At 34.5% G+C, this 115,343-nt stretch carries 110 protein-coding genes, 4 tRNA genes and 1 pseudogene (2 of these 115 only partly in view); 82 read left to right on the top strand and 33 right to left on the bottom strand.

Features of this window, described 5'->3' with window-relative positions; all coding sequences use genetic code 11:
* The 5 genes and pseudogenes from HUE88_RS13925 to putP form a co-directional block, all read left to right on the top strand.
* Nucleotides 1-290, top strand: the 3' portion of a protein-coding gene (locus HUE88_RS13925; protein WP_229860095.1) for a hypothetical protein. 91 nt of this gene lie to the left of the window's left edge; only the last 290 of its 381 coding nucleotides appear in the window; its start codon lies off the left edge, out of view; it ends in the stop codon at nucleotides 288-290.
* A 21-nt stretch (nucleotides 291-311) separates the two neighbouring features.
* Nucleotides 312-1,187 (top strand): annotated as a pseudogene (locus tag HUE88_RS14050) (proline dehydrogenase family protein); the annotation flags it as partial.
* A 75-nt stretch (nucleotides 1,188-1,262) separates the two neighbouring features.
* Complete coding sequence (locus tag HUE88_RS14045) at nucleotides 1,263-2,213, top strand: aldehyde dehydrogenase family protein (protein WP_268245937.1); 951 nt, start codon at nucleotides 1,263-1,265, stop codon at nucleotides 2,211-2,213.
* On the top strand, nucleotides 2,200-3,456 hold the full coding sequence (locus HUE88_RS13915) for an aldehyde dehydrogenase family protein (RefSeq protein ID WP_229860093.1): 1,257 nt from the start codon (nucleotides 2,200-2,202) through the stop codon (nucleotides 3,454-3,456). Before HUE88_RS14045 ends, HUE88_RS13915 begins: the two co-directional genes overlap by 14 nt.
* Before the next feature lie 16 nt (nucleotides 3,457-3,472).
* A complete protein-coding gene (gene putP, locus HUE88_RS12975; RefSeq protein WP_194369614.1) occupies nucleotides 3,473-4,945 on the top strand; it encodes a sodium/proline symporter PutP in 1,473 nt (490 codons plus the stop codon).
* A gap of 25 nt (nucleotides 4,946-4,970) precedes the next feature.
* Here the strand turns inward: putP and HUE88_RS12970 are convergent, their stop codons facing one another.
* Both HUE88_RS12970 and HUE88_RS12965 read right to left on the bottom strand, forming a co-directional pair.
* Nucleotides 4,971-5,744, bottom strand: coding sequence for an NYN domain-containing protein (locus HUE88_RS12970; protein WP_194369612.1), 774 nt, complete (start codon nucleotides 5,742-5,744; stop codon nucleotides 4,971-4,973).
* Between the two features lie 36 nt (nucleotides 5,745-5,780).
* On the bottom strand, nucleotides 5,781-7,202 hold the full coding sequence (locus HUE88_RS12965; RefSeq protein WP_194369610.1) for an SDR family oxidoreductase: 1,422 nt from the start codon (nucleotides 7,200-7,202) through the stop codon (nucleotides 5,781-5,783).
* Between the two features lie 89 nt (nucleotides 7,203-7,291).
* On the opposite strand from HUE88_RS12965, the gene HUE88_RS12960 reads away from it, so the two are divergent.
* The gene (locus HUE88_RS12960; protein WP_229860092.1) at nucleotides 7,292-9,115 is read left to right on the top strand and encodes a hypothetical protein; all 1,824 of its coding nucleotides are present in this window, start codon (nucleotides 7,292-7,294) and stop codon (nucleotides 9,113-9,115) included.
* Between the two features lie 167 nt (nucleotides 9,116-9,282).
* Nucleotides 9,283-9,444 carry a hypothetical protein gene (locus tag HUE88_RS12955; protein ID WP_194369608.1) on the top strand — a complete coding sequence of 54 codons (162 nt, stop codon included), beginning with the start codon at nucleotides 9,283-9,285 and terminating at the stop codon, nucleotides 9,442-9,444.
* A gap of 66 nt (nucleotides 9,445-9,510) precedes the next feature.
* Here the strand turns inward: HUE88_RS12955 and HUE88_RS12950 are convergent, their stop codons facing one another.
* Both HUE88_RS12950 and HUE88_RS12945 read right to left on the bottom strand, forming a co-directional pair.
* On the bottom strand, nucleotides 9,511-10,383 hold the full coding sequence (locus tag HUE88_RS12950; RefSeq protein ID WP_194369606.1) for a mechanosensitive ion channel family protein: 873 nt from the start codon (nucleotides 10,381-10,383) through the stop codon (nucleotides 9,511-9,513).
* Nucleotides 10,384-10,397: 14 nt separating this feature from the next.
* Entirely contained in the window at nucleotides 10,398-11,627 is a 1,230-nt protein-coding gene (locus HUE88_RS12945) for a P-loop NTPase family protein (RefSeq protein ID WP_194369604.1), read from the bottom strand.
* A gap of 425 nt (nucleotides 11,628-12,052) precedes the next feature.
* Here HUE88_RS12945 and HUE88_RS12940 point away from each other — a divergent pair, with 425 nt between their 5' ends.
* The 11 genes from HUE88_RS12940 (at nucleotide 12,053) to HUE88_RS12890 (ending at nucleotide 25,791) form a co-directional block, all read left to right on the top strand.
* Nucleotides 12,053-13,168 (top strand): tyrosine-type recombinase/integrase, encoded by a 1,116-nt coding sequence (locus HUE88_RS12940; RefSeq protein ID WP_194369603.1) that lies wholly within the window; start codon nucleotides 12,053-12,055, stop codon nucleotides 13,166-13,168.
* A 78-nt stretch (nucleotides 13,169-13,246) separates the two neighbouring features.
* The gene (locus HUE88_RS12935) at nucleotides 13,247-13,861 is read left to right on the top strand and encodes a DUF6088 family protein (RefSeq protein ID WP_194369601.1); all 615 of its coding nucleotides are present in this window, start codon (nucleotides 13,247-13,249) and stop codon (nucleotides 13,859-13,861) included.
* Nucleotides 13,848-14,879 carry a nucleotidyl transferase AbiEii/AbiGii toxin family protein gene (locus HUE88_RS12930; protein WP_194369599.1) on the top strand — a complete coding sequence of 344 codons (1,032 nt, stop codon included), beginning with the start codon at nucleotides 13,848-13,850 and terminating at the stop codon, nucleotides 14,877-14,879. Before HUE88_RS12935 ends, HUE88_RS12930 begins: the two co-directional genes overlap by 14 nt.
* Nucleotides 14,880-15,089: 210 nt before the next feature.
* A complete protein-coding gene (locus HUE88_RS12925; RefSeq protein WP_194369597.1) occupies nucleotides 15,090-15,338 on the top strand; it encodes a hypothetical protein in 249 nt (82 codons plus the stop codon).
* Nucleotides 15,335-17,848: a type IV secretory system conjugative DNA transfer family protein gene (locus tag HUE88_RS12920; protein WP_194369595.1), complete on the top strand. Its 2,514-nt coding sequence runs from the start codon at nucleotides 15,335-15,337 to the stop codon at nucleotides 17,846-17,848. The genes HUE88_RS12925 and HUE88_RS12920 overlap by 4 nt, the downstream gene beginning before the upstream one ends.
* A 10-nt stretch (nucleotides 17,849-17,858) precedes the next feature.
* A complete protein-coding gene (locus HUE88_RS12915; RefSeq protein WP_194369593.1) occupies nucleotides 17,859-18,698 on the top strand; it encodes a replication-relaxation family protein in 840 nt (279 codons plus the stop codon).
* A 389-nt stretch (nucleotides 18,699-19,087) separates the two neighbouring features.
* Nucleotides 19,088-19,282: a site-specific integrase gene (locus HUE88_RS12910; protein WP_194369591.1), complete on the top strand. Its 195-nt coding sequence runs from the start codon at nucleotides 19,088-19,090 to the stop codon at nucleotides 19,280-19,282.
* Nucleotides 19,283-19,410: 128 nt separating this feature from the next.
* Nucleotides 19,411-23,379, top strand: coding sequence for a carboxypeptidase-like regulatory domain-containing protein (locus HUE88_RS12905; protein ID WP_194369588.1), 3,969 nt, complete (start codon nucleotides 19,411-19,413; stop codon nucleotides 23,377-23,379).
* An 11-nt stretch (nucleotides 23,380-23,390) separates the two neighbouring features.
* The gene (locus HUE88_RS12900; protein WP_194369586.1) at nucleotides 23,391-23,834 is read left to right on the top strand and encodes a hypothetical protein; all 444 of its coding nucleotides are present in this window, start codon (nucleotides 23,391-23,393) and stop codon (nucleotides 23,832-23,834) included.
* 15 nt (nucleotides 23,835-23,849) lie between these two features.
* Nucleotides 23,850-24,236, top strand: coding sequence for a S8 family serine peptidase (locus tag HUE88_RS12895; RefSeq protein WP_194369584.1), 387 nt, complete (start codon nucleotides 23,850-23,852; stop codon nucleotides 24,234-24,236).
* Between the two features lies 1 nt (nucleotide 24,237).
* Complete coding sequence (locus HUE88_RS12890) at nucleotides 24,238-25,791, top strand: S8 family peptidase (RefSeq protein ID WP_194369582.1); 1,554 nt, start codon at nucleotides 24,238-24,240, stop codon at nucleotides 25,789-25,791.
* A gap of 558 nt (nucleotides 25,792-26,349) precedes the next feature.
* On the opposite strand, the gene HUE88_RS12885 is transcribed toward HUE88_RS12890, so the two are convergent.
* The 5 genes from HUE88_RS12885 to HUE88_RS12865 all read right to left on the bottom strand — a co-directional run bounded on the left by HUE88_RS12885 (nucleotide 26,350) and on the right by HUE88_RS12865 (nucleotide 29,144).
* Entirely contained in the window at nucleotides 26,350-26,586 is a 237-nt protein-coding gene (locus tag HUE88_RS12885; RefSeq protein WP_194369580.1) for a hypothetical protein, read from the bottom strand.
* A gap of 1 nt (nucleotide 26,587) precedes the next feature.
* Entirely contained in the window at nucleotides 26,588-26,905 is a 318-nt protein-coding gene (locus HUE88_RS12880) for a DUF2958 domain-containing protein (RefSeq protein ID WP_194369578.1), read from the bottom strand.
* A 106-nt stretch (nucleotides 26,906-27,011) separates the two neighbouring features.
* Complete coding sequence (locus HUE88_RS12875; RefSeq protein ID WP_194369577.1) at nucleotides 27,012-27,707, bottom strand: Rad52/Rad22 family DNA repair protein; 696 nt, start codon at nucleotides 27,705-27,707, stop codon at nucleotides 27,012-27,014.
* Between the two features lie 11 nt (nucleotides 27,708-27,718).
* Entirely contained in the window at nucleotides 27,719-28,303 is a 585-nt protein-coding gene (locus HUE88_RS12870; protein ID WP_194369576.1) for a siphovirus Gp157 family protein, read from the bottom strand.
* A 16-nt stretch (nucleotides 28,304-28,319) separates the two neighbouring features.
* A complete protein-coding gene (locus HUE88_RS12865; RefSeq protein WP_194369575.1) occupies nucleotides 28,320-29,144 on the bottom strand; it encodes a DUF932 domain-containing protein in 825 nt (274 codons plus the stop codon).
* A 508-nt stretch (nucleotides 29,145-29,652) separates the two neighbouring features.
* Between HUE88_RS12865 and HUE88_RS14180 the strand changes: the two genes are divergently transcribed.
* The 3 genes from HUE88_RS14180 to HUE88_RS12850 all read left to right on the top strand — a co-directional run bounded on the left by HUE88_RS14180 (nucleotide 29,653) and on the right by HUE88_RS12850 (nucleotide 32,238).
* Nucleotides 29,653-30,045, top strand: a complete 393-nt coding sequence (locus tag HUE88_RS14180; RefSeq protein WP_229860091.1) for a hypothetical protein — start codon at nucleotides 29,653-29,655, stop codon at nucleotides 30,043-30,045.
* Nucleotides 30,042-30,740 carry a nucleotidyl transferase AbiEii/AbiGii toxin family protein gene (locus HUE88_RS12855; RefSeq protein WP_194369574.1) on the top strand — a complete coding sequence of 233 codons (699 nt, stop codon included), beginning with the start codon at nucleotides 30,042-30,044 and terminating at the stop codon, nucleotides 30,738-30,740. Before HUE88_RS14180 ends, HUE88_RS12855 begins: the two co-directional genes overlap by 4 nt.
* Before the next feature lie 211 nt (nucleotides 30,741-30,951).
* Entirely contained in the window at nucleotides 30,952-32,238 is a 1,287-nt protein-coding gene (locus HUE88_RS12850; protein WP_194369573.1) for a hypothetical protein, read from the top strand.
* A gap of 77 nt (nucleotides 32,239-32,315) precedes the next feature.
* On the opposite strand, the gene HUE88_RS12845 is transcribed toward HUE88_RS12850, so the two are convergent.
* From HUE88_RS12845 to HUE88_RS12830, 4 genes are all read right to left on the bottom strand, one after another.
* A tRNA-Ser gene (locus HUE88_RS12845) sits at nucleotides 32,316-32,404 on the bottom strand.
* Nucleotides 32,405-32,431: 27 nt separating this feature from the next.
* Nucleotides 32,432-32,505: transfer RNA gene (locus HUE88_RS12840), tRNA-Cys, on the bottom strand.
* Between the two features lie 17 nt (nucleotides 32,506-32,522).
* A tRNA-Leu gene (locus tag HUE88_RS12835) sits at nucleotides 32,523-32,609 on the bottom strand.
* Between the two features lie 28 nt (nucleotides 32,610-32,637).
* Nucleotides 32,638-32,712: transfer RNA gene (locus HUE88_RS12830), tRNA-Gly, on the bottom strand.
* Nucleotides 32,713-32,853: 141 nt separating this feature from the next.
* Between HUE88_RS12830 and ilvD the strand changes: the two genes are divergently transcribed.
* The 3 genes from ilvD to infC are packed head-to-tail and all read left to right on the top strand — an operon-like array spanning nucleotide 32,854 to nucleotide 36,888.
* A complete protein-coding gene (ilvD, locus tag HUE88_RS12825; protein WP_194369572.1) occupies nucleotides 32,854-34,539 on the top strand; it encodes a dihydroxy-acid dehydratase in 1,686 nt (561 codons plus the stop codon).
* 28 nt (nucleotides 34,540-34,567) lie between these two features.
* On the top strand, nucleotides 34,568-36,376 hold the full coding sequence (gene thrS, locus HUE88_RS12820) for a threonine--tRNA ligase (protein WP_194369571.1): 1,809 nt from the start codon (nucleotides 34,568-34,570) through the stop codon (nucleotides 36,374-36,376).
* A 20-nt stretch (nucleotides 36,377-36,396) separates the two neighbouring features.
* A complete protein-coding gene (infC, locus tag HUE88_RS12815; protein ID WP_430733205.1) occupies nucleotides 36,397-36,888 on the top strand; it encodes a translation initiation factor IF-3 in 492 nt (163 codons plus the stop codon).
* A 50-nt stretch (nucleotides 36,889-36,938) separates the two neighbouring features.
* Here the strand turns inward: infC and HUE88_RS12810 are convergent, their stop codons facing one another.
* Both HUE88_RS12810 and HUE88_RS12805 read right to left on the bottom strand, forming a co-directional pair.
* Nucleotides 36,939-38,708 carry an ABC transporter ATP-binding protein gene (locus tag HUE88_RS12810; RefSeq protein ID WP_194369567.1) on the bottom strand — a complete coding sequence of 590 codons (1,770 nt, stop codon included), beginning with the start codon at nucleotides 38,706-38,708 and terminating at the stop codon, nucleotides 36,939-36,941.
* A gap of 31 nt (nucleotides 38,709-38,739) precedes the next feature.
* Nucleotides 38,740-40,056 (bottom strand): MFS transporter, encoded by a 1,317-nt coding sequence (locus tag HUE88_RS12805; protein ID WP_194369565.1) that lies wholly within the window; start codon nucleotides 40,054-40,056, stop codon nucleotides 38,740-38,742.
* 108 nt (nucleotides 40,057-40,164) lie between these two features.
* Here HUE88_RS12805 and rdgB point away from each other — a divergent pair, with 108 nt between their 5' ends.
* Both rdgB and HUE88_RS12795 read left to right on the top strand, forming a co-directional pair.
* Nucleotides 40,165-40,752 (top strand): RdgB/HAM1 family non-canonical purine NTP pyrophosphatase, encoded by a 588-nt coding sequence (gene rdgB, locus HUE88_RS12800; RefSeq protein ID WP_194369563.1) that lies wholly within the window; start codon nucleotides 40,165-40,167, stop codon nucleotides 40,750-40,752.
* Between the two features lie 72 nt (nucleotides 40,753-40,824).
* Nucleotides 40,825-42,486: a GspE/PulE family protein gene (locus tag HUE88_RS12795; RefSeq protein ID WP_229860090.1), complete on the top strand. Its 1,662-nt coding sequence runs from the start codon at nucleotides 40,825-40,827 to the stop codon at nucleotides 42,484-42,486.
* A 5-nt stretch (nucleotides 42,487-42,491) separates the two neighbouring features.
* Here the strand turns inward: HUE88_RS12795 and amrS are convergent, their stop codons facing one another.
* Genes amrS through acsA form a run of 8 tightly spaced genes read right to left on the bottom strand, consistent with a single transcriptional unit; the run spans nucleotide 42,492 to nucleotide 52,203 of the window.
* A complete protein-coding gene (gene amrS, locus HUE88_RS12790; RefSeq protein ID WP_194369559.1) occupies nucleotides 42,492-43,517 on the bottom strand; it encodes an AmmeMemoRadiSam system radical SAM enzyme in 1,026 nt (341 codons plus the stop codon).
* A gap of 16 nt (nucleotides 43,518-43,533) precedes the next feature.
* A complete protein-coding gene (locus tag HUE88_RS12785; protein ID WP_194369557.1) occupies nucleotides 43,534-46,221 on the bottom strand; it encodes a cation-translocating P-type ATPase in 2,688 nt (895 codons plus the stop codon).
* 2 nt (nucleotides 46,222-46,223) lie between these two features.
* Nucleotides 46,224-47,042, bottom strand: a complete 819-nt coding sequence (locus tag HUE88_RS12780) for a hypothetical protein (protein ID WP_194369555.1) — start codon at nucleotides 47,040-47,042, stop codon at nucleotides 46,224-46,226.
* Nucleotides 47,043-47,054: 12 nt separating this feature from the next.
* Entirely contained in the window at nucleotides 47,055-47,297 is a 243-nt protein-coding gene (locus HUE88_RS12775; RefSeq protein ID WP_194369553.1) for an acyl carrier protein, read from the bottom strand.
* Nucleotides 47,294-48,493 (bottom strand): dihydrolipoamide acetyltransferase family protein, encoded by a 1,200-nt coding sequence (locus tag HUE88_RS12770; RefSeq protein WP_194369551.1) that lies wholly within the window; start codon nucleotides 48,491-48,493, stop codon nucleotides 47,294-47,296. Before HUE88_RS12770 ends, HUE88_RS12775 begins: the two co-directional genes overlap by 4 nt.
* Complete coding sequence (locus tag HUE88_RS12765; RefSeq protein WP_194369549.1) at nucleotides 48,490-49,473, bottom strand: alpha-ketoacid dehydrogenase subunit beta; 984 nt, start codon at nucleotides 49,471-49,473, stop codon at nucleotides 48,490-48,492. Before HUE88_RS12765 ends, HUE88_RS12770 begins: the two co-directional genes overlap by 4 nt.
* On the bottom strand, nucleotides 49,466-50,440 hold the full coding sequence (gene pdhA, locus HUE88_RS12760) for a pyruvate dehydrogenase (acetyl-transferring) E1 component subunit alpha (RefSeq protein ID WP_194369547.1): 975 nt from the start codon (nucleotides 50,438-50,440) through the stop codon (nucleotides 49,466-49,468). The genes HUE88_RS12765 and pdhA overlap by 8 nt, the downstream gene beginning before the upstream one ends.
* Before the next feature lie 11 nt (nucleotides 50,441-50,451).
* A complete protein-coding gene (gene acsA, locus HUE88_RS12755) occupies nucleotides 50,452-52,203 on the bottom strand; it encodes an acetate--CoA ligase (RefSeq protein ID WP_194369546.1) in 1,752 nt (583 codons plus the stop codon).
* A gap of 137 nt (nucleotides 52,204-52,340) precedes the next feature.
* Between acsA and HUE88_RS13905 the strand changes: the two genes are divergently transcribed.
* From HUE88_RS13905 to HUE88_RS12740, 3 genes are read left to right on the top strand one after another with little or no spacing between them, the layout of a single operon-like run.
* A complete protein-coding gene (locus HUE88_RS13905; RefSeq protein ID WP_229860089.1) occupies nucleotides 52,341-53,963 on the top strand; it encodes a lipoyl synthase in 1,623 nt (540 codons plus the stop codon).
* Nucleotide 53,964: 1 nt separating this feature from the next.
* Nucleotides 53,965-55,308, top strand: a complete 1,344-nt coding sequence (gene lpdA / locus HUE88_RS12745; RefSeq protein WP_194369545.1) for a dihydrolipoyl dehydrogenase — start codon at nucleotides 53,965-53,967, stop codon at nucleotides 55,306-55,308.
* Nucleotides 55,309-55,318: 10 nt separating this feature from the next.
* Nucleotides 55,319-55,930: a protein-L-isoaspartate O-methyltransferase family protein gene (locus HUE88_RS12740; RefSeq protein ID WP_194369544.1), complete on the top strand. Its 612-nt coding sequence runs from the start codon at nucleotides 55,319-55,321 to the stop codon at nucleotides 55,928-55,930.
* 184 nt (nucleotides 55,931-56,114) lie between these two features.
* On the opposite strand, the gene HUE88_RS12735 is transcribed toward HUE88_RS12740, so the two are convergent.
* On the bottom strand, nucleotides 56,115-56,885 hold the full coding sequence (locus HUE88_RS12735; RefSeq protein WP_194369543.1) for an undecaprenyl-diphosphate phosphatase: 771 nt from the start codon (nucleotides 56,883-56,885) through the stop codon (nucleotides 56,115-56,117).
* A gap of 128 nt (nucleotides 56,886-57,013) precedes the next feature.
* Here HUE88_RS12735 and HUE88_RS12730 point away from each other — a divergent pair, with 128 nt between their 5' ends.
* The 31 genes from HUE88_RS12730 (at nucleotide 57,014) to HUE88_RS12580 (ending at nucleotide 88,281) form a co-directional block, all read left to right on the top strand.
* Nucleotides 57,014-58,126: a pyridoxal-phosphate-dependent aminotransferase family protein gene (locus HUE88_RS12730; RefSeq protein WP_194369542.1), complete on the top strand. Its 1,113-nt coding sequence runs from the start codon at nucleotides 57,014-57,016 to the stop codon at nucleotides 58,124-58,126.
* Between the two features lie 38 nt (nucleotides 58,127-58,164).
* Nucleotides 58,165-59,013, top strand: coding sequence for an ATP phosphoribosyltransferase regulatory subunit (locus HUE88_RS12725; RefSeq protein ID WP_194369541.1), 849 nt, complete (start codon nucleotides 58,165-58,167; stop codon nucleotides 59,011-59,013).
* 9 nt (nucleotides 59,014-59,022) lie between these two features.
* A complete protein-coding gene (locus HUE88_RS12720; protein WP_194369538.1) occupies nucleotides 59,023-60,276 on the top strand; it encodes an adenylosuccinate synthase in 1,254 nt (417 codons plus the stop codon).
* Nucleotides 60,277-60,339: 63 nt separating this feature from the next.
* Nucleotides 60,340-60,756: a flagellar export protein FliJ gene (locus tag HUE88_RS12715; protein ID WP_229860088.1), complete on the top strand. Its 417-nt coding sequence runs from the start codon at nucleotides 60,340-60,342 to the stop codon at nucleotides 60,754-60,756.
* Between the two features lie 18 nt (nucleotides 60,757-60,774).
* Nucleotides 60,775-61,284, top strand: a complete 510-nt coding sequence (locus HUE88_RS12710; RefSeq protein ID WP_194369536.1) for a MotE family protein — start codon at nucleotides 60,775-60,777, stop codon at nucleotides 61,282-61,284.
* A 74-nt stretch (nucleotides 61,285-61,358) separates the two neighbouring features.
* A complete protein-coding gene (locus HUE88_RS12705; protein WP_194369534.1) occupies nucleotides 61,359-61,910 on the top strand; it encodes a DUF507 family protein in 552 nt (183 codons plus the stop codon).
* A 5-nt stretch (nucleotides 61,911-61,915) separates the two neighbouring features.
* On the top strand, nucleotides 61,916-63,046 hold the full coding sequence (gene carA / locus HUE88_RS12700) for a glutamine-hydrolyzing carbamoyl-phosphate synthase small subunit (protein WP_194369532.1): 1,131 nt from the start codon (nucleotides 61,916-61,918) through the stop codon (nucleotides 63,044-63,046).
* 211 nt (nucleotides 63,047-63,257) lie between these two features.
* Nucleotides 63,258-64,751 carry a cytochrome-c oxidase, cbb3-type subunit I gene (gene ccoN, locus HUE88_RS12695; RefSeq protein WP_194369530.1) on the top strand — a complete coding sequence of 498 codons (1,494 nt, stop codon included), beginning with the start codon at nucleotides 63,258-63,260 and terminating at the stop codon, nucleotides 64,749-64,751.
* A 17-nt stretch (nucleotides 64,752-64,768) separates the two neighbouring features.
* The gene (gene ccoO, locus HUE88_RS12690) at nucleotides 64,769-65,461 is read left to right on the top strand and encodes a cytochrome-c oxidase, cbb3-type subunit II (RefSeq protein WP_194369528.1); all 693 of its coding nucleotides are present in this window, start codon (nucleotides 64,769-64,771) and stop codon (nucleotides 65,459-65,461) included.
* Nucleotides 65,462-65,474: 13 nt separating this feature from the next.
* Nucleotides 65,475-65,714: a CcoQ/FixQ family Cbb3-type cytochrome c oxidase assembly chaperone gene (locus tag HUE88_RS12685; RefSeq protein WP_194369525.1), complete on the top strand. Its 240-nt coding sequence runs from the start codon at nucleotides 65,475-65,477 to the stop codon at nucleotides 65,712-65,714.
* Nucleotides 65,711-66,640, top strand: a complete 930-nt coding sequence (locus tag HUE88_RS12680) for a c-type cytochrome (RefSeq protein ID WP_194369523.1) — start codon at nucleotides 65,711-65,713, stop codon at nucleotides 66,638-66,640. Before HUE88_RS12685 ends, HUE88_RS12680 begins: the two co-directional genes overlap by 4 nt.
* Nucleotides 66,641-66,650: 10 nt before the next feature.
* Nucleotides 66,651-66,860, top strand: a complete 210-nt coding sequence (locus HUE88_RS12675) for a DUF4006 family protein (protein ID WP_194369521.1) — start codon at nucleotides 66,651-66,653, stop codon at nucleotides 66,858-66,860.
* Between the two features lie 110 nt (nucleotides 66,861-66,970).
* The gene (locus HUE88_RS12670; protein ID WP_194369519.1) at nucleotides 66,971-67,657 is read left to right on the top strand and encodes a 3-dehydroquinate dehydratase; all 687 of its coding nucleotides are present in this window, start codon (nucleotides 66,971-66,973) and stop codon (nucleotides 67,655-67,657) included.
* The gene (locus HUE88_RS12665) at nucleotides 67,644-68,150 is read left to right on the top strand and encodes a FixH family protein (protein WP_194369517.1); all 507 of its coding nucleotides are present in this window, start codon (nucleotides 67,644-67,646) and stop codon (nucleotides 68,148-68,150) included. The genes HUE88_RS12670 and HUE88_RS12665 overlap by 14 nt, the downstream gene beginning before the upstream one ends.
* A gap of 14 nt (nucleotides 68,151-68,164) precedes the next feature.
* The gene (locus HUE88_RS12660) at nucleotides 68,165-70,513 is read left to right on the top strand and encodes a PD-(D/E)XK nuclease family protein (RefSeq protein WP_194369514.1); all 2,349 of its coding nucleotides are present in this window, start codon (nucleotides 68,165-68,167) and stop codon (nucleotides 70,511-70,513) included.
* 86 nt (nucleotides 70,514-70,599) lie between these two features.
* A complete protein-coding gene (locus HUE88_RS12655) occupies nucleotides 70,600-71,802 on the top strand; it encodes an ATP-binding protein (protein WP_194369512.1) in 1,203 nt (400 codons plus the stop codon).
* Nucleotides 71,803-71,824: 22 nt separating this feature from the next.
* Nucleotides 71,825-73,462 (top strand): AAA family ATPase, encoded by a 1,638-nt coding sequence (locus HUE88_RS12650; protein WP_194369510.1) that lies wholly within the window; start codon nucleotides 71,825-71,827, stop codon nucleotides 73,460-73,462.
* Entirely contained in the window at nucleotides 73,449-73,991 is a 543-nt protein-coding gene (locus HUE88_RS12645; RefSeq protein WP_194369509.1) for a hypothetical protein, read from the top strand. The genes HUE88_RS12650 and HUE88_RS12645 overlap by 14 nt, the downstream gene beginning before the upstream one ends.
* A complete protein-coding gene (locus HUE88_RS12640) occupies nucleotides 73,988-74,455 on the top strand; it encodes a hypothetical protein (RefSeq protein WP_194369508.1) in 468 nt (155 codons plus the stop codon). Before HUE88_RS12645 ends, HUE88_RS12640 begins: the two co-directional genes overlap by 4 nt.
* A 58-nt stretch (nucleotides 74,456-74,513) precedes the next feature.
* Nucleotides 74,514-74,678, top strand: coding sequence for a hypothetical protein (locus HUE88_RS12635; protein WP_194369507.1), 165 nt, complete (start codon nucleotides 74,514-74,516; stop codon nucleotides 74,676-74,678).
* Entirely contained in the window at nucleotides 74,678-77,416 is a 2,739-nt protein-coding gene (locus HUE88_RS12630) for a RecB-like helicase (RefSeq protein WP_194369506.1), read from the top strand. Before HUE88_RS12635 ends, HUE88_RS12630 begins: the two co-directional genes overlap by 1 nt.
* A gap of 147 nt (nucleotides 77,417-77,563) precedes the next feature.
* Nucleotides 77,564-81,112 (top strand): peptidase associated/transthyretin-like domain-containing protein, encoded by a 3,549-nt coding sequence (locus HUE88_RS12625; RefSeq protein WP_194369505.1) that lies wholly within the window; start codon nucleotides 77,564-77,566, stop codon nucleotides 81,110-81,112.
* Between the two features lie 17 nt (nucleotides 81,113-81,129).
* Nucleotides 81,130-81,714, top strand: a complete 585-nt coding sequence (locus tag HUE88_RS12620; RefSeq protein WP_194369504.1) for an outer membrane beta-barrel protein — start codon at nucleotides 81,130-81,132, stop codon at nucleotides 81,712-81,714.
* 214 nt (nucleotides 81,715-81,928) lie between these two features.
* A complete protein-coding gene (rplM, locus tag HUE88_RS12615) occupies nucleotides 81,929-82,351 on the top strand; it encodes a 50S ribosomal protein L13 (protein WP_194369503.1) in 423 nt (140 codons plus the stop codon).
* Between the two features lie 10 nt (nucleotides 82,352-82,361).
* Entirely contained in the window at nucleotides 82,362-82,751 is a 390-nt protein-coding gene (rpsI, locus tag HUE88_RS12610) for a 30S ribosomal protein S9 (protein WP_194369502.1), read from the top strand.
* 116 nt (nucleotides 82,752-82,867) lie between these two features.
* Entirely contained in the window at nucleotides 82,868-84,367 is a 1,500-nt protein-coding gene (locus HUE88_RS12605; protein ID WP_194369501.1) for a peptide-binding protein, read from the top strand.
* A gap of 3 nt (nucleotides 84,368-84,370) precedes the next feature.
* On the top strand, nucleotides 84,371-85,009 hold the full coding sequence (locus HUE88_RS12600) for an HAD family hydrolase (RefSeq protein ID WP_194369500.1): 639 nt from the start codon (nucleotides 84,371-84,373) through the stop codon (nucleotides 85,007-85,009).
* A gap of 118 nt (nucleotides 85,010-85,127) precedes the next feature.
* On the top strand, nucleotides 85,128-85,685 hold the full coding sequence (locus HUE88_RS12595; protein ID WP_194369499.1) for a pyruvate flavodoxin oxidoreductase subunit gamma: 558 nt from the start codon (nucleotides 85,128-85,130) through the stop codon (nucleotides 85,683-85,685).
* Between the two features lie 10 nt (nucleotides 85,686-85,695).
* Nucleotides 85,696-86,091: a 4Fe-4S dicluster-binding protein gene (locus tag HUE88_RS12590; RefSeq protein ID WP_194372691.1), complete on the top strand. Its 396-nt coding sequence runs from the start codon at nucleotides 85,696-85,698 to the stop codon at nucleotides 86,089-86,091.
* Nucleotides 86,092-87,315, top strand: coding sequence for a 2-oxoacid:ferredoxin oxidoreductase subunit alpha (locus tag HUE88_RS12585; RefSeq protein WP_194369498.1), 1,224 nt, complete (start codon nucleotides 86,092-86,094; stop codon nucleotides 87,313-87,315). It abuts the gene before it with no gap.
* Nucleotides 87,316-87,324: 9 nt separating this feature from the next.
* On the top strand, nucleotides 87,325-88,281 hold the full coding sequence (locus tag HUE88_RS12580; RefSeq protein WP_194369497.1) for a thiamine pyrophosphate-dependent enzyme: 957 nt from the start codon (nucleotides 87,325-87,327) through the stop codon (nucleotides 88,279-88,281).
* Between the two features lie 126 nt (nucleotides 88,282-88,407).
* On the opposite strand, the gene HUE88_RS12575 is transcribed toward HUE88_RS12580, so the two are convergent.
* Genes HUE88_RS12575 through HUE88_RS12565 form a run of 3 tightly spaced genes read right to left on the bottom strand, consistent with a single transcriptional unit; the run spans nucleotide 88,408 to nucleotide 91,788 of the window.
* Nucleotides 88,408-89,184 (bottom strand): CheR family methyltransferase, encoded by a 777-nt coding sequence (locus HUE88_RS12575; RefSeq protein ID WP_194369496.1) that lies wholly within the window; start codon nucleotides 89,182-89,184, stop codon nucleotides 88,408-88,410.
* Nucleotides 89,184-89,762 carry a CheB methylesterase domain-containing protein gene (locus tag HUE88_RS12570; protein ID WP_194369495.1) on the bottom strand — a complete coding sequence of 193 codons (579 nt, stop codon included), beginning with the start codon at nucleotides 89,760-89,762 and terminating at the stop codon, nucleotides 89,184-89,186. The genes HUE88_RS12575 and HUE88_RS12570 overlap by 1 nt, the downstream gene beginning before the upstream one ends.
* Complete coding sequence (locus HUE88_RS12565) at nucleotides 89,743-91,788, bottom strand: methyl-accepting chemotaxis protein (protein ID WP_194369494.1); 2,046 nt, start codon at nucleotides 91,786-91,788, stop codon at nucleotides 89,743-89,745. The genes HUE88_RS12570 and HUE88_RS12565 overlap by 20 nt, the downstream gene beginning before the upstream one ends.
* A 160-nt stretch (nucleotides 91,789-91,948) precedes the next feature.
* Here HUE88_RS12565 and luxS point away from each other — a divergent pair, with 160 nt between their 5' ends.
* Genes luxS through HUE88_RS12540 form a run of 5 tightly spaced genes read left to right on the top strand, consistent with a single transcriptional unit; the run spans nucleotide 91,949 to nucleotide 94,835 of the window.
* Entirely contained in the window at nucleotides 91,949-92,452 is a 504-nt protein-coding gene (gene luxS, locus HUE88_RS12560) for an S-ribosylhomocysteine lyase (RefSeq protein ID WP_194369493.1), read from the top strand.
* Nucleotides 92,453-92,455: 3 nt separating this feature from the next.
* Entirely contained in the window at nucleotides 92,456-92,758 is a 303-nt protein-coding gene (locus tag HUE88_RS12555; protein ID WP_194369492.1) for a hypothetical protein, read from the top strand.
* Complete coding sequence (locus HUE88_RS12550; RefSeq protein WP_229860087.1) at nucleotides 92,755-93,195, top strand: hypothetical protein; 441 nt, start codon at nucleotides 92,755-92,757, stop codon at nucleotides 93,193-93,195. The genes HUE88_RS12555 and HUE88_RS12550 overlap by 4 nt, the downstream gene beginning before the upstream one ends.
* Nucleotides 93,196-93,228: 33 nt before the next feature.
* The gene (locus tag HUE88_RS12545; RefSeq protein ID WP_194369491.1) at nucleotides 93,229-94,095 is read left to right on the top strand and encodes a hypothetical protein; all 867 of its coding nucleotides are present in this window, start codon (nucleotides 93,229-93,231) and stop codon (nucleotides 94,093-94,095) included.
* An 8-nt stretch (nucleotides 94,096-94,103) separates the two neighbouring features.
* Entirely contained in the window at nucleotides 94,104-94,835 is a 732-nt protein-coding gene (locus tag HUE88_RS12540) for a tRNA (5-methylaminomethyl-2-thiouridine)(34)-methyltransferase MnmD (RefSeq protein ID WP_194369490.1), read from the top strand.
* Here the strand turns inward: HUE88_RS12540 and recQ are convergent.
* The 4 genes from recQ to HUE88_RS12520 form a co-directional block, all read right to left on the bottom strand.
* A complete protein-coding gene (gene recQ, locus HUE88_RS12535) occupies nucleotides 94,832-96,631 on the bottom strand; it encodes a DNA helicase RecQ (RefSeq protein WP_194369489.1) in 1,800 nt (599 codons plus the stop codon). The two genes, HUE88_RS12540 and recQ, sit on opposite strands and share 4 nt — an antisense overlap.
* Nucleotides 96,603-96,869, bottom strand: a complete 267-nt coding sequence (locus tag HUE88_RS12530; RefSeq protein ID WP_194369488.1) for an EscU/YscU/HrcU family type III secretion system export apparatus switch protein — start codon at nucleotides 96,867-96,869, stop codon at nucleotides 96,603-96,605. Before HUE88_RS12530 ends, recQ begins: the two co-directional genes overlap by 29 nt.
* Before the next feature lie 2 nt (nucleotides 96,870-96,871).
* Entirely contained in the window at nucleotides 96,872-97,489 is a 618-nt protein-coding gene (locus tag HUE88_RS12525; RefSeq protein WP_194372687.1) for a riboflavin synthase, read from the bottom strand.
* A 79-nt stretch (nucleotides 97,490-97,568) separates the two neighbouring features.
* Complete coding sequence (locus HUE88_RS12520) at nucleotides 97,569-98,255, bottom strand: tetratricopeptide repeat protein (protein ID WP_194369487.1); 687 nt, start codon at nucleotides 98,253-98,255, stop codon at nucleotides 97,569-97,571.
* 92 nt (nucleotides 98,256-98,347) lie between these two features.
* Between HUE88_RS12520 and mnmG the strand changes: the two genes are divergently transcribed.
* Genes mnmG through HUE88_RS12495 form a run of 5 tightly spaced genes read left to right on the top strand, consistent with a single transcriptional unit; the run spans nucleotide 98,348 to nucleotide 103,884 of the window.
* The gene (mnmG, locus tag HUE88_RS12515) at nucleotides 98,348-100,222 is read left to right on the top strand and encodes a tRNA uridine-5-carboxymethylaminomethyl(34) synthesis enzyme MnmG (RefSeq protein ID WP_194369486.1); all 1,875 of its coding nucleotides are present in this window, start codon (nucleotides 98,348-98,350) and stop codon (nucleotides 100,220-100,222) included.
* A 9-nt stretch (nucleotides 100,223-100,231) separates the two neighbouring features.
* Nucleotides 100,232-101,110: a hypothetical protein gene (locus tag HUE88_RS12510; RefSeq protein WP_194369485.1), complete on the top strand. Its 879-nt coding sequence runs from the start codon at nucleotides 100,232-100,234 to the stop codon at nucleotides 101,108-101,110.
* A gap of 60 nt (nucleotides 101,111-101,170) precedes the next feature.
* Nucleotides 101,171-101,695, top strand: coding sequence for a ubiquinol-cytochrome c reductase iron-sulfur subunit (gene petA / locus HUE88_RS12505; protein ID WP_229860086.1), 525 nt, complete (start codon nucleotides 101,171-101,173; stop codon nucleotides 101,693-101,695).
* A 14-nt stretch (nucleotides 101,696-101,709) separates the two neighbouring features.
* On the top strand, nucleotides 101,710-102,924 hold the full coding sequence (locus HUE88_RS12500) for a cytochrome b (RefSeq protein ID WP_194369484.1): 1,215 nt from the start codon (nucleotides 101,710-101,712) through the stop codon (nucleotides 102,922-102,924).
* Nucleotides 102,925-102,936: 12 nt separating this feature from the next.
* A complete protein-coding gene (locus tag HUE88_RS12495) occupies nucleotides 102,937-103,884 on the top strand; it encodes a c-type cytochrome (RefSeq protein WP_194369483.1) in 948 nt (315 codons plus the stop codon).
* Between the two features lie 479 nt (nucleotides 103,885-104,363).
* On the opposite strand, the gene HUE88_RS12490 is transcribed toward HUE88_RS12495, so the two are convergent.
* Nucleotides 104,364-104,825, bottom strand: a complete 462-nt coding sequence (locus tag HUE88_RS12490; protein ID WP_194369482.1) for an RDD family protein — start codon at nucleotides 104,823-104,825, stop codon at nucleotides 104,364-104,366.
* Between the two features lie 274 nt (nucleotides 104,826-105,099).
* Between HUE88_RS12490 and HUE88_RS12485 the strand changes: the two genes are divergently transcribed.
* The 6 genes from HUE88_RS12485 to HUE88_RS12460 all read left to right on the top strand — a co-directional run bounded on the left by HUE88_RS12485 (nucleotide 105,100) and on the right by HUE88_RS12460 (nucleotide 110,559).
* Nucleotides 105,100-106,452, top strand: coding sequence for a hypothetical protein (locus HUE88_RS12485; protein ID WP_194369481.1), 1,353 nt, complete (start codon nucleotides 105,100-105,102; stop codon nucleotides 106,450-106,452).
* Between the two features lie 182 nt (nucleotides 106,453-106,634).
* Complete coding sequence (locus HUE88_RS12480; RefSeq protein WP_194369480.1) at nucleotides 106,635-107,288, top strand: DUF2846 domain-containing protein; 654 nt, start codon at nucleotides 106,635-106,637, stop codon at nucleotides 107,286-107,288.
* Nucleotides 107,289-107,302: 14 nt separating this feature from the next.
* A complete protein-coding gene (gene moaA, locus HUE88_RS12475; RefSeq protein ID WP_194369479.1) occupies nucleotides 107,303-108,268 on the top strand; it encodes a GTP 3',8-cyclase MoaA in 966 nt (321 codons plus the stop codon).
* 320 nt (nucleotides 108,269-108,588) lie between these two features.
* A complete protein-coding gene (locus tag HUE88_RS12470; protein WP_194369478.1) occupies nucleotides 108,589-108,873 on the top strand; it encodes a GIY-YIG nuclease family protein in 285 nt (94 codons plus the stop codon).
* A gap of 346 nt (nucleotides 108,874-109,219) precedes the next feature.
* Nucleotides 109,220-109,978: a 7-carboxy-7-deazaguanine synthase QueE gene (locus HUE88_RS12465; protein WP_194369477.1), complete on the top strand. Its 759-nt coding sequence runs from the start codon at nucleotides 109,220-109,222 to the stop codon at nucleotides 109,976-109,978.
* Entirely contained in the window at nucleotides 109,978-110,559 is a 582-nt protein-coding gene (locus tag HUE88_RS12460) for a 6-pyruvoyl trahydropterin synthase family protein (RefSeq protein WP_194369476.1), read from the top strand. Before HUE88_RS12465 ends, HUE88_RS12460 begins: the two co-directional genes overlap by 1 nt.
* 185 nt (nucleotides 110,560-110,744) lie before the next feature.
* Here HUE88_RS12460 and HUE88_RS12455 read toward each other — a convergent pair whose 3' ends face one another.
* Nucleotides 110,745-111,992 carry a molybdopterin molybdotransferase MoeA gene (locus tag HUE88_RS12455; protein ID WP_194369475.1) on the bottom strand — a complete coding sequence of 416 codons (1,248 nt, stop codon included), beginning with the start codon at nucleotides 111,990-111,992 and terminating at the stop codon, nucleotides 110,745-110,747.
* A gap of 47 nt (nucleotides 111,993-112,039) precedes the next feature.
* Between HUE88_RS12455 and HUE88_RS12450 the strand changes: the two genes are divergently transcribed.
* The 6 genes from HUE88_RS12450 to HUE88_RS12425 form a co-directional block, all read left to right on the top strand.
* Entirely contained in the window at nucleotides 112,040-112,447 is a 408-nt protein-coding gene (locus HUE88_RS12450) for a hypothetical protein (RefSeq protein ID WP_194369474.1), read from the top strand.
* Nucleotides 112,438-113,115, top strand: coding sequence for a 16S rRNA (uracil(1498)-N(3))-methyltransferase (locus HUE88_RS12445; RefSeq protein ID WP_229860209.1), 678 nt, complete (start codon nucleotides 112,438-112,440; stop codon nucleotides 113,113-113,115). The genes HUE88_RS12450 and HUE88_RS12445 overlap by 10 nt, the downstream gene beginning before the upstream one ends.
* Before the next feature lie 106 nt (nucleotides 113,116-113,221).
* Nucleotides 113,222-113,422: a 50S ribosomal protein L31 gene (gene rpmE, locus HUE88_RS12440; protein WP_194369472.1), complete on the top strand. Its 201-nt coding sequence runs from the start codon at nucleotides 113,222-113,224 to the stop codon at nucleotides 113,420-113,422.
* A gap of 85 nt (nucleotides 113,423-113,507) precedes the next feature.
* Nucleotides 113,508-114,323 (top strand): 16S rRNA (cytidine(1402)-2'-O)-methyltransferase, encoded by an 816-nt coding sequence (rsmI, locus tag HUE88_RS12435; protein WP_194369471.1) that lies wholly within the window; start codon nucleotides 113,508-113,510, stop codon nucleotides 114,321-114,323.
* Between the two features lie 80 nt (nucleotides 114,324-114,403).
* Nucleotides 114,404-115,084 (top strand): 23S rRNA (guanosine(2251)-2'-O)-methyltransferase RlmB, encoded by a 681-nt coding sequence (gene rlmB, locus HUE88_RS12430; protein WP_194369470.1) that lies wholly within the window; start codon nucleotides 114,404-114,406, stop codon nucleotides 115,082-115,084.
* Nucleotides 115,081-115,343: the 5' end (the start) of a hypothetical protein gene (locus HUE88_RS12425; protein ID WP_194369469.1), read on the top strand. The gene runs 526 nt beyond the window's last position; the window shows 263 of its 789 coding nt (coding positions 1-263); the start codon lies at nucleotides 115,081-115,083; its stop codon lies off the right edge, out of view. The genes rlmB and HUE88_RS12425 overlap by 4 nt, the downstream gene beginning before the upstream one ends.

Here is a 115,343-nt window from a genome sequence, read left to right as displayed (position 1 = left end):
AAAAATTTCATGAGACTATGAAAAGAATGCTTAAAAATCCTATGAATAAGATTTTTCTTATTGAGTTACTAGATCAGAGTTTTCGCGCTCATGATTCCAACCGGATTGCAAATCAATTAGAGTACATATTTTCAAAGTACAAAGGTACGGATATTTTTACAGAATTTGAGCAGTTGCTTGTATGGTCGTTTAGACATGTAGGGATTTATTTGCCAGATATCTCTGTCGAACTTTTTATCAAATATCTTCGTAATGATATTAGTGAAATAGTTATAAAAGGCGAAGACTAAGCACTTAATAAACACCTTAACAAACGACGTGAAGAGCATACCAGAGTTAACATAAATATAATCGGTGAGATGGTTCTGGGTGAAGGTGAAGCTGAGGCTAGAATAAAAAAATATATTAATGCATTGAAAAATCCGCATATTGACTATATCTCCATAAAAATTTCTACTATCTTTTCACAAGTAACTCCTGTTGCCCATGATTGGAGTGTCAATGAAATTTCTAGCAGATTAGAGCTTATATACTCAGCAGCGATTCAAAATACATTTCTCAATAAGGGAAAAAAAGAGTACAAATTTGTAAATCTGGATATGGAAGAGTACCGTGATATAAACATAACCATTGATGCTTTTATGAAGACACTCTCAAAAGAAAAGTTTTATTTGCTTGAAGCGGGAATCGTTTTACAAGCATATCTTCCTGACACTCATCAGATTCTTAAAAAACTTGTAATATGGGCAAAAGATAGAGTCAGCAAAGGTGGAGCGCCTATTAAAGTTCGACTGGTTAAAGGTGCAAATCAGGAGATGGAACTCACAGAAGCGAGCCTTCGCAACTGGGAATGTGTTACCTACTTGGATAAAGCGCAGACGGATGCGAACTTTAAAATCTTAATGGATTATATGATAGATAAAGAAGTGGCTCCTTATGTTCACGTCGGCATAGCTTCTCACAATCTTTTTGACCATGCCGTAGCAATGTTGCTTTCGCGTCAAAGAGGAGTTGAGTCTTACTGTAGTGCTGAGATGCTTGAGGGGATGAGTGAGACAGCTTACCATGTGCTTAAGAAAGAGGGTCTGAATGTTATCTTGTATGCGCCCATAGCGACGAAGGAGACATTTACAAACGCCATTGCCTACCTTGTGAGACGCTTTGATGAAAACACGGCAGAGGAGAACTTTTTACGCCACAGTTTTGGGCTACATGTAGACTCTCCCGCATGGAAAACACTTGTAGAGGGCTATGATGCTTCCATAGAAGTTCTTCCACATATCGCACTTACCCCTTTTAGAACTCAAAATAGAAATGATGAAATTTTTATACCTGAGTCAGACCTGCAAAACTATACTTTTAAAAATGAGAGTGATACAGATTTTTCATTACCGCAAAATATAAAATGGGCAGAAGCTATCAGTGATAAATGGAAAAATATCTCACAAAACGGCGGCTTCAATGCGTCCGCTGTTGTCGGCGGAGAAGATGTACTCTCAGAAGAGAAGATAGAAGTAAAAGACAAGTCCCAGTACCACGAAAAAGTTATTGTCGGAACTTATTCAACAGCATCCCAAAGTGACTTACAAAAGGCTGTTCTCATTGCAAAAGCTGATGTTGACGGCTGGGGCAAACTTAGTACAACAGAGGTACAAAAAGTTTTAATGGATGCGGCACATGAGTTTAAAAAAAGCAGGGCTGACCTTATCGGCGTTGCAGCGGCGGAAGTTGGTAAGGTCTTTTCCGAAACTGATGTTGAGGTTTCAGAGGCTATAGATTTTTTAAACTTTTACCCATACAGTGCCAAAAAACTCAAGGCTCTTGATGGAGTGACAGCAGTCGGCAAAGGTGTCGGTCTTGTTGTAAGTCCTTGGAACTTCCCTATTGCTATCCCTGCTGGTGGTATAGCCGCAGCATTGGCAGCAGGTAACACAGTTATAATAAAACCATCTTCTGATGCCGTTCTTTGTGCATACAGACTTTGTCAATGTTTCTGGGACGCTGGTGTGAGCAAAAACACTTTACAGTTTGTTCCATGCAGCGGCGAGGCGGCAGGTGAGCATCTTGTAACAAACAGTGATATAGATTTTGTGATTTTTACAGGTGGAGAGACAACGGCAAAACAGATTATAAAAAGTCGTCCAGATATTCATCTGAGTGCTGAGACGGGGGGGAAAAGATGCGACTATTGTCACCGCATTGGCAGATCGTGACCAGGCAGTTAAAAACGTAGTAGCATCTGCTTTTAATAACTCTGGACAGAAGTGTTCTGCAACCTCACTTCTGGTTCTTGAGCGTGAAGTGTATGAGGATGAGAGCTTTAAAAAGATGCTGGTTGATGCCGCTTCATCCTTACATGTAGGCTCAGTGTGGAAACTCCAAAATCGTGTAGGTTCTTTAGTAAACACTCCCTCAGGCAACCTGAAAAAAGCACTTTCAACTTTAGATGAGGGGGAAGAGTGGGCGCTTGAGCCATCATACGCAGATAATAATCCCTACATGTTAAAGCCATCTATCCGATGGGGAACTAAAAGTGGTGATTTTTGCCATATGAATGAGCTTTTTGGGCCTGTTTTAAGCGTAATGTGTGCAAAAAACCTAGAAGATGCAATCAACATCGTAAACTCTACAGGTTATGGACTTACTTCAGGTTTGGAGAGTTTGGATGAAAGAGAACAGAATATATTTAAAGAAAAATTGCATGCAGGAAATCTATATATAAACCGTATGACAACGGGTGCTATAGTAATTCGTCAACCATTTGGCGGAATGGGAAAATCTGCTATAGGAAGCGGCAAGAAAGCAGGCGGATTTAATTATATATCGCAATTTATGAAGCTACATGTAGAAGATAAAAGCTGTGCAAATTCATATATAAACAAATTAAAACCTCTTTTAAAAGAGGAGAGCAAAATTGCCTACAGCCTTGAAAAAACACTTACTCAAACAACTGATTTTACATATTGGTTGGATACACACTTTACTAAAGAGCATGATTATTCCAATATCAGAGGGGAAAGCAATATTATTCGTTATATTGGTGTAAAAAGTGTTTTATTGCGCTTTGAAGAGAGTGACCTTTTGCATGAGATGCTCTCCTCTATTGCTTGTGCAAAAATGGTAGGAGCTAAAGTTTATGTGTCCATTCCTCAAAATCCTAAAAGTGAAGGCTTGCTTTACCTAAGAGAGAAAAAATCTGTATTGCTTGAAGGGGATGACACTTTTGCAATGGAAGATGAATCTGCAATGGTTAAAGCGATGCAGACAGTACAACGAATCCGCTTTTTACAGCCTCCAACGACCTCTGTTTATAAAGCTGTATCGGATTATGCTCTGTATATAGCAACAGAGCCGTTTATAGAACATGGACGCATTAACTTATGCATTATTTTATTGAGCAAAGCATATCAGATAGTTACCATAGATATGGAAACCTTGGACTTCGCGGTCTCTTAAAACAAGAGGAAAAATAATGGAAACACCAGTAATTATTTCATTTGTAGCGTATCTGGCGATTATGATAGGGATAGGGTTTTACTTTTATTTTAAAACAGATGATTTGAGTGACTTTGTCTTAGGTGGAAGAAGCTTAGGACCTGGAGTTACAGCACTTAGTGCCGGAGCATCAGACATGAGCGGGTGGTTACTTTTAGGACTTCCAGGTATGATGTACACCCAAGGAGTTGTCGGGAGTTGGATAGCCGTTGGCCTCATAATAGGAGCTTATATCAACTGGCACTATGTGGCAAAACCTCTTCGCGTTTATACCCACCATCTTCAAGATGCTATTACAATTCCTGATTATTTTTCAAACCGTTTTAATGACAAAGGTAATTCACTTCGAGTTGTAACGGCTGTTGTTATTTTAATTTTTTATACTCTTTATACATCTTCGGGACTTGTCGGCGGGGCAAAACTTTTTGAAGCCACTTTTCATCTTGAGTATGAAACAGCACTTATGGTTGGAAGTTTTATTATCGTTTCTTACACTTTTTTAGGCGGTTACAATGCTGTAAGCTGGACTGATTTTATTCAGGGAATCCTGATGATGCTAGCTCTTGCAGTTGTACCACTTGTCGTTATTTACGATATCGGCGGTGTTAGTGAGGGACTTAGAATTATAGAGTCAGTTGAGGCTTCAAATCTTGATATTCTAAGCGGAGCGTCAATAATCAGTGTCCTCTCTTTAATGGCTTGGGGACTTGGGTATTTTGGTCAGCCCCATATTCTTGTTCGTTTTATGTCTATCCGCCATGAAGATGACATGAATCGTGCAAAAACAATTGGAATGACTTGGATGATAATCTCAATCATCGGTTCATTGGCAGTAGAATTTTTCGGACTTGCTTATGTTGTGTCACATGGAGTAGATTTAAAAGACAGTGAAAAAATCTTTATTACTCTCTCTCAACTACTTTTTAATCCTTGGATTGCAGGTTTTTTACTTGCAGCAATCTTGGCAGCGATTATGAGTACAGTAGACTCTCAACTTCTCGTTTCATCTTCAGTTCTCACAAGAGATATTTACCATGCTATCTTCAGAAAAGAAGCTAGTGACAAGGAGCTTGTGTGGGTGGGGCGATTCACGGTAATTGCTATTGCACTTATCGCCTGGTGCATCTCTACAGATGAAAACTCTAGTGTCTTAAAACTTGTGGCGTATGCATGGGCAGGGTTTGGTGCGGCATTTGGTCCGCTTGTTATCCTCTCTCTTTATAATCACACTATAACCAAGAATGGAGCTATTGCCGGAATGGTTGTCGGTGCTTTGACTGTCATAATTTACAAACAGCTTGAAGGTGGAATTTTTGATTTATATGAAATTCTTCCCGGTTTTGTCGCTGCATGGATTGCGATACTTGTGTTCAGTAAAATAGGTTCTAAAAATTCTAAAGATGTAGAAGATATATTTAATGAGGTTCAAGAGAGATTGAGAAAGTCGTAAAAGTAGTTTCAAGCGGAACAAAAATTTATTTATTCCGCTTGTCTCTTATTCTTATCATCAGTTGAGTTTTTCTATCTCCAAAATATTCCATGTCAAATAAGTCTAATGCTTTGATGAGGTCACCCATTTTTTTAAATCCATAGTTAACCTGAGAGAAAGAAGAGTTTTTTCTTATGTACATGGACATGTCTTTAACATCTGCCCACCCCTGTTCATCTGCTGTTATTTCAACACCTTGCTTGAGTAAATTAATAAGCTTGTAGTCTTTTTTTATATCATAGTTATTTCCGACATAGTTAGTAATACTGCCATCATTGTGGTTTGTAGTGTTGTTTTCTATAGTTGTCTCATTGTGTAAACCACTTAATTTTTCAACATAAATAAATTGAGAACATGCGTTTACAAAGGGCATAGGAGTTTTCGACTCCCCGTATCCGTAAACTGTTAATCCATCAGATAATATTCTTGTAACAATAGGAGTAAAATCACTATCGCTTGTTATCAAAACTATAGCTTCAAGCTCTTTGGTGTAGAGAATATCCATAATATCAATTATCATAGCTATATCTGTCGCATTTTTCCCTTTTGTGTAAGCAAACTGCTGAATAGGCTTAATGTTGTATTCATGTAAAACATTTTCCCACCCCAAAAGTTTTTTGTCTTTCCAATCTCCGTAAGCTCTTCTAATGTTTACAGTCCCGTATTGTGATAAATCTTCAAATATACTCTCTATATATTTAGAGCTAACATTATCACAGTCTATAAACATTGCAATGTTGTTTTTATGTAGCTTTTTCATTTAATTCCTAATTTAACTCATTTTTTCATAATTATACTAAATGTTTTTACAAGATTTTAAAATATTATTTATCATATTTGTAAAAATAAAATAGTGCACTGGCAAAAGAGCATACCAATAAATTCGACCCCATATGCCTTTTGGATAAAAGTAGGCTGACTGGATAAGTTTATCATCTACTATTTTAAATTCCAGCCAAGCAGAACCAGGTAACTTCATCTGTGCAAACAGTAGTAATCTCTCGTTTTCTTTTATATCTTCAACTCTCCAAAAATCTAAGCAGTCACCTAGTCTTAAATCACAATGATCTCTTCTTCCTCGGCTAAGTCCAACTCCACCAAGTGCTTTATCAATAATGCCTCTTATCTCCCATAAAAAATCATAATCAAACCACCCATTTTTTCCACCAATGGAGGTGATGACTTTAAAGAGTTTTTCTTTATCATAAGAGCTTATGTCTGCCTCTTTTCTATCTACAAAAATTGCATCATTTATTTGCTTTGCATGTGATTGGTCCCAAGTTGTCCCGTCTGTGTCGCTCCATCTGCTTACTACTTGGTTTTGTTCTATCTCCTCAACAGCTTTTTTAACAGCATCTGTATAGCTCATAGGTTCAATTTGCGGATAATACTCTTTTGCATTGTCATTTTGCATAGTCACTTCAGATTTAAGCCCTTCAATAAGTGCTTTTGCAACACTAAATGGTATTGGAGTAAATAGATTAAGCCAGTAAGATGATAAATTAATGCTCATAAATGGAACCGGTAAAAGATACCTTTTTAGTCCAAGAGCTGTTGCAGCTTGGAGCATAATATCTTTATATTTCATTTTTTCAGAGCCGATATCGACGATAAGATTTTTGTCATATTTTAGATACAAAGATGAGACAAGATACTCAAGCACATTATCTACTGCAACAGGTTGGGCATACGTTTCTACCCATCTTGGTGTTATCATAACTGGTAATTTTTCTACAAGATTTCGTATTATTTCAAAACTTGCACTTCCTGAACCTATAATGACTCCGGCTCTTATCCAAATAGTTTGAGTTGTTTTAGATGAGCTTAAAACCTCTCCTGTTTCAAGACGGCTTAGGAGATGCTTGCTTGTTTCACTATTTTTTACACCCAGCCCTCCAAGATATATAACCCGTTTAACTCCAGACTCCGTTGCTGTATCTATAAAGTTTTGTGCGGAGATTTTATCTAGTTCTTTATAATTTTTTTTGTTTAATGAGTGTATGAGATAAAAAGCACAGTCAACACCGTCTAAGGCTTTTTTTAAAGCCTCTTTATCAAAAGTATCGCCTTCAACTATCTCATAGTTTTCGAGTATCTCTTTAGATAAACTATTCTTGTTTCGTACAAACACCCTCAGCTCAATGTCTTTATGTGCTATAAGCAACTTTTTTAGTCGTCTGCCTATATATCCGTTTGCCCCTGTTAGTAATACTTTCATAATTAAGTCCTAAAGTATATTTATAACCATTATAAGTTTTTTCTACTTAAATATGATAAAGTTATTATTCCGTTAAAATGAGAGGCCACATGTTTAAAAGTTTATTAATTTTTATTTTTCTGATAATTTGGACAGCTATTGCTGATACAGCTACATGTATAGTTTTTGCAATTTATGTCGTAGGGATAACTACACTCCTTACTATCGCACTATCCGAAACAAAGATTATTAACAAGTATGCCATAGCAGAGAGATTATTTCATAACACAACATCTTTATTTCATATAGTTAAAAGTGCATGGTTCACTTTATTGCTGTCATCATTCATAGCTCTTGGTGCATCAACAATTTTATTAATTCAAAGTATTTATATAAACCCAGTTATTTTAGCCATTTTAGGTGCTGATATTGTAGTAATATGGATAATCCATAATAAGATAAGAGATAGGCTCCTCTTAACTGTTAAATCTCCATTTCTTAGTGCTGTGGTTCGTAGATGGACCGCATGGATAAATACTGCACTTCTTGTTATAGTTTTCGTAATATATCAATTTTTTACAACCCCCACAGCTGAAGTACAAGTGATTAATTGTAAGTTTTTGGATTTTTTATCATCTACTTTAAGATACAAAGAACTTATAGAATGGAAACTAATCAGTTCATCAATGGATAGCTTGGATAACAATACTAGTTTCTTCGGTTGGATGTTTTATCTATTTATCTCACAGGGTATCTTTGCATGGGCATACTCAAAATTATTATTGAGTGTAGATATTCCTAAGTCTATAATCAAGACAGATGACAATCTGCAAATTAAAAACTATTTTTTTATAGGTTTTATAGGGGCTATTTTACTCCTTTTTGTCTCAACATTAATTATTAATCATCTATACGAAAAACAACATATTCAAAAAATGCAAAAACTTGTTAAAAAGACTTATGTTGAAATCGAGTCCACCCTTAATAAACAGTTGAAATCCAATGAACAAAAGATACTTGATGAAATTGATAAAATTATAGATAATCAAATAGATACTGCTTTTGCTCCGGTCTATGATGCAATACCGAGTTTATCGAGTTATTACTACTCCGTAAAAGGTGAATACACAAGAATAGCTTTAAAAGGTCATGACCTCTATTGTGGATATAAAAATGGTACATTAGTTCCCTACTATAATCAATTCTTGCCAAATGGGTATAAACTAAAAAAATGTAATGATAAAATGCTAGATGATGAGATACAAGCAAGAATAAATAGATACTTATTTATTGAGAGTAGTTTTGACATGCATATTAACAGAGCCTCAATAAATGTAAACAAGGCTATAGTGAATAATATTAGTTATTTGAGAGATGAAATGAAGAGCAGTATTGAGTCTCTTGAAAATAGTGAAAATATCTCAAATAATGAACAAACTCAACAACAATTACAGAATATAAATTCTAAATTTGATGAGATATTTGAAGCCTCATCAAGAGATGTAGCAAAAAAAACTTTAAGCGGAACAGGTGCAGTTTTACTGACAAGTTCTATTTCTAAAACAGTAATGTCAAAAATGCTTTTAAAATTTGGTGCAAATGGCGCTGGCAAAGCAGCAAGTTTTGCGGCTGGTTCTGCTACTGGCTTAACAGTCTGTGCCCCAAGTGGTCCATGGGCATTACTTTGTGGCGTTGTCACAGGCGCAGTAAGTTGGGTAGGCGTAGATGCTGCCATGACAGAAATCGATCAGGCATTTAATGAAAATGATTTTCAATCGAGTGTTAGAAAAATGATAGATTCTGAAAAGAACACCTTAAAAACTTTAATGAAGGCTTCATATAATAAATGGATACTAGATGTTTTTAAAGAGCTCGAAGATAGCTCAAATAATTTAAAATCACCCCATGAACAATTACAAAAAAATAATTCATAATTTCTCGATTAACTCCATTCAGGTTTGTACTTGGTAGGCGTTTTTTGTATAGTTTTAATGTAATAATAATACTCATTCGACGAAATGGAAACAATATAGGCGATAAAACTTGCTATACTATAGACTATAACACTACGATTTATCAAATATTAAAAATAGGATTACTAATGGCAAAAACAAACTACAGTTATGAAAAACGAGCTCGTGAGCTGGAAAAAGAGAAGAAAAAAGAAGAAAAGCGTAAGAAAAAATTAGCACAAAATAGTGATGAAACACAAGAAGAAGATACACCTACAGCTTCAAATACGTCCAATAATCATGAAACATAATCTATACTAAGCGTATTTTAAATCAACTTTTTTAGTTGTTGATTTTAAATTATTATCTTTTCTCTCTTACATACTTTTTGTAAAATTTAATTCTTTAATCTCATTATTGTTTAAGAGACCTTGATTTATAAGTTCTTTTATAACAACCTCCGTCATATCGCTCTTAAACAAAAACTCATAACGGATGTCCATTACATAAGCTTTTAGTTTCATCTCTAAAAAAATTTTATGTTCGTTGATTTCATTTGTAAAAAGTACCGTAATCGGTTTGTTAAGATAAATATATTTTGAAACTTGTGCCGCTTCGATGGCAGTTTTACGGACTTTTTGCATATCCGCATCAACAGGAAGTGCTATTTTGGCGACTACTTGGCAATAGAGCTCACCGGAGTTACTATTAGAAATACGAGAGTTCATAAGCTCCATGTTAGGAATTATGACAATTGAATCATCAGGAGTTACAATACGAGTTGTTTGAAGGTTGATTGTTATTACTTCACCATAATTATCTCCCACTTTTATCTTGTCTCCCACTTTAAACGGGCGATCAAAAAGAAGCATAATCCCGCCAAATATATTTTTTAACAAATCTTGTGTAGCAAAACCTATGGCTATGGCCACTGATGCCATAGCAGTCATTAACATCTCTATAGGTGGATTATATATAACTTTTATGACAATAGTTATAACGGCTATCCAAAGCCCGATTCGGAGTATTGGGACAACCCCTTTTATGCTTATTCTAAGACGAGAACTTTTTTCTGCAAAAAACTCAATTATCTTTGTAAGTAGAGTTATAAAAATGTAACTTATTATAAGAAAGAGAATAGTCCAAAAAATTTTAGAAAAGGAAATGATTTCAATAAAGTTCACTGGATGAACGTCTATCGCATAACAAACCTGGGTAAAAATAACTAGAAAAAATATTATAAATTTCATTATGTCGCTCCTATTTAGTGAATAAAATTTTTTGATGATAGAAAATCATACACCGATTTATAGATTGCAGGATTTATATTGTACTTATTATGTGGTTGAATAAGTAGCCCTTTTTCAAGCATAGGCATAAGTATCTTGCGGGACTCGGATATAGATTCATGCATGATGATGGCAAAATCGTTTATCGTCAATCCGTCATGTAAAATTAGTGCTTGGAGAGTAAATAGTGCCTCCTCGGAGATGTTTTTAATAAAAGAGTGATCAAAATCATCAATCTCTTTAATATTTAAAGTTTTCTCATTGTTTATGCTTATTGAACGAATCCAGTAAAGTTGAGCAAGAGAAATATTTCCATTTGAAAGCTTATGGAGAAGTTTAAAAAATTTTTCTTCCAAAAAAAGCTGTTTTTTATCATTATCTAAACTTTGAAAAGTTTTACTCTCCAAAGTATCCTCATTGGGGATAAATTTGATTTTACTAGATTTATAATCAATTCGTTTAAATATAATCTCTTTGATAGTTTCATAACTTAACTCTTGCATTACTATTTCGCTGGTAAAATAGTTTGAAATTGAGATGGTTTTATCAAGATAGTTCCATGTCTGCTGTGTAAATACTCCTATCCAAAAAATATTTTTAGTAGTATATGAGATAACCTCAAAGAGCATCTCCATACTCTCAAAGCCGCCTACTTTTTTTAAATACATGTGATGAAGATTTTCTATAATGATAATTTTTCTATCTTTAATATTATTTAAAAAGTCTATCAACTCTTTATTGCTTTTAATGCCATCTGTTTTTAGCAAGGAGTTAAAAAATTCAAAGTATTTGTCGCTGGTATAAATTTTTTCATGCAAATCTACTCTAATTGTATCTGTTTGAGGGATTTTCTTTAAAAATGAGTTTAATATAGAGGTGACACCGCACCCTTTTTCACCGATTATCGTACATGTGACAAAGCGATTTTTTGTCCAGTTTTCAAACGAGTCTTCAAGTTTTTTCATCTCTATTTCTCTATTTACAAAAAAAGCTTCTTCTGCTGGTTTAAGTTCATAAAGGTTTTCATACTCTTCAGGTAAATTTTCAAGAGCAGAGTCAATTTCCTGCATAAACTCCGAAAGCTCAAAAGATACTTGTGTCTTTTCATCAATAATTCCTATCAGCTTTTTTAATTTACTGATTTTATCTTTTATATAGGATAAAAAATTTTTATTTTTTGAATCAGCAGATTTATCACTATTCATATAGTTAGCCTTTTACGTCAATCTTGGTATATTTTATCATATTTCTAATTTTGGTTTAGCATGGTGTTTGTTCTTATTGGCGGCAAACTAATATTAAAGTGTATTTCAAGTATAGAGCTCGGTGTGTTTTGTGTCTACTTGTAAATAGTTCAAAAGACTAAAATAGCTTTGAGGTTTAGTGTTGTAAGGGTTAAGGAGTGTTTTGATTGTTTGTGATTATTAAAGTGGTGGACCCTCAGAGATTCGAACTCTAAAACTATAGATATCTTAATGATTCCTATTGATTGCTTTTAAGCCCTATAATAGGTATAATAGTAGACTTATTTGTTCCGATTTATTCCTCTCAATATCTTCAAAAATGAGACCTAAACACGAGACCTAATGAGACCCAAGACGAGACCCAATGAAAACTTAAAGGTTTATACATGGCAATAGATAAAAAATCTTATAATAAAACTAATGATGCTGGTATTAAAATCCATAATGATGGAGTTAGGTTTTGGTTTGATTTTTCTGTAGAGGGAAAACGATATAGTCGATTATGGAGTAGTAGTAAATCTCATTCTCCTAAAGACCGATTAAAAACAGCAAGAAGAGAACTTGATAGAATCAAAGATGAAATTATTCATGATAATACTCTCTCGGCAGATGTTAATGCAACAGTAAGAGATTATTGGGAAAAAGTGAAAATTGTAAAAGGGTGGAATGATATTCTTATCCGTAATTACGATTACTATTTTGAAAAGCATTTATTAAAACTTGCGAAACTAAAACTACGAGATGTTAAAGCTGCTCAGTTTACCTCTTTAAATGTATCGCTAAAGGATTTCGCACCAGCAACAAGAAAAAAAGCATATGAAATTTTAAAACCACTATTTGATTTAGCGGTTGAAGATGACTTAATCGTTAAGAGTCCTATTAAAAAAAGTCATATACCTGTTCGCAAGCAACTTGAAGAAAAAAAGATTGTTACAGATGCTGTAAACAAATATAAGAAAATACATGAGACTATACATCAATTATTTGGCTCAGATGATCTCGTAGTTATTAGTGATACGAAGAGCATACAATGTAATGAGAATCCACATCATAGAGCATTATTTTTGTTCGGATTTTATGGGCGTAGATTACAAGAGGTTTTAACTTTACAATGGGAAGATATAAACTTTGAGACTAATGAGTACTTAGTACGAGGAAGTAACTCAAAAGTAAATACCGATATGACATTTGCTTTAGCAAGAGATGTCAGAGATGCACTACTTGAGTTTGTGGACACGAGAGGAGATGTTTTTATGATTAAGCATACTAAAGACCATTACCCTAAAATAAGATTTATATCAGGAATAGAAGAATTCACTTTTCACTGGATGAGAAATTTATCTGTGAGTGCATTAAGTGCGATGGGTGCGAGTCTTGGAGACTTAACAGCACTACTTGGACATAATGATAGTTCAACACTTAAAAAGTATTTATCATTACAAAGAGAGACTGCTACAAGAAATACAAATGACATATCAGCAAAATTATTAGGTACTAAGTAACAAATAATTCAATTATTGACATAAGCGTATAAATTCAGTATAATTAATTAATAATACTGAATATTAAAGGAGCAGAAGATGACACAACCCATTACGACTAGAGTACAATCTAAAATATCATCCCTATCTAATGGTGTTGTCTTTGCTTCTAATAGTTTTAGATTTCTAGATGCTAATCAAAATAGTGTTGAGAAAGAATTAAGTAAGTTAAATGCTGATGGTGTGATTAAACGATTTAGAAAAGGGATATATTACAAGCCACAGAAGAGTTCCCTCTTTGGAGATGTATTACCTAACCCCTCTGCTATCGCACAAGCTATCGCTAAACTAAATGATGCTCACATAGTTCCAGATGGTTCGATGGCTTTAAATATGTTGGGTTTATCAGATCAAGTACCTATGAAGTATATATATCTCAATGATAAACTACATAAAAGTGAGTTTGTTGGAAATACCGAGATAGTATTTAAAAGAATAAATGCTAAAAAACTAACTACATCTAATAAAAGAGTAGGTCTTGTTTTAAGCGCAATTGACTACCTCGGTAAAGATGCTTTTGATGATAAGGACTTAGTAAAAGACTTTGCCAGTAAACTAAAGGTTTCAGATGTCAAGGATTTAGATATGGCTTCGAGATACTATCCATTGTGGGTAAAAACTAGAGTGAGTGAGATTATAAATGAAATACATTAAAGAGTTTTTTACACTACCATTAGAGGAACAGCAAGCTGCTTTAAGTCATGTTGCAACACAGAAGGGTTTACCCCTTATTGTAGTTGAAAAAGATTTATGGGTAACGATTTTATTGCATATTTTATTCGGAGAAAATGGTTCAGAAGGAATCTTGTTTAAGGGAGGTACTTCTTTATCTAAAGGATTTGATTTAATAGATAGATTTTCTGAAGATATAGATGTTACATACTCTATTGACACATTAAAACAACACTATGGCGAGTTTGAAAACCCTTGGAATTATTTTGATGATGAGAGTAACTGGTCTAATAAGAAATTAGAAAGAGAGCTTTTAAATATCAAGAACCTAGGTCAAAAATATACTGATGATATTTTATTGCGTATTGTTGAGGACGAACTAAGCAAAATTACTAACTTGCCTTTTGACATAGTGTCAGAAGGTGAGATGACACTCTTTATCCATTACCCAAAATTATTAGAAGATATGGAGTACGGGGAGAGTTATGTTCAGCCTGTAATAAAAGTAGAAGCAGGAGTAAGGTCGGCGAGAGTACCAACTATTACAAGAAGTATAGATAGTTTTTTTGAGCAAGTTTTAGAGAAGAGTGATCCTATAGAAGTTGAAATACTTCGTCCTGATAGAACCTTCTGGGAGAAAGCTACAATTTTACATGCTGAAAACTCTAGAAATGAGCCGTCAAGGATAGAGAAGAGAAATCACATGAGCCGACATATCTATGATTTAGTAAAACTATACAATAGTGAATATGGGATAATGGCTATCAATAACCTGGAATTATTAGCTGATGTAGTCAAACACAAATCTACTTTTTATAAAGATAATAGAGCTGATTATTCAAATGCCACACCCGAAAATATAAAGATAGTTCCAACAAATGAGTTAAATCATAATTTCAAAGTAGATTATGAAGATATGGCTAAAAGTATGATAATTGGTAGTCCACCAACTTATGAAGAGCTACTAAAAATTCTTCATAAAATAGAAGAAGCTATTTAATAAGTTTTTACTTAATTTTTAAGAAAATATCCCGTATCATAAAATCCAAATAATCCTTCTGGGGAAATTTCCTCAATTTTTCCCCTCTATAAAATTTCAACTACTTTTCTATACTTACACTGTTAGGAAAATAAAAGAAACGCGTTTAAACACTTTTATTTCCGGCACTTATAAAAATTGCAATTTTTAAATTCAAAAAAAGGACTTAGTATGTCTAAGAATTTAGAAGATACTGATAAAGAAGAGAAACTCAAAAATGAATGGTTATCCCCTATGGGATTATCAATAGAGTATGGTTTTAGTAAATCTACTCAAGCAAAAATGAGGATGGCTAGTACTAGCTCAACAATACCATTTAGTAAGGTAAGTGGCTATGTTAGGTATAAAAGGAAAGCCATAAATGAATGGCTTGAAGAGCATCAAATTCAGGGTACTCAATATACAAAGGATAACTTATGAGTTTTGTAGAGTCACAAAAAAAGATTTTAGAATCAATAGGTCTTCAGGTAGAAGAGAACAATTTAATTACAGACACTAAAAATATTATAAAGACCTCGGTACAATGTAATCAAAAATCATTCTTTCTAAATAGTGGTCATATACCACTAAGAAATGAGTTCTTATTATTAAATCTTACTAGTAAGAAGAAAGATTGTAGTGCTCACTTGATTAAAAAGCATATTTCAGCAGTTCTTTCATCAAAAATAGATGTAGTGTTTTCGTATTTGATAAAATTTGCTTCTAACCCAGAGCTGCATAACGAGAATAATCAAGAGTTAAATCAACTTGTACTCAGCTTACATGAAATTGATAACTCAAGTGCAGAAGATATTGTGAATCAAAATATGACGGAGACATGGTCTAAGTTGTATGGCGTTATTAAAAATAAAGCAAGCCAAGATATTTTGATAAAAATGGATGCAGAACTTAAGCATACTATAGTTGATGATAGTAAGACTATCGAATCTTATAACAACATATATAATGTTAAAAATGAAGAGGTAGACTATATACGGATGGATCTATTTACAGAAGTTTCATTTCCATTGTATAGGTTGTTAAAAGTAGTAAACGATAATAAATTGCTTGGAGTGACGTTATCTAAAAAAGAGATAGAAATTCTAAAAACTATCTATAGATTTATATTTGAAGGTATTGATAAAACAAATAGCTTTAGATTTCCAAAGAAAACATTGTGGAAGGATAATAGAACTAAAAATCATAAGCCTATAATTGTTAATAGTACACCAGTAGCACATCCTATAATGCTAATGAAAACATTTGTTAAATTAGCAAATAAAATTGATTGCCTACTGGATAAGCTATCGGTTGTAGATGAGTCTATTAAACAAGAAATGTTCAATCTAGCTATTACTGAAGAGATGCTTGATAAGTTTGAAAAAGACAATATGCTCTCTCTTGATTTTGAGCATAGTTCAAATTTAACAAATGAGATTAGACGTGCTAAAGCTATAGATATTGAAGTAATAAATAAGAACTTGAATGATAAAAGTAGTCCAATTAAAGTTGTTCCATTAGATATGGACACAGCAGCAACTAAAGAAGTGAAAGGGAAGGGAAGGAGACCTAGAAAGGCAAATTTTATATCTATGATACAACCTTCTATCTTAAGCTCTATAAGGTCTAATCTTAGTAGTCTAACTTTGGATCCAACAGATAGTAACTTTGATATATTGATTCCACCGGAAGAGTTATTAAAACATACTCATGTCTCAGGAGCTTCTGGCGTCGGTAAAACAGAGCTAGTTAAATCATTAGTAAATTCTAAAATAAAAAAGGGAGATAGCAGTGTAGTGGTCTTTGACCCTCATGGAGATTTTGCTTTAGAGATAGCCAAAGGAATTCAAGATAAAAAGAGATTAATTTTAATTAACCCCTTTATGCATAAAGATAAAATACCAACTATTGATCCATTTAAAACTACAACTAAAGATGAAGAATTGATAGCTCTTAAGTCTCAAGAATTGTTAAGTGCTTTTGAAATTGGACTTGGAATAGAATGGTCAATCAATATGACAGCAGTTTTGATCCCTTGTATCTCAACTATACTTAGAGAAGATCACTTGGGTATCTTTGATTTACAAAGATTTATGGATCCTAATAATAATGCGGACCTTATAAAATTAGGTAAAAAGAGTCCTGTTAAAGGACATAGGATTTTCTTTAAATCTTCGTTTAATATGGATAAATATGAAGTTACTAAAGATGCTATCGGAACTAAATTACAGGTTTTTTTAAATGATGAAAAATTTGCTAATCTTATCAGCGGAGAAAATAAGATTGATGTAGAAAAAGAGATAAACACTCCTGGTCAAATACTTATTTTTCAAACTTCAAAAGCTAAGATGAAAAATACGATGAGTTTATATAACAGATTAATGATGGCGACGATTCAAGGAATTATACTCAAGAGAGAAAAATTATCTCCGCACTTAAGACCTCAAACATTTTTATATCTTGATGAATTCCAGCACTATATTGGTGTAACAATTGAAGAGATACTTACAGATAGTAGAAAGTATGGATGTTCTGTAACCTTAATCCACCAGTCAATATCTCAACTTGATAGTAAATTAAAAAGTATCATCCTTAGTTGTACGAATATTAAGCTTATTGGGAAAAATTCTTATGAAAATCTTAGAATATTGAGTAAAGAGATTCAAGTAGATGTTAAGGAGATGGAGAACCTTAATGTAGGTGAATTTTTCTTAAAAGTTGGCTCAATACCAGCTGTAAAAATAATGCATACAACGAAGTTTCTAGGTAACAAAAATGCTATAAGTTCTAAGAAGTGGAAGAAGCATTTAAAGTATCTCACTAAGCACTATTATAGACCAATTGAAGATGAAAGTTTACAGACAATGAATAATGCCGAGTTTAAACAAACACTTGAAACTGAAGTTCTAGTAGATGAAAGCTCCTTAGTTCCATTTATAGATGAATTTTAAGGAGGATGGGATGTATTTAAAAGATAAACACATAGAAGCGATGAAACATATAGCTACATATAAATTTTTAACCTCTTCACAGCTTGTTAAATTAGGACTAAATAAACATAGAGGGGATGTGACAAATAATCTTAAGCAGCTCACAGACCAAAAGCGACCTTTAATCGATAAAATCACATTTCCGGTAGACCCTGAAAAGGGTAAGCTGGAATCTATTTATTACTTAACTAGCAGGGGTGTCAAGTTTTTGATTGAAGACTTAGATTACCCAGAGGATCAAATTAAAGCAACGAAAAGTAAGCCGACATCAACTCAAACTTATTTTCATAGAAAGAGCACCATTGATTTTCATATATGTTTAAGAGAATGGCTGAATTGTAATGATGGTAGCGTTGTTTTTTTAAACTATGATTTTGATAAAGTTGGAAATAACAGGAGTAAAGATAGAATCCAACACTTAAAGGCTATTAATAGTCTTGAATTAGATAATGGTGTGTCTTTCATTCCTGATGCTATTACTAAGTTTAAGGTAGCTGAGAGGGATTATCTCTTTTTATTCGAGCAACACAATGGAAAATCATCAAAAAGGCTTATAGAGCAGTTGTGTCTACATGCTATAGCAATTTCAGAGGGAATAGCATCTCAAAAGTATAACTTTGAAAGATCTAACCGGGTGGTAGTAGTCTGTGAGTTTGAAACTCTTAAAAATATAGTTACTTACAAGATGAAACAAATGAAAATATTCGATAATTTGCATAATTTTTTTATTTTTAAAACTAATGATGAAATGAAGAATTATTTCTTTAGTGATTGGAGCTTAATTAGCGGTCAGAAGGTTGATTTTATTTAAATAATTATATTCTTACCTGTATAATAGAGCATCTACGATTAAACTGAGAAGATACTCTCCAGTATAGCCTAAAAAGCTATGCTGGAAGAGGTTTATATATTTTTTTGTAATTGTTCGTGCGGTGATTTTAAATTACTTCTACTTTCATTTAGTTCTTCAAAAATATTAAGTACCCACTTGTGATAGGAAGCCTTTATCAAAGTTTTTAAGGTATGATTTTCTGCATCTATCATTTTTCTAACACTCAATTGAAAATTATATTCATTAAATGCTTGATCGATTTTTGTTAAGGCAGTATCAACCCCTACCCAGCTTGCTGTACCTGTAACAACACCACAAAGTAAAGCCCATGGAGTACTAGGCGCACAAACTGTAAATCAGAATTGACAATGCATTATTTCAGGCATACTTTAGTTTCTGTTCTTGGAAGAGCAGGCGTACCAGCACAAGTGTTGTCTGCATCTTTAGGTCATCAACATAGTGGAACAGTTACATCCTACTATCAGACAGTTGACCATTTAAGTCATAGTCAAAGTGCTAATGAAGGGGTTTTAAATATTACAAATAATAACAAAAAAAATTAATTCTAATTTTAACATTATTAAGCATATTATAAATAAAAATACTGTACAGTTTCATCATAAACATTGCCCCCCCCCTATGAGATATTTACTTTTGGAAGTCATGTTTAAAATATTCAAGGATTTAAAAAATGAAAAAACTTAGTTTAATATTGGCGATATTACTTGCCTTTATGGTTATAGGATGTAGTGGTGGTGGAGGTGGTGATTCAAGCACTACAACAAGTTCATACTCAATTAATGATAATTCAAATAATGCAATAATGGGACCATTAAAAGGTGCGACTGTTAAAATTTATAAGTTAACTGACTTAGAGAACTCAATAGAAGAAACACTAACAGGTAATTTAGGTGCATATTCAGTAGCGTTAACTGGGATTCCAGACACTGAAATGTTAATGATTTCTATCTCAGGTGGTCAAGACGTTGATACAAATGATGATGGTATTCTAGATGACACACCAACTACGAATAGTGGTACCATTAGAGGATTAGCAAAAGCTAGTGATTTAAAAAGTGGAAATGTAAATGTTACATTACTTAGTGAAGTATTATATTCTTATGTTAAGCACTTAATAGGTGAAGTTCATCAAGATGATTTAGAACAAGCAATGAATATAGTTAGTGCTAAATTACTAAAAGAAAACATAAATAGAGATGCTATCTCATATAGAGATATAAATAACTTTGTCCCAATAGATAGTGAATCAAAGAATAAACTTGATTTTGATTATTCTGCATTAACGGGAGAGGACTCGCTAGCAAATAGTATTCATAATGATGGTAATAATAGTGTGATTGAAAATAAACTAAATGATTTATTTTCTCAAAAACTTACATTTAATTCAAATAACATAAAAAGAGATAATAATTTTTACAAAGTAGAATTAATTCCAGGCTTTGATTCAAGTATTACTTCAATTGGAAGTTCTTTATTTTTTAATAATGACAACAATACTAGTAAATTAAAAGATTTTATAACAAAAGACTCAAATGTAAGTTTTACTATTAGCTTAAGTGATAATGTTAAGATAAATGCTTGGAATGGGTGTGATCTTATTTCAACAGATGGGTTAACTTGTTCTATACAAAATATTTCATCTGATAGACAAGTGAGTCCATCAATAATATATAAAGAGTCACTACTCAACGATAATGTAAAAGATGTTACTAATTATTTTGTTGCGATTAATGATAATAACTATACAGTAAGTTTGGATTTAGATGTAAATAGTTCAAGTAGAGACTTTGTAGAAGCTATTGTAGTAGATGATATAATTGTTGCGAAGGGAACATCTCAAAGATTTGCCAGAAAAGTTTTATCAAAAGTTAAAGTAGATGATTATAATTATATATTTGAAACAGAAGGAGCTTCTGTTTTAGATGTGTTTAGCCAAGCTGGAATAAGCTTTAACAAAAATTTAACACATGATGATCTTACTAATGAAGCTACAATCAATAGAAGCTTAAGAGCGAAAGGTATGCAATTATTGCCTCCACGATTTAAAGGTGATGATATATTTACTATTGCACCTATCCCTAGCCATAGCATTAATAGAACTGTGGATGATTTGGTAGGTACATGGAAAATATGGGAAAGTAATGATCAAACACAAGCTGTTTCAATTCAAGGTAAAATATCTTTTAAAATTAAACCTATAATTGACATAAATACTAAATTCTTAAATGTTAAGAGTGCGAAAATTGCATATCAGATTGAGAATATTGGTGAGGCAAAACTTGTTGCTACGGCAGGATTTGAATTAGAAAGAAAAATCAGTTTATTAAATCTTCCTAGTATAGTTACGAATGAAAATAGTTCTGATTTAAAATCACTGGGTTTTGGATTTTGGATAGGTTACTTATATACACAAGTAGATGTACCAGTATTTATTGGTGTTAAGGGAAGTTCAAATACAGCTTTAACTGTTGGAGTTGGATGGAATACAACAGGAACAGTTGGAGTAAATTATAGTAATGGTGAAGCAACATCTATTAAATCTTCTGCAACAAATTATTATATGTTAGGAGAAATGCCTGGAACAAATATTGAAGTAAGTGTGGGTGCATTTATAGAACCACAACCTCGAATATTATTTCAAAATTTTATTGGTTTAGGAGCTACTGTACAAGCTGGAGGATACTACACAGCAAAGGCAGGTGGAGAATACAATAATGGTTTTCAAGCTGCTGCTTCTCAAAAAGTGGATGCTAAAATAGGGATAAGACCAAGGTTTATTGCAGGAAGTTATATGCCAGATTCTTTAAAAAATGTCTTAACATCTGCAAATAACAGATTTTTAGGTAATACTTCTTTTGATGTAGTATATAACATTTGGAAAAAAGAACTTTCTACAAATGAACAAAAGCCAGCATATTTGGAAGTATCTACAGTACCAATAGATGAAATTTTATATGTAAATGAAAGCTATTATGCAAATTATGTATTTCAAGTAAGAAATACAGGAGATGAAGATTTACATTGGAGTTTAGACACGAGTGGCTACTTACCAACTCTTTTTGATATTTCAAAAGAAAGTGGTACATTAAGTGCAAATGATACTGAAGAAATTACCATTTCAGTTAATATCAATGATTTAAGCAGTTTTACTGGACAGACATGGAGAGGAACTTTAAAGTTTAGCAATGATAATGATGATGAAAATTATATAGAAGAAAATATTTTTTCTGAATTTAAAGCACAACTTTTAGCTCCTGAAGAACCTGTAAATGTATCAATTACAGGAACTAGTATTAAAAAGTTTTTTATTACAGGATTTAATTCTTATCAATGGCCTTCTTCAGTAGTTGATTCTTATGAAGAAGAAAAGGGATTTAAATTTTATATATCAGACTATAATGACACATCTAGAACTTGTGATGATACAACTACTAGTTTCATAACAAGTATAAATGAGTATGATAGTAGATTTGAAATAGAAAATGATTATGTTTCAATAAATTTTGACGATGTAAAAAGTATACATAATATCGAAGAAGGAAAAAGATACTGTATTAGACATCTTGCGTACTATGGTAATACACAATCAGAAGTAAATGAAGGTGAGATTGCAGTATACATTCCAGAATATGGAACTTTTTCATCTGCAGTAAAAGATCAGAATAATAATCCTATTGTTGGTGCAACGATAAGATTAACTACCTTGTCAAATTCTACTACTACAAGTCAAGATGGTAACTTTGAATTTAGTGACTTAATGCCAGGAACTTATAGAGTAGTTGTAGAAAGAGATGGTTATAATGATTTTATAACTGAGGAATATGAGATAGTCTCTGGAGTTAATTCTTTTGAACAAATTATTATTTCGTCTGCAGAACTAGCTGATGCAATAGGAACATATAATGGTAAAATCAAAGATGCTGTAACTGGTGGAAATATTTCAGGTGCAACAATTGACATAAGAGAAGATAGAGATAATACGAGTGGAACAATAATAGATACATTAGTATCAGATAGTAATGGTAACTATTCAATTAATACTTTATCTACTGGATATTATACTTTTAACATTTCAAAAGATGGCTATATTACTGCGAGTGAAAATATTTATGTTGTAGGTAGTGAAACAATTACTAAGGATTTATCAATTTCACCTATATTAACTTCAGGTGAAATGAGAATAAAATTAAGTTGGGGAGAAAATCCAAGTGATTTAGATAGTCATTTAGTTAAAAAAACAGGAGATGCTACGGATTATCATATTTATTACTCTAATATGAATAATAATGGCGATAGTTTAGATACAGATGATACATCAAGTTTTGGTCCTGAAACAGCAACCATTGCAGATGTTAGTAGTTCTTCAACTTATTCATATTATGTTTATCATTTTAGTGGTAGTAGCACATTAAAAGACTCATCTGCAAAAGTTGAGATATATTATGGAGATACAACAACTACTTATAATGTACCAAATGAGGATGGAGAATACTGGAAAGTATTTGATATCATAAATGGTCAGCTTGTTAGATGTACATCAAACTGTATTCAAAGTACAGAGTATAGTGGTGTTTCAAGAAATATTGACAGAAACTTAGAAGAAGAGAAAAGTTTATTTCTAAATCTTCCAAGTAAGTAATTATAAACAAAATGATAAGAAGAATATTGTTTATTAGCCTCCCTCTATATTTTTTATATATAGGGGTAGGGCATTTTTACTTTAATAAAAATCTAGAGGATGTTTTATTCCTTTCTATTTTTTATTTAATAGGTTTGTTACTTTTTTCTTTTATAGTGAGTTTATTTTTATCACAAAAAATAGAAATAAAAATCATAGATTATAAATATGGTAAAGATGGTATGCCTAATATGACTCCTGTAGGAAGAGGAAGAGTCTATACTTTTACTTATTTAATTAATTCAATTGAACATAGAGGAACCACTTTTTATAGTTCAATGGCAGGATACAAAATAGGTGATACGGGTATAGCTTATAAAAATAATAAATTAATTGTACTACGATCTGATTTGTTAAAACTTTTATATTTCGCTATTTTTCCAATGATTATTTCCATAATTTTTTTATCATTCTAATTTGAGATTAATAATATGAAAAAGTCCTTATTAATCATAATATCAATTTTGCAACTTGCTTGTGCAAGTGACAGCTATTACTATCATAATAATCAAAAAGTATATTTAATCCCTTATAATATCTCATTAAGAAGCAGTTCAAATATAGACTACTATCAAAATGAAAAAGGTGTAGTATTAGGTATAACAGATAAGCTAATTGTCAAACTAAAAAATGATATATCGATAAATAACTTATTATCAAAGTTCAATATATCAATTGAAAAGAATTTAGATAAAAATCTATACTTATTAAAAACTACAGATAAAAGCTTAACAATAGACATATCAAATAGACTTACTGAAAAAGAATATGTAGAATACGCTCACCCTAATTTTATCAAAAAAAGAATTCGTAGATAGTATGCTAAAAAAGATTCTTTTTCCCATTATTTTTCTATTTTTCGTAGCTTGTAGCGGAGGCGGGAGTTCATCATCTAGTAACCCATCATCTAGTATTCAAACTGTTACTGGAGTCTTGTTAGATTCGGCTATAAGCGGTGTAACATACAGTTGTGATTCAACAATAGACATAACTACAATAGATGGCAACTTCACTTGTCCTCTTAACTCAACTGTAACTTTTACAATTGGTGGTATAAATTTAGGTAGTTTCATAATCTCAACTGCTCAAAGTATAGAACAGCTTACACCCGCAAAACTCTATGGACTAGAAAATGACAATATTACTGACATAAGAGTATTAAACTTTATACAATTGGTTCAGTCATTAGATACAGATAACAATGCAACAAATGGAATAGATATAAACTCAATAACAAGAGATAATTTAATAGGATTTAGTTTAGATATATCAGATATGAATACAGCACAAAATGATTTAAATACTACACTAACTTCTATTGGAAGAAATCTAATATTTCAAAATGAAGCTTTAGAACATTATATAGATACACTTCAAAATACTCTAGATGTTACACTTAAATCTGAACCATATTATTATCAGCAATGGTACTTAGAACACAATAGTACTTTTTATACTCAAAATAATATTAATGAAAACGCACATATAAATTCAGTGAACTTATTAAAAAGTTATACAGGAAATGGTGTCAAGATAGCTATTATAGATGATGGACTAGATACAACACATGAAGACTTAGAAGGTTCAATTATAAACAGCTATAACGTATCTACGAAGTCTACAAACGTATCGCATACAAATCAAAGTGATTATCATGGTACAGCTATAACTGGGATAATAGGAGCAAGAGTAAACTCTAAAGGAATACAAGGCATAGCAAGTAAATCGAAAATTATATTTCTAAAACATAAAGAAGGTATGAGTGATAGTGAGACGATTGAACTTTTTAACAAAGCTCAAGAATTTGGAGCAGATATTATAAATTGTAGTTGGGGTACTTATGATGTATCACAAAGTGTAAAAGATAAAATTGTAGATTTGGCAAATACAGGTAGAGACGGAAAAGGAACCATAATCGTTTTTGCTAGTGGAAATGATGATAGAGATATGGGAAATGATGAATCATCTATACCAGAAGTTATATCTGTAGGTTCCACAGATAAAGATAATTTAAGAGCATGGTATGGCAACTATGGTGAAAACCTTGATATAGTAGCCCCAGGTGGTTATGATATAGGGATAACCACTTTAGACAGTATGGGCAGCAATGGAATATCTTCAATAGATGATAATTATCTTTTATACAATGATTCAAACTCATTTATTGGTACTTCTGCATCTGCTCCAATTATAAGTGGAGTTATAGCACTTATGCTTGAAAAAAATCCAAACCTTACGAGAAATGAGATTGAGAATATATTAAAAAATAGTAGCGATAAGATAGGTAATGTATCTTATGAGAATGAAAGAAATAATTATTATGGATATGGTAAGGTTAACTTAGAAAGAATATTTAGTTTGATGTCACTTTAAGGTTAAGGTATATTATTTTGAGAGAAACTGTAAAATAAGCTTTCATTAACAATTATTTTATATTTTAATTAGTTTAGCTAGAATCATCTGATTATCTCTCACGCTTGTCACTAGATAAATATTCCAGTACAGAAGATACATAGAGTATATTTGAGAAATCATAACATTAAGACTACTTAGTTGGCAATATATTATTGGAGATAAGTCAAACTAGTAAGTCTAAAAAACAATATTTATCTTTTATAGTTACTCTTATATGACAATAATATTATTGTTAGAACTCCCAATGAAAAGAAAAATACATTCCTAACACAGTTAGGCTAACTTGATGACCTGAGCAGCATCTCAGGAGGAAAGAAGAACAGCCCATAAAAAGAAAGAGCGTAAGCGAAAAGATAGCACCCATAGCAGCAAGCAAAAAAGAGACAACGTGAGGGGCGAAGCCCCTATCAATAGTACAAAATATAAATAATATATTTATTAAAGAAATAGAATAAGACAGTTGATAGCAATGTTTACCAAATAAAGTAATAACAATTAAATAGTTAAGTTATATTCTTACAACATAAAGTAAATAGCATCTATAGCTGAACCAGTACAAATACCTCCATCTATCAAGTATTTATCGATGTAGTCATTACCTTCATCTTTCTCATCACTGGAGTAAACATTAACAATATATCCACTGTCGGTAATTGATTCAAATATCTCGTAGTAGTGCTCATTATAAGAGAAGTGAACACTTTTATCATCCTTCAGTATTTTTATAAATGAGTTGATTCTTAGTTCGTTCATATCAGCTACTTTCATAGTCATAATTTTTGATAATAGCGAATGCTGTAGGAATAAATGATAAGTCTAGTTCAATCGCTAAACCAAGCTGACCACGGGCAGATTCAAGTTCAGATAGGTTGAAGTAGCCAAGTTCATGTTCTAATCCTTGTACATAGCCGTAGCAGGTGTTCTTATCAGCCTTTGAGAACTCAATGATATACCAACTCCAATTAGAGTCAGGTGTGAATAATTTAATATGACATATGGGATTAAGAGAACCTTCCGTTTGGTATAAGTCGGGGATAGATACTAAAAATTCATCAGGTATTAATTTACTCATAATACACACCATCTTTACAAGCTAGAGCACCAATGAATCAACCTACAGTAAGTGCTATAAGTAGAAGATTAGGTCTTAAAGGATTTCTATACATGTAAGTCTCCTTCTATGCAGCTTGTTTTTCGAGAGGTTTCCACCAAAATTCTCCGTTCCATCTAAAACCACATGCTTTAATGCTGTCTTTCTTAGCAAAAATATCATCTCCAACAACGACTAAGTTTTGACCTTGTTCCATTATGCTTAAGCCGATGTTGTAAAGGCTAGAATAATCTTGAGGTGTATTGTTAAGAACTTGATTATTCGGTGACTGGTTATATTGTTGTTGCGGCTGTTGTAATTGTGTAGGTTGTTGGTAGCTTTGTTGATTATTTTGGTTTGTATTAGCTGTCTTTTGATACAAATTATTTCCAAATTGTCCACCTAGAGATCTCAGTGCGCGTTTCAAAGAATCTGATACTGCACTTTTTGAAGCATTATCTATCGCATCGCCCAGCATACGAGCCGTACCTGTACCGACTCCGGTATCTTCTCTTTCTATGAAGTTTCTTTGATTATCATAGATTTTTACCTTTATGATAGCACTAAATGTAATTACATGGTTACCATTTTGGTTAGTTTCCCTTGAAACTTCCTCTAAGCGAGAGATTGTGTAGTCCCACATAAAATTAAAGATGGTATTGGCTACATTGATACAGTCAAAAGTTTCAAGGTATCGGAAGCTTAATCCGGCTTTGTCTATGGACTTTACACGACTTTCTTCAAGGTTATATCCTAGTGCTTTTATCTGATTTTCTGAAAACATTTTATCTCCTGTTATGCAGCTTGCGAATCTACTAAGTTTAGTAGTTCGCTTGCTTGATTGTTTGAGCTAGATCTTCTAGCATTTACTTTGATACGAGCGGGCACTTCTTCACTTATTACACTTACTTCTACAAAGGCATCAATTTTATCCATCCCCTCAACTGTTAGCATTTCAGCTTTTACACTTTTCTCATCAACAATAACCGTATAAAAGCCAAGTTTAATAAGCGCTTCCTCATCTATGATTTTAAAAGTCTCTTTGAGTTTTGTTTTATGTGGTGTAATAGTTATAGAAGAGATTGAAGTACCATCTAAACGGTCAATTCCATATTCTTCTAAAACTGAAGCAGTAGCTTCTAGTGCTGTAGCTTTTGAGGCTGTGAGAGTCTTTTTAAGAGCTGTCATCTCTTTAATATCATTTCCTAGGTAATCTATCTTGTTTTGGATTTCTTGGATGGATAAGCCTATGTAGTCTGCTTTAGCATGATAGGGCTTATTACTCTCTAGAACCTGTCTGACATAGTCTTTGTACCACTCTTGGCTCTCTGGCTTAATGTGCTCCATCTCTGTCTGTAAGCGATAGTTTGTCATTTTCATAATATTTATCCTTTTGTTATGCAGCCATCATATATGACTCTGATTTCAGAGATATGAGGTTCTGCATAGTCTTGTATAGTTCTTTATTCAGTTTTATCCTTTCATCAATTGATGTTAAAGATTTACTTGTTAGAACTTTTTGACTCATTTTGTCTTTTAATTTGATACCACCATTGATGATAGATTCTTGAAGGCGGTTATAGATGTTAAAGGCGGATGGAAAAGAGTCATCGGGACGTTTTATAGTAAGTAGTTCTTGTGGATCTATATCATGTTTTGCTGTATCGAAACGAATATCAATTGCTATCTTACTGAGAGCTAAAGCTTCAATGTCATTAAGAGTTACTTGCTTCATTTGTTCAATCTCTTTTTCAACGGTAGGTATATAATTTACCATTTCTACTATAGCTCTAGTTATCTTAGATGCTTGAAATCCTTTATGAATTATCCTTCGATATAATAATTGATCTGTAGAAATTGTGAGCATGTTGCTACAGACAAGCCTATAGCAAGATAATTCAAGGGTAAAAGAGCTAGTTTTATTATGGCTATTTTTTATACAGATATCATAATATAGACCGTTTTTAGGTACTTTAAGAAGGTTTTCAAGCGATCTAAACTGAATTAAATGCTTGACATATGGTTGCCCCTCTTTTGTACGAGATTTTGCCTCTCCAGATAAAATTGGAAAAAAGCCTGCTTCACGAAAAGTTTTCAATACTTCACTTGTTTTTACAAAATGATACATGGATGAAACAGATTCTATAGGCGAATCTGAAAAAATTGATGGAGCTTGTTGTTTTAGTTGTTCATTAGTTAAAATTGATGGAATAGTGGACATATGGATTTCCTTTATTTATGTTTATGGGTTGGTTAAAAGCCTAGGGCTAAAACTTCAATCTTTATCTGAAAGGGTCTCTTTTAAAATAACTGCTGTAGTTGAAATAATTGTTAAAATAGTTCCGATAGGTAGCACGGCTAAATACCTCCATTTAGTATTTTTTTAAGTATCTCTTGTGGGATAGAGAAAAACTTAATCTCTTTTGGTTCTACAATCATCGTAGTCCTTCTGTTGACGGTGTTTCAAAGCCTTTTAGTGCTTTGGTATATCTATAATATATGGTTATATTTTCTTTCAATCTCAAGGTATAGCTCCTATTAAGTCATAAACTATACAATTGAAGTTCTATCGCACTTCGTTTGATGCCCCTATCGTTCACTCCGTTCCCTATGACGGGGTTTATAGAGAAAGATTGTACTTTGGCATTAGATAGAATTAAAAAGCTATACGGGTACTTACTTGCTATTTTAGTACGAATATCGTATAATTATAAAAAAGGAGGATACCTATGAAAACGAAAGATATATATAAAGTATTTGGTATTGCTCCATCAACAATGTCTGATTGGAGTAAAGAAGATAACAAGAAGAATATTCTTGCTCAATTACTAAAAGGTATATCTCTTGAAGATGTAAAAAAGATAGTAGAATCACAACAGTATGAAACACCAAAGCCAATGATGCTTTTATCAACAGTAAATTGTTCTATTGGGAATAAGAAGAAGCACTATACACTTACAGGGTTAAAGAAGCTATTTTATAAGAGGGAAGACCTAAGTACATATGATAAATATGCATTAAAGACAATAAAGAATGAAGCACTACAAGAAGAGATAGAAGATTTTACCAAGTACTATAAGATATCGCCTAAAAGAGTTCATGAGGTGCTACTGTCATTATGAAAAATATTGAATTTATACAAGAGCATTATAATGAACAGATACATGCTTTAAATAGTTTTATCAAGGATGTATATCAGTACTTACCTAATCAGGATCATTCACTCATTCGTTTTGGTGGAGGAACAGCATTGGCGATATACTATTTTCAACATCGTCTTAGTTTTGATATAGATTTATTTGTAACAGATGTTCAAGTGCTAAACTATCTTAGTCCAAAGCACTGGATAGAAGAGACAAGCAACTTCAATAACAGTAAGTACATTGATTTGTCAAACCATATAAGAGTGCTAGAGAAAAAGAACAATATAAAAGTAGATGTGCTTGTTACACAAGATTCATCTATGGATTATCTGCTTGATGATTCGAGAGCTATTTTTAGTAGTGATGTTTATGTTGAGAGTATTGAAGATATAATCGCTAAGAAAATTGTTTACAGACGTAATGATAACCTTACAAGAGATATCATTGATATTGCTATTTCAATAAAGCATGCTGATAATATTTTAGAAAAGTTGTTTATAGCTGAAAAAATTAATAGAGAAGATATCCAAGATTTGTACAATTCGATTGAGAGATTAGATAGAGAAACATTTAATGAAGAAATTGAGATAGTAGCACCCTTTGAGAAATATATCGATGATGCTAAAAATGCTCCTGAGATCATAAGTGAAACATGTCAAAAATTGTTAATGTAAAAGTAGTGTTTGAATTAGGTTTGTAAGTTTAGAAAGAATGTGTTTAAAAGTTAGAGGTATAGGGGATATACTTCAATAGAAAATAGCCTTTGAAATTCCCTGCCTGTAGTGGTTTTTACAACTACTAAGGTGTTGGGCATAATGTGTCGTTAAATAGAATGTAAAATATATGTATTTGAGTTGATAAATTTATAATAGGAGTTGTATCAGGATGGCTACTTTAGAACAAGATATTGATGACTTATATGAAAAAATAGGAGATGTAGATAATTTTGATTTTCAAAACTATATTTCCCCTCTGTTACAAGACCTAGATCCAGATAATTTAACAGAAGAACAAGTTGAAAACTTAAATAAGTTAGTAGAATATTATACAGACTATGGTGTCTATTTACCATTACCAAATGACCCAAGATATGAACATATTAAAGACTATGAAGATTATGAGTACACTAATTGTATTGCATATGAAATGGTAATTCGTACTGATAAATTTCATAAAATGAAAACATATAATCAATATGAAGACCATGATAAGTGGATTAAAGATGCAGTATATTTAGGATTAGACCCATCAACTTATATTTTTCCGGAAGATATGATAATTTTAGATTCAGAACATAAATTTAGACTTATGTATCAAAGCAAAAAATATATAAGTATAGATGATTTTGATAATGGTTTGTATCTGTTAATCGAGTACTATTTAGAAAAAGAAGAAATTTATCAAATAGATAGTAATTTAAAACTAGAGAAAGTTGTAGTAGATGATATCAAAAATAAAAAACACTCATTAGTCAATAAGATATTTAAAAACTATGGTAATTACTATATTATTCTTATGGATAGCGTAGAGAATAAACCTACATTGACTCCTTTAAATAAAGATTTACCTACAAGCAAGTTAGATAGTGACTTTGTTAAGTCAATAGAAGATAGATATATTAAATATAAACGTATTGATACCGAGCCAGTATATACAAGACCTACACTAAGTTTTAAAGAGTCGAAAATTATTAATTTACCTATTAATTTAAATTTACCAAAAACTGAACTAGAGGCTTACGTATCAAAAATTAAAGATGACTATGATGAAAATGAATCAATTATACAAACTCCTATGGAATTATTAGGTAAGAAAATTGAGAAGGCTATAGAACCAAATAGTTTAAAGAAAATGCCAGCTAAAAAGAAAAGAAAGATTGCTTTTTCTAATGCTTTTTGTGTCTATGATTTATATAAAGTGCTTACTCCTATATTTGAAAGAGAAGAGAGGGAGTTTAGAGAAAAACAAAAGAGTGGTGCAATAGGCAGAAATATTAATAATACCTACACCAGTGTAGAACTAAAAAATGAGATAGCATTTATTGCTGGAATATTTACAAAAGATGGGGACCCTGCCATTGATAAAGTTGAATATTATCATACACTAATACAAGAATATATTGATGATGAAAAGTATAAAGAACTTATAACTGGTGAAAAAAATAGATTGTAAAAAAGTAAAATGTGAGACCTGTAATGAGACCCAATGAATTCTTAAGGCTTGAAAGTATGTAATATAGGGGTTTAAAATGGTGGACCCTCAGAGATTCGAACTCTGGGAGGTATAACCCTCGCCGGTTTTCAAGACCGGTGCATTCGACCAACTCTGCCAAAGATCCACGTTTGTATTTGTAAGTATTATAAATTGGAGGTGCCACCCAGATTTGAACTGGGGATAGCAGCTTTGCAGGCTGCGGCCTTACCACTTGGCGATGGCACCAGTCAATCAATTTTCCATGGTGCCCGGGGCCGGACTTGAACCGGCACAGTATTGCTACCGGGGGATTTTAAGTCCCCTGTGTCTACCGATTTCACCACCCGGGCATCGGGGGTATTTTTAACAATTTATAAATGGAGCGGGAAACGAGGTTCGAACTCGCGACCCCAACCTTGGCAAGGTTGTGCTCTACCACTGAGCTATTCCCGCAATTAAAGAACACACTTATTTTTAAGTGAGCGGAATTATAGCGACTTAATTTTCGTTTGTAAAGAGTTTTTACAAAAAAATTTAAAAAAATGGTATAATCGCATTTATATTAAAAATAACAATTATTGTATAAGGATTTTTATGAGAAGTGACATTATTAAAAAAGGGTTTGATAAAGCTCCTCACCGTTCACTACTTCGTGCAACAGGTTTAAAAGATGAAGATTTTGATAAACCATTTATCGGAATAGCAAATAGTTACATAGATATTATCCCTGGGCATTTTTTCTTGCACGAATATGGTGAAATTGTAAAAGAAGCTATTCGCGAGGCTGGTGGTGTTCCATTTGTATTCAATACTATTGGTGTTGATGACGGCATTGCAATGGGTCATGAAGGTATGCTTTACTCTCTTCCTTCTCGTGAAATTATTGCGGATTCTATAGAGACCGTAATGAATGCTCACCAATTAGATGCAATGATTTGTATCCCCAACTGTGATAAAATTGTTCCAGGAATGATTATGGGAGCACTTCGTGTTAATGTTCCTACTATCTTTGTTTCAGGTGGCCCAATGGCTGCAGGACATAAAAAAGATGGTACACCAATTGACCTAGCAACTGCATTTGAAGCTGTTGGTCAACATGCTGAAGGTAAGATGACAGACGAAGAACTTTATGAGATTGAGTGTGAAGCATGTCCAAGTGGTGGTTCATGTTCTGGTATGTTTACTGCAAATTCTATGAATACTTTATGTGAAGCTATGGGGATAGCACTTCCAGGAAATGGAACAATATTAGCAATGACTCCAGAAAGAATCGAGCTTGTTAAAAAAGCTGCTAAAAGAGTTGTTGAAATGGCAAAGGCAGAAGATCCTAGATTTAAAATGAAAAATATTTTAAATGAAAAAGCAATTCACAATGCATTTGTTGTTGATATGGCTATGGGTGGAAGTTCAAATACTGTTTTACACCTACTAGCAATTGCAAGAGAGGCAGATGTTGATTATAAAATTGAAAACATTAACAAAATAGCTGACAAGGTGGCTCACATTGCAAAAATATCTCCATCTTTGAGTACTGTTCATATGGATGATATAAACAAAGCTGGTGGAGTAAACGCAGTTATGGGTGAAGTCGCTCGTCGTGGTGGATTGTTACACCTTGATTCTCTAATGGTATCTGGCGAAACTCTCGGCGAGAGAATAGCGGGTGCTAAAATCTTAGATGAAAACATTATTCATACAAATGAAAATGCTTACTCTCAAGTTGGTGGGCTTTCTATTCTTTTTGGAAACCTTGCAACAGAGGGAGCAGTTGTTAAAACAGCAGGCATAACTGGAAATATGAAGCAATTTAAAGGAACGGCAGTATGTTTTAACTCTCAGCCAGAAGCACTTGCTGGCATAATGAGTCATAAAGTGAAGTCTGGTGATGTTGTCGTTATTCGTTACGAGGGTCCAAAGGGTGGTCCTGGTATGCAAGAGATGCTAGCACCAACATCACTTATTATGGGGATGGGGCTTGGTGAGTCTGTCGCACTTATAACTGATGGTCGCTTTAGCGGTGCTACTCGTGGAGCAAGTATTGGTCATATCTCTCCTGAGGCTGCTGAGGGTGGAGTGATAGCACTTATAGAAGATGGTGATGAGATTGAGCTAGATACTGACAACCATCTTTTACAACTTAATGTAAGTGAAGAAATTATCGCCAAAAGAAGAGCTGCTTGGAAACCTCATAAGAATGAAGTTAAATCTAAATGGCTTAAAAGATACCAACTACTAGTTTCTAACGCATCAAATGGTGCAATTTTAAAAACTGAACTGTAATAGATAAATATAGAATAGGAATAGAATATTGAATGCAATAGCAATAAAACATAACGATGAAATAATTGACCTACAGACTGCTAAAGAGCAAGGATTCGAGGGTGAACAAATACACCTTGATAACTCGCCTGACTCTTTAGAAGTTCTTCGTCACTCAACAGCCCATCTAATGGCTCAGGCTATAAAGTCACTCTATCCAGATGCAAAGTTTTACGTAGGGCCTACTGTAAAAGAGGGGTTTTATTATGACTTTAAAACTGACTCAGAAGTTGGTGAAGCCGATTTAAAGAACATTGAAAAGCAGATGCTTTCTTTTGCTAAGAAAAAGTACGAAATAGAGAAATATGAAATATCTATGGATGAGGCAAAAGAGAAGTTTAAAGGTGACCACCTGAAACTTTCTGTTATGGAGAGAATACCGAGTGACACTGTTTCTATATATAAGCAGGGTGAATTTGAAGACTTATGTCGTGGACCTCACCTCCCAAACATTGGACTGATTAGATACTTTAAACTTACTAAAATTTCTGGCGCTTACCTTGGTGGAGATTCAAAAAATGAGATGCTTACTCGTATATACGGTATAGCTTTCGCAGATAAAGAATCATTAAAAGCATATTTAGACCAAATGGCAGAAGCTGAGAAGAGAGATCACCGTAAGATTGGTGCCGAGATGAAAATGTTTACATTCCGTGAAGAAGTTGGTGCAGGTTTTCCTATCTGGTTACCAGCCGGTGGAAGACTTCGTGCAAGACTTGAGTCTCTACTTTTTAAAGCTCACAGAAAGCGTGGATATGAGCCTGTGCGTGGGCCGGAAATGTTAAGAAGTGATTTATGGAAAACATCAGGACACTATCAAAATTATGGTGAAAACATGTATTTCACAAATATTGATGAAATAGAGTTCGGCGTAAAACCAATGAACTGTGTTGGTCACATCAAAGTGTATGAAGATGAATTACACTCTTATAGAGATTTACCGATTAAATATTTTGAGTATGGAGTTGTTCATCGTCATGAGATGACAGGTGCGCTTCATGGACTTTTCCGTGTTCGTGAGTTTACTCAAGACGATGCACATATTTTTTGTACAACAGAGCAGATAGAAGAGCAGATTATTGAAGTTGTTGATTTTGTAGATAAGATTATGTCAACTTTTGAATTTGATTATAAGATGATGATCTCTACTAAACCAGAAAAAGCAGTTGGAAATGATGAAGTGTGGGAAGTTTCTACACAGGCTCTTAAAAATGCTATGGACAAAAACAATCTTCCTTATGAGATAGACGAGGGTGGAGGGGCTTTTTATGGTCCTAAAATAGATATAAAAATAACTGATGCAATTGGCCGTGAGTGGCAGTGTGGAACAATTCAACTCGACTTCAATCTACCAGAGAGATTTGAGCTAGAATATAACGGTGAGAATAACGATAAAATTCAGCCGGTTATGATTCACAGAGCAATTTTAGGTTCATTTGAGCGTTTTATAGGAATTTTAACTGAGCATTATGCCGGTGAATTTCCAATGTTTATAGCTCCAACACAAGTGGCAATAGTTCCGGTTGCAGATACTCATAAAGATTATGCTAAGCAACTATCAGATAAACTTATCGACATTAATGCCGATAGTGTGATATATGCTAAAAATGACTCTTTAAACAAGAGAATAAGAACTGCAGAAAAGACTAGGGTTCCTATGATAATAGTTATTGGTGATGATGAAATTCAGAACAAAACAGTAGCAATTAGAGATAGAAGAACGAGAGAGCAATACAATCTAAGCGAAGAAGATTTCTTATCGCTTATACAAACTAAAATAAATGAGGTAAATTTTTGACTAAAAAAGACCGTGTCATAATGAATGACGATATCCGTGCAACGGAATTAAGATGTAATGTAGATGGAGGAGAACCTTTAGGAATTGTTTCTCTTGATGAGGCAATGGATAAAGCAAATGAGTTAGGTTTAGACTTAGTACTAATTGCCCCTGATGCAAAACCACCTGTTGCAAAGATTATGGATTACGGTAAATATAGATACCAAGAAGAGAGAAAACTTAAAGAACAGAGAAAAAATCAAGTTAAAATTGATATTAAAGAGATTAAGTTGTCTGTAAAAATAGCTGAGAATGATATCAGCTACAAAGTTAAACATGCAAGAGAATTCTTGGAACAAGGTAAACATGTAAAGTTTCGTGTTTTCTTGAGAGGTCGTGAAATGGCTAACCCTCAAGCTGCAAAAGATGTTCTTTTAAGAATTTGGCCAATGGTTGAAGATATTGGCGTTATGGATAAATCACCAAAATTTGAGGGTCGTTACTACAATATGTACGTACTTCCTAAAAAGTAATATATAGTAGCCTCTTCATAACGTAAAGATGATATTATAAAATATCATCTTTAGAGTAATTGATTTTTAACAAACTCTATATAGTGTCCCTCTTCCTCTTCTAACTCTTTATGAGTACCTCTTTGAACGATTTTACCAGCATCTAATACATAAATAATATCAACATTTTTAACAGTGCTCAATCTGTGTGCGATTGTAATAACTGTTTTATCTTTTAATATTGGTGCGATTGCAGTATGAAGCTTTGCCTCAGTATGCACATCTAGTGCAGAAGTTGATTCATCAAATATTACTACACTTGGATCTGCAATTATCATTCTAGCGATACTTAGGCGTTGTCTCTGTCCACCTGAGAGTCTAACTCCATGATGCCCAACGACTGTATCTAGTCCATTGTCCATAGAGTCTACCATCTCTTTGAGTTGAGCAATTTGTAATGCTTCATTTATCTGTTCATCGCTAATGCCTACATCGCCCATCGTAATATTAAATCTAAGAGTAGAGTTAAATAGTATTGGCATTTGTAAAACTAAAAATATTTTTTCTCTTAATGAAGTTTTATCCAAATTTTGCATCTCTATATTATTGTAAGTAAGAGAACCGCTATTTTTTTCATAAAAACCTGAAATAATCTGGGCAAGAGTAGTTTTTCCACTCCCGCTTGCCCCGATTAGAGCGATTTTAGAGCCAGCTTTTATATCTAAAGAGATATCTTGAAGTGTGTTTTTCCCCAGCGCATAAGAGAAGTTTAAATTTTTTAAAGATATATCTACTTGTTTTGAATCTATAGTTTTACTTCCTGTATGTTCAGTTTTTAAAGTAAGGATTTTATTTATACGTTTTAACGCTGCCATTGCGGATGCATAACTGTACTGCATAGAAAGTATATCCTGAACAGGAGTCATTATAAACCAAATATATCCAAACATGGCGAACATCATACCTATGCTTAAATCACTATAAGCAACTAAAAGAAGACCAGAGGCACGCAAGAGTTCAAACATTACCAAAAATATTGTGTATGATAGTTTTTCATAAGCAATACTTTTGTATCCATATTCATTTGAAGTTTTTTGAATATCTTGCGCTTGTGCTATTGCACTAGAGAAAAAGTAGTTTTCTTTGTTGCTTGCTTTTATTTGTCCATAAAGCTCTAGTGTCTCACCAACATTATTCTGAAAAGCCTCTATTGATTCATTCTCTTCTTTTTTTAAAGCACCTACAATTTTTGACATCTTTTTACTCAGTAGCATAATAAGCGGCTGAATTATTAAAATTAGAACTCCCAAAATAGGGTCAATTGCAATCATTACAATGCCAACAGCTAAAAGTGTTAAAACGGAAGAGACAAAACGACTTACGCTTGTCATAATAAAACTGTCAAGAGTATTCACATCAGTCACTAAGTTTGAAGTTATAGCTCCGCTTCCTAATGTTTCATACTCATTCATGGAAGTTACTTTTAAATGTTGCAGTAGTCTTGTTCGTATCATGAATGTGACATATTTTGATATTTTTGTAAATATTTTTGTTATTACAACACCAAAAGCATAGTAAACAAACCGTAAAAATATAACTGCAAAAGTTACCAAGGCTATATAGTAAAATGGTGTTGTTTCACCAACAAAATAGTTTATGCTGTTAACAAAATAAGATGGCTTGTTTAAAAGAATTTCATCAACCATTATAGGAAGCATAAGTGGAACAGGGATACTTACTAGTATAGCAAGTAGAGTTATTACCTGCCCATAAATAAGAGCTGGTTTTTTATCTAAAATGAGATTAAATATAGTTTTTAGTGTTATTTGCCCTTTATCCATAAGTGTTAGTATACCAGCAAATTACAACAATTTATTTAGAGATTTTAGTTTTTAAATCTTCTTGCGTTATAGCACCTGTTACATATTTTACAACAACTATATTTTCACTATCGTTTATATACCACTCGGCAATATGCTCGTTTTCAATGCTTGTCAATTTTTTAATATCTACATTATCCTGCGGAAGATAGAGATGAGAGTGCTTGGTCGGGTTTTGAAGTTTAAGTGTCCACAAAAGCCATAGAGTTGCTATAACAGCTACAGATATACCTATTGTCTCTCTGTCACTGATTCCCAAGAGAAGTCCAGCAGATGTACCGCCGATGAATGTAGCAAAATATGCAACGGAGTTTGAAATTCCAAGAGCTGCACCTTTTTGGTGAACTTTTGCAAACTTTGTAATCATTGACTGTACTAGAGGCTCCATCATATTGAAACCGATAAAAAACATCACGACACCAACTACAAAAACAGTACTGTCAGCTGTAAGTCCCATAATTAAAAATGAGCCAATAAACATAACTATAGAGATTAAAAATATCTGTTTTGGTTTGTTGTACTTTTCGCCAAAAACGGCAGCTGGACCCATAGCAACTAAGCCAAAAATCATAGCTGGAAGATAAGCCATATAGAGGTCAGACTTCTCCCAAGCAAAGTCTGTGCTAGTAAGAATAATAGGGATAAGAACAAAAGCAACTGTCATAAGACCTTTTTGCATTGCATTAATTACAATCATATTTAAAAGATTAGAGTCTTTTAAAATATCAGAAGTTTTTGCCGTTGCGTGGTAAATATGTTTGATTCTCGGAGGAGTCGGCACTTTTGTAAAAAGAAGAACAATAGCAAAAACTGCTAAAACAGCAGTGATTATAAATAAAGATTCTACTCCATACTTAGCTCCAATTACTGGACCAAGACCCATAGCAAGAGCAAAACTAAGAGCAATTGTTCCACCCATTATAGCCATCGCTTTGCCGCGAATCTCTTCCTCAACTAAATCAGAAATCATAGCTGTTATTACAGAGCCGATTGCACCGGCACCCTGAAGAAAACGACCAATCATAAGAGTGTAAATATCAGTAGAGTATGCACATACTACCGAACCAATTAAGAATATAAGAAGACCAACAAGAAGGGTGGGTTTTCTTCCTATTTTATCACTCATTGTTCCAAAGGGGACTTGAAAGATTGCTTGAGTTAGTGCGTATCCGCCGACGACGACTCCAACTAAAAGTGGTGTAGAATTTTCTAGACCCAGAGCGTATACAGATATAACCGGCAAAACTAAAAATAAACCTAAGAATCTAAGAGAAAGAATTGCTGAGAGGGGAAAGACTTTTTTAAACATTTGATACCTTAAATATTATATAATGGTGATATTATATTTAAAAGATTGTTTACACTAACTTTGTAGATTGAAAAAGTTAGTAAATAAAGTAAACTGTAAGGATTGTATGTGAAGTTGGTATTGGCTACGTCAAACAAAGGTAAAGTAAGAGAGATAAAAGCGCTTTGTGAGGATTATGAAGTCATTCCATACTCTGAACTTATGGAAGAGTTTGAAATTATAGAAGATGGTAATAGTTTCAAGGAGAATGCTCTAATAAAAGCAAGAGCGGTTTTTAAAGCATTAAATGATGATGACGTTATAGTTATAGCCGATGATAGCGGGATAAGTGTTGATGTTCTTGATGGAAAGCCTGGTATCTACAGCGCAAGACATGCAGGCAAAGATGCAAACGACAAAGACAATTTATATAAACTTATTAAGGATATAAAAGATAAAAATGTCAGCTCATCGCCTGCCCACTATACCGCGGCAATAGCGATAGTTACAAAAAATGGGGAGTATTGTGTTCATGGATGGATGCACGGCACAGCCATAAATGAAGCAATCGGAGATAGCGGATTTGGATACGATCCTATGTTTATTCCATTAGGTTTTAATAAAACTTTAGGAGAGCTGGATGATGAAGTTAAGAAAAAATTATCACACCGCTCAAAAGCTCTAAATCTAGCTAAGTCTATTTTAAAAACTCTTTAAAGCAACATTGTAAAATATTATTTAACAAATAATATTGTATAATAACCTTTATTACATGTAAAGGTACAGATGATGAGAGCTCAGATTATCGGCGAGATTTTAAAAGAGATGCAAACTGTTTCCCAAGAACAGCTCGAAGCGGCGCTACATGTGCAAAAAGCAACAAATGAAGTCCTTGGTGAAATTCTTGTAAAACTTAATTTTGTTACAACAGATGAATTGGCGCACGCTATTGCCCTTTTGCACAATCTTGAATATATTGATTTAGATAGTTATGTCCCTATGAGAGAGGCATTGAAGTTGATTGAGAGTGAGTTCGCTATTTTAAATATGGTGTTACCTTTAAAAGTAGATGAAGGTGTTCTTGTCGTAGCAACTGCATGGCCGAATGATGAGACAATGTTAGAATATCTTCAAGAGAGTACAGGCTATCCAATCCGTTTTACAGTAAGTGACACTAAAGTGATTGGGAAGTATATTCAGTTTTATTATGAAGAGCTTGATTATCCGATTGAAAATAGAATTAATGATATGATTGAAGATTCTGTTGAAAAACAAGAACTTGATGTAATTGCTTTTATGAATCTAATTATAAGTAATGCTTTGAAAAATCGTGCCACTGATATTCATATAACACCAGAACTGCTTACCTCTCACATTTTTTACCGGATTGACGGTGTGTTAAAACACTCATATTCCATACCCTCGGCAGTGCACAATCATATACTCTTACGTATAAAAGTACTCTCTAGCCTCGATATTGCCCAGCACCTTTTACCACAAAACGGTGAATTTGAATTTGAATTTTTTCAGAGTAATTATAATATTAGAGTATCTATCATCCCCACAGTAAATGGGGAAAAACTTGCACTTAGGCTTATGCCTGAAAACTTCAAGCTTCTTACCCTTGAAAATCTAGGTTTTGAGCCAGACTTGGTTAAACAGCTTAGTTATAATTTACAAAAAAATAGTGGGATTATACTTATTGTAGGTGCTAGCGGAAGTGGAAAAACAACAACTCTCTATGCAATGCTGCGTAAAATTGACATACTAAAGAGAAACGTGCTAAGTGTTGAAGAGCCGGTGGAGTACCATCTCCCATTCGTCAATCAGGTGCAGATTAATACCCGCTCAAACTATACATACAACAAGGCTCTTCATTCCATAGCACGGCAGGATCCGGATGTAATTGCTATTGGTGAGATTTTAGATGAGCAAACAGCGAAGCTGGCAATACAGAGTTCTGCAACGGGGCATCTTATATTATCAACACTCTCTGGAAGCAGTGGCACTACCACAATAGCACGTCTTAAAGATCTTGGAGTTGATAAGTATCTTTTAGCCGATGGACTGCTCTGTATAGTATCACAAAAGCTACTGAGAAGGCTCTGTAATGAGTGTAAAAAAGAGGTAGAACTCTCTCGAGATGAGCTAATTAAATACTTTTCTGATTCAGCTGAAACAATCTTGTCACCTAAGAGTGAGAGGGTGAAAATATATGAAGCAGTAGGGTGTGAACACTGTAGACAAAGTGGCTACATTGGGCGCATAGCTGTTGTAGAAGTGCTCCAGGTTGATGAGATAATTAGAGATATGATTGAACACAATAAAAGCAGTATCGAATTACACAACTATATCCGCAGTACTAAAAGCTGTGACATGAAAACCGATGCCCTTGAAAAACTTATCAAAGGAGCTACCAGCCTGCAAGAGGTGATGCGGATAGTTGATTGAAAATATTAACTCCATATGCCATCTAGTTTATAGCCACACTTCGGACAGCTACCGTTTTCATTGAGTTCATTTGTAACAAACTGTCCAATATTTCCACTTCTGTCAATTACTCTTTTATTGCATTTTGGGCAGTAGGTAGATTCGTAATCCTCGTTGTCCACATTTCCTATATATAGGTATTTCAAACCCTCTTCTTGACCTATATTGTAAGCACGAAGCAGGGTGGATTCCGGAGTACGAGGAGGTTCTAGCATTTTATATGTGGGGTGAAAAGCGGATAGATGCCAGGGGATAGATGTGTCAATATTTGCTAAAAATTTTGCAATAGAGCGAATCTCGTCATCAGAATCATTTTTCCCAGGTATCAGCAACGTTGTAATCTCTACCCATATCCCCTTTTTATGAGCATATCTAACACACTCAAGTACAGGTTCAAGTCTTGCTCCGCAAATCTCTTTGTAGAACTCATCTGAAAAACTTTTAATATCTATATTCATCCCGTCAATGTAAGGCTCAAGCAGGTCTATCGCTTTATGCGTTTCAAATCCACTTGTAACGTAGATATTTTTCAGTCCTCTCTCATGTGCGAGTTTTGCTGTGTCGTAAGTGTATTCAAAAAAGACAACCGGCTCATTGTAGGTATAGGCAATAGAGTCGCATCCATTTTCTAGCGCTAACTTTACTATGCTTTCAGGGGGAAGTTCATGACCTATGATTTTATGCTCATGCTCTTTTGGGTACTGAGATATATCATAGTTTTGACAAAATTTACAGGAGAAGTTACAACCAACTGTTCCAACAGAGAAAGCTCTGCTTTTTGGCAAAAAATGAAACATAGGTTTTTTCTCCACCGGGTCTACATTTACAGCAGCGGCCAGACCATAAACTAGAAGTCTTAACTCACCCTCTTCAACTCTTCTAACCCCGCAAATACCATATTCACCCTCGTCAAGCTTACATGCTTGCGCACATGCTTGGCACAAAATTTTCCCCGATTCAAGCCTCTTACTTAGCCATGCTCTTTCTGACATCTTAAACTCCTTGTAATTAAATTAAATTTGCTTTTTCTGAACGTTTTGTATATTTATAGTATTCATGACTGACAAAAAGTATCATTGGAAAAGGCAGCAATATCCACAACTCATTGAGAGGAATGGAAGCGGTGTGAAATATTTTTTGGACAGGTTCATAACTGAGCATCATCCAAATCCATAAAAACTCCAGAGCCATAGCTCCAAGAAGAAGCCTGTTGCTTGTCCACCCAACGCTCCAAGCTGAATACTCCCAGCTGCGCATAGTCCAAACATTGACCAACTGACAGCTTATTGCACCTAAAAGAGTCATAGTCATTGCCTGAGACTGCAACAGAGGGTTTTTCAAATCAACAGTTCCATACTCCCATCCATGAAGAGATAAGAAGCTTATGAAGGCTACCATAGCGGCAGTCGCTTCAATAACACCGATAAAAAAGTAGCCTCTTTTAAACACCTCCCAATCAAGAATCTTTTCGCCTCTTCCTACCGGCGGAGATTTCATGATATTTTTTTCAGGTTTTTCACTCCCCAGAGCAAGCCCTGGGAGCATATCTGAACCTAGGTCTATTGAGAGGATTTGAATAACTGAAAGCGGTAGCGGTATGAGTAAAAAAAAGTGCAAGATGTAAGGGACAATTTCTGGAACATTTGAAGAGAGTATATATGTTACGAATTTTTTAATATTAAAATATACTGCTCTCCCTTCTTCTATCGCTGCGACTATAGAGTTGAAATTGTCATCAAGGAGTATCATATCAGCCGCTTCTTTTGCTACATCTGTGCCTGAAATACCCATAGCTATGCCAATATCTGCACGCTTTAGTGCTGGGGCATCATTGACTCCGTCTCCGGTCATCGCCACTATTTCACCGCAGTTTTGAAGAGCAATGGCAATTTTTAATTTTTGATTACTCGCCATTCTTGCAAAAAGTACACTCTCTTTTGAGAGAATTTTTTCCAGCTCCTCTTCTCTCAACATCCGTACTTCATCTCCTGTCAGTACGCGATCAAATTCAAGACCGATTTTTTTGGCTATTGCCTGAGCGGTTTTAGAGTTGTCACCGGTAATCATCATAGTGCGTATTCCGGCCGTTTTACACTGTGCTATCGCCTCTTTTACCTCTTCTCTTGGTAAATCCATTATGGCTACAAGGCCTAGAAGCGTTAGTCCCTCTTCTATAATGTCTGAATTTTTCGCAATTGCCAATACACGGTATGCCTCATTCTCAAATGCTTCGGCACTCATTTGCATACGTTTTTTGGCATCATCATCAAAAATTTTCACGGCTTGGTCTTTGTCTAAAAAATGTGTTGCTTTTTCAAAGATAACTTCAGCAGCACCTTTTATGTATAGAATCTTCTCTTCAGATTTTATACAGACAGATGACATCATTTTTCTCTCACTGGTAAATGGGATCTCATCAATCTTCTCTAATGAACTTAGGTCAATATTGCGTTTTTTAGCAGCAACCACAATGGCAAGTTCTGTTGGGTCTCCAAAAAGTTTTTTATCTTCGATAGTTGCACGACAATTTATAAACCCTGCTGTTAATATCTCATCTAAACGGGTTTGTGAACTCTCATTAGAGTTGTCAAAATCAAATTCACCTTCGGTGGCATACCCCTCTCCTCCGACCGTTATATACTCACCACCAGCCAAAACAAGCTCTTTTAGCGTCATCTCATTTCGTGTAAGAGTGCCTGTCTTGTCAGTGCATATAACGGTGGCACTCCCTAGAGTCTGGACAGAATCAAGATTTTTTATAAGTGCATTTCTCTTTGCCATACGCTGCGACGCCAAAGAGAGTGATAGTGTTATGGTTGGGAGCATTCCCTCAGGTACATTTGCAACAATGAGTGAGAGGGCAAATATGGAGGCCATTAAAAGGCTCTGCTCTGAAAAGACTCCAAATAAAAAAAACAGCAGACCCATTCCAAGAGCAATAATAGTGAGAATATGGGTAATACGAATGACCTCTTTTTGCATAGGGGTGATGGTTTTTTGAACATTTTTTGTAAGTGTTGCTATTTTTCCAAACTCCGTACTTTGTCCCGTTGAGACTACTACTGCCTCTGCACTTCCGGAAATAACGGCAGTACCTGCAAAAACCATATTTCTTGCATCTAAAGCGCATGTAATATTGCTGTCAATCTCCAATTCGCGCCTTGAGGGTCTTGATTCGCCGTTTAGTGATGAAGTATTTATGTAGAGTGTCGTGTTTTTTATTAAAACAGCATCAGCAGCGATTTTATTCCCCTCTTCAAGAATAATAATATCGCCGGGAACCAAATCTTTTGCATCAATAGTTTTCACCTCGCCATCTCGCACAAGGGTAACCATACTCGGCATAAGCCTTACTAGCGCCTCCATTGCTTTATCTGCCTTGTACTCCTGCCAAAAAGCGAAAGTAGCATTAATAATTACAGCTATCAAAATTGCATAGGCAAGAATGTCATTCCCCTCATTAGGAGCGTAATAATCGGCGATAAATGCCAAAAAAGCCGCTACTTCAAGCAAAAGAGCGAAGAACTGTATATACTGTTTTAAATACTCTAAAAGATAGTTCTTCTTTGTTTGGCTTTGAATTTTATTCTCGCCAAAATCGACTATTCTGCGATTAGCCTCTTTTGTGCTTAAGCCATTTTTTGAGGTGTGAAAGCTTTCAAAAAGTTCCTGAGAGTTCAGTTTATACGGCTGCATTGCTACTTCTCTTTAGGGTAATATGCAATGGTGTTTACAGAAGCTTCACGCATCAACTTTTCTATAGGCATCTCTTTGTTTAAAAAGGATGTTATCGATAGTCGTTTAGCACCAATCACAACCAATTGAGCATCTGATTTTACTACATGGGTAAATATGCTTTTGGATTCACTATTGGTAAAATCATGCTTGATATTAAGAGGAAATTTCATTATATTTGCGAGTTTTAGGTAGTGTCTTAGATTGTGATTGATAACCCCGAGCTTCTCTCTGGCTTTATGTATATCTACTCTTGATAGCTCCCTTACTGACATGCTTGACACGGAGTATATCTCTCCCTCTGCCTTAAATGCCAAGGCGATTGTTGAAAAAAAAGTAAACTTCTCAACTGAGAGTCTGTCCTCTTTTATAGAGAGTACTACACTGTCTAAATCCATAATACTGCTTATCTTGGTAATACGGACAATAGCAATATCAACATTAAGGTTCATTTTTGTCAAGAGCAAGCTAAATGAGTTGCTCAGCAGATTCTTTTTTTTCCGCGTGCTACAGAAAATAGTGTCTGTAAAACCGTCCGATAAAAAGAGTTTGATAGCCTTTTGGGTAGAGCCCTTTAGGAGCACACGCTCAGTTTTAATATTTTGGGATTCAGATATGGTGGTTATCCTATGCATGCTCGCATGAACATCATCTAAATTATCTTTTTTATTCTCTACATGTAGCAGAACAAGCGTTAGATTTTGGACTTGCGCATATTTCAAAGCATAAAACGCCATGCTCTCTGCGGTGATACTTCCATTAATTGTAGCTATAACTTTCATGTTTTTTGCAGTTTACAAATGTTTTGAGAAGTACTCAGCCATATGTTCCACAGTATCAACCTTGGCATAATCGGCCTCAGGAACTTCAATACCAACTTTTTCATTCAAGGATGTAAGAATTTTTAAAAAATCAAACGAGTCTATCTCTAAAGAGCGCTGAATATTCGCATCTGGATCTATCTCACTCTCATCTACATCGGGGGCAATTTCCAAAATTTGCTCAATTATCGCCCGTTTTAGTTCCTCTTTTGTCATAATAGCTCCTTTGGATTTTGTAAATAGTGGTTTAGTCTGTCTAAAAATACTCCCCCCGTGCGACCGTCGGTTGCGCGGTGGTCACCTGCTAAAGTTGCCCGCATAACTTTTCTCACACAAAGAGCATCACCCTCAGCCCAAGGGGAATCTATGATGGCTCCTAGCCCCACAACTGCAAGCTGGGGAGGATAAATAACTCCAAACACACTCTCAACCCCCAAATCGCCCAAGTTTGTGATGGTGATTGTTTGAGAAGTCATCTCTGTGGAGCGGAGTTTACCACCACGAGTTCGTGTTATCAAATCACTTAAAGAGTTCATTGTGTCATCTATAGTCATAATATCTGCATTTAATAGTGCAGGGGTAATTAATCCCCCTTTTCGCAGTGCTATGGCGATACCTGGATGAATCTCTTTGCTTATCTGGTGTGAATTATTTTGCCAAAAACCGTTTAGCTCAGGGACCTCTTTTAGTGATAGAACAACTGCACGAATTAAAATGGCAACAGGGAGTATTCTATCTTTGATACTGCGTTTTTTGTTTAGCTCTTCTAGGTATTTTAGTGCCGGTGTCATGTTGATTGAAGTTGAAAGGTAATAGTGTGGTATTTCAGCATTGGAGCGACTCATGGCAGTCGCTATGGCTTGACGCATACCACTATTTTTCTCTATATGAGTATCTGATTTTGATTCTATTTTAGTTGGTTCTTCTTGTTCTGTAGTGGAAGCAGCCTCTATTTTGCTAAGTTGTACAACTCCGTCATTAGGGTCAAACTTTGATAAATCAGCACCTGTTTCACCCGCTTTTTTGCGAGCTGCAGGGGATATCTTTAGACGCGCTTCTTGCTCTACATGTAAAGCTGTCGGTTTAGGTGGCTCTGATACTATTTGTTCCTCTTTTGTCTCTTGCACGACCGGTTGTTTAGATTCATGTTTTTCTTCTACATGTAGAGGTTTCTTTTCATCAGAAGCAATAATAGCAAGAGGCTCCCCAACTTTGCATTCGCTCTCCTCTTTTACCAATAGTTTTTCAACAATGCCATCTTCAAAAACTTCTATCTCAATAACACCCTTGCTGGTCTCAACTTCGGCTATTATCTGACCCTTGCTTACTCTGTCTCCCTCTTTAACAAGCCACTCCATTAAGATAGCCGACTCCATGTCTGCGCCCAAACTAGGCATAAGAAATTTGCTCATGATTGCACCATCACTTTCTTTGCCATCTCGATTATTTTATCAACCTGTACAATGGCAGCATCTTCAAGATGCTTAGCATAAGGAAGAGGAACTTCGAGAGTACACACTCTAGCCATAGGAGCATCTAGTTCATAAAATGCCTGCTCATTAATGCGGGCCATAATCTCAGCTGAGATACTGCCTGACTTCCACCCATCATCCACAATGACAACTCTATGCGTTTTGGCTACTGACTTCATAATTGTCTCATCATCCAATGGGCGAAGAGAACGTAGGTCAATTACTTCCGCATCAATCCCATCTTTTGCTAAAGTCTCGGCAGCTTCGAGTGCTTTAAAAAGATTTATTCCATAGGTTAAAATCGTTATATCTTTACCAGGTCTATGAACCAAGGCTTTTCCAATAGGTATCGGTGTAGATTTAGTGTCGAGTGAGCCTTTAGAATTATAAAGAAGTGAGTTCTCAAAAACCAGAACAGGGTCTGGATCACTCAAAGCCAAACCAATCATGTCATAAGCATCTTGTACCGTTGCTGGTGTTAAAACTTTTACACCAACTATATATGACAGCCATCCCTCTAGTGAGTGAGAGTGTTGGGCACCTAATTGATTGCCGACACCTGTTGCCATACGAATAACTAAAGGAACATTGAACTGTCCTCCTGACATGTGAAGCAAACTTCCAGCATTATTTATAATCTGATCGAGTGCTAAAAGGCTAAAATTTACAGTCATAATCTCTACAATAGGTCTCATTCCGTTCATTGCTGCACCAATACCCGCACCTGTAAAAGCTGATTCACTAAGAGGTGTATCTATGATTCGTTCACGGCCAAACTCATCTAAAAGTCCTCTGCTAACTGCGTAAGAACCACCATAATTACCAACATCTTCACCCATCAAAAAAACTCGTTCATCTTCACTCATAGCTTTACGGATAGCTTCTCTAACAGCTTCACGATATGTAATAGTATTATCCATTACTCACCTCCGAGTAAACAAATTTTTCTAAATCTTCTATAGGTTCAAGTGTGCCATTCTCTGCAAACTCTACTGCTTCATCCATGGTATTTTTTATTTCATCTTCAAGCTCTTTTACATCCATCTCAGACCATAGTCCCATCTCTTCAAGTCTCTTTTGAAACACAACCAATGGACCTTTTTCTTTCCACTCCTCAACTTCAACTTTTTCCCGATATAGTTCAGCATCAAACATAGAGTGGGCACGAAAACGGTAGGTAAGACACTCAAGGAATACGGGTCCTTTCCCATCTTTAATGTCTTCTACAGCCCTTGAAGCAGCTTTAGCCACCTCTATAACACTCATCCCGTCTACCTGTTTTGAGTTTATCTTGTATGAGGCTGCTTTTTTATAAATATCTGTTTCAGATTCTGTTAAATTTAAAGCAGTTCCCATAGCATAACGATTATTTTCACAAACAAAAAGAACTGGTAAATTCCATAATGCGGCAAGATTTAGAGACTCATGAAACTCCCCTTCAGCAACGGCTCCATCACCAAACATACAAACTGTTACACGATTACGTTTCATCATTTTATCTGCTAATGCCATTCCAACAGCAAGAGGTAAACCGCCAGCAACTATGGCAGTACCTCCATAAAATCGTGTATTTGCATCAAAAAGATGCATAGAACCGCCTCGTCCACGTGAAGTTCCCTCCTGCTTACCAAACAACTCTGCCATAATGCTGTTTGCACTTACTCCCTTTGCTAATGCTTGTCCGTGTTCTCTATATGTTGCAAGGACAGCATCCTCTGGAGTCAATGCACTCATTATTCCCACTGCTATAGCCTCTTCACCAATGTAAAGATGTAAAAAACCACGAATTTTTTGCTTAGAATAAAACTCTACGCACCTCTCTTCAAATCGCCGAATCAAAAGCATTTTGGAGTAAAACTCTTTAGCTTTAGTTAAATCAAGTTCCATTACAAACCCCTTTAATCTTCAAGTGTTGAGGTGTCACCCTCAGGTAGTCCCATCTCTCTTGCTTTGAGCAGTCTGCGCATAATCTTTCCGCTTCTGGTCTTTGGGAGGTTTTCCTGAAACTCTATCTCTTTTGGGGCTACAGCAACCCCGAGTTTTTTACGCCCGAAACCTATGAGTTCACGTTTGAGCTCCTCACTTGGTTTATATCCTGATTTTAGAGATACAAAGGCTTTTACAAGTTGACCTATAAGCTCATCAGGCTTGCCGATAACTCCAGCTTCAGCAACTGCCGGATGCTCCATAAGTGTACTCTCAACCTCAAAAGGACCAACCATATGACCGGAGGTTTTGATGATATCATCCGCCCGACCTACAAACCAAAAGTACCCATCTTTGTCTTTGTACGCCAAATCACCGGAGATGTACCAATCTCCAACAAAACATTTATCATATTTCTCATGTTCATGTAGATAAGCTCTAAATAGAGATGGGAATCCAACTTTAATGGCTAAATCTCCCTCCTTATTTGGCTCACTAACTTCTGTAACAGTTCCATCATCATTCACATGTATAATGCCAGCTTCAATGCCAGGAAGAGGTCTACCCATAGAACCGGGACGGATGGTTTGAGAGATAAAGTTTGCAATCATAATCCCGCCCGTTTCCGTCTGCCACCAGTTGTCATGAATAGGAAGTTTAAGTTTTCTCTCTCCCCAAACAACGGCCTCAGGATTTAACGGCTCGCCAACACTCTGTATAAGTCGAAGATGAGAGAGGTCATACTCCTCAGTAGGTTCAGAATCTATCCTCATAAGTCGGCGAATTGCTGTAGGAGCGGTGTACCAAACAGTTACCTTCTCATCTTGGAGTGTTTTGTACCACCTTGCCCCGTCAAACTCACCCTCATCGACAATATTTGTAACTCCATGAATCCAAGGGGTAATGATGCCGTATGATGTTCCAGTTACCCAGCCGGGATCAGCGCTGCACCAGTAAACATCGTCTACATGTAGGTCAAGTACATACTTGCCGCTAATCCAGTGGGTATAAATAACTTTATGTACATGTACAACCCCCTTTGGCATGCCTGTAGTTCCGCTTGTGAAGTGTAAAATTGACATATCTCCAAGGTTTGTATGGGGAATCTCAAATATATCAGAGGCTTTTTTCATCAGACGTGAATATGAGAGTACCTTTTCACTCTCATCCTCATCAGAGTCAAGAAGTAATATAAAACGCAGCTCCGATAACTCATCTAAAATAGGAATAATTTTTTTTTCATAAAGTTTTTTTGTAGTTAGAAGGACTTTTGCATCGCCTCTTTGCATCCGTTGAAGTATAGGTTGTGGACCAAACTGCGAAAACAGAGGACAGAGAACATTTTGGTTTTTGAGTATCCCTATAACTGATATATATAGTTCAGGTATGCGAGAAGAGAGGGTAAAGACTCTCTCCCCCTTGCACAGCCCAAGAGTTTTTAAAACATTGGCAAATTTTGCACTCTCTTTTTTTATTTTGCCGAATGTGTAAGTTTTTCTCTCTCCATTTTGACCAAGCCATACTAAAGCTATTTTTTCTGAAAGGACGCCGTTTGCATGTCTGTCAATCGCCTCGTGGGCAATATTTAATCCCCCTGAGAGATATCCTTCAAACTCACTTTCTACCTTTTCCCAGTTAAACTCTTTATACTCTTTTTCGTAATCAATTAGGTTAGGTTTAACTGCAAAACTATCTATATTTTTCTCAATCCACTTCTCATTCATATCAGATCCTTTAAAAAGTCTGTTATAGTTTTTAAAAATAATAGCATAGAATATAATATTTTAAGTTAAAATTAGTTAAATTTACAAAGAATAGATTTTTTATCTGTTACAAAAATATAAAACTTTAGGAGTTCTTTATGAATCTTAAATCATGGCGACTAATTTATACCGGATATGGAACTGCTGAGCATAATTTGGCAATTGATGAAGCTCTTTTAAATAACTTTAAAGAGGGTGATTTACCAATTTTTAGGCTTTACAGATGGAAGCCATCTTTGAGTCTTGGGAGATTTTCAAATGTTAGAGAGACTCTTGATTTAGAGAGACTTGATAATCTGAATATCTCATATGTTCGTCGTATGACAGGTGGAGGTGTTTTAGTTCATGGCGGAGACCTCTCTTACTCTTTGATTTTGCCAAGAGAGAGTTTTAAAGATGTAGGGGTTAAAAAAAGCTACCGTTACTTATGCAAATTTCTTATTGAGTTTTATAAAAGGTTAGGACTTAGTGCTAGTTTTGCTTATGATTTGAAACTTGATGTTTCAAAATCAGATATATGTATGGTAGCTAATGAGCCTTATGACATTGTAATAGATGGTAAAAAAATTGGTGGTAATGCCCAACGGTACACCTCTAAAACACTTTTTCAGCATGGGAGCATTCCAATTAGTTTGGACGAAATCTTTTTAAAAGAAGTTTTTTTAAAAGATTTAGAGGATATAAGCACATTAAATAAAATAGGGATAAAAGCAACAGACAAGCAGTTATCCCAATTGCTCGTAGAGAGTTTTTCTCAAACTTTTAAGGTCAATATGGTTTCTGATACTCTAAGAATAGAAGAACAGAGGAGTGCAGATGAGCTTTTAGAAAATAAATACACTCTAAAAACATGGAATCAAGGTGCTAAACATATTACATCAAAACCACAATGGTTACATAAAAAAATCAGACCAAGTATTAATGCTGAGTTAGAATCTATATTTACAGATACTCATGTAAATACAGTCTGCCAAGAGGCAATGTGCCAAAATATAAGCGAGTGTTTCTCTCAAAAACTAGCCACATTTTTGATTTTAGGAACACTATGCACCCGTACATGTAGCTTTTGTGCGGTGGCAAAAGGAAAACCGATGCCACTTGATATAAACGAGCCTGAAAATGTAGCACAAACAGTAAAGCGACTTGGATTACAACATGTAGTAATTACAAGCCCGACTAGAGATGATTTAATCGATGGTGGAGCTGAGCATTTTTGTAGAACTGTAAGTGCCATTAAAGCAGTTGATGACTCGATTGTAGTAGAGTTACTGATTCCTGACATGAGAGAAAATAAAGAGTCACTAAAATTGATTGCCAAGAGCGGAGCAGATATTATAGGTCACAACCTAGAGACAGTCCCCAGACTCTACCATGTACGAAAAGGCTCAGAGTACAGGCGTTCACTGCGGGTGTTAAAATTGTTAGCATCATTAAATCCTGATATTGCAATAAAAAGTGGGATTATGCTCGGTTTTGGAGAAAGAGATGAAGAGGTTGAGACTCTTATGCATGAGCTGTTGGATGCCGGTTGCGACTACTTAAGCATAGGTCAGTTTTTATCACCGTCAAATAACCATACACCGGTAGTAGAATACTCTCTGCCTGAGAGATTTGAGAATTTTAGAAACAGTGGAATGAATATGGGTTTTGCTCATATAAAAAGTTCACCATATACTCGCAGCAGTTACATGGCTCATGAATATTTAGAAGTGGGAGTTTAGTATGAGAGAGTACGAAGTTGTTGTAATCGGAGGCGGACCGGGTGGATACCAAGCAGCACTTGAGCTTGGTAAAGCGGGCGTAAAAACTCTGCTTATAGAGAGGTGCAAGGAGAGAGTAGGTGGGACTTGTCTGAATTTGGGGTGCATTCCAACTAAAAATTATCTTCATACAGCTTCATTTATATCTAAAATCCCATACTTTGAGCAGATGGGACTTAGTCTGGATTACAAGGGTTTAAATCTTGTGCAACTAAAAGAGAAAACAACAGCCCTGATAACTGAGATTAGAACAGGTGTACTTTGGATGCTGGAGCAGTCAAAGGTTGAGTTATTTTATGGAAGTGCAAGTTTTGTGGATGCAAACAGAGTTGATGTTGATGGTGAGATAATTGCATTTGAGAAGTGTATTATTGCAACCGGTTCACATGTTCGTGAGTTGCCACAACTGCCGATTGATTCGAGCTCTATAATCTCTAGTGATGATGTTTTTAAATTAAGTGCCATTCCCAAATCTATAGCTATTATAGGAACAGGTCCAATAGGATGCGAATTTGCCACATTTTTTAGTGCCTTAGGAGTAGATGTAACCCTGATAGGGCGAAGCACGCAACTTCTGCCAAGTGAAGATGAAGATGTTTCCAAGGCACTACTGCGGGTATTTAAAAAATCAAATATAAATGTTTTAACCTCTTCTACCATAGAGAAAGTCAAAGTGAATAAAGATGAGGTGGAGCTATTTTTAAACGATACTCAAGAGAGCATTAAATGCGAGCTGGTGCTTAGTGCCACAGGTCGTATTCCCAATACCGATGGAGTAAAGCTTGAAAATTCGGGTGTAAAAAAAGATGAAAGAGGATTTATTGAAGTTTCCCCATCATTTCAGACATCACAAGAGCATATTTACGCAGTTGGCGACTGTATAGATACCCCTGCATATGCCCATACCGCCTATGCGGAAGCTAAGATTGTTGCAAAGAATATTGTTAGCAATGAATCAAAAACAAATACCCATATTACCCCATCTACTATTTTTACAAATCCTCAAATTGCAAGTTGTGGTCTTAAAGAGAGAGAAGCAAACCAGAATGGCATTGAGATTGAAGTAAAAAAAGCCTTTTTTAAAGTTAACTCAAAAGCCAAAATCAACGGTGACGATTCTGGCTTTGCCAAACTTGTAGTCTGTGCTAAAAGTGGTGTGATTTTAGGTGCTGTTATTATCGGGGTTGAAGCAACTGAGATTATTCATGAGATAGTATTATGCGTAGAGAAAAAGATTACCATGAATGAGCTTAGAGCAGTGATACATGCACATCCTACCGTGTCGGAGATAATTACATATCTTTAAGGAGATTTTTATGAGCACAAACAATAGTTTAGTTCAACACTTAAAAAATACAGATGCCCTTTATTCAAGTAATATTGTAGAGGCTTTTGAGAACATAGATAGAGTTGATTTTGTTTTAAACCCGGTTGACTCTGATGTTTATGAGGATTACCCTCTGCCGATAGGCCATGGTCAGACTATATCTCAGCCAACAACAGTGGCTATGATGCTGGAGATGCTAAAGCCCAAAAAAGGACAAAAGATACTGGATATAGGGAGCGGATCAGGCTGGACAACAGCACTTCTTAGCTATATCGTAGGCAGTGACGGTTATGTAACTGGAGTGGAAAGAGTTGGTGATCTTGTAAAATTTGGGAATAAAAACTTGGGAAAATATGGATTTAAAAATACAAAAATTATTCAATCAGGAGATAAGCTAGGGGTAGTTGGTGAAAAATTTGATTGTATCTTAGTCTCAGCAGCGGCTGATGAATTTCCAAAAGAGTTGGCAGAGCAGTTAAAAGTTGGCGGAAAACTTGTGATTCCGATAAAAAGTTCAATCTATGAAATAACTAAAAATGAGAATGGCAAACTTGAAGGTTCTGAACACTACGGTTTTACATTTGTTCCATTAATTTTTTAAATTCCGTCCATTGAATTTAATTGGATTTTAAACCATTTATTAAAACAACTTACGACTTATGTCATAAAATGCAAGTTCGAGTTTTTTAAGAACTGAACCAAGTTTTGAATTGTAACTGTGAATAGCTTGCATAATAACTCCTTTAAACTATCTAAAAGAAGTTACAGCAATTATAATTCCATATTTAGTTGAACATAACCAATAAAATAATTCCAAAAATAATTCTGTATATACCAAATGCGACAAATGTAAACTTATCCAAAAAGGCTAAGAATAATTTTATTGTCAGATATGCGACTATAAATGAGACAATAAATCCAACAGCTAATGTTATGAGGTTTTGATCACTAAAATCTTTGTAGTGCTTAAGTAGGTCATACGCAGCTACGGCGCTCATAACCGGAAAAGCAAGCAAGAAGCTAAACTCTGCACTCGCTTTTCTGCTTAGTCCTACCAAAAGTGCTCCTATGATTGTTGAGCCAGCTCTGCTTGTGCCCGGGATTAGTGCAAATATTTGAGCGAAACCAATTATAAGAGATTGTTTAACGGTAACCTTCTCGACATCATCTATTAGCTGGGCTTGTTCTTTTATAAAAAACTTCTCTACAATGAGAAAAATAACTCCTCCAATTATAAACATTATAGCAACGATATTAATGCTAAAAAGCTCTTTTATTTGTGAAGAGAAAAGAAATCCGACAGCTCCAATAGGTATAAATGCTAAAAAAACTTTACTCCAAAGATCTATTTTTTTGAGAGAGAATTTATCTTTGTAGTTGAATACCACTGCCAAAATAGCTGCGAACTGTATAATTACTTCATAAGCTTTGTTTACGCTGCTTTGGTCAATCCCTAAAAACTCGCTAGCTACTATAAGATGACCGGTTGAAGAGATGGGTAAAAATTCTGTAAACCCCTCTATCACCCCTAAGATAATTGAATCAAATATTGTCATTAAGTCCCTTATTCTTTACATTTTAAATTTTAGATTGAAATTCTATCATAATAATAAAGAGTCAATTTAAGTAATTTCGCTATAATACGGGGTTTTTAAATTATAATAAACTTTGTAGGAAATTTCACATGTTACTTTTTACTCCTGGACCAACTCCAGTACCTCAAAATGTCCGCAACGCTATGAGCGATGAGACTATGCATCATCGTACACCAGAATTTGAAGCTATTTTTGAACAAACCAGAAAACATCTTTTTAATCTTTTTAAGAGTGATGAAGTAGTTATGTTAAGCTCTAGCGGCACAGGTGCTATGGAAGCAGCCGTTATAAATTTATGCCACAAGACACTTTTAAATGTAAACTCTGGAAAATTTGGAGAGCGATTTGGAAAGATTGCAATAGCGCACGGTCTTGGTAGTGTTGAGATAAAAAATGAGTGGAATACTCCTGTTAGCATTGAAGCAGTAGTTGAAGCTGTTAAAGCAAACAGTGAAATAGATGCTATCGCAGTTCAGATTAGTGAATCTGCAGGCGGTCTTCGTCACCCAGTAGAAGAGCTTGCAAAAGCTATAAAAAAGATAAATCCAAACATTATGATAATTGCTGATGGAATCACAGCAGTTGGTGTTGAAAAAATTGATATATCAAATATTGATTGTCTTATAGCAGGTAGCCAAAAGGCACTTATGCTTCCTCCGGGACTCTCTATTTTGGGCTTAAGCAGTTTGGCGATTGAAAAAATCGGCGCAGGAAAAGGTTACTATTTAAACCTTGCTTCAGAGATTAAAAATCAAAGAAAAAATACAACAGCATATACAGCTGCAACTACTTTGATTATTGGTCTTTTAGAAGTTTTAGAGACAATAGAAAAAGATGGTGGAATTGATAAACTTTATGAGACAACAGCTTTAAGGGCTAAAGCAGTAGAGAGTTCACTTGAAGCTCTTGGTCTACATGTATATCCTGCTACTCCTGCTTTATCAATGACAACAATTGATGATGAAAATGCTTCACAAATCAGAAAGCTTTTACAAGAAGAGTTTGCTGTAAATGTAGCCGGAGGACAAGACCACTTAAATGGAAAAATATTCCGCATTAACCAAATGGGTCTTATTCCTGTTTATGAGATGGCTTGGGTTGTAAACTCCGTAGAACTCGCTCTTGCAAAATTAGGGCGTAGAGTTTATGATGGAACAGCAAACAAAGTTTTTAATGAAATATATTTTGAGATTGGTAAATAGAAGTGTTTTCAGAACAGTTTATAAAGGTTATTAAATAGATGATTTTAGAGCATGAAATTCCTAACGGCTCAAAGCTTTACTTTGGTAAAAGTGCTAAAGCTAAAAGAGAGATAGAGAGTGTTGCTAGCACGATATTGAGCGATAATGGATTTGAGGAGATTGTTACCCCAATTTTCTCATATCACCAACATTTAAGTATTGCTGATGAGAAAAAGTTAGTAAAAGTAAATGATGAAAAGAACAATGCAATCTCTATTAGAGCTGACTCTACAATAGATGTGGTTCGCATAATTGAGAAAAGACTCGGTAGAAATACACAGCATAAAAAGTGGTTTTACATACAGCCAGTTTTCACTTATCCGACAACAGAGCAGTATCAGGTTGGTGTTGAGTTTATGGATGAAAAAAAATTATCAAGTGTTTTAAATATAGCAGTTGATATTTTTGAGAAGCTTGAAGTATCTCCGCTGATTCAGATTTCAAATATGAGAATACCTCACATATTGGTAAGTATGTTCGATGAGTTAACTTTAGATGATTTTAGACATGTTAATATAGAGAAATTTTTAAACTTAAAAGTTGAGTGGTTGGAAAAGCTTGTCTATCTTCAACATGTAGAACAAGTAGAAGAACTACTTGAAATAGTGCCAGCTGAAATAAAAACAGAACTTTTAAAAATGAGAGAGTTATGTTTTGAAATAAAGTGTGAAAAAAGAGTTTTGGCACCAATGTACTATGCAAAAATGCTCTATTATGATGAACTGTTTTTCAGGGCAATAGATAAAAATGAAGTGTATGCAAGAGGCGGAAGATATAAAAATTCAGAGATAAGTTCTGTAGGTTTTGCAATTTATACAGATACATTAATAGAAACAAAAGTGAACTAAAAGAGGAATATGATGAAAGCAGATTTAATAGTAGGTATACAGTGGGGCGATGAGGGAAAAGGAAAGATAGTTGATAGACTTGCAAAAGAGTATGACATGGTTTGTAGAAGCCAAGGTGGGCACAATGCTGGTCATACTATCTGGGTTGATGGTATAAAGTTTGCACTTCATTTAATCCCTTCAGGTGTTTTAAATCCAAAAGCTATAAATGTCATAGGTAACGGTGTTGTTCTCTCTCCAGAAGCTCTCATTAAAGAGATGAAGCAGTTTGAAGGTTTAGAGGGACGTCTTTTTATCTCTGACAAAGCTCACTTAAACCTTCCGTATCATGCACTTATTGATCAAGCAAAAGAGAGACTAAAGGGTGAAAAAGCAATTGGTACTACCGGCAAAGGGATAGGACCTGCATACTCAGACAAAATCAATCGTGTTGGATTTAGAGTTGGGGAGTTGTTAAATCCCCCTAAACTGTGTTCAATGATTTTAGAGTATTTTGAGCAAAATAGAGCAATTTTTGATATTTACGAAATTCCTACACCAAGTGCAGATGAGCTGTTTATTGAGATAGAAGGGTATAGAGAAAAACTAGCACCTTTTATTACTGATACAACTCAGATGGTTTGGAAAGCACTTGATGAAGAGAATAAGAGAGTTTTACTTGAGGGTGCTCAAGGAACAATGTTAGATATAGATCATGGAACATACCCATATGTAACTTCAAGTGCAACTGTAAGTGCCGGTGCCTGTACAGGGCTTGGACTTAACCCAAAAGATATTGGCAAGGTTATCGGAATTGTAAAAGCTTACTGTACTCGTGTAGGTAATGGACCTTTCCCAAGTGAAGATTTTGGAGAAGACGGAAAAAGATTGGGTAAACAAGGTAACGAGTTTGGAACAACTACTGGTCGTGCAAGACGTTGTGGTTGGTTTGATGCAGTAGCAACAAGACATGCAAGCCGTCTAAATGGTTGTGACGAGTTAGCTCTTATGAAACTAGATGTTTTAGATGGTTTTGATGAAGTTAAAGTTTGTATTGCATATGAACTTGATGGAAAAGAGATAGATTATATCCCAGCAAATTTAGAGGATGTAGTGCCAATTTACAAGACCTTTAAAGGTTGGAACAACTCTGTTGGTGCAAGAACATTAGAGGAACTTCCTCAATCTGCAAGAGACTATATAAAAGTTATTGAAGAAATTTCTAAAACAAAAGTAGGTATCATATCCACTTCTCCAGAGAGAGACGATACAATAATACTTTGATTGAATCTTGATTTGTCTTTAGTCTCCACAGCGGTGGTAGAGAAATAAAATTAAGGATAGGTTGTGAAGACTCGCTTTAGTTCATTAGTAAAACTAAAAAAAAACAATATGCAAAAAAGTGAGCAAGTTGTACAAAAAGCAAATGCTGACCTCAATAGTGCTGTAATGGCACTTGAAATCTCTTACAGCTCTTTAGAGGGCCTAGAATCTCCAAAAAGCGGAAGAATGTGTGACATGTTGGCAGCAAGAACCCTTCTTGACTCACAAAGAGTAATAATTCAACATAGCAGTGAGTGGGTCGGTTTTGCAAAAAGCCAAGTCTCTCAGGCAAAAGAACAATTAAAGCTGGATACTATAGAATATGAAAAATTCAATTATTTAGAAATTCAAGAGATAAAAAAAGAGATAAAAAAAATAAAAATACAAGAGGCAAAAGATTTAGATGAAATTGCCTTGATGACTCATGGTCAAAACAAATAGAGCAGTAAGGAACTAAAATTGAAAATTATATTATTATTTATACTGGTACTTTCACCTCTTATATCTCTTGAGACAAGTGATAAACTTTTTGAATGTACAGAAATTTTTAAAGCAAGAAAAAGTGAACTTCTTATTGAACTTGAGAGAATTGATGAGCAAAAGCAAGCACTCAGTGCTCTTAAATCAGCAACAGAAGAGTTACTTGTAAAGAGAGAGGTAAAACTCTCTCAAGAAGAGGAAGTTGTTAATAGAAAACTAACAGAAATCTCATCCAAGGAAGAGTCAATAAAGAAAATGCTTCAAAGAAATGAGCAAGTTTTAAAAGAGACAAAAAATATAAAAACTGATAAAATTGCTCAAACATTTGCAAAAATGAAAGATGCCTCTGCTGCAAATATACTCTCAGATATGAAACCAGATGAAGCAGCTTCTATTCTTAGTTCCCTTAAGCCAAAGACGGTTGGAAAGATTTTAACAAAGATGGATTCTAAAAAAGCCTCAGAACTTACTATACTTTTAATAAAATAATTTCTCTCTAATCATATCTTTACCTTACTTAGTGTAAAATACAAAAATTATTTTATACAAGACAAGGTCTATTGATGAAAATATCACTAAAAGCTATCCCTCATATATCCAGTAAAATTGCAATTGACCTAAACAAGAGCGGTGTTGTTACTATTACAAAAGGTCTTGAATTTGTTGCTAAAGAAGCTGAAAAGATATTGATTCACAACGTAAATCAAGAGCTTGCACTAGAAGAAAAAGTTAATGATATCTGCGAAGATAACGAAGAAGAAATTGAGTTTAACCTTGTTGATGAAAGACAACTTTTCTTTATGATAAAGAAAAAACTCGCACCTGAGTTTGGAATTATCTTAAACTATGAAGAGCGTTATTCAGACCTTTCTCATAAAATTTTAGATGAACTTTATGAAGAAGATTTGATTCATTTTGAAGTGACAGAAAACAGAATAAAAAATATTATCTATAATGCAATTACCTCTTTTATTGCAGAGGCTTCAGAATTAGATACTGCAATTATGGATAAAATTAAAACTTATAAAAAAAGATATATTCCAGGCACAGATGAGTTTGATATTTTATATGAAAAACTTTATCGTGAGGAATTAACAAAAAGAGGTATGGAGTAATGAGTATGAAAAAAGCTTTTTTATATCTTGAGAACGGAACTTTCTTAGAGGCAAGCAGCTTTGGTGCAGAAGATACAATAGTCGGTGAAATTGTTTTTAACACATCTATGAGTGGATATCAGGAGATTATGTCTGATCCATCTTATGCTGGACAGTTTGTAACTTTTACTGCGCCAGAAATTGGAAATGTCGGAGTAAATGCTCAAGACATGGAGAGCAAAGGCGCTCACGCCAAGGGTATGTTAGTTAGAAAATATCAAAAAAGATATTCTAACTTCAGAGCAGAAAACTCTTTGGATGCATTTTTAAAAGAGCATAATGTAATGGGTATTTGTGATATTGATACGAGGTACTTAACTAAGATGTTAAGAGATGAGGGTGCTATGATGATGGTAGCATCTACTGAGATTAGTGACAAAGATGAGTTGAAAAAGATTTTGCAAAATTCTCCTCGTATTGAAGAAATTAATTATATAGATATAGTAAGCACAAAAGAGGCTTATAAACATACTCAGTCAACTTATGCAGAAAAAATCGGTTTTGATTTTGATAAGGCTCCCGAAGTTCAAGCAAATATAGTTGTAATTGATTTTGGTGTTAAAACAAATATATTAAACGAGATTGTAAGTGCCGGGATTGGTGTTGAAGTAATTCCAAATGATTTTTCAGCCGATAATCTTATAAGCAGATACAACTCTAAAGAAATTGACGGTGTATTTCTGTCAAATGGACCTGGTGACCCTTTGGTGCTTAAAAAAGAGCAAGAGCAGATTAAAAAACTTATAGCTGCAAAAATTCCAATATTTGGGATCTGTCTTGGGCATCAACTACTCTCTATCTCTCATGGGTATGACACATACAAGCTCAAATTTGGTCATCATGGTGGAAATCATCCTGTAAAAAATGAGAAAACAGGCTTGGTTGAGATTACAGCGCAAAATCATAACTATAATGTTCCTGACAATATAATTGAAGTTGCAAAAGTTACCCATACAAATCTTTTTGACAACACCATAGAGGGTTTGAAATATAATGACTCTCCAATATTCTCTGTTCAACATCATCCAGAGTCAAGTCCTGGACCAAAAGAGAGCAGATATATCTTCAATGAGTTTTTATCTTTAATAAAAAGATAAAGCTCTCCTCCAACCCTCAATTAACATTTTTTTATTGCTTAAGCATAAGAATTAGATAAATAATTAATAAAATTTTCAAATTTGTCATAATTTTGTCAATATTTAAGATTACTTAAACATTTATACTGATAATATGCTAATGTTAATTGATTTGCTAATTTTATGATAATTAGTTAAATTTAATTGCTTTGAATCTATAAGGAGGCTATATATGGAGAATCGTCCATTAGAGTACGACTATACAGTTGCTAAGATGTTCATGTTTACAACAGTTATTTTAGGAATTGTTGGCATGTTAGTAGGTGTAATTTTAGCTTTTCAACTTGCTTATCCCGGGCTTAATTTATTTCTGGGGGACGGTTTAGCTGAATACACTAATTTTAGTCGTCTTCGTCCACTGCACACAGATGCGGTAATTTTTGGTTTTACACTTAGTGGTATTTTTGCTACTTGGTATTATGTTGGTCAGCGTGTATTAAAAGTATCAATGGCAGAGTCTAGAGTATTGATGTTTTTGGGTAAATTACACTTTTGGCTCTATTTGGTGGTAGTCGCTTCGGTTGTTATATCACTATTAGCAGGTGTTACTACTTCAAAAGAGTATGCTGAATTTGAGTGGCCAATTGATATTGCTGTAGTAGTGGTATGGGTCGTATTTGGCTTAAGTATGTTCGGTCTTATCGGTATGCGCCGTGAAAAGTCACTATATATATCTATTTGGTATTACATTGCTACATTCCTAGGTATAGCTATGCTTTATCTATTTAACAATATGGAGATACCTACAATTTTAGGTACATCTGCTGCTGGCGAAAGTGGGATTGGTGCTTGGTACCATTCTGTTTCTATGTATGCAGGCACTAATGATGCACTTGTTCAGTGGTGGTATGGACACAATGCTGTTGCCTTTGGTTTTACGGTTCCTATTGTTGCCATGATTTACTACTTTTTACCAAAAGAGTCTGGTCAAGCGATTTATTCTTATAAGCTATCTTTACTCTCTTTTTGGGGCTTAATGTTCGTTTATTTATGGGCTGGCGGTCATCACCTTCTATATTCAACAGTTCCAGACTGGGTACAGACAATGGGTTCAATTTTCTCTGTCATCTTAATCTTGCCATCATGGGGTTCAGCTATTAATATGCTTCTTACGATGAAGGGTGAGTGGCAGCAGGTTGCAGCATCTCCTCTTATAAAGTTTATGGTTCTAGGTTCAACTTTTTACATGTTCTCAACATTAGAAGGTCCGATTCAAGCAATAAAATCAGTTAACGCGATTGCACACTTTACCGACTGGATTGTTGGTCACGTGCATGATGGTGTTCTTGGATGGGTCGGCTTTATGATTATGGCTGCACTCTTTCATATGGCTCCACGTGTGTTTAAAAGAGAGATTTACTCTAAATCTCTTATGGCGGCACAGTTCTGGATTCAAACATTAGGCGTTGTTTTATACTTCACCTCTATGTGGATTGCAGGTATTACTCAAGGTATGATGTGGCGTGCTCATGATGAATTTGGTAACTTAGCTTACTCTTTCATTGATACGGTAACTGTTCTTCATCCTTACTACGCTATACGTGGCGTGGGTGGTTTATTGTATCTTGTTGGTTTCTTGATGTTTGCTTATAACATGTATAAAACTATGTCTTCTCGCAGAGTTGAAGAGTCTGAGCTTCAAAACGCATCGCCTATGGGCGCATAAAAGATAAGGATAATAATATGTTTCATTGGTTAGAAAAACATCCGTTCTTTTTTGCGGTAGGTGTATTCGTAGTAATTGCTTTTGCTGGTTTAGTAGAAATATTACCAAATTTTGCTCAAGCATCTCGTCCTGTAATCGGTACAGCTCCATACTCTACATTAGAGTTGGCGGGTCGTCACGTTTATATTAAAAATAGTTGTAATGCATGTCACTCACAGCTTGTTCGTCCGTTTAAATCAGAGACTGACCGTTATGGTCACTACTCTTTAAGTGGTGAGTATGCTTATGATCGTCCTTTTCTTTGGGGCTCTAAAAGAACAGGTCCAGACTTAATGCGCGTTGGTAATTATAGAACTACTGACTGGCATGAAAATCATATGAAAGATCCAGCTTCTGTGGTTCCGGGCTCTATTATGCCCGCTTACAAATGGATGTTTACAAATAAGGCTGATATAGATACTGCTTATGCAGAGCAACTAACTGTTGCACAGTTCTTCTCAGTTCCGTATAACAAAGAAGTTCCTATGAAAGACGGCTCTAAAAAAGTTGTTAAAATGGGAAGCAGTGTCGCCGATGCAAACGATTTAGCCTTAGCTGAAGCAAAAGTGATAGCGGCGGATATGAAAGATCAAGATGTAAAAGATGCAGTAGCTAACGGAGATATTCCTGAGATAGTTGCTCTTATTGCTTACATGAACAGTCTTCAATAAGTAGGGGTTTGTAGTGGATATTGCACAAATTCAAGCTTATGGATATTTTGCTCTAATAACTATTTTGGTTATAGCTCTTTATGCATATATATATCATTTATATACAAAAAGAAAAGATGCAGATGGAATAGACTATGAGAGTTTTAGCAATATGGCACTCAAAGATGATATAGATGATACTCCGGTGTCACCTATGTCTGATGACGAGGTGCCCCTTGAGGGTAGAATAAAGAGAAATAGGAGAGATATATGAATAAGCTTTATCTTGGGGGAATTATCTTTGCTGCTGTGATGATACTGTTGACTTACTTGTCAGTAGGTGGTTCAGAGGGTGGTTTAAATGGTGATATCGTCAATATTCTTGCAGTTACCGGCGCAATAGCACTAGTAATAATTACAGTTTTTGTTGTAATCAAGTATGTTCGTCAAATGCAAACAGACACTGCAGATGGGCAGTTGGCTGAAGAGAGTTGGGATGGTATCGGTGAATACTTAAATGAGTTGCCTATGGGTTGGGCTGTTATGTTCTTAATACTTATGGTTTGGGGAATGTGGTATATGACCATTGGTTATCCTGTAAATGCATATTCACAAATTGGTGAGTATAATGAAGATACGGCAGCTCACAATGCCAAATTTGAAGCAAAATATGCTGATATAACCGGCAGTAGATTGGTAGAGATGGGTGAATCTGTATATTTGGCTGAGTGTAAAGTTTGTCACGGAATCAGTGCTGATGGTATTGATGGCAAAGCAGCTAATCTTAATAAAAGAATTAGTGCAAGTTCAGTTAAGTATGCAATAGAAAATGGCTCTGACAACTATTTGCTAGACCCTAAGCAGTCAACGCCGATGCCAGATCGTAATGGTCTTCTCAATAGCAACAGCGGCGCTCTGATTACGGATGGAGAGATTAATATGGTCTCTTTTTATGTTGCAAACGGTATGAGTGGAGAGGGTGCTGATATATTTGCCGGAACTTGTGCCATGTGTCACGGTGCTGATGGAATGGGTATTGAAAATGTTGCTCCAAGCATTGCAACGTTTACAACTAGTCTTGTTGTGGATGTTCTGCTTCACGGCAAAAAAGGTATTATTGGCGAAATGCCTAAATTTGAGAGACTTAACGCTAAACAAAAAGAGGCTGTTGGTGCATATATCAGCAGCTTGAATAAATAAGGAGTCAGATATGAATGAGAACAGAAGCGTATTTGCTCTGGATGGTATAACAGGTATGTTAATTGCAACTGTATTGCTACTTGCAATCCTAGTTGTTTTATCAGCTTGGGGACTAAGTGTGCAAAATACAAGTGCGACAAACTTTTATGAGATAAAAGATGAACAATCAATAAAAATGATTAGCACAGACAATGCTAAACATATAGTTGATGTAAAGTAAAGGGGCAAATAATGGAAAAAATTATTTCATGGGGCCTTGTAATAATGGCTATCTACACTGCTTATGTGGTTTTAACGCCAAATCATCTTTTTGTTGGTTAGGAAATTTTTTTGAAATTTTCTAGAGGGCTTGCGGCCCTCATCCTCACAGTACTGTTTAACACATCACTTACAGCGCAATATTTATATAAAGATGAAGTTATTTTCAATCCTGCTTTTAGTGAACAGATTGAGAAACTGGGTTCTGAACTATATCAAAAAACGGGAATATCTTTAAGACTTATTATGCTTAAAGAGCTCCCAAACAAGATGCATATAGTTGAGTATGAAAAAGAGCTGATGAAAGATTTCAGTGAGCCTACGATTTTGCTTACCTTTTCAGAGATGGACTCCAAAGTGGATATATTGGCAAGCGAGCCATCTTTATATAAGTATTTCGATAAAAAACAGATTTTAAGCCCCATTTCATCACCGGTTCAAGCTTTTGTAATTGCTTTGATGAATATGGATTTTAGTGATATGACAAGCGGCGGTACAATCTTGCCTCTCTTGGCTCAAAAAGCTAAAAAAGGAGAAATCCTTGGAAAGTACAGTGGTTCTATGTTTAACGGTTACGCTGATATTGCAGAGCAGATAGCAGAAAGTAAAAATGTAGTTTTGCAAAATGCAGTCGGCAATGCTAATCAAAACAGTATTTTACTCGTGAAGGTATTGTTTTACGGCATTATTGTTTATGGCATAGTCTTGTATATTAAAAGAAAACTATATTTTATAAGGAAAAAAAATGAACATAGCTAACGGTAGAATTTGGCCATATGCAATCGGTATATCAATTATGCTTGTGTTTAGTGCCTGTATAGTGACTGTAGTTGTTGCTAACACACTTCCAGTTGAAAAGAGTGATACTTATATGATGGGCTATCATGAAGCTGATGCAAAAGCAAATGAGTTAATACAAGCAAAGATTGCATTTGATAAAAAATATAAGATTGAGTATATCACTGATACTTTACATGTAGAGGGTTCAACAATAAAATATAGGGTTACCGACGTAAACTCTCAACCGGTAAATAGTGCAAAGATAAAAGTGATTGTTACAAGACCAAACAACCATAAGCACGACCAAGAGCTGAGTAATCCGTCAGTTGAAAATGGAGTTTATACTTTTGCAACTATCAAACTTCCTCAAGAGGGAAGATGGGATATTATGGCAAAAGCCAATGTGCAAGATGTTCAAAGATTTTACAATGTTAAAGCCGACACTAGAGCTAAAGAGGCTTTTGAATATTAAGCTATAATTCTTTTATGAATAACTCAACTATAGTCTTGCCATCAGCCCGCGCAATAAGAGCAGAGCAGATGGCAATTGATAACTCAACTCTTTTTCTTCCCAACTTTATTACTATGAGTGATTTCATCTCAAAACTCTGTATAGTCAAAGATTTTAAAACACTTGATGCGGATAGCAGAGTTTTACTTCTCCTTGAAGCTTCAGACTTTAAAGCATTTACGAAACTTCAAATCCAGAGAAACTTTTTCACATTTACTAAAAACAGTTCATATATTTTTAAATTTTTTGAAGAGATGAGTGCTGAGATGTACGACATAAAGAGATTGGATACCTCAGATATTTACGGCGAGTATGAAGAGCATATAACAATTTTGCAAGAGTTGTATAAAAGGTATCAGCTCTTGTGCAGTGAGAGAAAAATTTTAGATAAAATATTTCTTGCTAAACTCTACACCTTCAATGAATCATATGCAAAAACTCATAAAAAAATTGTTCTACATGTAGATGGCCATTTAACAAACTTTGAACTGGAACTTTTACAAAAATGTTGTGAGTTTAGCACGCTACATGTAGTGTTTAATACTACTAAGTTTAATTCTAAAATGCAGAGTAAGTTCTTAGAGTTAGGTATAGAGCTGGAAAATGGTTTTGAGTATGAAATTTCTTTAAATAAGCGTGAAATAATTAGCTCTCATAAGCAAGTGCAAAACAAAAATGTTACATGTGAATCTTTTAGTGAGACAATACTGCAAGTTGCATTTGTGCAAAAAAAGATATATGACTTTATTAAGAGCGGACATAAGCCTGAAAATATAGCGGTAATACTTCCAGATGAAAAATTTGCCCCAATGCTTAAAGCTTTTGATGAAAAATCTAACTTTAACTTTGCAATGGGCGAACCGTTTAACAAAACAAAGATTTATGAAAAACTAGACTCTACATGTAAGTTTATAGACCAAGACTCAAAAGAGAACGAAGCTAGACTGGAGAGAGTTGGTGATGAGTTCTACATGTTACTTCGAAGTATATACTACAAAAAAAGTCATGAGGTGGATATTTTAGCGTTTTTGAGAGAGTACAAAGAGAGATTTTCAAATAAAAAAGAGATAAAAATATTTGAAGAAGAGCTTTACGGTTTTAAAAATATATTGCCATATATGAGAGAGATGGGTGTTAAATCTCTGCTCTCAGTTTTCTTGCAAAGATTGGCTAGCAGAACTCTGGATGATGTACGAGGTGGGAAAATAACTGTTATGGGTGTTTTAGAGACACGTTCAGTTAAGTTCGATGCGGTAGTAATAGTTGACTTTAGCGATTCAAACGTACCAAAGAGAAGCGACAAAGATATGTTTTTAAACACAAGCATAAGAGAGATGGCAAATCTCCCTACAATGAGCGACAGAGAAAACCTACAAAAACACTACTATGAGATGTTAATCAGTAGAAGTAAAGAGGTGGCAATCTCGTTTGTAAAATCAAGCGATAGTTCAGGTTCTAGATTTTTAAAACAGCTTGGGATTCAAGAGAAAACTCTACATGTGGAATTAGATTATGCAAATATTTTGTTCGAGAAAAAAACTCTACATGTAGAAAAAGAAGAGGAAGAGATAAAGCTAGAGTACAGCTTTAAAAACCAAAAACTATCTGCTACAAGACTAAAAAACTTTCTTACATGTAAAAGAAAATACTACTACAGATATGTCAAAAATATATACGCTCATGAGATACCAAAAGATATGCCAAAAGAGTATGAGATTGGTTTAGATGTCCATGAGGCGCTAAAAGAGCTCTACACGAAAAAGAGCAGTTACTCCAATGTTGACGAGCTCAAAAAAAATCTACATGTAGAGCTTGACGAGGCTTGTGGAGAGAGTGAGTTAGAGAAGTATCTTATAGCTATGCAAAAAAGAAATCTGGACAAGTTTTGCCAAGAAGAAGTTAAACGATTCGCAGATGGATGGGAAGTGTACAAATGTGAAGAGAGTATGGAATGTAGCTTTGCAGGAATCACTTTGGTTGGGCAAATAGACCGAATAGATAAACGTGCAAATGAGATATTCGTACTTGACTATAAAACAGGAAAATACCCTCTTTATACAGAGAAGAACTTTACAGAAGCAACAGACTTCCAACTTGAGTTTTACTACCTCTTAGCTGGCGGATTAGGCAATGTAGTCGGGTGTGGATACTATGACCTCAAAGAGTCTAAAATTGTAAATGAGGCTTTTTTAGAAGAGAAGTTAGCAGTGCTTGAGTCGAATATAAAAGATTTGCTTTGCATTGAAGATGTTAACTTTGAAAAATGTGAAGATTTGAAAAATTGCTTGTTTTGTGACTATAGAGTAATGTGCGGGAGAGAATGATTATCTTTTTTAAGAGTTGGATGTAGCGACAAAATTTATAAAATATATAGTATAATGGTATAAAATATACCACTATAGGGGTAAATATGAAAATAAGAACTTTAGAAACCATTTTAAAAATAGCTCTTGAGACATTCCCTATTGTACTTTTAAATGGAGCAAGACAAGTAGGCAAATCGACACTTGCACTAGAAAAATTTCAAAATTACCTCACTTTTGATGATGGAGAGCTAAGACTCTACGCAAAAGAGAATCCAAAAGCTTTTCTTAAAAACCTCGAACTCCCCATCTGCCTCGATGAGATACAAAAAGTGCCTACACTCCTTGAGTATATGAAAATGCAAATAGACAAAGAGAGGGTGAATGGGAGCTTTTTGCTTACAGGCAGTTCTAATGTGCTTGACCACAAAGATGCAAAAGATACCCTTGCAGGGAGGCTTTGCGAGCTAAGACTTCATCCGCTCAGTTCAAAAGAGAAAAATGACAAACCCCATGAAAATGTGATAGAAAAGCTTCTCAAAAGAGAGTTCAAACTTGCCAAAAAAGAGTATAGCGAGGAGACTATCAAACATATTATTGACGGCGGGTATCCTGAAATCTTAACGCTTGAGGGGATGCCAAGAGACTTATGGTTTAAGTCTTACATCGCAACCTACATAGAGAGAGATGCAAGAGATTTGGCGGATATACGGGATATTGACAGCTTTATCAAGTTTGTCAATGTTCTTGCTTCAAGAAGCGGCACACTCCTAAACAAGTCAAGCCTAAGCAACGACATAGGCATAAAAGATGTCACAACGGACAACTACCTCTCTATCATAAACCGCATCTACCAAGCCTCACTTCTGAAGCCCTATTTTGCGAACATCGGCAAACAATTTACAAAGTCGCCTAAGGTGTTTTTCAACGACACGGGAGTACTTTGCTCACTGCTTCGAATCGATTCCAAAGAGAAACTCCTTAGCTCACCTTACAGCGGACAAGTTTTTGAGACCTACATTTTTTGCGAACTCCAAAAACACCTCTCTTACATGCAAAAAAGCGGCACACTCTACCACTACAGAACAAACGACAAAAAAGAGATAGATTTTATAGTCGAAGTGGACAATGAGATACTCGCCATAGAGGTAAAACAAAGCAGCAGTGTCAAAAAAGATGACTTTAAACACATCATCGACTTTCAAAGCAGATGTGAGCAAAAGTGCTTAGGCGTGGTCTTTTACAATGGCGAAATGGTTGTAGAGTTTGGGGATGATTTGGTAGCTTTACCGTTTGGGATGTTTTTGTGATTTTGAGAAATAAGGGGACAGGATGGAGTTAGTTTATTTATGGGTTGAAGATTATAAAAATATACATCATCAAGGGTTTAATTTTTCGCCTAGGTTTGAGTGTAAGTTTGATGGCGAAAATTTAACTATTGATGATAAAAGCAAAGACTATGTGAGTATTTTTCCTGATAATATCAATATTACTGCTATTGTTGGGGAGAATGGGAGTGGCAAAAGTAGTTTATTTGAAATAATCTCAAAAATATTAACTGTCTCATATTTTGTGGATGAACTGAACTTTTTTTATGTCTTAAATAACGGAATAGATAACATTTGTTATTCAGGCAATATAAATGTGATAAATCCAGACATACATATTGAGAAACATATTTCTTTTGTGCATAGTAAGGAGGGTACAAATGAACATAATCCAAAAGTAAATTTAAAGCATCATTTTGATGTATATTATTTAAATATATCTCATTTAGAAAGAGAAGGAATTATTGAAAATGATTCACCAAGTCCAGAAGACCCTATAAAGTATTATGGTATTTATAGAAAAAATGATTTTAATTTATATAAAGAAAATAGTTTGTATCCAACTTTTTCAGGATTCAAACTTTCACAATTTAACTTTTTTCAAACTTATGCAATAGGTAATTTATTAGTTGATGATAAGTACAAAAAGCTATTTTTTGAAGTTTTTAAAATAAAACAGCCATATAGTATTAAAATTGACTATACAGAAAAAAAGCTTGAAGAAATAAAAATTTCTAACACACCCGATGGTGACCTATCAAGAGCAATAGATGAAAGTGTACCTGATAAAATTGATAAAATAATAAATTTTTTAATAAAAATAGATAATAATTTAATTATTGAAAGTGATGATTATAAAACATTTTTTACTTTGGTTTCATCTGCAAATTTAGCAGAAGAGTTTCAATTAACTTTTCAAACAGAAGAGAATAAAACTATCAAATTAAGTGCAGGAGAAAAAACAATTTTATTTTATTTGGAAAGAATAGACTTTATGCTATCCCAATTTAAAAGCAAAAGTAATATAGTACTTTTTGATGAAATAGAGTTGTATCTTCATCCAAATTGGCAAAAACGAATTTTAAAAATCATACTTGATTTTATTCAAGAAAATGAATTAGTAGAAAATCTACATATTATAATAGCCTCTCACTCTCCATTCATTCTCTCAGACCTACCAAAAGAAAATGTGATATTTTTAGATAAGTTTGATGATGAAACAAAGAAAAAATATCCAAAATTAAAGATAAATGGATTAGAAAATGGAAATTGTATAAATGTAAGTAAGTATATTGAACTTAATCCTTTCGGAGCAAATATCCACACTCTGCTTTCTGACGGTTTTTTTATGAAAGATGGGCTTATGGGTGAGTTTGCGAAAGAGAAAATTAATGAGATTAAAGAATTTTATGACAAAGTTAAAAAAAGCAAAAATCCTCAAAAAACTTATTTAAAAAAATATAATGAAAATAAAAAAGACTTTGAAAATATCCAAAGAATCATCGGTGAGCCATTTTTAAAAACTATTATGAAAAATTATTTGGATGAACTGGAAATTTTATTTCATGGCAAAAAAGAGTTTTTAGACAAAGAAATAAAAAGACTTGAAAAGTTACGAGAGAGTTTAGATGATAAAGCTTGATTATTCAAATTATTTACAAGATGAAAAATTTGACTTAGAAAATGAATATTACAATTTATTTGATAGCAGTAGCTTTGATGAGTTAAAAAAAGAATATCCATTCAACATTATTTTTTTAAATATAGATTTTAAAGATATTATATTGGCTAAAGCAGATAATTTAAAATGTTTAATAAATAAAATTGAATTGAAGATTATCGAACAATCAATGCTTATCAAGAAAATTAAAAATCCTAGAGCAAAAGAAAAAAAAGAAATATTGATTTATGGAGCAAAAGATAAAATAAAAGAAAAATTTAAATATGAAGGGAATAATCAAAGTAAAAAGATAACCCCATTTCTCACAAAAAATTTTAATTTTAGAACTTGCTTTTATTGTAACAAAGATTTTATTACAAATTTTGATGCAAAAAAAGAAGTTTCAACTTTTCAACTTGACCATTTTTTGATAAAGCTACTTATCCGTATTTGGCACTTAGTTTTTATAATCTTATTCCATCTTGTCCAACTTGTAATTCAAAAAAAGTGAAAGGGGAACTAAATACTTTTGAGCAAGATGCAAAGGTAGGAATATTTCAAAATGAAACTTGTATCGCACCAAATGATGCAAATTTCGATTTTCACGAAAAAGTAAAATTCAAACTCTTTTTAAATAAAAATTGCAAAAATTTACATATTACATCAAAAGAAGAGAAAGAGAAGAATATTGATATACCACTCAAAGAAAACTATACAAATCAGTACGATAAATACATAGAAATTTTCAAACTCAATGAACGCTACAAAGTACACAAAGATATAGTTTTTAAAATGATTCAAAATGCAGAACTTTATCCAGAGAGCAGACTCAGAGAGTTGCAAGATTTAACAGGCATACCGTTCCAGCAAATCAAAAAAGATATTTTTAATCTTATTGATGAAAATGAGGATTTATCAAAACAGCCATTTTCAAAACTCATCAAAGATATAAGCAAAGAGCTTCAGCTAATATAAAAAACAAAATCTTTACTCTTAGAGATTTGCAAGTAAGTATAAAAAGGTAAAATAGAAAATGAATAAACCAACAAATATAAATACAACAAAAGAATACAAAGCCTTTATTATAGATATAAAATCTAAAATAAACTATTCGCAAACAAAAATCGCCAGCACGGTAAATAGTGCTTTGCTCATGTTTTGTTGGGAGCAAGAATTAAATGAATTGTTGGATAAGTAATGGCATTTATAAATAATCTAGCTTACGAAGCAAGTGCGGGAAGCGGTAAGACTTTTATGCTCGTTGTCCGTTACCTTAGTCTGCTGTTTCAGGGGGCACAACCGTCTAAGATATTGGCACTTACCTTTACAAACAAGGCTGCCAGTGAGATGCAGGAGAGAGTTGTCTCAACTCTCGAAGAGCTTGAGAATCGTGGGGAGCTTGATGAGATAGTTAAAGTCACAGAGTTGCCGCGCGAGTTCCTGCTTGAGAACCGTCAAAGAATTTTAAATGAGTTTTTAAACTCACATACAAAAATTATGACGATTGACAGCTTTTTCACGCAGATACTTAGAAAGTTTTCTCTGTATGCCTCTTTGATGCCTGACTTCTCTACTTTTGCATCTCAGCACGAACTTAAACTTCTTTCACGATTTTTAAAAGAGGTGACAGTTGCAGGTAAAAAAGAGACTCTGATAACTCTCTCGCTCTCTTCAAAAAAACGACTTACAGATATCTTTACGCTTTTGGATGAGTTTTATGTGAAGTTTTCTGAGCTTAAAGATATGGAGTTTTCAAAGCAGAATTATTTGCAGTTCGAAGAGGAGGCTATGCTTTACATGTCAGAGCTAAGAGCACTCGTTGAGTCTTGCGAAGCAGCTTCGAAAACCGCTATAAAATCAGTAGAGGCAGAAAACTTTTATGAACTCAGCCAAAAGGCTTGGATAGCAAGAGAGTCCCTTGATTACAGCACTTTTAAAAAGTGTTTCACCCCTGTAATGGATGATTTGCTACTCAAAATTCAAGAGGCTATAAAAAATCAAAACCGTGCAAAAGAGCAGAACTTCTTCTTTGGTATAAAAGAGCTGGTTGACATCTACGCAAAGAGCAAAAAAGCTCTCTACATGGATGACAGCGAACTTAGTTTTTCTGATGTTACATATTTGGTTTATGAGATTTTAAACCTGATTGACGACAGTGAGTTTTTATACTTTAGGCTTGACTCACAAATAGAGCATATGTTGCTGGATGAGTTCCAAGACACAAGCATATTGCAGTATGAGATTATGAAACCGCTGATTAATGAGATTACATCAGGAAACGGGATTTTTGAAAACGGGAGTTTCTTTTTTGTCGGAGATGTAAAGCAGTCTATTTACAGATTTCGCGGCGGTGTTTCATCTCTGTTTGGGACTGTTCAAGAGGAAAACAACACACATGTAGAAAAACTGCTGACGAACTACCGCTCACAAAAAGAGGTTATTGAGTTTGTAAATAGTGCTTTTATTGATAAGATAAAAAACTACTCTTCCCAGTTGGTTAGGCCAGAAGCAAACGGCGGTTATGTAGAAGTTGTCCAAAATGACGAACTTTTGCAGGAGGTCACAACTCAGGTTCAAAGACTTCTTAGTAATGGCGCAAACATAAATGAAATAGCAATTTTATGTGCCACAAACGGTGACGGCGGCGAGGTTAAACAGTCTTTAAATGCTCAAAATATAGAGGTTGTAACAGAAACAACTACAAAGCTAATAAACCAAAGAAGCGTGAAAGCGATTTTGGAGTATTTGAAGTATCTCTATTTTGGAGAAGATATCTACATGTACAACTTTTTTGCTCTTGTGAGACAAGAGGTCGGGGGTATCAAAAGAGTTGATTTGAATGAGGTTAAGATTCTACATGTAGTTAAAGAGGTTATTGAGAAGTATGAACTTTTCAGCGATGATTTTAATCTTATCAGGTTTTTAAACGCCATCTCAAAATACAGTGATATTGAAGCTCTTCTTTTTGAGTATGAACGTTTAGATACAAGTGCTGCAGCTTCAGAGCTTAACGGGGTAAGAGTCCTAACGGTTCATAAATCAAAAGGTTTAGAGTATGAGCATGTCATAGTTATGGACAGATTAAAAAAAGCTCCGCCAGAGAGAGACACCATAATCTACGAGTATGAGGGGATAACTTTAAAAAATATTTACCTCCGGATAAAGGGTCGCGACGCGATAGACACCAAGTATGCAAATGCACTCTTAAAAGAGAAGAGTTTGGTCCGTGAGGATAGTTTAAATGCTCTTTATGTTGCATTTACAAGAGCTCGAGACAATCTTTTTGTAATAATGAAATCAAAAGGCTCGATATTTGAGATTTTAGACCTTACATGTAAGAAGAGCGGAACTCTTAAATGTGAAAGCAACACTAATTTCTCTGCTTCTCAAATAGAGTTTAAAGATCTTAGTTATAAAAATCTTTATTATGGAACTCAAAGCGATATTTTAAAACTTGAAGATGAGAAAGAGGAGGACTTAAAGTCTATAAACTTTGGTTTGGCTCTTCACTACATGTTGGAGATGCTTGGAGATTTCAAAGAGCAAAATATTATAAATGCCAAAGATATGATGCTCAACAAATACGGACACTCTTTAGATGAACAAGAGATTGAAGATATACAAAACCGTGTAAAAATGCTTTTGAAAAATGAGAAATTTAAGAGACTCTCCAGCGGTGAGTGTTACAAAGAACAAGCTATCAGATATAAAAACAACCTAAGATATATTGATCTACTGGTAAAAAGTGACACAAATACAGAGAGCCTGTTTGACAGCTGGAATGTTATAGATTATAAGAGTTCTATCTCTTACAGTGAGCACCACTTAAAACAAGTTCGCTACTATGTCAAAGCCATTAAAGAGATAACAGGCGAAGAGGTAAATGGATATATATGTTATTTGCTTAAAAATGAAGTAAAGTTAGTTGTAGTTTAAGCTAGTTTTAGTTACATATTGTTACTAAAAAAGTCAGCTAGTTCCTTTTCAGTGCATAATTATCTATTTAATTTATATCTTACAATTATTAATGTATTATATTGTTCTTTATTGTAAAAAAAATGTGAAATCATAAAGGGATTACAAATGAATATATATAAATCGCTACTACTTAGTTTACTATTGCTTGTTTCATTTACTGGTTGTCAGAGTGACAATAGTGATGCACCAAGTGCTTCTTCAGTAGATATTAATACTTCAGTGGATGGGAATACTACTATTCCGCCTGATATTAATACTACTCTTCCACCTATTGATGTGAATGCAACAACTGAGCCTAGATACCTTTCTGCTTCTATTAGCACAGATCAATACACTATAGTTGATACTGCTAGTGGATTGGTAAGTGTTGCTGTAACAGAAGATAATGGAGCAGATGGAGTGGTAGGCATTGATATTGCTGCATTTAACACTGCTGGTACAGGAAATACAGAAGGGGCTATACTTGTTGGTTATCCATATGTTTCAGGTGTACCGGTGACTTATCTGGGACAAATGTCTCCAGCTAATGGTGTTGGTATTAGTGGAGGAAAAGCAAGCTTTACATATACTCCACCAAGCAATATAGCATACTTGAGAAGTCAAGATCATACAGGCGCAGATTTTTTATTTTATAGTTCGACTTCTACTGATGTAAATACTACTTTTAGAGTTGTGTTTACAGTACCAAAAGATTATTCAAGTTATACACTTACATCAGTACCATCAGATGCAAATATTACAGAAGGCTTACAATCAAAAGTAATAGATGTATATTTGGATGACAACTCAACTGGAATAAGTAAGCCAGCTGTAGGTGAAGTAATTATGGTTGATTTCTTCGATGGAGACAGCGGTTCAATGAATGCTTTTGAAGGGACAACTGATGCAAATGGACATGTAGTGTTTAACTATACATCAATAGAAAATGTAGTACATGCAACTACATATGCTCTTACATTTAGAATGGAGAATGACTCTTCTAGAATAGCAACTACTAATCTATTAGTAAACACAACAGTTCCAACAAAAGATTATTCAAGCTATACACTTACATCAGTACCATCAGATGCAAATATTACAGAAGGCTTCCAATCAAAAGTTATAGATGTATACTTAGATGACAACTCAACTGGAATAAGTAAACCAGCTGCAGGTGAAGTTATTACATTAGATTACTTCGATGGAAGTAAAGGAACAATGAGTAGTTTCAGTGGAACGACAGATGCAAATGGACATGCAGCATTTAACTATACATCAATAGAAAATGTAGTACATGCAACTACATATGCTCTTACATTTAGAATGGAGAATGACTCTTCTAAAATAGCAACTACTAATTTATTGGTAAATACAACAATTACAACAACAGACTACAGTGCATACAACCTTACACTAGTAGATGCTAACAGAACCATAACAGCTAGTAGCCAAGTTGAAGTGTTTGACCTATACCTGGAAGATAACGATAGTAGACCAGCAGCAAATGAAAGTATTTTACTAGACTATTTTGACGGTGCTGTGGGCACTATGAATTCTTTCAGTGGTATTACAGATGTAAACGGGCATGTTGCATTCACATATACAGCACCAGTTAATTTGACGGATCTAAATACATCTACTTTAACTTTTAAAATGCAAAACAATACCTCAAAGGACGTGAATGCAGTAATTACTGTAAGTCCGTTGTTAACTCAAGTGCCAAAAATTCGTTTAGAAAAATCTGAGATAACTGTTTCAGAAAGTTCAGAAAATGTAAGTGTTAAAGTATTGGCATTTAATGATAACGGTAATGTTTTTAACGATGGCACAATCAGCATTAGTTATCCTTCTGAGATTGTTGATGGGAATGTTTCAGGTGGACAATTTACACAGAGTGAGGTTGCTATAGTAAATGGTGAAGCTATATTTAATTTTATTGCTCCAAATCCATTGAAGTCAATCCCTTCTTTAAACTTTATATTTTCATACAACAGCGATGTAAACGCTACTTTAACTGTTAACTATGAGCCATCAGTAATTGATGTATATTTAGTTGAAGAAACAAAAGAAATCACACAGAACAGCCAACTTATCAGTATAGAGATGAATGTTGTGGATGGAAGTAATAACCCATATTCAGATGGAAATGTTAAGGTTCAATTTCCTGATGACATAAAGGAAAATAGAGATATAGGTAGTTTCTCTGATTTGAATGTATCGATTGTAAATGGAAAAGCTACATTTACTTATACAGCTCCAGCTCAATTAGATAATAATACTTCGGATATTGTATTTAATTTTTATCATGAAACAAATCCAACAAATAAAAAAGCATTTACATTCACAATTAATCCTGATTCTAATCAAGTAGCAACAAATTACATATTGTATAGCAGTCTATCAGATAATAATATTACAATGGGACTTGAAACAAGTAAGTTGATGTCATTTTTTATTAAAGATTCTGATGGTGCGTTGGTTCCAGATGCTAATGTAACGACTTTTACAACTACCATCTTAAATCCAAATCTTGGAACTCTATCTAACACTGATGGTAATGAAACAAATACTACGTCAACAACATTGGATTTTACTAAGAACAATATAACCATAAATGTAAATTCTAATATTATTTCTGGTGTTATACCTATTGAGGTAAGTGCTACATTTTTAGATGTGAATAACAATGAGCAAAATTTATCAAAAGTATTTAATGTCATTGTTGTATCTGGTCCACCAAGTGCGATTAGCCTCTCTTATGCAAGCACAGAAACAAATGATGGCTCAACCGCAAGCTTTACTGAAAACTGGATACTAAGAGTAACTGATAGATATAACAATGTAGTCAATTCCAATCCATCAGTATCAATGGGGATGATAGCAGGGTATGCAGTTGATTCGAACCTAAGTGGTGTCGGCGCTAATAACAACTTGTATTTCGACACAGTAGATGGTGGTGATATTGATGGAACAGCCAATACTTTTACGGCTCCAAATAATGTCTTTGCTAATGTTAATCAAGCAACGGATAGCTTAGTGCTTTTTGGTGACGGTTTTACATATGAAGCGTCTGGAAAGTGGAGTATCAATACAAATACAGATAGCATACTTGATTTAATAGAGAATTATGATGGTAATGATACGTCAAGCTTAGGTTTTGCAGTTGGAAATAACCATCGTCAAGACCCTGAAGGCGGTGAAGCAATAGCAATAGTTGAACCAAAAGATGGCAACTATATAATGGACGATACTGGAACAATGGCTATTAAGGTAACATATGATTATTTCTTAACTGGTAAAAGTGTTATGTTGTGGGTAAATCTTGTAGGGTATGATTTGCCTACTGCTAAATATGTAAGAGTCGGTGAAGCTAAAAAAATCACATTGCGAGCATCAGGATTGGAAGCAGATGTAGTAAATACTTCAGCTGGAGTTGTTGGAGCGACATATAGAATTCCTATTAAGATAAAAGAATCACCAGAGTGGTATAGACACGCTAACTTTGCATACAGTGTAAAAACAAGTGATAATTTACAAGTAAACAGTGTAATCTCTTCAGATAATAACTTAAGTAATAATGTAGCATATGCAGATGTTAATGTAACAGATATTGGGGCAACACCTGCTGCTGGCACAATTGAAATTGTAAATATTTTAGTTGCAGATGAATTTTAAAAAGGATGCATAATCATATGATAAATAATATAAAAAAAATTGTTTTAGCGAGTGCTATTATAAGTACATCTTTAGTTGCTGGTGACTCAGACTTTAGTTTTGACAGTGAAACTTCTCTAGTCGCTATTGAAGCTGGCTATAGTGTTTTAAATAATAAAATGAGTGATGGTGTAACTTCACTAAACAACGATTACAACTTTGGGCATATAGGATTAAAGCTAGGTGCAAGGTCAGATGATTACAGAATATTTGTTAGTGCTGCATACTATGCTGATACAGATGACACTTTTGATAGTTTAGCAACATTCGGGGTAGAAGGTCAGTATATGTTTGAGGCATCAAAGGCGCTTGACTTGTTTATTGGCTTAAATCTTGGTCTTGCAAGCATAGAGTTTACAGGAGATGGAGAAAATTTTTCAAGAACAGCTACTGATGTATATTACGGCATAGATGTAGGAACAAATATACATGTGAGCAAAGATATTGATATAGATATAGGAGCAAGATATATGAGCTTAAATACTGAAAATACAAAGAGTAGTGTATCGTATCAGTTTGATAATGTCATATCTGGATATATGAGCGTTATTTATAAGTATTAATCAGTTTATAAAATATAAGATTCCAAATAAAGTTTGGAATGACGACACCTCCGTAGCCCTGAAATAGATTCAGGGTCTATCTGACTAAGAAATAATGCAACCTTAAATAAACCAAAAATTAAGCTTCTTGTAAGTTTATACGGTTATACTTTCGCCACTAAAACAAGCAGTCCTATTGACTGTTTTGTTAAAATCTCAAGATAAAGGTTCAAGAATGAAATTTACAAAAATTGCAACTTCTGAACAAATTGATCAAAAATGGGTTTTGATTGACGCTGAGGGTAAGACTTTTGGTCGTATGATCACTGAAGTAGCTACTATACTTCGTGGTAAGAACAAAGTATGTTGGACTCCAAACATTGACTGTGGTGACTTCGTTGTTATCGTAAATGCTTCTAAAGCAAAATTTAACGGTCTAGGTAAAATAGCTAATAAAGAGTATTTTTCTCACTCAGGTTACTTCGGTAGCACTAAGAGTGTTAAAATGACTGAGCTTTTAGCAAAAAACCCTGAAAAGCTTTACAAACTAGCTGTTCGCGGTATGCTTCCTAAAACTAAGCTTGGTGCTAAGATGATTAAAAAATTAAAAATTTATGCAGATGCTGAGCATCCTCACACTGCACAACTTGCTAAGTAAGGATTGACATATGGCAAAAATATACGCAACAGGTCGTCGTAAAGCTTCAATAGCAAAAGTATGGTTAACACCAGGTTCAGGTAATATCACAATCAATGGTCTTTCTTTAGACGCATGGTTAGGTGGATTAGAAGCTAAGAAACTTCGTGTTAAGCAGCCACTTGCTTTAACAAAACAAAATACATCAGTTGATATCGTAGCTAGCACAATGGGTGGTGGTTTTGGTGGTCAAGCAGATGCACTTCGCCACGGTATTTCTCGTGCATTAGTTGCATTTGATCCAGCATTAAAAGCGATTCTTAAGCCAGAAGGCATGATGACTCGTGATTCACGTGTTGTTGAACGTAAGAAGCCAGGTAAGCGTAAAGCTCGTCGTTCTCGTCAGTTCTCTAAGCGTTAATCGTTACAAAAACTTTTTATCAGCGCTTTTGGCGCTGTTAAAGCTCCTCCCTAAACTTTTCATTAACTAACAACTCTAAGTAACTTTGGTATAATCTCTTTAAAAAAAGAGTAATTTTGCACTACATAATACTGCTACTTTTATCCATAAACCTTTTTTCATCAACACTCAACCTTGCAACTTCAACAAATCCGGCACGATTGAACCCTATCTTGGCAACAGACTCAAGCTCATCAGAGATAACAGGTTTTTTATTTAATGGGCTTATAAAATACGACAAAGATTCATCCACAATTATAGGTGATTTGGCAAAAGAGTTTTACTACGAGGACAATACAACCCTTATATTCAAGCTTCATAAGAATGTTAAGTGGCATGATGGGGAGATTTTCACTGCAAAAGATGTTGTTTTCACTTATGATGTGCTTGTCTCATCAAAAATAAGCTCACCATACAGTGCAAATTTCAGATTTGTAAAGAGTGTTGAAGTACTTGATGAGCTGACGGTAAGAGTAAGGTATAAAGAGCCATATTTTAAGGCATTAGAAACTTGGATGATGGGAATATTACCAGAGCATGTTTTAAGAGATGAAGAGAATCTTATGAACTCATCTTTTAACACAAATCCAATAGGTACAGGTGCGTATAAACTCTATCAATTAGAACACTCAAAAAATATTATACTAACTGCATTTGATGATTATTTCGAAGGCCGTGCAAAAATAGACAAAATATCTTTTCATGTGATAGCCGACCCAATGACACGCTTTTTAATGTTGAAATCATCCGCTTTAGATGTTGGAAGTATTGAACCGATGCAGTTTGAAAGACAGTTAAGTAAAGATTTTTTTAATAATTTCAATACATATGAGCAGATTTCCAGATCATACACTTACCTTGGTTTTAATTTAAGAGTTGAAAAGTTTAAAAATCCAAAAGTACGGGAGGCAATTTCCATATCTATCGACAGAGACGAGATAGTAGAAATTTTATTTTTTAATCATGCCAAAGTCTGTACTGGTCCTTTTCTCCCTGCGACTAAAGCTTTCAACAAAGATGTAAAAGCTCCAACACAAAATATAAAAAAAGCCAAGCAGCTTTTGAGTGAGGCTGGATATGATGAGAACAATCCATTTACTTTCGAGATTGTTACATCAAATTCAAGTGCTATAAGACCTTATGCCGCACAGATAATTCAGCATCAGCTTAAAAGCGCCGGTATTATTGTGAACTTAAGAGTCATGGAGTGGCAGGCATTTTTAAATATGGTTGTTTTCCCTCATGAATTTGATACTGTTCTTCTTGGTTGGGGACTCTCACCTACTCCAGACCCATACATGTTTTGGCACAGTGACAGCGATAAAAAAGGTGGCTTCAACCTGGTAGGATATTCCAATCAAAAGATAGATGAAATGATAGAAAAATCTCAAAGTATTATAGACAGAGATAAGTTGTCGGTAATGTGGAAAGAGATGTTTAAAACAATAACAGATGAAAATCCATATCTCTTTTTGTATATTCCAAACTCAATTACAGCAATAAATAAAAATATTAAAAACGTTACTCCAAGCCCTAGCGGAATTTGGCATGACTATATAAATTGGGAGAAAGATTAGACTATGATTATACTATTTGATTTAGATGGAACACTTATTGATTCCACAGATGCGATATTGGAGACTTTTCACCACTCTTTTAATGTTCATAAATATCCAAATCCAAAAGATGAAGAGATTAAAGCACTTATCGGCTATCCGCTTGATGTAATGTATGAAGAGTTAGGTGTTCACAGAGATGTGGTTTGGGATTACGTAGCAACATATAAAGAGTACTATCGTGAGATTTCAACACTTAGGACAGAGCTTTTAGTAAATGCCAGAGAGGCTGTAATTAAAGCGAGTGAATTTGCGATTTTAGGAATTGTAACAACCAAAACTGGTGAATACTCAAGAATTCTGATGGAGCACTTTGAATTGATGGAATATTTTGAAGTTTTAATTGGCAGAGAAGATGTTGAGAACCCTAAGCCGCATGAAGAACCTATACTAAAAGCTTTGGAGAAATTAGATACTAATAATAAAGAGATATGGATGATTGGAGACACTAAATTAGATTTAATTTCGGCCAAAAATGCGAAAGTAAATTCTATAGGTCTATTATGCGGATATGGAGAGCTAAACAGTTTGAAAGAGCATACAAATGTTATATTTAATGATGCCCTTGAAGCAGTTAACTATCTTCAAAATAGGAAAAAATAACACACTTTATTAAGTTAATTATAAAGTGTATAACTTCAAGCTATTTTTAAGAGCAACTTGCCTAGAATAAGAAGTAAATTAGAACTAATTGTTCTTATAATAAATAGAAGGAGATTATATGCTAGAAATTAGATGGCATAGTCGTGCTGGTCAAGGAGCTGTAACAGGAGCTAAAGGTTTGGCGGATGTTGTTTCTGCAACAGGAAAGCATGTGCAAGCATTTGCATTTTATGGATCAGCAAAACGTGGAGCGTCAATGACAGCTTACAATCGCGTTTCAGATAAAGTTGTAATGAATCATGAAAAGTATATGAAGCCTGATTATGTTTTTGTAATTGATCCTGCATTGGCCCTGACTGGTGATATAACACTAAATGGAAAAGAAAATACAAAATATATAGTTACTACACATTTAACAGTTGAAGAGTTAGTTGCAAAACAACCAAAACTTGCTGGCAAAGAAGTCCATACTGTTGATTGTATAACAATTGCAAACGAAACTATTGGTCGTCCAATTCCAAATACACCGATGCTTGGCGCATTTATGAAAGTTTCTGGAATGTTTGAAATAGAATTTTTTAAAGAGAGTATGAAAAGAGTTCTTAAAAAATTACCACAAAAAATTATTGACGCGAATATGCTTGCAATTCAACGCGCTTATGATGAAGTGAAATAAGGAGTAGATGATGGAACACAAAGGATGGAATGAACTTGAAATTGGAGCTATACTTCGTAGTTTTGATGGTAAGATAGATGACATTGCTGGAACAAGCCAAGATGATCGTGCTTATTCAGAAAACAACTCTTTTAGAGCAAATGTTTCTGACTGGAGATTACAAAAACCTGTATTTAACAAAGACTTTTGTATTGATTGTCAATTTTGTTGGATTTTTTGTCCAGATATGTCTATTATTTCTAGAGACAAAAAAATGATTGGTATCGATATGGATCACTGTAAAGGGTGTGGAATATGTGTTGAGGTTTGTCCTACAAACCCTAAGTCGCTTTTGATGTTCCCTGAGCAAGCAGAAGAAGAGGCAGAACTAGCTTCATGGCCTAAAAAAGAAGAGGAGAAAGCATAAATGGCATTTGATAAAATGGAATTAAATGAGACTGAAGTATGGGATGGTAACTTCGCAGCAGCACAAGCAATGAGACAAGTTCAAGTTGATGTTGTTGCCGCTTACCCTATTACGCCATCAACTCCAATAGTTGAAGGTTATGCAAAGTTTAAATCTGACAATTACGTTGAGGGTGAATATGTAATGGTAGAGTCTGAGCATGCTGCAATGAGCGCATGTATTGGTGCTGCTGCTGCTGGTGGTCGTGTTGCTACTGCTACATCTTCTCAAGGTTTAGCATTAATGGTAGAGACTCTTTACCAAGCATCTGGTATGCGTTTACCAATTGTTTTAAATCTTGTAAATCGTACTTTAGCATCTCCATTAAATGTTAATGGTGATCACTCTGATATGTATTTATGTCGTGATAGTGGTTGGATACAACTTGATGCATTTTGCCCACAAGATGTTTATGATTTAAACCTTATTGCTTTTAAAGTTTCTGAAGATCACGATGTTAGACTTCCAGCTATTGTTAATCAAGATGGATTTATGACTTCTCATACAGCTCAAGGTGTTAAAACTTTAAGTGATGATGTAGCATATAATTTTGTTGGTGAGTATAAGCCGATGAATGACATGTTAGACTTTGAACATCCTGCAACTCACGGTGTTCAAACTGAAGAAGATTGGCATTATGAGCATAAAGCTCGTCAACATAGAGACCTAATGTTAAGTGTTCCTCCAAAATTAGATGAAGCTTTTGCTGAATTTGAAAAATTAACTGGTCGTAAATATAATCCAGTTGAGTGTTATGGTATGGATGATGCAGATGTAGCAGTACTTTGTCTTGGTACTTCTGTTGAAACAGCTAGAGAAGTTGCGGAAGAGATGAGAGCTAAAGGTATTAAAGCTGGTGTTGTTGGTCTTCGTGTTGTTCGCCCATTCCCATTTATGGCAGTTGCAGACGCACTTAAAGATATTAAAGCGGTTGGCATTTTAGATCGTTCTTCTCCAGGTGGTGCAGCAGGAGCTATGTTTAACGAAGTTGCAGGCTCATTGTTTAATACTGATTCAAAAGTATTACTTTCTGGTTATATTTATGGTCTTGGTGGTCGTGACTTAACTAAGGCACATCTAGTAGATCTTTTTAACGAGCTTCAAGCAAATGCTGATGCTGGTAAAATAACTACACAATTACAACAGTTTATCGGTGTTCGTGGACCGAAACTAGCATATTTATAGGAAGTTATTATGAGCGAAATAAAAAAAATTAAAAACCTAAAAGAGTTCTCAACTTCAGCTGACCGTTTTGAGGGTGCAAATCTTCTATGTCCTGGTTGTGCTCACTCTATTATTGTTCGTGAAGTTTTAAATGCAACAAATGATGATTTAGTACTTTCTGCATCAACTGGTTGTCTTGAAGTTTGTACAGCTGTTTATCCATACACTTCATGGGATGCTTCTTGGATTCATATCGGTTTTGAAAATAGTTCAACTGCAGTTGCTGGCGCTGAGTCAATGTACCAAGCACTTAAAACTAAAGGTCGTTTAAAGCAACCAGATCGCAACCCTAAGTTCGTTGCTTTTGGTGGTGACGGTGCAACTTATGATATTGGTTTACAGTGGTTATCGGGTTGTATGGAAAGAAACCACAATATGATGTATGTTACTTTAGATAATGAAGTATATGCAAATACTGGTGGACAGCGTTCAAGCTCTACACCTATTGGTTCAAGTGCTACAACATCACCTGCTGGTTCAATCTCTTATGGTGAGACAAAAAATAAAAAAGATATTATGGGCATTATGGCTGCTCATCATATTCCATATGCAGCACAAGTTTCTCCAAACAAATGGAAAGATATGGTTAAAAAAATCCAAAGAGGTTTTTCAACAGAGGGTGCAACATTTATCAATGCAGTTTCTTGTTGTACAACTGAGTGGAGATTTGATCCAAAAGACACTATGGCGATAACTGATTTAGCGACAGATTCATTAGTATTTCCACTTTATGAAATTATTGATGGTAAAGAGTGGAATATTACATACAGACCTAAAAACGTTGTTCCTGTTGAAGAGTATTTAGCAGCACAAGGTCGTTTTAAGCATCTATTTAAAGATGAATACAAATACTTAATAAAAGAGTGGCAAGAGCGCGTAGACGCTAACTGGGAGTATCTAAATCGTCGTGAAGAAGCTAGAGTTTAAAAACTTTTTAGCTTTCACACATCTTGCACCAGATGAGCAAATGGCAGACTTATAGTCTAGCCTTTTTTGCTCCTCAGGCACAATCTACATAAAATCTAAAGCCTTATTTAATAATTCCAAGTTTTATTAAAACAAATCCGCATGTCCAAAAAATACATTATATTTATTATCTTTTCTCATACTCTCTAAAATTTCTTTAGCCTTTAATCTTGTTTTACTATCAAAATAGATAAGCATATTTCTTGAAAACACAAAGTCAAATTTACCAATTTGTTTAAAAGAAGAATCAAACACATTTACAAGTTTAAAGTTGACAAGATGTTTTAAATTATCGTTTAAAATATATTCGCTACCATTTTTTATGAAATATTTTTCAATAATATCTGATGATAGATTTCTTACGTTTCTTTCTCTATAGATAGCTATATTTGCTTTATTCAAAGCATCTGAGTTAATATCAATACCTGTAATGTGAAAATCATAAGATGGAATTCCTGCTTCGAGTAGAGCAATTGCAATAGAGTAAGATTCCTCTCCTGTGGAAGATGGCGCACATAAAATATTTACTTTATTGTTTTCTTTTTTAACTAAGTCAACAAGTTCTGAAATTTGTTTAAACTCTCTGTAGAAATATGTTTCATTGGTTGTCAGATAGTCAATCAGCTCTTGTTTTATATTTTTATTATGTTCTATAGTATTTAAAAGTTCTATAAATGAATATATTTCTCTTTGTTTACAAAAGGTAGTTACTTTGCTTTGAAGTATACTGGTCTGCCTCTCAAATGTTACACCTGTCTCATTTTTAAAATATTCTGCGACTGGTAAAATATCTTTGTAGTCCTCAGCTATAAATACCTTTTTTACTTCCTCTGCTATTTTGTTTTTATTAAAAAGTCCAAACATTAGCTGCAAAACTCCTTTATACTGTTTATAATTTCATTTATATCAGATACTTCAATATTTGGTACATCTTGTCTAGCTCTAAATGGCATACCATCAACAATAGCACTCTTCTCACTTTCAGTAATACACCTTGCCCCATTTATAGATAATAATCTGCATCCAATTATTCCATCATCGCCAATTCCTGTAAGAATAATACTAAGTATTTCTATATTTTTACTAAAAGGAACCAAAGAACTAAAGAGAGTATTGATGTCTGGATTATATTGGTGCTTATCGGATAATTGTATATTAAAATAGAGTTGCGAGCCTTTTTCAGCAATAGATGTTAGACCATTAGATATATATATATGATTTACATCAATATTGAGGCCATCAGTTGCCATGTAAACAGGATTGACACTAATGCTTTGTAACCTTTTTGCAAAGCTAGGTAAAAAAATATCAATCATATGCTGAGCAATAATTATGGTCAAATCACTAAGTTGCGGTAAAGATTTAATAATCCTTTCTATTTGTCCTGGACCTCCTGTAGAGGCACCAATAAGGACAATTTTTCTAGGTACGGAATGTTTCAAGTTTAGAGTGAAGTTCGTCTGTCATCGAGTTTAGATGGTCAGCCGCAGCTGCAATCTCTTCAACATTGCGAGCATTTTGAGAAGATATTTCATTTATCTGTGTGACTTGCATAACAATAGCTTCAATATTTATTCCAGTTTTCTCAAAATCTGTAACAGTTTTATCACTTGCATTAACTGCATCATCTACAATTTTAACAGTAAGGTTTATTTTTGCTTCAACTTCTGTTGCAGTGTTAGCTAGTGCTTGAATTTCTTCAGAATTACTAGTCATTTGACCACTGACATCCGAAATAGATTGAACGATTATATTTATAGTTGCATTAATCTCTGTTAGAGATCTTTGTGTTCTCTCTGCTAGTTTTCTAACTTCATCCGCAACAACAGCAAATCCACGTCCATGTTCACCGGCTCGTGCAGCTTCAATAGCAGCATTAAGTGCTAAAAGATTTGTTTGATCTGCTATATCTGAGATAACTTCAAGGACAGCTTTTACTGCACTCGCTTCAGATGATAGAGTATTCATTCTATCAGCTAACTCAATCTCAAGTTGAGCACTATGCTGAATCTGAGATGTAAGAGTTACAACATCCTGACGAGCTTCACCAAGATTGGCATTTGCTTTAATGATGTCTTTTTTACTCTCTTGGGCATCAATGATAGAGATTGTAATCTCACTTTTAATTTCATTAGCTTTTGCAGTTGCATTATCTACAACAATAACAGATTCTTCTACATTTTTTCCAACACCCATAGCAGTAGTAGAGAGTTCATGAGAGATAGAAGCATTTTCAGATGAACTTAGTTTAGTAGTCTCTATCAAATCTTTAAGCTCTTTTATTAAATTATTGAAACTTTTAGCCATTTGAGAAAGTTCAAGCGGTGCATTTTCATCTACAGTTAAAGTAAGATTTTTATTATTACCTATACTTAAAAGAGTTTCTTTGAATTTATTTATAGGCTTAATAAGGCTGTTATTTACTAAAATAACTGATAAAATAATAATGATAATTAAGATAACAACTGACCATAAAACTATAGTATTTCTAATACTGTTTGGAACTATAAGAACTTCTGCTTCATCAATCTCTGAAAGAATAGCCCATTTAAAGTCTTCACCAACATTAACAGTAGAATAAGAAGATAGAACAGGATTGCCATTATAGTCAATGACTATTTTTGTGTCAGATTTACCACTTAGAGCTTCATTTGATGCCTCAGTATCCACAGAACCTTTTGATGGATTTGCAAAAGAAGCTTTAAGTGTGTGATTTTTAGTGTCAAGGAAACTATCACTTCTCATAAGCTTATCTGAACCAACTAAATAATCCTCTTGAGAATCACCATATCCAATTCTGTGTTGTATGATATTGTTAATAGCTTTATCGGCTACTTGAAATATTAATACTGCTTTAACCTCTCCATCAATCTTGACAGGTGTTGATATAAACATAGCTGGTTCATTGTTACTTGGAGCATAGGGCTTCATATCTATAAAAGTTGTACGATTATTTTGAAGAGCTTTTCTATACGCTTCTCCGAGACCACTATCTTTAAGTGAGCCAGATGTAAGATTAGCACCATAGTCGGACTCTTTTGCAGCTGTATACATTACATGTCCATGCTTTGCACAAATGACAAATATATCAGCCAGTTTATATGATTTCATATAGTTTTGAAAAAACAGCTCATGAGAAACAGTTTTTTCTTTTGCTAGCTCATTTGTGACAGGATAGTTGTCTGTTCCCTGAACTTTTAGTTCTTTATGTACAAACATAAGGTCATTTACTAGACTCTCAACATTTTGTGATAGTGACAACACTTCTATGTCGCTTGTACTTTCATTAAAAAATGATTCTATAAAATTTTTTTTCATATCTCTTGCTGTTGTAAGCTGAGAATAGCTATTTTTTACTAAAGCTTCTTTACTTTTTGTGCTTGATATGTAAGTTGTTATAAATGCTAGTAATAGCAGGGAAAATACTGTAAGTAGTATAACCTGTAGTTTTATGGAGATGTTTTTCATCTTAAGTTCCTAGTGAAATTTTATTGTGGAATTCTAGCAAAATATTATAAAAAAACAAATAATATTACTGCAAAATAATTATTTTTTTTGTCTAGTCGTTATATTGTCTTTTTAAGATAAAATAACGATACAATTATTCAATTAAAACAAGGAAACAATTATGCCATTATTAGATAGTTTTACAGTTGACCACACAATTATGCCAGCACCTGCCGTTCGTCGAGCAAAGGGGATGAAGACTCCAAGTGGAGACGATGTTACAGTTTTTGATTTAAGATTTGTAAAACCAAATGAGGATATTCTTTCATCTGAAGGAATTCACACGCTAGAGCATCTATTTGCAGGCTTTATGAGAGACCATTTAAACAGCGATAAAGTAGAGATTATTGACCTCTCACCTATGGGTTGTAGAACAGGTTTTTATATGTCACTTTTAGGTGCTCCTGATGAAAAAGTTGTTGCAGATGCATGGAGGGCTTCTATGGAAGATGTCTTAAATGTAAAAACTCAAGATGATATACCAGAACTAAATCTATACCAGTGCGGAACATATAAAATGCATTCACTAGAAGATGCAAAAAGCATAGCTTCTGCTGTTTTAAATAAAAATATTGGCATTATGGATAATGATGCTTTAGCCCTAGATTTGTCAAAAGTAGATTAAGTAATGTATATTTTACTTCCGATGGATAGCGATGATGTTCAAGAGGCATCTCTTACTAAGATAGAGGATGCAAAAATATGGGCTCAATTGTTAATTGAAGAGGGTGAGCTTGTAGAGGTGAACCACAACATTGATAATAATGCATTTGAGAACCTTAGCGAGTGTGCAGTCGTTATAAATGACAATGAATATGTTTGGCCATTTATGGAGAAAAATATGATGGTTTTAGTTGCACATACTGGGAGAAGTATAGATGATATAGTTGAAGCGTATCTATTTAAAGAGCTTCATGATTTAGCATATTGAAACAGTTTAAAGAACTCTTTACCCCACTTCCAGGCAACCACTATCTGCAGGTCTCTACATGTAGAGATGAAATAAGCGACATCTTTGAAGAGATGATGCAGGGTGTTGATGGTGAGTTTAACTTAGTTCTTTATAATGATGAAAACTTGAATTTTTCGCAGAGTTTTCGTGCTCTTCCCAGATCTAACGACATTGTGCTTTTAAAAGATGTATTCTTTGCTCATCAAGACCAAAAGATGCTTTTGAAGCTCTCTTATTTATCTCTCGCAAATACAGCAAACATTATAATTATGGAAAAAAAAGGCATTATGGATATTGAAGCTTTAAAAGCTATGCTTGAAGAATTTGAATTTCGTGCACCAAATGATATAGATATAGTTGATGGTTATGACTTAGTCATGGCAAAAAAAATGCACATGTGGGGTAATGGACTTTGATATTAGAAAAAATAAAGCAAAAAGGTAAAATAGATGAAACAAGTAATAAACGTATATAAAAAACATAAAGATACCGTAGATAAGTATATAAAACATTTAGTTAAAAATATAAAAAAAGATATTATCGAAGACTCCAAAGAAATTCTAAATCAATACAAATATATTCAACTTATATATTCGGTTGACGCTGATTTTAAACAAAAATCACCTATTATCTGTCGAAAAGAAAAAGATAGTGAACATATAGGAAATGATAAAAAACACTATTTTCAAAAAATGATTTTAGAAGAGAATGTTTATGTGTCAAGCCCGTATATTCACTACAGAACAGGTAAGGCCAGTTTATCGGTGGTTTATTTTAAAGATGATACATATTATGTTTTTGACATAAATCTGATAGCACTTCTAGAAGAGCTTAAGCTAATAGAATTCAATGGGTTGCACGATAAAATCAAGAGATTTGTTTATCTGTTTGGTTCAACTATACTTGCATTAGTAGCAATAGCTTTGCTAAGTTACGGATCTTACATTTTTGGTTCAATCATTTTTATAAAGTCTCATGTGGATTTTCTACAAGATATTTTCAAGTCAATTATTGCGGTAACGTTAGGTTTGGCAATATTTGATTTGGCTAAGCAAATATTTGAACATGAAGTGTTGTTCAAAACTTTTGAGCACGACGAGGATAAAGAGTATAAAGTTCTTGGAAAATTTTTAATTTCAATAATTATCGCATTGTCAATTGAAACTTTGCTTGTAGTGTTTAAGATAGCTCTTTCTGGTGATGTTTCACAGATGCTTTCAGCTTTTTATCTTATATTAGGCACAACATTGATGTTCGTAGCTCTTGGATGGTTTTATAAGACTATTAAGTTGGCTAGCTGCAAAATTGACGATTAAAAATTTATATGCATGAAGTGATATTAAGTGGAGATGGGAGTTATACTGCATATTCGGTAGAATATGAAGAACACTACCACTCTACAAGGGATGGAGCATTAAAAGAGTCTCTTCTTAAGCATGTCCATCCAGCTTTTAAAATAAAGCAACACTTAGAAGAGATAAATATTTTGGATATTTGTTTTGGATTGGGCTTTAACACTTTAGCTACAATCTACTATCATAAAAAGAACTTATTGAGTTCAAAATTAAATATTTATTCTCCTGAGCTTGATGCTTCTTTGGTGAAATTATTAGTAGATTTTACCTATCCAAAAGAGTTTGATGAATTGAAGCATATTGTTTTTAAGTTGTGTGAGAGTGGAAAGTATGAAGATGAAAACCTACATGTAGAGTTATTTATCGGAGATGCAAGAGAATATATAAAAAAATTTAAAAACAAATTTGACATAGTATATCAGGATGCCTTTTCTCCAAAAAAAAATCATGCTCTTTGGACAAAAGAGTACTTTAGAGATATTGAAAATAGTATGAGAAAAGATGGTGTTTTAACAACATACTCAATGGCACTCGCTACTAGGCTTGCTCTATATGAGAATGGATTCAACATTTATATAAACAGCGGTGAGGGGTTTCGTGATGCTACAGTTGCATCGTTGAGTGAGCTAAGAGAGTTCCTACATGTAGATATGCAACATAAGATATCTTGTAACCCAGATGTTAAGTCTCTCAGAGATTAAGAGTTAATAACATTTAAAAATTCTTCTCCAAACTGCTCAAACTTTTTTTCTCCTACGCCATTAACTTCAAGCATACTCGCTTTGTCAAAAGGTTTATCGCTTGCAAGATGTTTGAGAGTCTTATCTCCAAAAATCAAGTAGGCAGGAATTCCCATTTTAGACGCGATTTCACTTCTTTTAGTTCGAAGTTTTTCAAACAACTCTTCATCATAATCAAACTCTTGGGTACGTTTTACTTTTTTCTCTTGACCCTTCACCAGAAGCCTTGAAGATTTTATATCAACTTTTTTTTGCGATTTTAGTATTGCTATAGCATCATTTGTAAGTTTAAGAGAGCTGAATTCACCAAGGTTTAAAATTTTCATCTCCGTTAAGCGCTCTATAACCACAAACCACTCTTTTTTACTTAGAGCAGACCCTATATTGTATACCGACAGTTTATCGGCACCATTGCTTAAAAGCTTTTGTTCTGTTGAGCCGCGAAGTATATCTATGATGTAGTTCTTTCCGAAATTTTGGTTAGTTTTATAAATTGTGCTCAAGACCATCTGAGCCTCTTTTGTAATATCTTGCCTTAAATCATCTGAGTTTGAGCAGTTGTCGCATCTACTTCCACATTCATCAAGTGTGTCTTCAAAATACTCAGCAAGTTGCTTGTGAAAACATATCTCACTTGTTGCATACTTGTAAATAGAGTCTATTTTTGCATCTAAATGATTTGCATAGTTTTGGTCTGGTATGTCTTTTAAAAATTGTTTTTGCATTATCATGTCAGAAGAGTTAAAGAGTAGTAAAACTTCACTATCCTCGCCATCACGTCCGGCACGGCCTATCTCTTGGTAGTAATTTTCTTGTGTTTTAGGCAGAGACATGTGAACTACAAAACGAATGTCGCTTTTGTCAATCCCCATTCCAAAAGCAATAGTTGCCACCATTATATTTACTTTGTCATTGACAAAGATTTTAAAGTTGTTTTCTCGAATATGCTGAGGAAGTCCGGCATGATAAGCCAGTGACTTGTAGCCGGCTATATTTAGATTTAAACTTAACTCCTCGGCCTTTTTTCTTGAACTCACATAAATTATTCCGCTCTCGTTTTCATGACGCTTGAGAAAGTTCTTTAGTTGTGCTTGACCGTTCGTAATGCGTCTCTGCGAAGATATGTAGAGGTTTTTGCGAAAAATTTTACCCTTAAGAAGAAGAGGATTCTCAAGTCGCAGCTCTCTAATGATGTCCTCAGTTACATGATTTGTAGAAGTCGCTGTAAATGCGCAGATATTAGAGTTGGGAAAATTAGATTTTAATCTTCCTAATGCTCTGTAGTCATCGCGAAACTCATGTCCCCATTGGGAGATACAGTGGGCTTCATCTACTACAAAAAAGTTTATCTTTAGTTCACTCAGAAGATTTAATGTCCACTGCGTGTTTAATCTCTCAGGAGAGAGGTATAAAAACTTTAGTTGACCCATCTTGGCAGAGTAAACAATATTGTCTATATCCTCTTGAGTTTGAGCGGATGAGATCATATCTGCACTGATACCTTGCGCTTTAAGTGAAGCTACTTGGTCTTGCATAAGTGCGATTAGTGGGGATATAACTATGCTAATGCCATCTTTTATAAGTGTAGGAAGTTGGTAAACAAGTGATTTTCCACCGCCGGTGGGCAGTATCATAAGCAAATCACGGTTTTGTAAAATAGCGTCAATACCATCTTCTTGCAGCTCTCTAAAACTGTTGTGACCAAATACGTCTTTTAAGACTCTGTTTTTATTTTCCAAGTTTAAAGCTTTTCTCATTTTTCATAAGCCAGATAAAAACATCAGCTATTGCTTGGTAAAGCTCACTCGGAATTTCTTTGTCAATCTCTAAATCAACCAAAGAGTTTACAAGTGCCTCGTTTGCAAATATAGGAACATCAAACTCTTTTGCCTTGGCGATTATGCTTTGAGCTATTGTCCCTTTGCCCGAAGCTGTAACTTTTGGAGCGGAGCCGCTCTTTTTGTCATACTCTAAAGCAGCGGCTTTATCTTGCACTGTTAATATCTTGCACTTATTGAGTCAACTTCGTCCCATGAAAGAGAGGCTGCTTTACTCTGATGAGCGATTATGTGTGAAACATATCTGGCAAACATATCTGTCTCTACATTTACTTTTGAGCCTTTTTTATAGTTTCTAAAAAGTGTCTCTTTCATTGTATGGGGAATTATAGTGAGTCTAAAACTATCACTCATTACATCATTAACAGTAAGACTGACCCCATCTATGGTTATAGAGCCTTTAGGAATAACAAAAGCTATGTATTTTTTATCTACATGTATAAAAACATCAAAGGAGTTTCCGTTGTTTCTTATCTCTTTTATAGTGCCAATACAATCTACATGTCCTTGAACAACATGTCCTTCAAATCTATCGCCCATCATCATGGCAGGTTCTATGTGAACTTCATTTTTGTAGTTCTCCATAGCTAAAAGTTTTTGACTCTCAGGGGAGAGCTCAACACTAAAGCCATCATTTAAAACTTTTATAACTGTTAGACACGCACCGTTTATAGCAATAGAATCACCGATTTTTGCTTTGTGTTTTGCTTTTATTGTTAGAGTGCTTCCTGCTAAACTTTTAACATTAGCTATCTCTCTTATTAGTCCTGTAAAAATGTTATCTCCTTTTTAGATCCTGAATCAAGTTCAGGATGACGTGTGTTGTCATTCCAAACTTGATTTGGAATCTCCTCCGTTAAAAAACTATCTTTCCCTCTTCTTGAAGACCTTTTATAATTGCTTTAGCCTTTACATGACCTTTATAGGCAGCCTTTCTGCACAAGTCAAGTGCCATATCGTGGTCTTGCTCGCACCCAAAACCTTGATCGTATAGTTGACCGAGGTTGTAAAGACCTTCAGCCAACCCACCTTCGGCGGCTTTAGAAAAACAGATAAAACATCTAGCTTCGTCTAAACTAACGCCATGACCCTCTTTATAAAGGACACCAAGGTTGTTAAAAGATTCCAGATGTCCTCTCTTTGCCCCCTCTTCATACCAAAAAGCAGCCTCGGAATAGTTCTGTGAACATCCAAGTCCACGCTCAAGCATCAGTGCAGCTTCATACATGGCAGGCGGAACTTCTCTTGTAGCGGCCTCCATGTGAAGGTCATGTGCTTTGAATTGGTCGTGTTGTACTCCACCGAGACCATTCATATAAAGTATAGCTAAATTAAAAAGTGCATACGGTTGTTTTGCCTCAGCTGCTTTTTCGTAAAGTTCAAGTGCATTTTTATCGTTTTTTTCACACCCTTGGGCATTTTGATACATGTATGCCAAAGAGGTTTGAGCATCTGCATTGCCACTCTCTGCTAATGTTGAATACAGCTCAAAAGCAGTCGTAAAATCACCTTTATTATAGGCTTCGTGTGCTTTGTTTATCATAATTTATTAAAAACCCTAACTAATTGAATATATATTATGCAAATGATACTCAAAAATGATAAAATTCGCCTAAAGAAAATATGGAATAATATATGAATTATGATGTAATAATAATTGGCGGCGGTCATGCAGGTGTTGAAGCTGCGCTTTCTAGTGCTAGAATGGGTAGTAAAACCTTAATGATTTCAATGCTTGCCGAAAATGTAGGTGCTACAAGTTGTAACCCTGCTATCGGCGGTTTGGCAAAAGGACATTTGGTTCGTGAGCTAGATGCACTTGGCGGTGAAATGGGACTTATTACAGATGAAGCGGGTATTCAGTTTCGCATCTTAAATGAGACAAAGGGTCCTGCTGTTCGTGGTTCTCGTGCTCAGATAGATATGGATAAGTACCGTGTTATTGCAAGAAATAAAGTCTTAACTACTCCAAATCTTGACTTAGTTCAAGAGATGGCAGAATCACTTATAGTAGAAGACGAAGAGGTAAAAGGTGTTAAAACAAACCTCTTAAATGAATACAGAGCTAAAAAAGTAATTGTAACAAGTGGAACATTTTTAAAAGGTGTTATTCATATTGGTGAGATTAAACAAGAGGGTGGCCGTTTTGGTGAGCAGACGAGCGTAGGTCTTAGTGAGTCACTGAAAAAATGCGGACTGCAAATGGGGAGGCTTAAAACTGGTACATGTGCCAGAATTGACAGCTCGTCAATTGACTTTTCTGTTATGGATGAGCAGGGTGGAGACGAAGTTCCAAGTCCATTTAGTTTTAGAACAAATCGCGAAGAGTTTAGAAAAACTAAGAAGCAAATCCCATGTTTTATAGCTTACACAAATGAAAACACTCATAATATAATCGAGTCAAATTTTTACAGAGCGCCACTGTTTACGGGTCAAATTGAGGGAACTGGACCAAGATACTGCCCAAGCATAGAAGATAAAGTGAATAGATTTCGTGATAAAGACAGACACCACCTCTTTATTGAACCGCAAACTATGGAAAATACAGAGTGCTATATAAATGGTATGAGCACATCTTTACCGCCAGAGGTTCAACAGCAGATGATTCATTCCGTAAAAGGGATGGAAAATGCAAAAATTGTACGCTATGGATATGCAATAGAGTATGATTTTGTAGACCCAAGAGAACTGAAACACTCGTTAGAGACTAAAAAAATCAAAGGTCTTTACCTTGCTGGACAGATAAACGGAACAACAGGTTATGAAGAGGCGGCAGCTCAAGGTTTGATGGCTGGTATAAATGCAACGCTTAGTATTCAAGAAAAAGAGCCACTTGTATTACGTAGAGATGAAGCATATATCGGGGTTTTGATAGATGATTTGGTAACTAAAGGTACGAAAGAACCTTACCGCATGTTTACATCTCGTGCAGAGTATAGACTTCTTCTTCGTGAAGAGTCGGCTGATACAAGACTCAGCAGATATGGACATGAGATTGGTTTGCTTAGTGATGAGGTATATGAAAAAGTAAAACTAAAACACCAGCAAATCCAAGATGGTGCACAACTTCTTAATGAGACAAAATACACTCCAAACAAAGAGTTTATAGAATTTTTAGAGTCTATGGGTGAAGAGAAGATAAAAGACACCATAACGGCTCAACAGCTAGTTGCTAGAAAAACTTTTGATGTAGCAAAAATGGTAAAACTACTTCCAGAGCTAGATAAATATGATGAGTATATTAAAGAAGAGATTCTTGTCGAGGGGAAATATGCCCGTTATATTATAAAGCAGAGTGAAGAGATAGAAAAAATGAAAAAATATCTTAAAATCAAAATTCCAGAAAACTTTGATTTTAGAATTGTTAGCGGGTTGTCGACAGAGATTGTTGAAAAATTAGAGACTTTTAACCCTCCAACTCTTCAATCAGCATCAATGATAAGCGGAATAACTCCCGCGGCGATAGAGATACTGCATATATATATAAAAATAGCAGGCAGAAAAAAGTAAGGCAAAACAATGAATATATATTACTACGTACATACAGGACACCGCATTGGTCTTGACAGATTTAGACGGGCATGCACAATTATCCGTTCACTAGGTGACATTGAGATTACACTATTATGTTCTGATTTCCGTATTGCACATGAGGCGAAACATTTTGGTGTAAAAAACAGTGTAGGGATTGATGTTATCAGAAATATCCCAAATATAGCGCATAGCGGCGCTAAGATAATATTTGACTCCGAAGAAGCAAATCCTATAATGCTCGAAGATATGAGAAAGTATTTTTCCACTTTTATCCGTGTTAGTGATAAAAAAGATGATAAAAAAGAGCTAAATGAGTTTTTAGTCTCTCCATATTTAGATGGAGCAGATATTTGCAACGCATATATAGTAGATGAGAAGTACTTTGCAGAGGGTGCACTCGAAAAAGAAAAATCCATTAAATTGTCATATTTTTTCGGAGATGATGACTATGAAAAAGATTTAGAGAAAAACTTTAATATGATTGATGGACTTAATCCTGATTTATTATTGGGTTTTTACTACTTTTTTGATTATGAAGATATGCTAAAAGAAAAATTTTATAATCATTATGAGTTTGAAGATTATGATGAAGTTATTATGAATTCGGAAGTTTTAATCACTGCATCCCCACAGGCAGTTTTAGAAAATCTTGCCTCTGGTGGAAAACCTATATATATCCAAAGAGATGATTACACTACAGATTTTTTAGAGCTTTTTGAAGAGTTAAACATACCAATAGTTAAAAATTATGATAAAAAATCACTTTTAAGTGCCCTTGAGTCCATAAATGAGCATAAGTATTCTAAAATGAGACAAAATAGTAACAAAATGGTAAAATTTATAAAAGAAAACTTAAATTTATAATTACTTAAAACTATTTTAGTATATAATCAGTCTTTAAAAATTACAAGAAAGAGAGCAAATATGCATAATAGTAGCCGTAGAGGTTTTATGGGCAAAGCATTTGGCGCCGTTGCAGGTGTTGGTGCAATAGGTTCATTAGTTGCAATGAAAAAAACTTGGGATCCGCTTCCAAGTGTTAAAGCAGCTGGATTTACAACTCTTGATATGTCAATATATGAAGAGAATGTTTTGGTAACTGAAAAGTGGAGAGGGAAACCTATCTTTGTTATGAAAAAGACTGAAGCAATGGTTTCAAGAGCAACTGAAAGTCAAAAAGCTCGTGACATTGTTATTTCTGGTTCACATTATATGATAGCAATTGGTTTGTGTACACACTTAGGTTGTATCCCTGCTTACAATGCTGCAGAGGAAGGTTTCGCATGTGCTTGTCACGGCGGTCAGTTTGACTGGTCTGGTGAAGTTACAAAAGTTCCACCTCCACGCGGTTTTGATATACCTCCATTTAAAATAGATGGGAACATATTGGTTTTAGGTGAAGCTGGACCTGAATACACAAAAATGAAAGAAACTGGCATAACACTTTAAGGAAAGGGAAATAAATGGCACATTTTACAAAGGCGACAAGTGTTAAAGATTGGTTAAACCAACGATTAGCAATTGAAAAAGTAGAAAAGGTAATGGCATCTGAATATTGGATTCCTAAAAACATTAACTTCTTGTGGGCAATGGGTATGGTTCTAGCAATCACATTTGCAATACTTTTAGTTTCAGGCATATTTTTATTAATGTATTATCAACCAAACGTTGATACAGCATTTTATAGCGTTAACTATACAATAATGAGAGACGTAGATTTTGGTTGGTTATGGAGACATGTACATGGTGTTGCGGCATCAGTTGTTTTCTTAGTTATCTATATTCACATGTTTACAGGTATCTATTACGGCTCTTATAAAAAAGGTCGTGAAATGATTTGGGTTTCTGGTATGCTTTTATTTATTGCATTTTCAACAGAAGCTTTCTCTGGTTATATGTTACCATGGGGACAAATGTCTTATTGGGCAGGTATGGTTATTACTAACCTTTTCAGTGGTGGTTCTTTACATGCAGATTTCGTTGTTGAATGGATTCGTGGGGATTATGTTCCTGCTCAAGCTTTCTTGACTCGTTTCTTTATGTTACATGTACTTTTAGTTCCTTTAGCAATTATGGGTCTTATTGGTCTTCACTTTGCAGCTCTTCGTATTCCACACGTTAATAACCAAGATGGTGAAGAGATTGACTTTGATGCAGAAGCTAAAAAATATTTAGATGGCGACAAAGCTGGTTCTAAAGTTATGCGTTTTGCAAATGACTTTATGTCTAAAGATATGATGATTGTTGGAATTTTCTTAGTATTCTTCTTTTACCTGACTTTTTACAATTATGGTTTTGCAATGGATCCTGTAAACTTTGACCCTGCTGATGGTCTTAAGACTCCAGCACACATCTACCCTGAGTGGTATTTCTTATGGTCTTATGAGATTCTTCGTCCATTCTCTATTGATATAGGTCTAATGGCGTTTGGTTTTGCACAAGTTATTTTCGTACTATTACCATGGTTAGATAGAAGTCCAAATGCAGTTCCTGCATCTCGTCGTGGAGCATTTAAATATTGGTTCTGGATGATGCTTGTAGTTATGATTGTTTTAACTGCTATGGGTAAATTACCTCCAGAAGGTATCTTTAGCACTATTGGTTTAGTTGCTGCACTAGTGTTTATTGGAATGTGGATTGCACTTCCATTTATAACAGCACGTGAAAAAAAAGTATAGGGAGCGAAACAAATGAAAAATAAAGAACCTTTAATATTAGCAGTTGTTGTTTTCTTCTCACTTGTAACTTACTACTTGGTTGAGCCTTATGCTCACCATGTAATGCATAAACAAGTAGATAGTGAAAATTTTAATTACGCTGATTTACCAAGTGTTACTAAAACTGGTAACGCTGCTAATGGAAAAGCATTAGTAACAGGGGCAGCAGCTTGTACAGGTTGTCACTCAATTTCTAAAGATGGTATGCCTGCTCCTATGGATGCAGTAAGTGCTGCTGCAAGTTATGGTGTTAACCCACCTGATTTAAGTGATGCTGGTGCTGTTTATGATGTTAAATTTTTAACTGACTTAATTAAAAATCCTGCACATGCTCTAAAAGTTGAGCATAAATTTGACGCAAACAAAGGTAAGATGCACCCAATGGTTCCTTTCTTTGGTGCTGGTGGAGACCTTGATCAAGAAGTTGCAGATATGGTTGCATATTTACAGTCGATTGCTGTTAGTAAAGATGAATTGACTCCTAAAGTTGCATATGAAAATGCTTGTGGTAGATGTCATGCTCTTTCTTATGAAAATTGGACTCAAATTGGTACTAAGCCAACATTTAAACATAAAAAAGACTCTTTGGCATTTGACATTCAAGTGTTAGAATACCAAGACTCTCTTGTTAAATATATGGGTAAATTACCTCCAGATTTAAGTATGTATATCCGTTCTCGTGGAGAGCACTATATAAGTACTTTTATTGAAAATCCTCAAAACCACTTAGCTGGAACTGCAATGCCAAGAGTTGGTGTTACTGCAGAGTCTGCTGAGAAAGTTATTGAGCATCTTAAAGACGCTGGTGATACTAAACGTCACGAGAGAGAAGCAGTTGGTCAAAATGTAATGTGGTACATCTTAATCTTTGCTATCTTTGCTTTTCTTTGGAAAAGATCGGTATGGAAAGACTTACATTAATTTGTAACACCCAAGGAAGTAATTCCTTGGATTTCTTCTTATGTCACTATGGTGACATAAACTCAAAACTTCGTCATTCTTAATATACAACTTCATCATTCTCAAGCACAACCTCGTCATTCTGAAACAACAACCTCGTCATCCTGAAACAAAACCTCGTCATTCTGAACTTGATTCAGAATCCAATCAACAAATCTCGTCATTCTCAAACACAACCTCGTCATTCTGAACTTGATTCAGAATCTAAAACCAGCAGACTCCATCATTCTGAACTAGATTCCAAGTCAAGCTTGGAATGACGAAACACTCCGTCATTCAAAAACTCACAACTCCGTCATCCTGAAACAAAACCTCGTCATTCTGAACTTGATTCAGAATCTAAAACCAACAGACTCCGTCATTCTGAACTTGATTCAGAATCTAAAACCAACAGACTCCGTCATTCTGAACTCGATTCAGAATCTAAATAAAATTAGTAATTAATCTTTTTTCTCTATAACAACAATAGTCCCACAAATTAAATCATGCAGACCTTTTTTGTCTTTTCTGTAAAACGGGAGAAAAAGTCCTAGAAGTGTTGATGCTGTAAACAAAAAAGCTATAAATCTGCAAGCCGCTCTAAAAAAACTGATTAATTCACCCTTTTTATCATCAACTACTTTCATTTCATAAGCTTTTTTGCCAGGAGTCTGTCCAAATCTACTTAATAGAGTCGCATATATCAGACCATAAATCAATACACCAATAAAAGGGGCAAGTTGTGATGACTGAAAATCATCTTTGCCATCCATAATAATATAGGCAATCAAATATAAAATAGGAGCATATATCATAAACATATCTGTAATAAATGCTTTTATTCTATGTAAATAAGAAGCATATATATACTTAACAGTGGGCTTTTTTGCTTTTTTTTGCTTTTTTAGTGTTCTGAATTTCATATTATAATTATAACAAATATTAGCCAGTTTTATAACAAATTAAATAGAATAAATAAAATAATACTTAATTTATACATTTAATGAAGAAAGTAAACAAAATACTAACAAAATCGTATAATTTAAACTAAAATTAAAAAAACTAATGTAAGATATGTGAAGTAAAATTAATTATTGTATTTGAGAAGTGATAGCAAAGTGACTTAGAGAGGGTCATTTCGCTATCACTTCTCAATTAATCTATAATAGTGATATTTAAACAAAACAGGAGAAATACATGAAAAAAACTTTAGTATCTTTGGCGGCAGCGTCATTATTGGTAACATCAGCAGTAGCTGCAGATAAGGGAATAGATATCGTAACAACTGGTCAAGCAGTAGTTTATTATGAGACACAATCTGACAATGGTGATAGTAATGGTGATTTATTTGGACATGGACACGATTCAAGCCCAGGAATACCTAACTCTGAAATTCAATTTGGTGTTCAACTAGGTTTAGGTGCTGACCTTGGTAACAACTTTACTTTTGGTTCTGAGATTCAGTATAAAGGGACAGCAAGTTTAGATAAAAATCTTGGTGGAGACAGACAAGCAGCTACAACTAGAAGTGCTAATAGTACTATAGCTGATGAGATTATTTTATCTCAAATGAATATCAGTAAAAAGATTGGTAATACAACTGTAAAAGTTGGTCGCCAACAACTTCCAAAAGCACTTTCTCCTTTTGCATATACAGAGGGTTGGAATGTATTTAAAAACAGCTTTGATGCTGTATTAGTTGTAAATACTGATTTACCAAATACAACTTTAGTTGCTTCATCTGTTGGTGAAAGTAATCCAGTTGCACCATTTAATACTACAAACTTTGGTAATCTAAATGTAGGTTCTCGTGTAGGTTCAAATGCTACTGGACTTAGATATAATGGTAATATTTATTTATTAACTGCTCAAAATAAATCACTTCCAAATACTACTATTACAGCATCTTATTATGACTTAGGCGATATTGAAAATGTAGCAGGTACAACAGAATATGGTGGAGCAAGTATTTTTTGGGGAGATGTAGCTATCGGTGGAAAAGATTTACCTATGGGACTAAGTTTAGGTCTTCAAGGTGGTGTTATAGCTCCTGATGCTGACACAGCAGCATCTACTACTTTTAAAGATACATCAGCATTTGGTGTTAAAGCTTCTATTAAACCAGTTAAAGAGTTAACTCTTACTGCAATTTATACTACTGTTGATGATGGTACAGTATCTATTACAAATGCTGGAACAGGTGTTAAGTCACCACTTTACTCTCAAATGGTATATAACCAACTAAATGTCGCACTTGATGCTGACACTTTTGTTGTAAAAGCTGCATATAATATGGGTGATATGGGTACTGTTATCGCTCAGTATGGTTCAACTTCTGCTGGTGCAGCAAACTTAGAGCGTTCAGATTACAATGAGTTTGATTTAATGTATAAACTTAAAGCTGGTGGTGTTCAATATTTCGCTGCTTTAGTTGTTCGTGATTGGGATGTTGCTTCAACAACAGAGACAAATGGAGGAGATCACTTATTGACTTCTGCTGGAACAGACCAAGACACTAGAATCCGTCTTTGGGCTCGTTACAACTTTTAATAGTTACTCTTAACTTAAAAGTCGCTAGACAAACTTATTTCCAAGCTTTTGCTTGGAAATATTCTTCGTTTTAAATCATTTAACACTCACTTTTTATAAATATTTTTTTTCTCTATTTTTGAATGTAAAATTTAAGCTTTTTGTGTAATAATACATCACTAATAAACCCAAGGATAAGATATATGAAAAACATACTAATAAAAGCAACTATACTAATAACAGTTCTTATGTTTACAGCATGTGGAACAAAAGTTCCATTTAAAAAAGAGGAACCGCTTCAAGGAGCTGCACTTGTTTATGTTTATGTTCCTATATCTGTTGGCTCTGGAGAAGATATGTCAGGTTCAAGCTATAAAATCCGTGTAAATAATAAAAGAATCGAAGGTAGAATTATTGATGGAGAATATAAATCTTTTAACCTAAAGCCAAACTCTACTACAATCTCTACTACAAGAAATGATATACAAGAACAAGCTCTTAAGATAGATTTTAAGGCAGGAGAGACTTACTACTTAAAAGTTGTAAATAACTCAGAGAGTGCTACATTTGAATTAGTTCAAGTAGATAGCACTCTAGGTTTAAAAGAGATAGCAAAAACTGGATTAGCTGGCTCACGTGCAATAGAAGTGGACAATATACTTACAGAACTTGTAGAAGAAGATCCTCAAGAAGAAGCGCAGATAGTATCTAAACCAGTTGCTAAAAAAGTACAGTCTATACCTGCTACGACTTCATCTAAAATGGACGAAGTAAAAAAAGCTTATCAGCTAAAAGTTGACGGAATTTTGACTGAAGATGAGTTTACAAAACTAAAAGCTGAGATATTAGCTAAATAAAAAAGAAGATTATTATGTTAATTGATAGCTATGAGAGAGTGGTTGACTACTTAAGAGTCTCCGTTACAGAGCGATGTAACTTTAGGTGTCAGTACTGTATGCCGGAAAAGCCTTTTTCATGGGTTCCAAAAGAGAATCTCCTTAGTTTTGAAGAGCTTTTTTTATTTATGAAAATCGCTATAGACGAAGGTGTTAAAAAAATCCGTATAACTGGTGGAGAACCACTTCTTCGTGAGGGTTTAGATAAATTCATAAAGATGATTTATGACTATGAACCGAGTATTGATTTAGCAATGACAACTAATGCCTACTTGCTAAAAGGTGCGGCACAAAAACTTAAAGATGCAGGATTAAAGCGGATAAATGTCAGCATTGATACGCTAGACCCAATAACAGCACACAGAATTGCAGCAAAAGATGTTTTAAAAAATGTTTTAGAGGGTGTCGAAGAGGCAAGAAAAGTTGGTCTTATAGTTAAAGTAAATATGGTTCCTATGAATAATATGAATGCAAATGAGATTGTAGATGTTTTAGAGTACTGTAAAGAGCGTAACATGTCTATACGTTTTATAGAGTACATGGAAAATCAATTTGCTTCTAAAGATATCAGCGGACTTAAATCAGATGAACTTTTAGAGCGCTTAAGAGAGCATTACGAGTTTACAGATGACGGTTTTGACGGCTCTTCACCCTCACACTACTACACAATGAAAGATGGTTATAGATTTGGAATTATAGAGCCTTATGCAGATGACTTTTGTAAAAAGTGCAATCGCATAAGACTTACTGCCGAGGGTAATCTTATCCCTTGTTTGTATTTTGATGAGGCTCTGAGTATCGGTAAAGCTATAAAAGCAGGTGACATTAATGCTGCCGCAGAAGTTTTAAGAGAAGTAGTTAGAACAAAACCAGAAAAAAATCGCTGGGGCGGTGAAGATGGTGAGAGCTCATCCCGCGCTTTTTACGAAACTGGCGGTTGATGATTTTTTGTTAGATTCCAAATCAAGTTTGGAATGACGAGTGATTGTATTTGGAATGACGAGTGATTGCATTTGGAATGACAAGGTTTTATGTTCGTCATTCTGGGCTTGACCCAGAATCTAGCTTAAGATCCTGAATCAAGTTCAGGATGACGAGTGGTTGTGTTTGGAATGACGAGCGATTGTGTTTGGAATGACGAGCGATTGTGTTTGGAATGACGAGCGATTGTGTTTGGAATGACGAGCGATTGTGTTTGGAATGACGAGTGATTTTGTTCGTCATTCTGGGCTTGACTCAGAATCTAGCTTAAGGAAAATAAATGAATTCCTTTATTTACATAATGACAAACAAGCCAAAAGGCACTTTGTATATAGGTGTAACATCTGATATAATTAAAAGAGTTTACGAGCATAAAAATGAACTAATGGATTGCTTTACAAAAAAGTATAATCTTAAAAAATTAGTTTATTATGAAATTTATGATGATATAAATGAAGCAATTAAGCGAGAGAAACAGCTAAAATCTTGGAAAAGAGAGTGGAAAGTAGAGTTGATTGAAAAAGTAAATAATAGCTGGAATGATTTATACAGTGAAATATTGTAAGAATTGAGCTAGATTCCAAATCAAGTTTGGAATGACGAGCGATTGTGTTTGGAATGACGAGCGATTGTGTTTGGAATGACGAGCGATTGTGTTTGGAATGACGAGTGATTGTGTTTGGAATGACGAGTGATTGTGTTTGGAATGACGAGATTTTACGTTCGTCATCCTGAACTTGATTCAGGATCTTGAAAGTAATTCTGCTCTGTGCTCGTCATCCTGAACTTGATTCAGGATCTTGAAAGTAATTCTGCTTTGTGTTCGTCATCCTGAACTTGATTCAGGATCTTAATCTTCATAAACGTCATTCTGGGCTTGACCCAGAATCTATTTAAAAAAAAGGGAAAGAATGATATATTTGGTAGAACATTTTTACTCCATTCAGGGTGAGGGAAAATATATAGGGACTCCATCACTTTTTTTTCGTTTTGGTGGCTGTAATATGAAGTGCGAAGGCTTTGGCTGTGAAGAGGTCTTAGAAGATGGCACTACAATTCTTGGCTGCGATACAATTCACGCTGTAAATAAACAACACTTTAGTAATTATTGGACTCAAATAACAAAAGTTGATGAAATCCTGAGTATTTTAAGCAGTTATAAATTACCTCCACATGTAGATATAGTTTTAACTGGTGGAGAACCTCTTATTTACGCTAATGAACCTGTGTTTATTGAGTTTTTAAATGCTCTACATGTAGCGGGACACAGAATTACATTTGAGACAAACGGATCTCTACATGTAGATTTTTTAGAGTATCCAGTATTTAAAGAGTGTATCTTTGCTTTGTCTGTAAAGTTATACAATTCAGGCGAGCCTCTGTCTAAACGAGTGAGAGGTGAGGTTCTAAAATCTATCACCTCAAATGCCAAAGAGACTTTTTTTAAGTTTACGATTGGTGCATCATACATAAATATTGATTTGGAAGATGAAATTTCTAGTATAGTGAAATATGCACCAAAAACACAAATTTTCTGTATGCCTCTTGGTGGTTCAAAAAAAGAAGTTGAAGCAAATACAGAGCCATTGGTGGAGTTTTGTAAACTAAAAGGGTACAATTTTAGCGACAGACTCCATATGAGAATATGGGATAAAGAAAAAGGTGTGTAATGATAATAAGAAAACTTTTTAAATTTGAGAACGTTCATATAGTGAGAGGTTGCTCAACTGTAAGATGCAGAAGCTCCCTACATGGACACTCATACAAGATTGAACTGCTTTTTGAGTCCAACTTTTTAGACAATGCTCAAATGGTTTATGATTTTGGTCTTATGAAGCAGAATATGAAAGCTTTTATTGACTGTTTTGACCATGCTGTAACTATTTGGGATAAAGATGATGAAAATTATATAAGAGATATGAAAAAATACTCTGACAGATGGATTCAACTTCCGGTATCCCCATCAGCCGAGCAGTTTTCTCGTGTTATATTTGTTATGATTGATAGAATTTTAAAGCTTACTAAAACAGTAAATGGTGAGAGAGAAGTAAAACTAAACAGTATTATTGTTCATGAGACAGATACTGGCTATGCTCAATGTTTTGCGCAAGATGCTTACTCTGAAAATATGGGAATAATTGATTTAGAGACTATTATTTTTAGTGATACTATAAAAAATGATTGGTCCGATACAGAACTTTGGGAAAAAATAAAAAGAGGAGAGAGTTTTATAAACCCTCTTAGTGTTTAGCTATAAACCAGATTCCGTATCAAGTACGGAATGACGGAGATTTTAAACTCATTTTTCTCCTCTCAGATAGATAAGCATTTCGTCACTCTCAGCTTGACTGTGAGTCTAGTTGCCTTGTCTCGCGAGCTAGATTCCGTATCAAGTACGGAATGACGGATCCTTTAAGCTCATTTTTGTGCTTTGTTCTACTGAGTGCTAACTAAATCACTACTCTCTTTAGAGGTGAAATAAAATCTTGTAGGAATAATTTTCACACTACTCTCTTTTGCTAAAAAACCGACACTCTCATCAATAATTATGTAAGAGTTTGAAGTGGCGAGGGGAGATATCATCCCTGGTGCAAACTTCTCATATGGTGCAAATGAGTTGCCATCAAAAAAACCCGGGACCAATGTTCTTCTTCCAGCTTTTAATCTGTAATCAGTTGCCATTTTTGTATCTATCGTGCTTAAATATTTAGACTCATCACCGCTTAGCGCCAATATAATACTCTGTCCAAAGAGTTCAAAGTTCAGCGCTGCAGCTAATGGGTTTCCAGGGAGATTTAACACGCAGGTATTTCCAATTTTACCGAAAGTTGTTGGTTTTCCAGGCTTTATCTCCACCTTATCAAAAAATATCTCATAGCCAAATGCTCCAAAAGCCTCTTTTGTAAAGTCCGCATCTCCTACACTAACTCCACCAGATGTAACGATTAGGTCACAGTCAAGTGCGCTTTTTATGTGAAGATGGATATCCTCAAGCGAGTCATGTGCAGTTCCTATAAACTCAACTTCACAACCAAGCTCAAGTGCGCGTGAATAAAAAGTCGGGCTGTTTGTGTTGTACAGCTGGTGTGAGTGAACATTTTCAAAGTGCATTTTCAGCTCATTTCCCGAAGCAAAAATAGCTACTTTAGGTTTTTTGTAAACCCTGACATGGCTAATACCCTGTGATGCCAGTAAAGTTATGTGGTGAGCATGAACTCTTTGCCCTTTATGCAGAAGCTTATCCCCACTTTTAATATCTTCACCGCAAAATCGAATATGTTTATTTTTTTGTAGGTTATGCGGCAAGGTTATACTAACTTCTGCACCTTTACTAGATTCATTAGAGCTTACTAAATTTACATCCTCAATTGGAACTATACACTCTGTCCCAAATGGGATTTTCGCACCCGTCATAATTTTAATAGCAAAACCACACTCAAGAACCTCTTTTGAGCTATCGCCTGCAAAAACAGTATGAGTGACTTTTACTAATTTGCCGCCATCTTCAACTTTTACAGCGTAGCCGTCCATCGCTGAGTTGTCGTATGGAGGAAGGTTGTGTTTTGCGACTATATCTTCACATAAAACATAACCTAGTAGTTGTTCAAGTGGCAATATTTTTAATGATTTTTCTGGTGAGTTTTTATAGATAAGTTCTAACGCTTCTTCGATAGTTACAGCCATTGCCCGCCTTTTAGTAAAAATTATAATAATTATAGTAAAATTCCACTATGAATGAAATGTATGATATGAGTATTGTAACACATAACTACGGTGTTATGTCTGTTTTGGGTGTGATTTTAATCAATGTTTTTATGCTTTTGCGTGCAAAAGATATAACTAAATATAGAAGATTTATGAGGCTATTTATGCCAATAGGTTCAATAGCAATTGGTGTAATTATTTTTACAGGCATTGTTATGATGGCCGCTAAACATCTTGAGTTCACTTTAGCAAATATTGCTATGATAATTTTTGCAGTAGCTATAATAGTCTTGGAGGTAAAACGCTCATCAAGATTGAAATATTTGAACAAAAAAGAGCAAAATGCTCTAAGTGTGTATAAAACTTTTGCGCTTAAAATTTTAATGCTTGAAGTGTTAGTAACCTTAAGTATCTCTTTTTGGATGTGGCTTTGACCTATATTTTTAACGATGATGCAGGTAAGGAATCCTTACATGTAAAAGGGGAGCTTTACAAATATTTAGTTAAAGTTAGACGCCATTGTGAAGGTGATGAACTAAGTTTTCGCTCACGAACTGATACTAAAAATTTGCACACGTACAGAGTTCTACATGTAGAGCCAAAAGTGTTGGAACTCTCTCTTGTCTGCTCTGAACTTAAAGAGATAAAAAGTGAAAAGTCTCTACATGTAGCCTGGTGCATTATTGATGCAAATTCAATAGAAAAAGTACTTCCATCATTATGTGAAATAGGTGTAGAAAAAATCTCTTTTATATCGTGTGCAAGAAGTCAAAAAAATTTCAAACTTGATTTTAAGAGGTTTGAGAGGATTACAGAAGCATCTATGCAACAAAGTGGAAGAAGCTCTTATATAGAGTTTGATACATATAAAAATATAAAAGATTTTATAGATGAATTTCCACAGACAAAGGTTTTTGACTTTTGCGATAATATTTTAAATGGCGGTGCTGAATTTGATACAGTTCTAATTGGTTGTGAAGGTGGTTTTTCAGCGCAAGAAAAAGAGTTTCTAAGCAAACAAGATAATTTTAGACTATCTACACCAATGATTCTACGCTCTGAAAGTGCTGTTATGGCAGTGGTCAGCAAGATACTGCTGTAAGTTTAAGATAATTTTAGGTACAATTCCACTTGAAAAAATCCGCACCCATACGGATTAAAAAAATATATAGATATTCGCAAATTACCGAATATCAAAAAGGCAAAACATGAAAAAAGATCTTCACCCTAAATTAGTAACTTGTGCCGTAACTTGTGCATGTGGAAACAGCTTTGAAACAAAAAGTAAAAACGATGAATTACGTATTGATATTTGTAACGAGTGTCACCCGTTTTTTACAGGTTCTGAGAGAATGGTAGATACTGCTGGTAGAATTGAGAAATTTAACAAGCGTTACGCTAAAAACTAATTTAAGACACTACTATGACTTTTCTCGCTGAAGGCGAAACTTTAGTGACTGAGTATAATCTGGACTTTTTCAGATTATATGAGAAATGTTAAAACTAGTACCCACACCGATTGGAAACATAGGTGATATCTCTCTTAGAGCCATAGAGGCCCTGAGAGATGCCGATACACTATTGTGTGAAGACACACGCGTTACCAAAAAACTCATCCATATTTTAAAAGAGCGATATAATACTTCTTTTAAAGAAAACCAAAATTTTATCTCACTTCATTCTCACAACGAAAAAGATTTTATTGAAAAAATAGAGACATCATTTTTTGATGTCAATGTAGTTTATGTAAGCGATGCAGGAATGCCTGGTATAAGTGATCCCGGACAAGCATTGGTGAGATATTGCCAAATAAATGGAGTGGAGTATGATGTGCTTCCAGGTGCTAATGCCATTCTAACAGCCTTTGTAGCAAGTGGCTTTGTTGAAACTCAAATGCTGTTTTGGGGATTTTTACCTCATAAGGGCCAAGACAGAGCTTCTTCACTACAAGGCGCTTTAAATAGTGGATTTACAACAATTGTTTACGAATCACCACATAGATTAGAGAAATTTTTAAAAGAACTTGCGGCTGAAGAGCCTTCAAGAAAAATATTTTTAGCAAAAGAGCTAACAAAAAAATTTCAAAACTACTATTTTGGGACTGCGGATGAGTGCCTCTCGAAGCTTAATGGCAATATTCGTGGTGAATGGGTTGTTGTGATTGAAGCTGGTGCTGCACATAATAGCAGTGCGATAAGTCAAAATGATATTTTAGAACTCGATATACCTAAAAAAATTCAGGCAAAACTCATTAGCAAAATAACAGGTGAAAATACAAAAGCCTGTTATCAAAGACTGCTAAATATATAATATTCAATGCCAAATGCTCACTTTTGTAATAAAAAACTATATAAAACTTTTTTTTAATTTATTTTAGATAGAATGTCTTTATGTTAATTTATGCAAAACAACCAATCAATTATATTATCAATAAGCATCCTGAAAAAATCAGGACTTTATATCTTGCTAAAGAGATGGATAAAAAAGAGTACTCAAAACTTATGAGAATGGGTTTTGAGATAAAAAGAATACCTGCAGATGCTGCGGGTAAAATGTGTAAAAATGCTTCTCATCAAGGAATTCTCGCGGAGGTAGACGAGTATGAACTTAAAGATTATAAAACATTTTTAAATCACGAATTTGTACTTGTTTTATCTGGTTTGACAGATATTGGAAACATAGGTGCAATTGTTAGAAGTGCTTACGCTTTGGGTGCAGACAGCATTATTGCTTGTGGGGTTAAAAAACTCCCATTTGAAGCAATACTTAGAACAAGTACTGGCGCTCTGTTTGATATCCCTTTTGCGATAGAAACAAATGTTCATAATGTTATGAATGATCTTAAAACATCTGGTTTTACTACTTATGGTGCTGATATGGGTGGATCAGATATAAGAGATATAAAACTGAAGCGTAGAAGAGCACTATTTTTAGGAAGTGAGGGTGAAGGACTTACTGATAGAGTCATCTCAAAATTAGATGAAGTGGTAAGTATAAAAATGTCACATGAATTTGATTCTTTGAATGTTAGTGTGGCTGGAGCTATTTTAATGGATAGGATGAGAATATGAAAGGTGGGTATGACGCATTAAAAGAAATTGGTGCCCAAAAAATACATGAAGCTACCCATATTTCCAGAGAATATGTACAAGCTATTTTGCATGAGAGCTTTGAAGGTATGACCAGAGTGCAGCTGTTTGGTTTTATATCTATTTTGGAACGTGAATATTCTATTGATTTAAGTGAGCTTAAAAGTAGAGCAGTAGAATATTTTAATGATAATACACCCCCAATAAACGAAGAAAACCGTACTAAAGTTTCTCTCTTTTC

The organism is Candidatus Sulfurimonas baltica, from assembly GCF_015265455.1.
In the GTDB taxonomy this organism is placed as follows: Bacteria; Campylobacterota; Campylobacteria; order Campylobacterales; family Sulfurimonadaceae; genus Sulfurimonas; species Sulfurimonas baltica.
This window is presented reverse-complemented; position numbering and strand designations above follow the sequence as displayed.

Bases quoted from the DNA above. Each gene is read 5' to 3' on its own strand.
- putP (WP_194369614.1), top strand. From the start codon at position 3,473: ATGGAAACACCAGTAATTATTTCATTTGTAGCGTATCTGGCGATTATG.
- HUE88_RS12970 (WP_194369612.1), bottom strand. From the start codon at position 5,744: ATGAAAAAGCTACATAAAAACAACATTGCAATGTTTATAGACTGTGAT.
- HUE88_RS12965 (WP_194369610.1), bottom strand. From the start codon at position 7,202: ATGAAAGTATTACTAACAGGGGCAAACGGATATATAGGCAGACGACTA.
- HUE88_RS12960 (WP_229860092.1), top strand. From the start codon at position 7,292: ATGTTTAAAAGTTTATTAATTTTTATTTTTCTGATAATTTGGACAGCT.
- HUE88_RS12955 (WP_194369608.1), top strand. From the start codon at position 9,283: ATGGCAAAAACAAACTACAGTTATGAAAAACGAGCTCGTGAGCTGGAA.
- HUE88_RS12950 (WP_194369606.1), bottom strand. From the start codon at position 10,383: ATGAAATTTATAATATTTTTTCTAGTTATTTTTACCCAGGTTTGTTAT.
- HUE88_RS12945 (WP_194369604.1), bottom strand. From the start codon at position 11,627: ATGAATAGTGATAAATCTGCTGATTCAAAAAATAAAAATTTTTTATCC.
- HUE88_RS12940 (WP_194369603.1), top strand. From the start codon at position 12,053: ATGGCAATAGATAAAAAATCTTATAATAAAACTAATGATGCTGGTATT.
- HUE88_RS12935 (WP_194369601.1), top strand. From the start codon at position 13,247: ATGACACAACCCATTACGACTAGAGTACAATCTAAAATATCATCCCTA.
- HUE88_RS12930 (WP_194369599.1), top strand. From the start codon at position 13,848: ATGAAATACATTAAAGAGTTTTTTACACTACCATTAGAGGAACAGCAA.
- HUE88_RS12925 (WP_194369597.1), top strand. From the start codon at position 15,090: ATGTCTAAGAATTTAGAAGATACTGATAAAGAAGAGAAACTCAAAAAT.
- HUE88_RS12920 (WP_194369595.1), top strand. From the start codon at position 15,335: ATGAGTTTTGTAGAGTCACAAAAAAAGATTTTAGAATCAATAGGTCTT.
- HUE88_RS12915 (WP_194369593.1), top strand. From the start codon at position 17,859: ATGTATTTAAAAGATAAACACATAGAAGCGATGAAACATATAGCTACA.
- HUE88_RS12910 (WP_194369591.1), top strand. From the start codon at position 19,088: ATGCATTATTTCAGGCATACTTTAGTTTCTGTTCTTGGAAGAGCAGGC.
- HUE88_RS12905 (WP_194369588.1), top strand. From the start codon at position 19,411: ATGAAAAAACTTAGTTTAATATTGGCGATATTACTTGCCTTTATGGTT.
- HUE88_RS12900 (WP_194369586.1), top strand. From the start codon at position 23,391: ATGATAAGAAGAATATTGTTTATTAGCCTCCCTCTATATTTTTTATAT.
- HUE88_RS12895 (WP_194369584.1), top strand. From the start codon at position 23,850: ATGAAAAAGTCCTTATTAATCATAATATCAATTTTGCAACTTGCTTGT.
- HUE88_RS12890 (WP_194369582.1), top strand. From the start codon at position 24,238: ATGCTAAAAAAGATTCTTTTTCCCATTATTTTTCTATTTTTCGTAGCT.
- HUE88_RS12885 (WP_194369580.1), bottom strand. From the start codon at position 26,586: ATGAACGAACTAAGAATCAACTCATTTATAAAAATACTGAAGGATGAT.
- HUE88_RS12880 (WP_194369578.1), bottom strand. From the start codon at position 26,905: ATGAGTAAATTAATACCTGATGAATTTTTAGTATCTATCCCCGACTTA.
- HUE88_RS12875 (WP_194369577.1), bottom strand. From the start codon at position 27,707: ATGTTTTCAGAAAATCAGATAAAAGCACTAGGATATAACCTTGAAGAA.
- HUE88_RS12870 (WP_194369576.1), bottom strand. From the start codon at position 28,303: ATGAAAATGACAAACTATCGCTTACAGACAGAGATGGAGCACATTAAG.
- HUE88_RS12865 (WP_194369575.1), bottom strand. From the start codon at position 29,144: ATGTCCACTATTCCATCAATTTTAACTAATGAACAACTAAAACAACAA.
- HUE88_RS14180 (WP_229860091.1), top strand. From the start codon at position 29,653: ATGAAAACGAAAGATATATATAAAGTATTTGGTATTGCTCCATCAACA.
- HUE88_RS12855 (WP_194369574.1), top strand. From the start codon at position 30,042: ATGAAAAATATTGAATTTATACAAGAGCATTATAATGAACAGATACAT.
- HUE88_RS12850 (WP_194369573.1), top strand. From the start codon at position 30,952: ATGGCTACTTTAGAACAAGATATTGATGACTTATATGAAAAAATAGGA.
- ilvD (WP_194369572.1), top strand. From the start codon at position 32,854: ATGAGAAGTGACATTATTAAAAAAGGGTTTGATAAAGCTCCTCACCGT.
- infC (WP_430733205.1), top strand. From the start codon at position 36,397: ATGAATGACGATATCCGTGCAACGGAATTAAGATGTAATGTAGATGGA.
- HUE88_RS12810 (WP_194369567.1), bottom strand. From the start codon at position 38,708: ATGGATAAAGGGCAAATAACACTAAAAACTATATTTAATCTCATTTTA.
- HUE88_RS12805 (WP_194369565.1), bottom strand. From the start codon at position 40,056: ATGTTTAAAAAAGTCTTTCCCCTCTCAGCAATTCTTTCTCTTAGATTC.
- HUE88_RS12795 (WP_229860090.1), top strand. From the start codon at position 40,825: ATGAGAGCTCAGATTATCGGCGAGATTTTAAAAGAGATGCAAACTGTT.
- amrS (WP_194369559.1), bottom strand. From the start codon at position 43,517: ATGTCAGAAAGAGCATGGCTAAGTAAGAGGCTTGAATCGGGGAAAATT.
- HUE88_RS12785 (WP_194369557.1), bottom strand. From the start codon at position 46,221: ATGCAGCCGTATAAACTGAACTCTCAGGAACTTTTTGAAAGCTTTCAC.
- HUE88_RS12780 (WP_194369555.1), bottom strand. From the start codon at position 47,042: ATGAAAGTTATAGCTACAATTAATGGAAGTATCACCGCAGAGAGCATG.
- HUE88_RS12775 (WP_194369553.1), bottom strand. From the start codon at position 47,297: ATGACAAAAGAGGAACTAAAACGGGCGATAATTGAGCAAATTTTGGAA.
- HUE88_RS12770 (WP_194369551.1), bottom strand. From the start codon at position 48,493: ATGAGCAAATTTCTTATGCCTAGTTTGGGCGCAGACATGGAGTCGGCT.
- HUE88_RS12765 (WP_194369549.1), bottom strand. From the start codon at position 49,473: ATGGATAATACTATTACATATCGTGAAGCTGTTAGAGAAGCTATCCGT.
- pdhA (WP_194369547.1), bottom strand. From the start codon at position 50,440: ATGGAACTTGATTTAACTAAAGCTAAAGAGTTTTACTCCAAAATGCTT.
- acsA (WP_194369546.1), bottom strand. From the start codon at position 52,203: ATGAATGAGAAGTGGATTGAGAAAAATATAGATAGTTTTGCAGTTAAA.
- HUE88_RS13905 (WP_229860089.1), top strand. From the start codon at position 52,341: ATGAATCTTAAATCATGGCGACTAATTTATACCGGATATGGAACTGCT.
- lpdA (WP_194369545.1), top strand. From the start codon at position 53,965: ATGAGAGAGTACGAAGTTGTTGTAATCGGAGGCGGACCGGGTGGATAC.
- HUE88_RS12740 (WP_194369544.1), top strand. From the start codon at position 55,319: ATGAGCACAAACAATAGTTTAGTTCAACACTTAAAAAATACAGATGCC.
- HUE88_RS12735 (WP_194369543.1), bottom strand. From the start codon at position 56,885: ATGACAATATTTGATTCAATTATCTTAGGGGTGATAGAGGGGTTTACA.
- HUE88_RS12730 (WP_194369542.1), top strand. From the start codon at position 57,014: ATGTTACTTTTTACTCCTGGACCAACTCCAGTACCTCAAAATGTCCGC.
- HUE88_RS12725 (WP_194369541.1), top strand. From the start codon at position 58,165: ATGATTTTAGAGCATGAAATTCCTAACGGCTCAAAGCTTTACTTTGGT.
- HUE88_RS12720 (WP_194369538.1), top strand. From the start codon at position 59,023: ATGATGAAAGCAGATTTAATAGTAGGTATACAGTGGGGCGATGAGGGA.
- HUE88_RS12705 (WP_194369534.1), top strand. From the start codon at position 61,359: ATGAAAATATCACTAAAAGCTATCCCTCATATATCCAGTAAAATTGCA.
- carA (WP_194369532.1), top strand. From the start codon at position 61,916: ATGAAAAAAGCTTTTTTATATCTTGAGAACGGAACTTTCTTAGAGGCA.
- ccoN (WP_194369530.1), top strand. From the start codon at position 63,258: ATGGAGAATCGTCCATTAGAGTACGACTATACAGTTGCTAAGATGTTC.
- ccoO (WP_194369528.1), top strand. From the start codon at position 64,769: ATGTTTCATTGGTTAGAAAAACATCCGTTCTTTTTTGCGGTAGGTGTA.
- HUE88_RS12680 (WP_194369523.1), top strand. From the start codon at position 65,711: ATGAATAAGCTTTATCTTGGGGGAATTATCTTTGCTGCTGTGATGATA.
- HUE88_RS12675 (WP_194369521.1), top strand. From the start codon at position 66,651: ATGAATGAGAACAGAAGCGTATTTGCTCTGGATGGTATAACAGGTATG.
- HUE88_RS12665 (WP_194369517.1), top strand. From the start codon at position 67,644: ATGAACATAGCTAACGGTAGAATTTGGCCATATGCAATCGGTATATCA.
- HUE88_RS12660 (WP_194369514.1), top strand. From the start codon at position 68,165: ATGAATAACTCAACTATAGTCTTGCCATCAGCCCGCGCAATAAGAGCA.
- HUE88_RS12655 (WP_194369512.1), top strand. From the start codon at position 70,600: ATGAAAATAAGAACTTTAGAAACCATTTTAAAAATAGCTCTTGAGACA.
- HUE88_RS12650 (WP_194369510.1), top strand. From the start codon at position 71,825: ATGGAGTTAGTTTATTTATGGGTTGAAGATTATAAAAATATACATCAT.
- HUE88_RS12645 (WP_194369509.1), top strand. From the start codon at position 73,449: ATGATAAAGCTTGATTATTCAAATTATTTACAAGATGAAAAATTTGAC.
- HUE88_RS12635 (WP_194369507.1), top strand. From the start codon at position 74,514: ATGAATAAACCAACAAATATAAATACAACAAAAGAATACAAAGCCTTT.
- HUE88_RS12630 (WP_194369506.1), top strand. From the start codon at position 74,678: ATGGCATTTATAAATAATCTAGCTTACGAAGCAAGTGCGGGAAGCGGT.
- HUE88_RS12625 (WP_194369505.1), top strand. From the start codon at position 77,564: ATGAATATATATAAATCGCTACTACTTAGTTTACTATTGCTTGTTTCA.
- HUE88_RS12620 (WP_194369504.1), top strand. From the start codon at position 81,130: ATGATAAATAATATAAAAAAAATTGTTTTAGCGAGTGCTATTATAAGT.
- rplM (WP_194369503.1), top strand. From the start codon at position 81,929: ATGAAATTTACAAAAATTGCAACTTCTGAACAAATTGATCAAAAATGG.
- rpsI (WP_194369502.1), top strand. From the start codon at position 82,362: ATGGCAAAAATATACGCAACAGGTCGTCGTAAAGCTTCAATAGCAAAA.
- HUE88_RS12600 (WP_194369500.1), top strand. From the start codon at position 84,371: ATGATTATACTATTTGATTTAGATGGAACACTTATTGATTCCACAGAT.
- HUE88_RS12595 (WP_194369499.1), top strand. From the start codon at position 85,128: ATGCTAGAAATTAGATGGCATAGTCGTGCTGGTCAAGGAGCTGTAACA.
- HUE88_RS12590 (WP_194372691.1), top strand. From the start codon at position 85,696: ATGGAACACAAAGGATGGAATGAACTTGAAATTGGAGCTATACTTCGT.
- HUE88_RS12585 (WP_194369498.1), top strand. From the start codon at position 86,092: ATGGCATTTGATAAAATGGAATTAAATGAGACTGAAGTATGGGATGGT.
- HUE88_RS12580 (WP_194369497.1), top strand. From the start codon at position 87,325: ATGAGCGAAATAAAAAAAATTAAAAACCTAAAAGAGTTCTCAACTTCA.
- HUE88_RS12575 (WP_194369496.1), bottom strand. From the start codon at position 89,184: ATGTTTGGACTTTTTAATAAAAACAAAATAGCAGAGGAAGTAAAAAAG.
- HUE88_RS12565 (WP_194369494.1), bottom strand. From the start codon at position 91,788: ATGAAAAACATCTCCATAAAACTACAGGTTATACTACTTACAGTATTT.
- luxS (WP_194369493.1), top strand. From the start codon at position 91,949: ATGCCATTATTAGATAGTTTTACAGTTGACCACACAATTATGCCAGCA.
- HUE88_RS12555 (WP_194369492.1), top strand. From the start codon at position 92,456: ATGTATATTTTACTTCCGATGGATAGCGATGATGTTCAAGAGGCATCT.
- HUE88_RS12545 (WP_194369491.1), top strand. From the start codon at position 93,229: ATGAAACAAGTAATAAACGTATATAAAAAACATAAAGATACCGTAGAT.
- HUE88_RS12540 (WP_194369490.1), top strand. From the start codon at position 94,104: ATGCATGAAGTGATATTAAGTGGAGATGGGAGTTATACTGCATATTCG.
- recQ (WP_194369489.1), bottom strand. From the start codon at position 96,631: ATGAGAAAAGCTTTAAACTTGGAAAATAAAAACAGAGTCTTAAAAGAC.
- HUE88_RS12520 (WP_194369487.1), bottom strand. From the start codon at position 98,255: ATGATAAACAAAGCACACGAAGCCTATAATAAAGGTGATTTTACGACT.
- mnmG (WP_194369486.1), top strand. From the start codon at position 98,348: ATGAATTATGATGTAATAATAATTGGCGGCGGTCATGCAGGTGTTGAA.
- HUE88_RS12510 (WP_194369485.1), top strand. From the start codon at position 100,232: ATGAATATATATTACTACGTACATACAGGACACCGCATTGGTCTTGAC.
- petA (WP_229860086.1), top strand. From the start codon at position 101,171: ATGCATAATAGTAGCCGTAGAGGTTTTATGGGCAAAGCATTTGGCGCC.
- HUE88_RS12500 (WP_194369484.1), top strand. From the start codon at position 101,710: ATGGCACATTTTACAAAGGCGACAAGTGTTAAAGATTGGTTAAACCAA.
- HUE88_RS12495 (WP_194369483.1), top strand. From the start codon at position 102,937: ATGAAAAATAAAGAACCTTTAATATTAGCAGTTGTTGTTTTCTTCTCA.
- HUE88_RS12490 (WP_194369482.1), bottom strand. From the start codon at position 104,825: ATGAAATTCAGAACACTAAAAAAGCAAAAAAAAGCAAAAAAGCCCACT.
- HUE88_RS12485 (WP_194369481.1), top strand. From the start codon at position 105,100: ATGAAAAAAACTTTAGTATCTTTGGCGGCAGCGTCATTATTGGTAACA.
- HUE88_RS12480 (WP_194369480.1), top strand. From the start codon at position 106,635: ATGAAAAACATACTAATAAAAGCAACTATACTAATAACAGTTCTTATG.
- moaA (WP_194369479.1), top strand. From the start codon at position 107,303: ATGTTAATTGATAGCTATGAGAGAGTGGTTGACTACTTAAGAGTCTCC.
- HUE88_RS12470 (WP_194369478.1), top strand. From the start codon at position 108,589: ATGAATTCCTTTATTTACATAATGACAAACAAGCCAAAAGGCACTTTG.
- HUE88_RS12465 (WP_194369477.1), top strand. From the start codon at position 109,220: ATGATATATTTGGTAGAACATTTTTACTCCATTCAGGGTGAGGGAAAA.
- HUE88_RS12460 (WP_194369476.1), top strand. From the start codon at position 109,978: ATGATAATAAGAAAACTTTTTAAATTTGAGAACGTTCATATAGTGAGA.
- HUE88_RS12455 (WP_194369475.1), bottom strand. From the start codon at position 111,992: ATGGCTGTAACTATCGAAGAAGCGTTAGAACTTATCTATAAAAACTCA.
- HUE88_RS12450 (WP_194369474.1), top strand. From the start codon at position 112,040: ATGAATGAAATGTATGATATGAGTATTGTAACACATAACTACGGTGTT.
- rpmE (WP_194369472.1), top strand. From the start codon at position 113,222: ATGAAAAAAGATCTTCACCCTAAATTAGTAACTTGTGCCGTAACTTGT.
- rsmI (WP_194369471.1), top strand. From the start codon at position 113,508: ATGTTAAAACTAGTACCCACACCGATTGGAAACATAGGTGATATCTCT.
- rlmB (WP_194369470.1), top strand. From the start codon at position 114,404: ATGTTAATTTATGCAAAACAACCAATCAATTATATTATCAATAAGCAT.